This is a genomic window from Faecalibacterium sp. An77, from assembly GCF_002161315.1.
GTDB lineage: Bacteria > Bacillota > Clostridia > Oscillospirales > Ruminococcaceae > Faecalibacterium.
The window spans coordinates 1-113,065 of record NZ_NFHK01000001.1; the positions used below are offsets into that span (position 1 = coordinate 1).

General features: G+C 63.7%; 103 protein-coding genes, 4 tRNA genes and 2 riboswitches (1 of these 109 cut by a window edge). Of the genes, 53 read left to right on the forward strand and 54 right to left on the reverse strand.

Annotated elements, in window-relative coordinates; genetic code table 11:
• Together B5G28_RS00005 and B5G28_RS00010 are read left to right on the forward strand one after the other, a co-directional pair.
• On the forward strand, positions 1-960 hold a 960-nt coding region (locus tag B5G28_RS00005; protein ID WP_087245172.1), incomplete at its 5' end, for a DUF4349 domain-containing protein.
• Positions 961-1,109: 149 nt separating this feature from the next.
• Positions 1,110-1,186, forward strand: a tRNA-Met gene (locus B5G28_RS00010).
• Between the two features lie 318 nt (positions 1,187-1,504).
• On the opposite strand, the gene pcp is transcribed toward B5G28_RS00010, so the two are convergent.
• The 15 genes from pcp to B5G28_RS00085 form a co-directional block, all read right to left on the reverse strand.
• Complete coding sequence (gene pcp / locus B5G28_RS00015) at positions 1,505-2,149, reverse strand: pyroglutamyl-peptidase I (protein ID WP_087245174.1); 645 nt, start codon at positions 2,147-2,149, stop codon at positions 1,505-1,507.
• A 73-nt stretch (positions 2,150-2,222) separates the two neighbouring features.
• On the reverse strand, positions 2,223-3,338 hold the full coding sequence (locus B5G28_RS00020; RefSeq protein ID WP_242967414.1) for a DUF979 domain-containing protein: 1,116 nt from the start codon (positions 3,336-3,338) through the stop codon (positions 2,223-2,225).
• 398 nt (positions 3,339-3,736) lie between these two features.
• Positions 3,737-4,450 (reverse strand): type II CAAX endopeptidase family protein, encoded by a 714-nt coding sequence (locus tag B5G28_RS00025; protein ID WP_087245176.1) that lies wholly within the window; start codon positions 4,448-4,450, stop codon positions 3,737-3,739.
• A 270-nt stretch (positions 4,451-4,720) separates the two neighbouring features.
• Positions 4,721-5,419: a hemolysin III family protein gene (locus B5G28_RS00030; RefSeq protein WP_242962205.1), complete on the reverse strand. Its 699-nt coding sequence runs from the start codon at positions 5,417-5,419 to the stop codon at positions 4,721-4,723.
• 579 nt (positions 5,420-5,998) lie between these two features.
• Positions 5,999-7,438 carry a family 1 glycosylhydrolase gene (locus tag B5G28_RS00035; RefSeq protein WP_087245178.1) on the reverse strand — a complete coding sequence of 480 codons (1,440 nt, stop codon included), beginning with the start codon at positions 7,436-7,438 and terminating at the stop codon, positions 5,999-6,001.
• Positions 7,439-7,652: 214 nt separating this feature from the next.
• Positions 7,653-9,314 carry a formate--tetrahydrofolate ligase gene (locus B5G28_RS00040; protein WP_087245180.1) on the reverse strand — a complete coding sequence of 554 codons (1,662 nt, stop codon included), beginning with the start codon at positions 9,312-9,314 and terminating at the stop codon, positions 7,653-7,655.
• A gap of 226 nt (positions 9,315-9,540) precedes the next feature.
• Positions 9,541-10,494 carry a substrate-binding domain-containing protein gene (locus B5G28_RS00045; protein WP_087245182.1) on the reverse strand — a complete coding sequence of 318 codons (954 nt, stop codon included), beginning with the start codon at positions 10,492-10,494 and terminating at the stop codon, positions 9,541-9,543.
• Positions 10,495-10,511: 17 nt separating this feature from the next.
• Entirely contained in the window at positions 10,512-12,029 is a 1,518-nt protein-coding gene (locus B5G28_RS00050) for a DUF5046 domain-containing protein (protein WP_087245184.1), read from the reverse strand.
• Positions 12,030-12,227: 198 nt separating this feature from the next.
• The gene (gene atpC, locus B5G28_RS00055) at positions 12,228-12,662 is read right to left on the reverse strand and encodes an ATP synthase F1 subunit epsilon (protein ID WP_087245186.1); all 435 of its coding nucleotides are present in this window, start codon (positions 12,660-12,662) and stop codon (positions 12,228-12,230) included.
• Positions 12,662-14,065: a F0F1 ATP synthase subunit beta gene (atpD, locus tag B5G28_RS00060; protein ID WP_087245188.1), complete on the reverse strand. Its 1,404-nt coding sequence runs from the start codon at positions 14,063-14,065 to the stop codon at positions 12,662-12,664. Before atpD ends, atpC begins: the two co-directional genes overlap by 1 nt.
• A 5-nt stretch (positions 14,066-14,070) precedes the next feature.
• Positions 14,071-14,985, reverse strand: a complete 915-nt coding sequence (gene atpG / locus B5G28_RS00065) for an ATP synthase F1 subunit gamma (protein WP_087245190.1) — start codon at positions 14,983-14,985, stop codon at positions 14,071-14,073.
• Position 14,986: 1 nt separating this feature from the next.
• Entirely contained in the window at positions 14,987-16,750 is a 1,764-nt protein-coding gene (gene atpA, locus B5G28_RS00070) for a F0F1 ATP synthase subunit alpha (RefSeq protein ID WP_087245191.1), read from the reverse strand.
• The gene (locus tag B5G28_RS00075; protein ID WP_087245193.1) at positions 16,728-17,234 is read right to left on the reverse strand and encodes an ATP synthase F0 subunit B; all 507 of its coding nucleotides are present in this window, start codon (positions 17,232-17,234) and stop codon (positions 16,728-16,730) included. The genes atpA and B5G28_RS00075 overlap by 23 nt, the downstream gene beginning before the upstream one ends.
• Before the next feature lie 17 nt (positions 17,235-17,251).
• Positions 17,252-17,647: an ATP synthase F0 subunit C gene (locus B5G28_RS00080; RefSeq protein WP_242956718.1), complete on the reverse strand. Its 396-nt coding sequence runs from the start codon at positions 17,645-17,647 to the stop codon at positions 17,252-17,254.
• Between the two features lie 37 nt (positions 17,648-17,684).
• Entirely contained in the window at positions 17,685-18,527 is an 843-nt protein-coding gene (locus B5G28_RS00085; protein ID WP_087245195.1) for a F0F1 ATP synthase subunit A, read from the reverse strand.
• 242 nt (positions 18,528-18,769) lie between these two features.
• Between B5G28_RS00085 and B5G28_RS00090 the strand changes: the two genes are divergently transcribed.
• A complete protein-coding gene (locus B5G28_RS00090; protein WP_087245197.1) occupies positions 18,770-19,660 on the forward strand; it encodes a LysR family transcriptional regulator in 891 nt (296 codons plus the stop codon).
• 26 nt (positions 19,661-19,686) lie between these two features.
• The gene (locus B5G28_RS00095; RefSeq protein ID WP_087245199.1) at positions 19,687-19,974 is read left to right on the forward strand and encodes a hypothetical protein; all 288 of its coding nucleotides are present in this window, start codon (positions 19,687-19,689) and stop codon (positions 19,972-19,974) included.
• 75 nt (positions 19,975-20,049) lie between these two features.
• On the opposite strand, the gene B5G28_RS00100 is transcribed toward B5G28_RS00095, so the two are convergent.
• From B5G28_RS00100 to B5G28_RS00110, 3 genes are read right to left on the reverse strand one after another with little or no spacing between them, the layout of a single operon-like run.
• Positions 20,050-20,487, reverse strand: coding sequence for an aspartate carbamoyltransferase regulatory subunit (locus tag B5G28_RS00100; RefSeq protein ID WP_087245201.1), 438 nt, complete (start codon positions 20,485-20,487; stop codon positions 20,050-20,052).
• Position 20,488: 1 nt separating this feature from the next.
• Positions 20,489-21,430 (reverse strand): aspartate carbamoyltransferase, encoded by a 942-nt coding sequence (gene pyrB, locus B5G28_RS00105; protein WP_087245203.1) that lies wholly within the window; start codon positions 21,428-21,430, stop codon positions 20,489-20,491.
• Between the two features lie 15 nt (positions 21,431-21,445).
• Positions 21,446-22,201, reverse strand: a complete 756-nt coding sequence (locus B5G28_RS00110) for a GntR family transcriptional regulator (RefSeq protein WP_087245205.1) — start codon at positions 22,199-22,201, stop codon at positions 21,446-21,448.
• Between the two features lie 354 nt (positions 22,202-22,555).
• On the opposite strand from B5G28_RS00110, the gene B5G28_RS00115 reads away from it, so the two are divergent.
• Positions 22,556-23,098 carry a GNAT family N-acetyltransferase gene (locus B5G28_RS00115; protein ID WP_087245207.1) on the forward strand — a complete coding sequence of 181 codons (543 nt, stop codon included), beginning with the start codon at positions 22,556-22,558 and terminating at the stop codon, positions 23,096-23,098.
• Between the two features lie 54 nt (positions 23,099-23,152).
• On the opposite strand, the gene pepT is transcribed toward B5G28_RS00115, so the two are convergent.
• The gene (gene pepT / locus B5G28_RS00120) at positions 23,153-24,370 is read right to left on the reverse strand and encodes a peptidase T (RefSeq protein ID WP_087245209.1); all 1,218 of its coding nucleotides are present in this window, start codon (positions 24,368-24,370) and stop codon (positions 23,153-23,155) included.
• A 251-nt stretch (positions 24,371-24,621) separates the two neighbouring features.
• Here pepT and B5G28_RS00125 point away from each other — a divergent pair, with 251 nt between their 5' ends.
• The gene (locus B5G28_RS00125) at positions 24,622-25,611 is read left to right on the forward strand and encodes a D-isomer specific 2-hydroxyacid dehydrogenase family protein (RefSeq protein ID WP_087245211.1); all 990 of its coding nucleotides are present in this window, start codon (positions 24,622-24,624) and stop codon (positions 25,609-25,611) included.
• A 238-nt stretch (positions 25,612-25,849) separates the two neighbouring features.
• On the opposite strand, the gene B5G28_RS00130 is transcribed toward B5G28_RS00125, so the two are convergent.
• Both B5G28_RS00130 and B5G28_RS00135 read right to left on the reverse strand, forming a co-directional pair.
• A complete protein-coding gene (locus B5G28_RS00130; RefSeq protein WP_087245213.1) occupies positions 25,850-26,512 on the reverse strand; it encodes a metallophosphoesterase family protein in 663 nt (220 codons plus the stop codon).
• Between the two features lie 67 nt (positions 26,513-26,579).
• Positions 26,580-28,538, reverse strand: a complete 1,959-nt coding sequence (locus tag B5G28_RS00135) for a BMP family ABC transporter substrate-binding protein (RefSeq protein WP_087245215.1) — start codon at positions 28,536-28,538, stop codon at positions 26,580-26,582.
• Between the two features lie 315 nt (positions 28,539-28,853).
• Between B5G28_RS00135 and B5G28_RS00140 the strand changes: the two genes are divergently transcribed.
• The 3 genes from B5G28_RS00140 (at position 28,854) to B5G28_RS00150 (ending at position 30,432) form a co-directional block, all read left to right on the forward strand.
• Positions 28,854-29,237, forward strand: a complete 384-nt coding sequence (locus B5G28_RS00140) for a hypothetical protein (RefSeq protein WP_087245217.1) — start codon at positions 28,854-28,856, stop codon at positions 29,235-29,237.
• Positions 29,238-29,348: 111 nt separating this feature from the next.
• The gene (locus B5G28_RS00145; protein ID WP_087245219.1) at positions 29,349-29,912 is read left to right on the forward strand and encodes a DUF1643 domain-containing protein; all 564 of its coding nucleotides are present in this window, start codon (positions 29,349-29,351) and stop codon (positions 29,910-29,912) included.
• Between the two features lie 10 nt (positions 29,913-29,922).
• Positions 29,923-30,432, forward strand: a complete 510-nt coding sequence (locus B5G28_RS00150; protein ID WP_087245221.1) for a phosphatase PAP2 family protein — start codon at positions 29,923-29,925, stop codon at positions 30,430-30,432.
• Between the two features lie 64 nt (positions 30,433-30,496).
• Here the strand turns inward: B5G28_RS00150 and B5G28_RS00155 are convergent, their stop codons facing one another.
• From B5G28_RS00155 to glgB, 20 genes are all read right to left on the reverse strand, one after another.
• The gene (locus B5G28_RS00155; protein ID WP_087245223.1) at positions 30,497-30,886 is read right to left on the reverse strand and encodes a MarR family transcriptional regulator; all 390 of its coding nucleotides are present in this window, start codon (positions 30,884-30,886) and stop codon (positions 30,497-30,499) included.
• A gap of 27 nt (positions 30,887-30,913) precedes the next feature.
• Positions 30,914-31,087 (reverse strand): FeoB-associated Cys-rich membrane protein, encoded by a 174-nt coding sequence (locus tag B5G28_RS14345; protein WP_143405370.1) that lies wholly within the window; start codon positions 31,085-31,087, stop codon positions 30,914-30,916.
• Between the two features lie 43 nt (positions 31,088-31,130).
• The gene (feoB, locus tag B5G28_RS00160; RefSeq protein ID WP_087245225.1) at positions 31,131-33,308 is read right to left on the reverse strand and encodes a ferrous iron transport protein B; all 2,178 of its coding nucleotides are present in this window, start codon (positions 33,306-33,308) and stop codon (positions 31,131-31,133) included.
• Positions 33,309-33,335: 27 nt separating this feature from the next.
• Positions 33,336-33,557: a ferrous iron transport protein A gene (locus B5G28_RS00165; protein WP_087245227.1), complete on the reverse strand. Its 222-nt coding sequence runs from the start codon at positions 33,555-33,557 to the stop codon at positions 33,336-33,338.
• Between the two features lie 64 nt (positions 33,558-33,621).
• A complete protein-coding gene (locus tag B5G28_RS00170) occupies positions 33,622-33,834 on the reverse strand; it encodes a FeoA family protein (RefSeq protein ID WP_087245229.1) in 213 nt (70 codons plus the stop codon).
• A 166-nt stretch (positions 33,835-34,000) separates the two neighbouring features.
• The gene (locus B5G28_RS00175) at positions 34,001-34,588 is read right to left on the reverse strand and encodes a DUF3793 family protein (RefSeq protein WP_087245231.1); all 588 of its coding nucleotides are present in this window, start codon (positions 34,586-34,588) and stop codon (positions 34,001-34,003) included.
• Between the two features lie 223 nt (positions 34,589-34,811).
• Positions 34,812-34,888: transfer RNA gene (locus tag B5G28_RS00180), tRNA-His, on the reverse strand.
• An 8-nt stretch (positions 34,889-34,896) separates the two neighbouring features.
• Positions 34,897-34,970, reverse strand: a tRNA-Arg gene (locus B5G28_RS00185).
• Between the two features lie 248 nt (positions 34,971-35,218).
• A complete protein-coding gene (locus B5G28_RS00190) occupies positions 35,219-36,433 on the reverse strand; it encodes a GDSL-type esterase/lipase family protein (RefSeq protein WP_087245233.1) in 1,215 nt (404 codons plus the stop codon).
• A gap of 644 nt (positions 36,434-37,077) precedes the next feature.
• Entirely contained in the window at positions 37,078-38,808 is a 1,731-nt protein-coding gene (locus B5G28_RS00195) for a class I adenylate-forming enzyme family protein (RefSeq protein WP_087245235.1), read from the reverse strand.
• 261 nt (positions 38,809-39,069) lie between these two features.
• On the reverse strand, positions 39,070-40,005 hold the full coding sequence (locus B5G28_RS00200; protein WP_087245237.1) for an ATP-binding cassette domain-containing protein: 936 nt from the start codon (positions 40,003-40,005) through the stop codon (positions 39,070-39,072).
• Positions 40,006-41,058 (reverse strand): ABC transporter ATP-binding protein, encoded by a 1,053-nt coding sequence (locus tag B5G28_RS00205; RefSeq protein WP_087245238.1) that lies wholly within the window; start codon positions 41,056-41,058, stop codon positions 40,006-40,008. It lies immediately after the preceding gene.
• A gap of 15 nt (positions 41,059-41,073) precedes the next feature.
• Entirely contained in the window at positions 41,074-42,108 is a 1,035-nt protein-coding gene (locus B5G28_RS00210) for an ABC transporter permease (RefSeq protein WP_087245240.1), read from the reverse strand.
• Positions 42,108-43,049 carry an ABC transporter permease gene (locus B5G28_RS00215; RefSeq protein ID WP_087245242.1) on the reverse strand — a complete coding sequence of 314 codons (942 nt, stop codon included), beginning with the start codon at positions 43,047-43,049 and terminating at the stop codon, positions 42,108-42,110. Before B5G28_RS00215 ends, B5G28_RS00210 begins: the two co-directional genes overlap by 1 nt.
• A gap of 118 nt (positions 43,050-43,167) precedes the next feature.
• Complete coding sequence (locus B5G28_RS00220) at positions 43,168-45,198, reverse strand: ABC transporter substrate-binding protein (protein ID WP_087245243.1); 2,031 nt, start codon at positions 45,196-45,198, stop codon at positions 43,168-43,170.
• Positions 45,199-45,402: 204 nt separating this feature from the next.
• Positions 45,403-46,632 (reverse strand): 4Fe-4S dicluster domain-containing protein, encoded by a 1,230-nt coding sequence (locus tag B5G28_RS00225; protein WP_087245245.1) that lies wholly within the window; start codon positions 46,630-46,632, stop codon positions 45,403-45,405.
• A gap of 6 nt (positions 46,633-46,638) precedes the next feature.
• The gene (tig, locus tag B5G28_RS00230) at positions 46,639-47,631 is read right to left on the reverse strand and encodes a trigger factor (RefSeq protein ID WP_087245247.1); all 993 of its coding nucleotides are present in this window, start codon (positions 47,629-47,631) and stop codon (positions 46,639-46,641) included.
• A gap of 15 nt (positions 47,632-47,646) precedes the next feature.
• Positions 47,647-47,916 (reverse strand): glutathione S-transferase N-terminal domain-containing protein, encoded by a 270-nt coding sequence (locus B5G28_RS00235; RefSeq protein WP_087245249.1) that lies wholly within the window; start codon positions 47,914-47,916, stop codon positions 47,647-47,649.
• Positions 47,917-48,021: 105 nt separating this feature from the next.
• Positions 48,022-49,932, reverse strand: coding sequence for a hypothetical protein (locus tag B5G28_RS00240; protein ID WP_087245251.1), 1,911 nt, complete (start codon positions 49,930-49,932; stop codon positions 48,022-48,024).
• Positions 49,933-50,097: 165 nt separating this feature from the next.
• Positions 50,098-52,044: a 1,4-alpha-glucan branching protein GlgB gene (gene glgB / locus B5G28_RS00245; protein WP_087245253.1), complete on the reverse strand. Its 1,947-nt coding sequence runs from the start codon at positions 52,042-52,044 to the stop codon at positions 50,098-50,100.
• Between the two features lie 190 nt (positions 52,045-52,234).
• Between glgB and B5G28_RS00250 the strand changes: the two genes are divergently transcribed.
• From B5G28_RS00250 to B5G28_RS00265, 4 genes are all read left to right on the forward strand, one after another.
• Complete coding sequence (locus B5G28_RS00250) at positions 52,235-53,593, forward strand: alpha-amylase family glycosyl hydrolase (protein ID WP_087245255.1); 1,359 nt, start codon at positions 52,235-52,237, stop codon at positions 53,591-53,593.
• A 16-nt stretch (positions 53,594-53,609) separates the two neighbouring features.
• Positions 53,610-54,128, forward strand: a complete 519-nt coding sequence (locus B5G28_RS00255) for a transcription repressor NadR (protein WP_087245257.1) — start codon at positions 53,610-53,612, stop codon at positions 54,126-54,128.
• A gap of 183 nt (positions 54,129-54,311) precedes the next feature.
• Positions 54,312-55,493 carry an HD domain-containing protein gene (locus B5G28_RS14895; protein WP_242967415.1) on the forward strand — a complete coding sequence of 394 codons (1,182 nt, stop codon included), beginning with the start codon at positions 54,312-54,314 and terminating at the stop codon, positions 55,491-55,493.
• 112 nt (positions 55,494-55,605) lie between these two features.
• The gene (locus B5G28_RS00265) at positions 55,606-56,397 is read left to right on the forward strand and encodes a DUF4097 family beta strand repeat-containing protein (RefSeq protein WP_087245259.1); all 792 of its coding nucleotides are present in this window, start codon (positions 55,606-55,608) and stop codon (positions 56,395-56,397) included.
• Positions 56,398-56,737: 340 nt separating this feature from the next.
• On the opposite strand, the gene asnB is transcribed toward B5G28_RS00265, so the two are convergent.
• Both asnB and B5G28_RS00275 read right to left on the reverse strand, forming a co-directional pair.
• On the reverse strand, positions 56,738-58,312 hold the full coding sequence (gene asnB / locus B5G28_RS00270) for an asparagine synthase B (RefSeq protein ID WP_087245550.1): 1,575 nt from the start codon (positions 58,310-58,312) through the stop codon (positions 56,738-56,740).
• Between the two features lie 329 nt (positions 58,313-58,641).
• The gene (locus B5G28_RS00275) at positions 58,642-59,088 is read right to left on the reverse strand and encodes a transcriptional repressor (RefSeq protein WP_087245261.1); all 447 of its coding nucleotides are present in this window, start codon (positions 59,086-59,088) and stop codon (positions 58,642-58,644) included.
• Positions 59,089-59,445: 357 nt separating this feature from the next.
• Between B5G28_RS00275 and B5G28_RS00280 the strand changes: the two genes are divergently transcribed.
• From B5G28_RS00280 to B5G28_RS00400, 25 genes are all read left to right on the forward strand, one after another.
• Entirely contained in the window at positions 59,446-60,108 is a 663-nt protein-coding gene (locus tag B5G28_RS00280; RefSeq protein ID WP_087245263.1) for a GntR family transcriptional regulator, read from the forward strand.
• 96 nt (positions 60,109-60,204) lie between these two features.
• Positions 60,205-61,200 (forward strand): tRNA dihydrouridine synthase DusB, encoded by a 996-nt coding sequence (gene dusB / locus B5G28_RS00285; protein WP_087245265.1) that lies wholly within the window; start codon positions 60,205-60,207, stop codon positions 61,198-61,200.
• 34 nt (positions 61,201-61,234) lie between these two features.
• Positions 61,235-61,431: riboswitch (cobalamin riboswitch) on the forward strand.
• Positions 61,432-61,648: 217 nt separating this feature from the next.
• On the forward strand, positions 61,649-62,671 hold the full coding sequence (locus B5G28_RS00290; RefSeq protein WP_087245267.1) for an ABC transporter substrate-binding protein: 1,023 nt from the start codon (positions 61,649-61,651) through the stop codon (positions 62,669-62,671).
• Positions 62,671-63,747: an iron ABC transporter permease gene (locus tag B5G28_RS00295; protein WP_087245269.1), complete on the forward strand. Its 1,077-nt coding sequence runs from the start codon at positions 62,671-62,673 to the stop codon at positions 63,745-63,747. Before B5G28_RS00290 ends, B5G28_RS00295 begins: the two co-directional genes overlap by 1 nt.
• Positions 63,744-64,517 carry an ABC transporter ATP-binding protein gene (locus B5G28_RS00300; protein ID WP_087245271.1) on the forward strand — a complete coding sequence of 258 codons (774 nt, stop codon included), beginning with the start codon at positions 63,744-63,746 and terminating at the stop codon, positions 64,515-64,517. The genes B5G28_RS00295 and B5G28_RS00300 overlap by 4 nt, the downstream gene beginning before the upstream one ends.
• Positions 64,514-65,281 carry a sirohydrochlorin cobaltochelatase gene (locus tag B5G28_RS00305; protein ID WP_087245273.1) on the forward strand — a complete coding sequence of 256 codons (768 nt, stop codon included), beginning with the start codon at positions 64,514-64,516 and terminating at the stop codon, positions 65,279-65,281. The genes B5G28_RS00300 and B5G28_RS00305 overlap by 4 nt, the downstream gene beginning before the upstream one ends.
• Positions 65,282-65,306: 25 nt before the next feature.
• On the forward strand, positions 65,307-66,455 hold the full coding sequence (cbiD, locus tag B5G28_RS00310) for a cobalt-precorrin-5B (C(1))-methyltransferase CbiD (RefSeq protein WP_204228787.1): 1,149 nt from the start codon (positions 65,307-65,309) through the stop codon (positions 66,453-66,455).
• The gene (gene cobI, locus B5G28_RS00315; protein WP_087245275.1) at positions 66,445-67,152 is read left to right on the forward strand and encodes a precorrin-2 C(20)-methyltransferase; all 708 of its coding nucleotides are present in this window, start codon (positions 66,445-66,447) and stop codon (positions 67,150-67,152) included. Before cbiD ends, cobI begins: the two co-directional genes overlap by 11 nt.
• A 4-nt stretch (positions 67,153-67,156) precedes the next feature.
• A complete protein-coding gene (gene cobM / locus B5G28_RS00320) occupies positions 67,157-67,915 on the forward strand; it encodes a precorrin-4 C(11)-methyltransferase (RefSeq protein ID WP_087245277.1) in 759 nt (252 codons plus the stop codon).
• The gene (locus B5G28_RS00325) at positions 67,912-68,910 is read left to right on the forward strand and encodes a cobalamin biosynthesis protein (RefSeq protein ID WP_087245279.1); all 999 of its coding nucleotides are present in this window, start codon (positions 67,912-67,914) and stop codon (positions 68,908-68,910) included. The genes cobM and B5G28_RS00325 overlap by 4 nt, the downstream gene beginning before the upstream one ends.
• Entirely contained in the window at positions 68,907-69,638 is a 732-nt protein-coding gene (gene cobJ / locus B5G28_RS00330; RefSeq protein WP_087245281.1) for a precorrin-3B C(17)-methyltransferase, read from the forward strand. Before B5G28_RS00325 ends, cobJ begins: the two co-directional genes overlap by 4 nt.
• The gene (gene cobK, locus B5G28_RS00335) at positions 69,635-70,387 is read left to right on the forward strand and encodes a precorrin-6A reductase (RefSeq protein WP_087245283.1); all 753 of its coding nucleotides are present in this window, start codon (positions 69,635-69,637) and stop codon (positions 70,385-70,387) included. Before cobJ ends, cobK begins: the two co-directional genes overlap by 4 nt.
• Positions 70,375-71,571, forward strand: a complete 1,197-nt coding sequence (gene cbiE / locus B5G28_RS00340) for a precorrin-6y C5,15-methyltransferase (decarboxylating) subunit CbiE (RefSeq protein WP_087245554.1) — start codon at positions 70,375-70,377, stop codon at positions 71,569-71,571. Before cobK ends, cbiE begins: the two co-directional genes overlap by 13 nt.
• Positions 71,572-71,601: 30 nt before the next feature.
• A complete protein-coding gene (locus tag B5G28_RS00345; RefSeq protein WP_087245556.1) occupies positions 71,602-72,942 on the forward strand; it encodes a cobyrinate a,c-diamide synthase in 1,341 nt (446 codons plus the stop codon).
• Positions 72,943-72,947: 5 nt separating this feature from the next.
• Positions 72,948-74,030 (forward strand): nicotinate-nucleotide--dimethylbenzimidazole phosphoribosyltransferase, encoded by a 1,083-nt coding sequence (gene cobT, locus B5G28_RS00350; protein ID WP_087245285.1) that lies wholly within the window; start codon positions 72,948-72,950, stop codon positions 74,028-74,030.
• 1 nt (position 74,031) lies between these two features.
• Positions 74,032-74,562 (forward strand): bifunctional adenosylcobinamide kinase/adenosylcobinamide-phosphate guanylyltransferase, encoded by a 531-nt coding sequence (locus B5G28_RS00355; protein WP_087245287.1) that lies wholly within the window; start codon positions 74,032-74,034, stop codon positions 74,560-74,562.
• Positions 74,559-75,446 (forward strand): adenosylcobinamide-GDP ribazoletransferase, encoded by an 888-nt coding sequence (locus B5G28_RS00360; protein ID WP_343215532.1) that lies wholly within the window; start codon positions 74,559-74,561, stop codon positions 75,444-75,446. The genes B5G28_RS00355 and B5G28_RS00360 overlap by 4 nt, the downstream gene beginning before the upstream one ends.
• 27 nt (positions 75,447-75,473) lie before the next feature.
• Complete coding sequence (locus tag B5G28_RS00365) at positions 75,474-75,812, forward strand: bifunctional adenosylcobinamide kinase/adenosylcobinamide-phosphate guanylyltransferase (RefSeq protein ID WP_087245289.1); 339 nt, start codon at positions 75,474-75,476, stop codon at positions 75,810-75,812.
• Positions 75,809-76,417, forward strand: coding sequence for a histidine phosphatase family protein (locus tag B5G28_RS00370; protein WP_087245291.1), 609 nt, complete (start codon positions 75,809-75,811; stop codon positions 76,415-76,417). Before B5G28_RS00365 ends, B5G28_RS00370 begins: the two co-directional genes overlap by 4 nt.
• Entirely contained in the window at positions 76,411-77,388 is a 978-nt protein-coding gene (gene cbiB / locus B5G28_RS00375) for an adenosylcobinamide-phosphate synthase CbiB (RefSeq protein WP_087245293.1), read from the forward strand. Before B5G28_RS00370 ends, cbiB begins: the two co-directional genes overlap by 7 nt.
• Positions 77,385-78,458, forward strand: coding sequence for a threonine-phosphate decarboxylase CobD (gene cobD, locus B5G28_RS00380; RefSeq protein WP_087245295.1), 1,074 nt, complete (start codon positions 77,385-77,387; stop codon positions 78,456-78,458). The genes cbiB and cobD overlap by 4 nt, the downstream gene beginning before the upstream one ends.
• On the forward strand, positions 78,455-79,936 hold the full coding sequence (locus B5G28_RS00385; RefSeq protein ID WP_087245297.1) for a cobyric acid synthase: 1,482 nt from the start codon (positions 78,455-78,457) through the stop codon (positions 79,934-79,936). The genes cobD and B5G28_RS00385 overlap by 4 nt, the downstream gene beginning before the upstream one ends.
• 2 nt (positions 79,937-79,938) lie before the next feature.
• On the forward strand, positions 79,939-80,451 hold the full coding sequence (locus tag B5G28_RS00390; protein WP_087245299.1) for a cob(I)yrinic acid a,c-diamide adenosyltransferase: 513 nt from the start codon (positions 79,939-79,941) through the stop codon (positions 80,449-80,451).
• A complete protein-coding gene (locus tag B5G28_RS00395) occupies positions 80,448-81,128 on the forward strand; it encodes a precorrin-8X methylmutase (protein WP_087245301.1) in 681 nt (226 codons plus the stop codon). The genes B5G28_RS00390 and B5G28_RS00395 overlap by 4 nt, the downstream gene beginning before the upstream one ends.
• 25 nt (positions 81,129-81,153) lie before the next feature.
• Positions 81,154-81,867, forward strand: a complete 714-nt coding sequence (locus B5G28_RS00400; protein WP_242967416.1) for a TraX family protein — start codon at positions 81,154-81,156, stop codon at positions 81,865-81,867.
• Positions 81,868-81,968: 101 nt separating this feature from the next.
• Here B5G28_RS00400 and B5G28_RS00405 read toward each other — a convergent pair whose 3' ends face one another.
• From B5G28_RS00405 to B5G28_RS00415, 3 genes are all read right to left on the reverse strand, one after another.
• Positions 81,969-82,958, reverse strand: coding sequence for a C-GCAxxG-C-C family (seleno)protein (locus B5G28_RS00405; protein WP_158099570.1), 990 nt, complete (start codon positions 82,956-82,958; stop codon positions 81,969-81,971).
• A gap of 151 nt (positions 82,959-83,109) precedes the next feature.
• A complete protein-coding gene (locus tag B5G28_RS00410; protein WP_087245305.1) occupies positions 83,110-83,610 on the reverse strand; it encodes a GNAT family N-acetyltransferase in 501 nt (166 codons plus the stop codon).
• 72 nt (positions 83,611-83,682) lie between these two features.
• Positions 83,683-83,757, reverse strand: a tRNA-Gly gene (locus B5G28_RS00415).
• Between the two features lie 115 nt (positions 83,758-83,872).
• Between B5G28_RS00415 and B5G28_RS00420 the strand changes: the two genes are divergently transcribed.
• From B5G28_RS00420 to B5G28_RS00465, 10 genes are all read left to right on the forward strand, one after another.
• A complete protein-coding gene (locus tag B5G28_RS00420; protein ID WP_087245307.1) occupies positions 83,873-84,568 on the forward strand; it encodes a DNA alkylation repair protein in 696 nt (231 codons plus the stop codon).
• A gap of 156 nt (positions 84,569-84,724) precedes the next feature.
• On the forward strand, positions 84,725-85,435 hold the full coding sequence (gene pyrH, locus B5G28_RS00425; RefSeq protein WP_087245309.1) for a UMP kinase: 711 nt from the start codon (positions 84,725-84,727) through the stop codon (positions 85,433-85,435).
• A 165-nt stretch (positions 85,436-85,600) separates the two neighbouring features.
• Positions 85,601-86,155, forward strand: a complete 555-nt coding sequence (gene frr, locus B5G28_RS00430) for a ribosome recycling factor (RefSeq protein ID WP_087245311.1) — start codon at positions 85,601-85,603, stop codon at positions 86,153-86,155.
• A gap of 105 nt (positions 86,156-86,260) precedes the next feature.
• The gene (uppS, locus tag B5G28_RS00435) at positions 86,261-86,977 is read left to right on the forward strand and encodes a polyprenyl diphosphate synthase (RefSeq protein WP_087245313.1); all 717 of its coding nucleotides are present in this window, start codon (positions 86,261-86,263) and stop codon (positions 86,975-86,977) included.
• A 29-nt stretch (positions 86,978-87,006) separates the two neighbouring features.
• Entirely contained in the window at positions 87,007-87,867 is an 861-nt protein-coding gene (locus tag B5G28_RS00440) for a phosphatidate cytidylyltransferase (RefSeq protein WP_087245315.1), read from the forward strand.
• Positions 87,868-87,894: 27 nt separating this feature from the next.
• Positions 87,895-89,046, forward strand: a complete 1,152-nt coding sequence (dxr, locus tag B5G28_RS00445) for a 1-deoxy-D-xylulose-5-phosphate reductoisomerase (protein WP_087245317.1) — start codon at positions 87,895-87,897, stop codon at positions 89,044-89,046.
• Between the two features lie 58 nt (positions 89,047-89,104).
• On the forward strand, positions 89,105-90,223 hold the full coding sequence (locus B5G28_RS00450) for a site-2 protease family protein (protein WP_087245319.1): 1,119 nt from the start codon (positions 89,105-89,107) through the stop codon (positions 90,221-90,223).
• Between the two features lie 22 nt (positions 90,224-90,245).
• Positions 90,246-91,292: a flavodoxin-dependent (E)-4-hydroxy-3-methylbut-2-enyl-diphosphate synthase gene (ispG, locus tag B5G28_RS00455; RefSeq protein WP_087245321.1), complete on the forward strand. Its 1,047-nt coding sequence runs from the start codon at positions 90,246-90,248 to the stop codon at positions 91,290-91,292.
• The gene (locus B5G28_RS00460) at positions 91,289-91,795 is read left to right on the forward strand and encodes a GNAT family N-acetyltransferase (protein ID WP_087245323.1); all 507 of its coding nucleotides are present in this window, start codon (positions 91,289-91,291) and stop codon (positions 91,793-91,795) included. Before ispG ends, B5G28_RS00460 begins: the two co-directional genes overlap by 4 nt.
• A 12-nt stretch (positions 91,796-91,807) precedes the next feature.
• Positions 91,808-96,097, forward strand: coding sequence for a PolC-type DNA polymerase III (locus B5G28_RS00465; protein ID WP_242967417.1), 4,290 nt, complete (start codon positions 91,808-91,810; stop codon positions 96,095-96,097).
• 92 nt (positions 96,098-96,189) lie between these two features.
• Here the strand turns inward: B5G28_RS00465 and B5G28_RS00470 are convergent, their stop codons facing one another.
• The 6 genes from B5G28_RS00470 to B5G28_RS00500 all read right to left on the reverse strand — a co-directional run bounded on the left by B5G28_RS00470 (position 96,190) and on the right by B5G28_RS00500 (position 105,321).
• Positions 96,190-96,870 carry a TrkA family potassium uptake protein gene (locus B5G28_RS00470; RefSeq protein WP_087245325.1) on the reverse strand — a complete coding sequence of 227 codons (681 nt, stop codon included), beginning with the start codon at positions 96,868-96,870 and terminating at the stop codon, positions 96,190-96,192.
• A 14-nt stretch (positions 96,871-96,884) separates the two neighbouring features.
• On the reverse strand, positions 96,885-98,183 hold the full coding sequence (locus tag B5G28_RS00475) for a potassium transporter TrkG (RefSeq protein WP_087245327.1): 1,299 nt from the start codon (positions 98,181-98,183) through the stop codon (positions 96,885-96,887).
• A gap of 281 nt (positions 98,184-98,464) precedes the next feature.
• Entirely contained in the window at positions 98,465-101,113 is a 2,649-nt protein-coding gene (locus B5G28_RS00480; RefSeq protein WP_087245329.1) for a cation-translocating P-type ATPase, read from the reverse strand.
• Between the two features lie 509 nt (positions 101,114-101,622).
• Positions 101,623-103,329 (reverse strand): DAK2 domain-containing protein, encoded by a 1,707-nt coding sequence (locus B5G28_RS00490; protein ID WP_087245333.1) that lies wholly within the window; start codon positions 103,327-103,329, stop codon positions 101,623-101,625.
• A 56-nt stretch (positions 103,330-103,385) separates the two neighbouring features.
• On the reverse strand, positions 103,386-103,736 hold the full coding sequence (locus tag B5G28_RS00495) for an Asp23/Gls24 family envelope stress response protein (protein WP_087245335.1): 351 nt from the start codon (positions 103,734-103,736) through the stop codon (positions 103,386-103,388).
• A 52-nt stretch (positions 103,737-103,788) separates the two neighbouring features.
• Positions 103,789-105,321 (reverse strand): ABC transporter substrate-binding protein, encoded by a 1,533-nt coding sequence (locus B5G28_RS00500; RefSeq protein WP_087245337.1) that lies wholly within the window; start codon positions 105,319-105,321, stop codon positions 103,789-103,791.
• A gap of 331 nt (positions 105,322-105,652) precedes the next feature.
• On the opposite strand from B5G28_RS00500, the gene B5G28_RS00505 reads away from it, so the two are divergent.
• Positions 105,653-106,117, forward strand: coding sequence for a CBS domain-containing protein (locus tag B5G28_RS00505; protein WP_087245339.1), 465 nt, complete (start codon positions 105,653-105,655; stop codon positions 106,115-106,117).
• Between the two features lie 398 nt (positions 106,118-106,515).
• Positions 106,516-106,588, forward strand: a riboswitch (Fluoride riboswitch).
• A gap of 63 nt (positions 106,589-106,651) precedes the next feature.
• Positions 106,652-107,860, forward strand: a complete 1,209-nt coding sequence (locus B5G28_RS00510; protein ID WP_087245341.1) for a cation:proton antiporter — start codon at positions 106,652-106,654, stop codon at positions 107,858-107,860.
• 44 nt (positions 107,861-107,904) lie between these two features.
• Here the strand turns inward: B5G28_RS00510 and B5G28_RS00515 are convergent, their stop codons facing one another.
• Both B5G28_RS00515 and B5G28_RS00520 read right to left on the reverse strand, forming a co-directional pair.
• Complete coding sequence (locus B5G28_RS00515; RefSeq protein WP_087245343.1) at positions 107,905-108,588, reverse strand: SDR family oxidoreductase; 684 nt, start codon at positions 108,586-108,588, stop codon at positions 107,905-107,907.
• 73 nt (positions 108,589-108,661) lie between these two features.
• The gene (locus tag B5G28_RS00520; RefSeq protein ID WP_087245345.1) at positions 108,662-109,051 is read right to left on the reverse strand and encodes a hypothetical protein; all 390 of its coding nucleotides are present in this window, start codon (positions 109,049-109,051) and stop codon (positions 108,662-108,664) included.
• A gap of 246 nt (positions 109,052-109,297) precedes the next feature.
• Between B5G28_RS00520 and B5G28_RS00525 the strand changes: the two genes are divergently transcribed.
• From B5G28_RS00525 to B5G28_RS00535, 3 genes are all read left to right on the forward strand, one after another.
• Positions 109,298-111,835 (forward strand): transglycosylase domain-containing protein, encoded by a 2,538-nt coding sequence (locus B5G28_RS00525; RefSeq protein WP_242967418.1) that lies wholly within the window; start codon positions 109,298-109,300, stop codon positions 111,833-111,835.
• Between the two features lie 136 nt (positions 111,836-111,971).
• A complete protein-coding gene (locus B5G28_RS00530; protein WP_087245347.1) occupies positions 111,972-112,412 on the forward strand; it encodes an ACT domain-containing protein in 441 nt (146 codons plus the stop codon).
• A gap of 36 nt (positions 112,413-112,448) precedes the next feature.
• Positions 112,449-113,065: the 5' end (the start) of a homoserine dehydrogenase gene (locus B5G28_RS00535; protein WP_087245349.1), read on the forward strand. 619 nt of this gene lie beyond the right edge of the window; the window shows 617 of its 1,236 coding nt (coding positions 1-617); it begins with the start codon at positions 112,449-112,451; the stop codon falls past the right edge of the window.

Below are 113,065 nucleotides of genomic sequence, written 5' to 3' on the forward strand. Positions count from 1 at the left end.
CCTGAACCCGCCCCCGCGGCCCCCAGGAAAGGCCGCGCCGTCCGGTTCCCCCATTGGCAGCGGTGGGCGGCAGGCATTGCCGCCTGTGCCGCGGTGGCCGTTGTGGGCAGCCAGACCCTGAATATGGGCTCGGATGGCCTGTCCACCATGAGCCTGCAGCGCGCCGCCGGCGGGGCTGCATCCAGCACCGCGCTGGCCAGCGCCCCTGCCGCCGCCAACTATAGCCTGGACACCGCCGCAGACAACGGAATGGAGTCGCGCAGCGCCGGTTCGGCCGGTGATAGCACCGCCGTGGCGGGGGAGAAGATCATCTACACCGCTTATCTCAGCCTGGAGACCAAGGACTACGACACCGCCCGTGCCGACCTGGAACAGGCCCTGGCCGAGGCCGGCGGCTGGATGGAGAACAGCAGCGAGTCCAACAACAGCGACAACACCCGCAGCCTGTCCATGACCCTGCGCGTGCCGGAGGAAAACTATGAGAGTTTCCTGGAGGCCGCCGGCCAGACCGGCAGCGTGGTGACCCGCAGCGAACAGGCCGACGACGTCACCGCCCAGTATACCGACGTGGCGGGCCGCATCGCCAACCTGGAAGGCCAGCGGGACCGCCTGCGGGAACTGCAGGCCAGCGCCGAGAGCCTGTCCGACCTGCTGGACATCGAGGCCCAGCTGTCGGAGGTGCAGTATCAGCTGGAGAGCTGGCAGAGCCAGCTGGACTGGTACGACGACCAGATCGCCAGCTGCACCGTCACCGTCAGCCTGCGGGAAGTGGAGACCTACACCCCCACCGGTTCCAACTTCTTTGAGCGGATGGGCGCCGCCTTCGCCGAGGGCTGGCAGAACTTCGTCCGCGGCCTGGCCGCCATCGCGGTGACTCTGGCCGGCCTGTGGCCGGTGGTGGTCCTGGTGGCCGCAGCGGCTGTCGCCGTCGTGGTTCTGTTCAGGCGCCGCCGCCGCTGACCCCGCATCCCGGGCTTTTGAACCCCGCCCAAGAAAAATTTTCAAAAAACTATTGACATCCACCCCGTCCTGTGCTATTATAATGGAGCACTGAGCGATACGACATCGCGAGGCGCACAAAGGAGTCAGCCGAAAGGCCGGCCAGATAGCGCGGGGTGGAGCAGTCCGGTAGCTCGTCGGGCTCATAACCCGAAGGTCGTTGGTTCAAATCCAGCCCCCGCAACCACCAAACACCCGTTAGCGTACAAAACGCTGACGGGTGTTTTTCTTTGCGTATGAGAAAAAGTTCAACTAACATTCAACAGGGCGGCCAGAGCGGCATAACCGGCGGCTGACAGGCGACGGGGAACGGCCTGTGAAAACAGGACCGGCCCTGCCTGCCAAACGCAGCCGGAGAGCGGAAAAGACGCTTCCTCATCGTTTTGAGGGACACACCCACGCCGGAAAAATCCACATAGAGATTTAACACCCCGCATCTGCCCCCATAAAAACGCAGCGCGTTTCCCATGGCCTGGAAAATGCGCTGCGCCTTTTGGTTTTCACCTCAGTGGGTGCGGCCCTCTGCGGTGTTCAGATCGGTCTGGTGGGTCTCGATGGCCTCAATGGCGGCCTCGATGCCCCGGGCGATGTCCTGCATGGACAGGCAGGGGGCCGGAGAAGGCCGGTTGACCACCTGGCTGGGGACAAAGGGGACGTGCATAAAACCGCCCCGCACACCCGGATAGTGCTTGGCCAGGGTGTACAGCACGCCGTACATCAGGTGGTTGCAGACGAAGGTGCCTGCGGTGTTGGACACGCTGGCGGGAATCCCTGCGTTCCGGATGTTCTGCACCATGGCCTTGATGGGCAGGGTGGTGAAGTAGGCGGGGGCGCCGTCCTCAAAGATGGGCAGGTCAATGGGCTGGTTGCCCTCGTTGTCCTGGATGCGGGCGTCGTCAATGTTGATGGCGACCCGCTCAGGGGTCAGATCATAGCGGCCGCCGGCCTGTCCGATGCAGAGGACGGCATCCGGCTTTTCCTTTTCGATGGCGGCAGCCACCGTGTCGATGGATTTCCGGAATACGGTGGGAACCTCCAGCTTCACCACTTCCACGCCGCCCACCTGGTCGTGAACCAGCTTCACCGCTTCCAGAGCGGGGTTGATGGAGTCGCCGCCAAAGGGATCGAATGCTGTCAGCAGCAGTTTCATAGCAGTATTTCTCCTTAAAATCAGTCTTGAAAAAATACTGTGCGGTCCCGGATGGGGGCCGCACAGATCGAGCTTAGAAAGCCAGCAGGTACATCAGCACGATGTGGATTGCCAGCATGGTCAGAGCCACAGGAGCCTGGGCCTTGATGATGGAATACTTGTCCTTGGTCTCCAGCAGAGCCGCGGGCATGATGTTGAAGTTGGCGGCCATGGGGGTGAGCAGGGTGCCGCAATAGCCTGCCGTCAGGCCCATGGCGCCCACAACCACTGGGTTGGCCCCCTGCATGATCAGGAAGGGGATGCCGACGCCCACGGTAATCACCGAGAAGGCTGCGAAGCCGTTGCCCATGATGATGGTGAACAGGGCCATGGCGACGCAGTAGACGGCCACAGCGATCAGGCGGCTGCCGTCGGGGATCACCTTTTCCACGCCGGAGGCGATGACATCGCCCACGCCCGCAGCGGTGAACAGGGAGCCCAGAGCAGCCAGAACCTGCGGCAGGATGCCCACAGGGCCCACGTTGTCCATCAGGCGGGTGCCGTCGGATACAGCGTAGGAGGGCTTGCACTTAAAGAGCGTGAAGGCGATGAACAGAGCAACCAGGGCAGAGACGCCGATGGCGTTGTTGGCGCCCAGGCTGGTCCAGAAGGTGGCGACCAGCACCGCAGTGAGGGCCAGCGCCAGAGCGGGGATAAAGACCTTGTAGCCCATCCGGTCCGCATGGGCGCGGGTGGTTTCGGGGCTGGGAACGTCACTCTTGCTGGGACGAACTTTCCCCAGCGCGGTGAGGATGGCCATCCGGGCGGCGGCGGCCGGGTTCATGGAAAGGAAATCGTATTCAAACATGGAGCGGCCGTCGTTGGTTGACAGCGGCAGGGAGAGAAAGCGCGCGCCATGGTGCAGGGCATAGTCCACCGCATTGGTGGTGATAAAAGAGTAGTTGGTCGCCCCAATCACCACGTCGGCGTAGGACATGATCCGCCGCATTTCCTCCACACAGTCTCCCCGCTGTACCTCGTCGGAGGAGAGCACCGACACCTTGGTCACAATTCCGCGCTGTTCGGCCGCGGTGACAAAGGCTTCGGCCTCCCGCAGGTGGGATTCATCGGTGATAAAATAAAAGACTTCTTCGGGTTTTCCCCGCAGCCAGTCCGATACGATCACGGCTGCGCCATGTTCCAGTTCCATCCAACATCTACCATTCGGCCGTTCTGCTGCGACCTGCCTCTCCTGTGTCGTTCCGTCTTATTCTGCGCAAGACGCACTATTTTCATTATATCGGGGCCGCGCCGGCCCTGTCAAGGGGCGGGCGGCGTTCCGGTGCGGCGCTGCTCCCAGCCGCCGTATGGCTGCCGTCGGCGCTGGCCCTGCCGGGGAGGGAATGGAGCAAGCCGGCGTCCCCGCAGCCGGAACGGGAAAGAGAAAAACAGCGCCTGGCTTCCGTAAAAAGTCAGGCGCCGTTTTCATGGTTCTAAGTCAATCTTCGGTGGGGCGTGAACCGGGTAAGATGGTTCCCGCAGGTGAAAAGCAGATCTGGCCCCGGCTGTGATCCGGCCGGGGACGGGACGCAAGCCCGCGTCCGGATGTCAGGCCGGCAAAGCGTCGTGTTTTTGAAGGAACATTTTTGTGGACAGACAGGTGATCCCGATGCCCAGCAAAACCATCAGCAGGGCTGCCATGATCCCGAGGGTTCGGTTTGTGGTCAGCAGGGCGTAGAGCGGCATCGACAAGAAGGAGCCAAGATTGATGGTGCCATGAATCACCATGGTGACCGCAAGGTTGTCGGTCCGCCAATAGATCCAGGCCAGCAAAATCCCGACGACAAACACCGATGGCCAGGAAAGCATCCGGTGTCCCAGCAAAAAGAAAACAGATGAGCATACGATGGCTGTTTTGTAGGAGAAGGATCTGGAAAAGGACCCAAACAGGATTCCCCGGACCAGGAGTTCTTCCAGGACGGGTATCAGCACCACAGTGGTTACTATGGACACCGTCAAAAAGAAAGGATCGGGAAGTGTTTGTTCAGAGGTTATCTTGCCGCTCAAAAAGCCAAAAAGAATCCCTGTTTTGGAAATCAGAGCCAGGCCAAGGCCAATTCCGAGACAAAAGAGGAGCTGAGAACCCTTCAAATCCCGGCTGCTCAGATGCAGCATCTGTTTTCTGTGCAGCAGGAAGGCATACACCATCAATAAAATGCCCCCGGTAATGGTCATGTAATACGGTACTGAGATATAAGTATACACCACGAATTGCACTAGAAAATAACTGATAAAAGCCAAAATTCCCTGGTACGGTTTCATATGGATTCATCCTCCTTTCATGCAACCAAAATGGCCAATGGGACCATACCATCAACAGAAATACAGCCGGCCCGTAAAATGGAACGCGGGCCGCTGCCGGCAGCATGAAAATCACACCCTGGTAAACAGCAAAACCTATTATACACATTATAGCACGGAATTCTCAAAAAGCAGCAGTTTTATTGGAGCGGGAGATGGGCCCACAAACCAAAAAGGCAGGCGTCCCCGGGAACAGAGGGGGAACGCCTGCCTTTTGGCTGAGTCGAACCCTCAGCCCAGGAGGAAAACGTACATGACGATATAGTGGCACAGGCTGCCGGCCATCACAAAGAGATGGAAGATCTCGTGCATCCCGAAATTGGGGTGGCGCTGTTCAAAGCCGGGGCGCTTGAGGGCGTAGATGACGCCGCCCACCGTGTAGAACAGCCCGCCGGCCAGCAGCCAGCCGAAACAGGCGGGGGACAGGCAGGACAGCAGCTGGGGCAGCGCAAAGATGCAGGCCCAGCCCATGGCGATATACAGCACCGAGGACACCCACTTGGGGCAGAACACGAAGAACAGCATGGAGCAGGCCCCCAGGATGGTGCAGCCCCAGATCACCGCCAGCAGGATGCCGCCGGACAGCCGGGGCAGCGCCAGCAGGCACACCGGGGTGTAGCTGCCCGCAATGAGGACGAAGATCATGATGTGGTCGATCTTTTTCAGCAAAGTTTCCCGGGGATGGGCGGCGGGGATGGTGTGGTAGGCGGTGCTGGCGGCGTACAGCGCAATCAGGCTGAATGCGTAGATGGTCATGGACAGCAGTGCCAGGGGCTGGCCCGACTGGGCCGCCTTGATGATGAGGGGGATGCTGGCCCAGGCGAAGCCGATGGCCCCGATGAAATGGGAGATGGCGCTGGCAGGGTCCTTGATATACAGGGTGTGGCGCCGGATCGGGTAGGGCTGACGGGAAGCGGCAGACATGTTCATGGTTGGATCATCCTTTCCTGTCCCTTGGGCATCAATCTGTTGTATGCTGTATCCGGCCAAAGGGTGCCGCTCCGGGCGGCAGCCTCCGGCTGTCGGGATTGCTTTTAGCTTTACACAAGGTTTTGAAAAACTTGATATCAGATACTATACATCACAATCTTTCCCCTGTCAAGCCTAAAAGTTTTGAGGGATTGGCGGGAGCGCCCTTCGCACAATCCACAAAAGCCGGATGTACATTTTGTAGGATGCGCAAAAAACAGGCCCGCCATCCCGTCAAACGGCGAGAAAGAATGGCTCCTCTGCCTCAGAGCTGCCCGGCAAAAAAGAAACGCACCAGACGAAACCGTCCGGTGCGTTTTTGGTTTGGCTGCCTGTGCGCCCCTTCTGCGGGGACGTGAAAAAAGAGCAAAGAGGTCAGGCGGGCGGCCTGCGCCAGCCGCTGCGCCTGGACAAGACAGCTGCCGGGAGCGCCGTCACCCGCTTATAAGGCCGCGGTGCCCGGAATGCGGGGGGAGAGGCCGTTGGGCGGGCTCCCGCGCAGGCTCCCTGCCGGGCCGGCGCTGTGGCCAAGAGAGGGTGTCAGTCCAGATCCTCGCCGTTGGTGGCGATGACTTTCTTGTACCAGTAGAAGCTGTCCTTGCGCAGACGGCTGTAATCGCCGGTGCCGTCGTCGTACTTGTTGACGTAGATGAAGCCGTAGCGCTTGGCCATTTCGCCGGTGGAGGCGGACACCAGGTCGATGCAGCCCCAGGGGGTGTAGCCCATCAGGTCCACGCCGTCCTTGACGGCCTCGGCCATCTGCTGGATGTGGCTGCGCAGGTAGTCGATGCGGTAGCTGTCGTGGACGGTGCCGTCGGCCTCCAGGGTGTCGTAGGCCCCCAGACCGTTCTCCACCACCATCAGGGGGATGCGGTAGCGGTCGTAGATCTCGTTCAGGGAGTAGCGCAGGCCCTGGGGATCGATCTGCCAGCCCCAGTCGCTGGCCTTCAGGTACGGATTCTTGAATCCGCCTACAATGTTGCCGTCGATGTGGTCGGCGTCCTTGTGGGTGGTGACGCAGTTGGACATGTAGTAGCTGAAGGTGTAGAAGTCCACCGTGCCCTTTTTCAGGATTTCGGCGTCGCCCGGCTCCATCCGGACGGTGACGCCCTGGTCGGCCCACATCCGCTTGGCGTAGCTGGGATATTCGCCCCGCACCTGGACGTCGGAACAGTACCAGTTGGTCTGGCGCATGGCCTGCTGGTTGGCCAGAATGTCGGCGGGGTCGCAGGTGTAGGGATAGGTAGTGATGAAGCAGTCCATGTTGCCCATCTTGAACTGGGGGTAGTGCTGGTGGGCGTAGTCCACCGCCAGGGCGCTGGCAATGAACTGGTGGTGCAGCGCCTGGAACCGTTCCTGGGGATTGTCCGGCACCTGGGTCATGGGGCCCTCAAAGCCCTGGATGGTGCCCAGGCCCAGCACCGAGCCCATGGGCATCATGCCGCAGTTGATCTCGTTGAAGGTGAGCCAGTAGGTGACCTTGTCCTTGTACCGCTCAAAGATGGCCTTGCAGTAGTTCATGTAGAAGTCCACCAGACGGCGGTCGGCCCAGCCGTTGTACTTCTGGGCCAGGGCATAGGGCAGCTCATAGTGGCTGATGGTCACCAGAGGCTGGATGCCGTGGCGCTTGCAGCAGTCGAACACCCGGTCATAGAAGGCCAGACCGGCCTCGTTGGGCTGGGTTTCCTCGCCGGTGGGGAAGATGCGGGTCCAGTTGATGGAGGTGCGGAACACCTTGAACCCCATCTCGGCAAAGAGGGCGATGTCCTCCTCGTAGTGGTGGTAGAAGTCGATGGCCTGATGGCTGGGATAGAGCCGGTCGGGGTGGATGGTCTGGGTCACCCATTTGGGATGGGTGTGGCTGCCGTTGGTGCAGTGGTCGGGCACGCTTTCGCCCTTGCCGTCCACATCCCATGCGCCCTCAAACTGGTTAGCGGCGCAGGCGCCGCCCCAAAGGAAATCATCGCGGAAAACGCTCATGGTGAATCACCCTCCTAAAAACATAACAAAACGGGGCGCAGCATGGCGGCCGCGCCCCTCTTTCTGTTCAGCAGCTGTGTGCCGGATGCTTATACATAAATATACAAGACCCCGCCCCAGCCTGTCAAGAAGGCCCGCGGCCGGCCGCACATAAAAAGGGGGCCTTCCCTGCTGCAGGAAGGCCCCGGGGCATATGGTGCGAAAGGAGGAAAAATCAGAACAGACCGGTGATGCGGCCGTCGTCGGTGACGTCGATGTTGACGGCGGCGGGGACCTTGGGCAGGCCGGGCATGGTCATGATGCTGCCGCAGATGACCACCACAAAGCCGGCGCCGGCGGCCAGACGGACCTCACGGACGCTCATCCGGAAGCCGGTGGGAGCCGCCTTGAGGGCGGCGTTGTCGCTGAAGCTGTACTGGGTCTTGGCGATGCAGACCGGCAGATTGCCGTAGCCCATGGCGGTCAGCTCGTCCAGGGTCTTGGCAGCCGCGGGGCTGTAGTCCACTCCGTCGGCGCGGTAGATCTTGCCGGCCACAGCCTCGATCTTCTCCCGCAGAGAGGCCTCCAGGGGATAGGTGTACTGGATGGGACGGTCCTCCATGATGGACAGGACGGCCTCGGCCAGGGCCTTGCCGCCCTCGCCGCCCTTGGCGAACACCTCGCTCAGGACGCAGGGCACACCCTGGTCGGCGCAGAACTGGGACACGATGGCCTGCTCCTCCTCGGTGTCGGTGGGGAAGGCGTTGACGGCCACCACCACCGGCAGGCCGAAGTTGTCCTTCATGTTCTCGATGTGGCGGCCCAGGTTGGCCAGACCAGCCCGGACAGCGTCGGGATTGGGCTTGTTCAGGTCGGCCTTGGCCACGCCGCCGTGGCTCTTGAGGGCCCGGACGGTGGCCACCAGGACGCAGGCCGAGGGGGCGATGCCGGCGGCCCGGCACTTGATGTCCAGGAACTTCTCGGCGCCCAGGTCAGCGCCGAATCCGGCCTCGGTGACCACATAGTCGGCCAGGGCCAGGCTGAGACGGGTGGCCATGACGCTGTTGCAGCCGTGGGCGATGTTGGCGAAGGGACCGCCGTGGATGATGGCGGGGTTGTGCTCCAGAGTCTGGACCAGGTTGGGATCGATGGCGTCCTTCAGCAGGGCGGCCATGGCCCCGGCGGCGCCGATCTGGCCGGCGGTCACCGGCTGGCCGTCGTAGGTGTAGGCGCAGACAATGCGGGACAGGCGCTCTTTCAGGTCGGCCAGGCTGGAGGCCAGGCAGAACACCGCCATCACCTCGCTGGCCACCGTGATGTCAAAGCCGTCCTCACGGGGGGTGCCGTTGACCTTGCCGCCCAGGCCATCCACGATGAAGCGGAGCTGACGGTCGTTCATGTCCATGCAGCGCTTCCAGGTGATGCGGCGGGGATCGATGTGGAGGGGATTGCCCTGCTGGATGCTGTTGTCGATCATGGCGGCCAGCAGGTTGTTGGCGGTGCCGATGGCATGGATGTCGCCGGTGAAGTGGAGGTTGATGTCCTCCATCGGGACCACCTGGGCGTAGCCGCCGCCGGCTGCGCCGCCCTTCACGCCAAAGACGGGGCCCAACGAGGGCTCACGCAGGCAGAGCATGGTCTTTTTGCCCAGGGCGCACAGGGCATCGGCCAGGCCCACGCTGGTGGTGGTCTTGCCCTCGCCGGCGGGGGTGGGGCTGATGGCGGTGACCAGAATCATCTTGCCCTGCTTGGCGGGGTTCTCGGCCAGATGATGGTTGATCTTGGCCTTGTAGTGGCCGTAGGGGATGACGTCCTCAGGCTGGAGGCCCAGCTGGGCGGCAATCTCGGTGATGGGGCGGAGGGTGGCTTCCTGAGCGATCTCGATGTCAGACTTCATAGCAGTTTTCTCCTTTGCTGACAAACAAAAAGGGCAGCGCTGCGCGGCAAATACCGCGCAAGGCTGCCCAGACGGTCGGCTTTGACGAACTCCCGGTCCGCATGTGGTGATACTCCACACAGGGGAAGCAGTGCTTCCCGCTTTCCGTCAGCGAACAGGGATTCCTTGCTTTGTAAGAATAACACAGAGGCCCGGCGCTTGTCAAGACTGACTGTGCGCGTCCGGGTTACACGGCGGGCACATACCCCGCTTTTTCGATGCAGCGGACGCCGTCCTCGGTGGACAGCCAGTCATAGACCTGACGCTCGGGGCTGTCGGCGGCGGCCGACGCCCGGATCACCGCATAGAAATCGTTGCACAGGGGGTACTCCTGGCTGGCGATGGTGTCGTTGGAGGGGGTCACGTCCTCCACGGCCAGCAGCCGCAGGCCCGGCTGGCTGTACATCTGGTCGATGTAGTAGTAGACCGAGAAGCCAATGGCGTTGGCGCTGTTGTTGTAGGAGGCGATGCTGTCCACCAGGCCGCCCATGGAGGCGGGGGCCAGCTCGGTGGGGGCCTCCATCAGCTCGCCGTCCTGGATCAGCAGATTCTGGAACAGGGTCTGGCTGCCGCTGTCCTCTCCCCGCTGGAAGGCCACAATGGGGGTGTCGTCGCCGCCCACGTCCTTCCAGTTGGTGATGTGGCCGGCGTAGATCTCCCGCAGCTGGTCCTGGGTGAGGCTCTGGACCGGGTTGTCCTCGTTGACGATAAAGACCAGGGCGTCCCGGCCGATGGCCTTCTGTTCCAGCTGGGTGCCGGCCTGGGCGATTTCGTCCTTGACGTAGTCGGGGGCCTCGTAGACAATCAGGAGCTGGGCCAGATCGGAGTCGTAGACTCCCATGTTCTCCCAGGCGTAGGCGGTGGTGCTGACCGAGATGGCGCTCTGGGCCTCGGTGAGGTCGGCGCCGGTGGTGTCGGCCATGATCTGGGCCATCAGGGGGATGCAGGCGGTGGAGCCGTCCACCCCGGGGAACTCCTCCGGGGTCAGGAAGGGTTCAGCCGGTGCGGCGCTGGATGCGGAATCCTCCGAGCTGGCGGAGGAAGAGGCCGGACTGCTGCACCCGGCCAGCAGGGCGGCGGCCGTGCCCAGACCCAGGGCAGTCAGAAAGCTGCGTCGGGAGATAGAAGCGGTACGAAACATAAAAATGCCTCCTTAAATTACCAATAGTAGTGCCCGTCGTCGTCCGACAGGGAGGAAAAGACGCTTTCGGAGTAGACCCAGGCCCCGGTATAATCCATAAAGCCCCGCTCAAAGCCCCGCCGCGCCGGGAAAATCCCGTCGGGCAGTTCGTAGACGGTGGGGGATACCACGTCGGCCAGGCCGCTGAGAAGGACGTTCCCATGGCTGTCCACCACGTTGTAAAGGGTGCTGTTGCCCAGGCCGGTGTAGGCGGCCTGATAGAGGGGGCCGCTGGGACCGTCGGTCAGGTAGAGCAGACGGTCATAGGTCATGCCGGGGTCGGTGGAGGTGTCGTACAGCAGGCCGGATGCGTCGTAAATCTGATAGGCCACCGACTGATAGTCCTCCGATTCCAGGGACAGCAGGATGTAGCCGTCCTCAAAGCTGTAGATGGAGGCCTGTGCCGCGCCGTGGAGCTCGGGAACCAGAATGGTCTGGGAGCCGTCCTCGCCGCAGATCAGCAGGCTGCCGTCCTCCAGCAGAAAAACGGCGCTCTCCCCGTCCAGATCGTAGGACAGAGAGCTGAGCAGGGGCAGGGCCGAACCGTCGGCCAGGTAGAGGATGCTGCCGCCGTCGCCGTCCGACACCAGAGCCATGTCCGGGCTCCAGTAGGAGCAGGGGGCGTCATAGAAGGCCAGGGGAGCGGGGTCGTCCAGGGTGCGCACCACATACTGGCCGTCCGCTTGCTGGTAGCAGAGCATCTCCTCCCCGCAGAAGCTGAAGAACCGGGGGATGTACTCCTGGGTGGCGGGGTTGTAGAAGCTGGTGGTCCATTCCTCGGCGGATGCGTCGTAAATCTGAATGCCCACATAGCCGGTCTCGCCCTCAAAGCCGTAGGCCTGGAAGGCGTAGGCGTTGTCCACCCGAAGCAGTTCCTCCCCGTCCAGGGTCATCACCTGCACCGAGGAGCTCTCCATGTCGGCCCGCTGGGGGTCGGAGGTGACGGTCAGCACCACCTGGTCCTCGCTGGTGGGGATGCAGCTGGTGGTGTTGGCGGGCAGGGGGATTTCTTCGCCGTTGCTCAGGTCCACCAGACGGCAGCCGGTTTCACCGTTGGGCCCGGCGTCCACCCGGCGGGGGCCCGGCTCCAGGGCCAGCAGGTCATCGGACAGGGCTGCCCGCCACTCGCCGTCCTCCGACCAGAGCAGTTCGCCCTCGTCGTCATATACGGCGGTGTACCAGCCGTCGGGGCCGTTGCCGCCCTTCTGCCAGCCCACCGGATGGCCGGTGTCGGGGCTGCTCAGAAGGCGGATGTCCTCAGAGGGCGCGCCTTTGTACAGCACCTGGTCGCCCCGCAGCAGGGTGCCGCCGCCGGTGCTGTTGGCACTGTATAAAAACCGGAGGGTGTCGTCCTCAATGGTCACCACCGGCCGGGGGCCGGCGGGTTCTTCCTCCACCATCTGGGAGGATTCGTTCAGGGGGGCCAGCGGAGCACAGCCGGCCAGGGCGGCAGCCAGCGCCAGGCATGCCATGGGAACGATGTATTTTTTGCGCATGGTTGTTACCTCATCTTATCATTGCCTTTTCCAGATGCCAAAATTTGGCCCTGGTACTTTTAATACGGTCCTTCTGCCATTTAGATTGCGAAAGAAGTATGACTGTTGTGTGATAAATCTGAGGAAACGCCCGGCACAAAAAAGCCCCCGCCCGAAGGCGGAGGCTTGTGTCCTTAGAAAGGAATCGTATGCAGGGGATCAGCCCTTTTTCCAGTTCTGGAAGTCGCTGTGGACCTGCAGACGGCTGACGGCGCGGGCCAGGCTGTACTGTGCGATGCGGTACTCCTGAATGCTGCGCTTCTGGAGCAGCGCTTCCTTGGCCTCGTCGGCGGCCCGGCGGGCGCGGTTGGCGTCGATCTCCTCGGGGCGCTCGGCGGTATCCACCAGCACCAGCACGTCGTTGTTCTCCACCTTGATCAGGCCGGAGGAAACGGCGGCGATCTTCTCAACGCCGGCGTCGGGGCCCTCGGAGGGGCGGTAGTGCAGCTCACCGGGGAAGACGGCCGAAATCATGTTGGAGTGGTGCGCCTGGACGCCAAAAGAGCCGTCCGGGCTGGGGACGATGAGGTTTTCACACTCACCCTCAAAGAACATGTCGTCCGCCGCCAGGATGCGCAGGTGGAAGGTGTTCATTACAGCTCACCTGCCTCGATCTTGCGGGCCTTTTCGGGCACGTCCGAGATGGGGCCCACGTTGAAGAAGGCGGCCTCGGGGTACTGGTCCATCTCGCCGTCCACAATGGCGGCGAAGCCCTTGATGGTCTCGGACAGGGGGACGTAGACGCCCGGGATGCCGGTGAACTTCTCAGCCACGTGGGTGGGCTGGGACAGGAAACGCTGGACCTTGCGGGCGCGGCTGACCGTCTTCTGGTCCTCCTCGCTCAGCTCGTCCATGCCCAGGATGGCGATGATGTCCTGCAGCTCGCGGTACTTCTGGAGGATCTCCTGGACCTTGCGGGCCACGCGGTAGTGCTCCTCGCCCACGATGTCGGGCTCCAGAATGCGGGAGGTGGACTCCAGGGGGTCCACGGCGGGGTAGATGCCCTGCTCCACGATCTTACGGCTCAGAACGGTGGTGGCGTCCAGATGGGTGAAGGTGGTGGCGGTGGCGGGGTCGGTCAGGTCGTCGGCGGGGACGTAGACGGCCTGGACCGAGGTAACCGAGCCCTCCTTGGTGGAGGTGATCCGCTCCTGCAGCTCGCCCATCTCGTTGGCCAGGGTGGGCTGGTAGCCCACGGCCGAGGGCATGCGGCCCATCAGGGTGGAGACCTCGCTGCCGGCCTGGACGAAACGGAAGATGTTGTCGATGAACAGCAGCACGTCCTTGTGGGCCTCGTCACGGAAGTGCTCGGCCATGGTCAGGCCCGACAGGGCCACACGCATACGGACGCCGGGGGACTCGTTCATCTGGCCAAAGACCAGGGCGGTCTTGTCGGCGGTGCCGCTCTCGTTCATCTCGTGCCACAGGTCGTTGCCTTCGCGGCTGCGCTCGCCCACGCCGGTGAAGATGGAATAACCGCCGTGCTCCATGGCCACGTTGTGGATCAGCTCCTGGATCAGGACGGTCTTGCCGACGCCGGCGCCGCCGAACAGGCCGATCTTGCCGCCTTTGGCGTAGGGCTCCAGCAGGTCGATGACCTTGATGCCGGTCTCCAGGATTTCAACTGCGGGGTTCTGCTCCTCAAAGGGAGGGGGCTTGCGGTAGATGCTCTTGACGGGGGTGTCGGCGGGCACCGGCTCGCCGCCGTCGATGGGCTGGCCCAGGACGTTGAACATCCGGCCCAGAACCCGCTCGCCCACCGGCACCTGAATGGTGTGGCCGGGGGCGTTTACTTCCATGCCGCGGGCCAGGCCCTCGCTGGGGGCCAGCATGACGCAGCGGACGGTGTGGCTGTCCAGATGCTGGGACACCTCCATCACCCGCTCGCTGCCCTCCACCGTGACGGTGAGGGCCTCACGGATGCGGGGCAGGGGCAGATTTTCAAACGTCACGTCCACGACAGGGCCCGAGACCTGTACGATTTTGCCTGTATTCAAGTGGGTCACACATCCTTTCGTTCTTTATGGGCTGCCTGGCGCTTGCGGCGCTGGGCCTTTGCACCCGCAGACACCTCGGTGATCTCAAGGGTGATGGCCGCCTGACGCACCCGGTTGTACTGCAGGGACAGCTCGTCCAGCAGCCGCTGGGCGTTCTCGTTGGCGGCGTCCATGGCGGTCATGCGGGCGTTCTGCTCGCTGCAGAAGCTGTCGATCAGGGCGCTGTAGATAAAGCCCGAGATATAGCTCTCGATCATATTGTCCAGCACGGTGACCATATCGGGCATAAACTCGAAGCTGTCGGAGGAGTGATCTTCTTCGGTGGAGGCAAAGTGGGCCCGGTGGAAGGGCAGCAGGCGGGTGCTCTGGGCGGCCGAGGCCAGGCTGCTGGCCATATCGGTGTAGACGATATAGATTTTCTTCCACTGGCCGGCGTTGAAGCCCTCCAGCAGGATGGAGCTGATCTCACGGGCGCGCTGCAAAGTGGGGTTCTGCGCCGTGTAGAGGAAGCTCTGCTCGATGGGGATATGGTGCTGGTTGAAATAGTGCCGCCCGTACTCGCCGACGACGAACAGCTTGGTGCCGGGGTGGTCGGCCAGGACCCGCATGGTTTCCTTGACGGCGTTCTGGTTGTAGGCGCCGGCCAGACCCTTGTCGGCGGTGATGACCAGGCAGGCGTAGGGCCCGCCCTTGATGTCGTCCTCGTGGGGCGGATAGAAATAGCGGCTGTGGATGTCGCTGGAAGTGCGGAAAATCCGCTTGATCTCGCCCCGCAGCGCCTCAAAATAGGGGCGGGTGTGGGCCAGGTCCTCCCGGGCGCGGCGCAGCTTGGTGGAGGAGATCAGGTACATGGCGTTGGTGATCTTCTGGGTCTCCCGGACGCTTTCGATCCGGTCTTTGATCTCTTTGGTGCTCGCCATGTCACTGCCCCTTCTTCTGATAGCCGGCCACGAAGGTGCGGGCCAGGTCGATGATCTGCTGGCGGTCGTCGTCGGACAGCAGGCCGGTGGAGTCGATCCGCTGGCACAGAGCTGCGTCCTGCTCCTCGAACCAGGCCAGCATCTCATGCTGGGCGTCGCTGATCTTCTCGGCGGGGATGGACTCCATGGTGTGGTTCAGAGCGGCCACCAGGGTGATGACCTGCTCGTGCTGGGTCAGCGGGTGATACTGCTTCTGGCGCAGCAGCCGCATCAGGCCCTGGCCGTAGGTCAGCTGGCGCTTGGTGGTCTCGTCCAGGTCGCTGGAGAACTGGGTAAAGACCTCCATCTCGCGGTACTGGGCCAGATCCAGACGCATGGCGCCGGCGGCCTTCTTCATGGCCTTGGTCTGGGCGTCGCCGCCCACACGGGACACCGACAGACCCACGTTGACGGCGGGGCGCTGGCCGGCGAAGAACAGGTTGCTCTCCAGGAACAGCTGGCCGTCGGTGATGGAGATGACGTTGGTGGGGATATAGGCGGAGACGTCGCCGGCCTGGGTCTCGATGATGGGCAGGGCGGTCATGCTGCCGCCGCCCATGTCGTCGGACAGGTGGGCCGAACGCTCCAGCAGACGGCTGTGGAGGTAGAAGACGTCGCCGGGGTATGCCTCACGGCCGGGGCTGCGCTCCAGCAGCAGGGACAGGGCGCGGTAGGCGATGGCGTGCTTGGACAGGTCGTCGTAGACAATCAGCACGTCCCGGCCCTGGTGCATGAAGTACTCGCCCAGGCTGCAGCCGGCGTAAGGTGCGATGTACTGCAGGGAGGCGGAGTCGCTGGCCGAGGCGTTGACCACGATGCAGTAGTCCATGGCGCCGCGGCGGCGGAGGTTCTCGGTCAGCAGGGCCACCGAACTGGCCTTCTGGCCGATGGCCACGTAGATGCAGACCACGTTCTTGCCCTTCTGGTTCAGGATGGTGTCCAGAGCCACAGCGGTCTTGCCGGTCTGGCGGTCGCCGATGATCAGTTCGCGCTGGCCGCGGCCGATGGGGAACAGGGCGTCGATGGCCAGCAGGCCGGTCTCCATGGGCTGGTTGACAGGCTGGCGGTGGATGATGCCGGGGGCCGGCCGCTCAATGGGATAGTAGGCGTCGGCCTGAATCTCCCGGCCGCCGTCGATGGGGTTGCCCAGGGCATCCACCACGCGGCCCAGGAAGGCGTCGCCCACCGGCATGCCGGCCACTTTGCCGGTGCGGCGGACCGGGTCGCCGGCCTCGATGCCGCTGCTGTCGCCGAACAGGACGCAGCACAGCTCATCGGGGCGCAGCTCCTGGACCATGCCGCGGATGCCGTTGGTGAAGTCCAGGACTTCGCCGTAGACGGCGTCCTGCAGGCCCGAAATGGTGGCGATGTCATCGCCCACCGTCAGCACGGTGCCGATCTCCTCGGGCTTGGTGCTGGGGGCCCAGTCCACAACGGTCTGGCGCATCAGGGGCAGCAGGTTGTCCTGGCGGACATCCAGTGCGTCGATCTTGCGGCGCAGCTGCTCCATGCGGCCCTTCAGGCTCCAGTCGTAGACGTCGGAGCCCACCTCCAGGCGGAAGCCGCCCTTCAGGTTGGCGGCCTTTTTCCAGGTGAGGGTTACGGTGCGGTCGGGGTAGGTGCGGGCCAGAAAATCCTCAAACCGCTGGCGCTGCTCCTCAGTAGGGGCCTCGGGGCTGTACAGAAAAGCGGCGGTGGCTGCTTCAGGCTTTTTCATGTTGCTCATTCTGTTTCCCTTCCTCTGCCAGGTTCAAAAATTCGTCGAAGGCGTCTTTGCTGGACTGCAGGGTCAGCTTGGCAGCGGCAGCCATGGCCAGCTCCTTGATTTCCTTCTGGGAATCGGCCACGGCCTTGGTGCGGATGCTCTCGGCGGCCTTCTGGGCGCCGGCGATGATCTGGTCGGCCTGCTCCTGGGCGCGGTCCAGCTGCTGCTGGGCGGCATCCTGGGCGATCTTCTGGCTCTCGGCGCGGCGCTGGCGCAGCTCCTCGTCCAGCTTGCTCAGCTGAGCCTGATGCTCGGCCTCCAGCTTCTCAGCGGCGGCCAGCTTGTCGGCGGCAGCCTTGTCCATCTCGGCATAGTGGGCGGTGCGCTGATCCATGAATTTCTTGATGGGGTTGTACAGGATGAAGTACAGGCCGCCCACCAGGATCACGAAGTTCAGCATGTGCAGAAAAATCTGCTGCAGATTGATATTCAGAGGGAGATTCATTGTGGTACCTCCCGTGCTTACAGAACAAAGATAATCAGGATAACGACCAGCAGGGCGTAGATGATGGCGGTCTCGATAAAGACCAGGGTCAGCATCATAGAAGTGCGGATCTTGCCCTCGGCCTCGGGCTGGCGTGCGATGGCCTCAGAGGACTTGGCGCCCAGAACGCCCATGGCGACAGCGCCGCCGGCAGCAGCCAGGCCCACGGCGATGGCGGAAGCGAAAGCCTTGGCGGCGGTGGTGGAGGTGGAAGAATCGGCAGCCTCGGCCTCGGTCTCAGCCTGAGCGGACTGGGTGGTGGCAGGCTCGCTGGAAGCGGGCTCGTCGGCGAAAGCGGGGGCAGCCATGGTCACGACCATAGCCAGCATGACCAGCAGGACGGAAAGGACTTTCTTGATGTTCATCGTCTTCATAGTAGTGATAACCTCCTGAATTGGGGACAGCGATGGATCAGGCCGCAAGGGCGTCGCTGTTCTTTTTGTTTTTCTTGACTTTGGGCTGGACCGGCTCGGACACCTCGCCGTAATACAGGGCCACCAGCATGGTCAGCACGTAGCTCTGGATCAGGGAGTGGAGCATGGTGAACATGACGCCCACGATCACCGGCAGCACATAGCTGAGGGTGATGTAGTAGTAGACCAGCTCGGTGACCAGCAGGCCGCTGAGCAGAGCGCCGAACAGTCGGAAGCTCATGGAGATGGGGAGCGAGAACTCCTTGAGGGTGCGGCCCACGCCGCGGATGCCCACGGCGCCCACGCCGCCCGACATAATGAACAGGTAGGACAGCACGCCCATGGCGATGGCGGCGTTGACGTCCGACAGGGGGGCCGGCAGGGCCATCGAGTGGCCCGCGGTGGTCACCACCTGGACGCCCAGCAGCTCAAACAGGGTGCTGACAAAGATATAGGTGCCCGCACCAAAGAGGTAGGGGCCCAGCACCTTGTTGTTGTGAGGGCTGTTCTTCTCGGCCATCCCGCGGAAGGTATCCACCCACAGTTCCAGCAGCATCTGCAGCTTGCCGGGAACCTCCGTGAAATGGGGCACTGCGAAGATCCGCAGGCAGACAGCCAGCACCAGCAGCGCGGCCGTCACCACATAGGCCGAGATCAGGCCGGGGTTGACGTCCATGATCCCGAAAAGGCTCACCTGGCCGGTCTCGTGCAGCACAGCGTCCCGCATCACTGCCTTGACGCTCTCGCTCTCTCCGCCGGGGGTCCCGGTGAGGACAGAGGCGACTGCCAGCACCACGATCAGCACGAGCCACAGGATAAGACTCCGCTTATTCTGTTTCATGGTTTTGGAAAGACTCCTTTCATCCAACGATATTCAACCTGCCTGCCCGGCCGCCCCGGAGGGGGATGTGCCGGGCTTCGACCGCCGCCTCCCCGGAGGAAGCGGTTGTCAAATTGCAATTTTGGGTCGAGCGTATTATACTATTGATAGTGAAAATTGTAAAATATCTTGTTAATATGCTCGTAATATATTTTTTGTATGACAAATAGAGCATAATTCATAAAAAATAAGGGAAATTTTCTATGACGATCAACTACGATTACTACCGGATTTTCTATGTGGTGGCCCAGTGCAGGAGCTTCACCCGGGCGGCCGAGGTGCTGAAGAACAACCAGCCCAACATCACCCGCTGCATGAAAAATCTGGAGCAGGAGCTGGGGTGCAAACTGTTCCACCGGTCCAATCGGGGCATCAGCCTGACGCCGGAGGGTCAGAGGCTGTACCGGCGGGTGGCGGCGGCGGTGGAGGAGCTGCAGCTGGGGGAGGAGGAGATCCGCCAGGACGGCAGCCTGGAGAGCGGGTCCCTGTCCATCAGCGCCAGCGAGGCGGCCCTCCATATGATCCTGCTGGACAAGTTGTCGGCCTTCCGGGTGAAGTATCCGGGGGTGCACCTGCGGATCACCAACGAGACCACCCCCCAGGCCATCGAGCGCCTGCGGAACGGGGAGAGCGACTTTGCGGTGATCACGGCGCCCCAGCTCACCGACCGCACCCTCCAGCAGACCGAGCTGCTGCGGTTCCGGGAGGTGCCGGTCTGCGGCCCCGCCTACAGCGAGATTGCCTCCCGGCGGTGCACCATGGCCGAGCTGGCCCGGTACCCGCTGGTGTGCATCGGCCAGGATACCAGTACATACGCCTTTTATCAGCGGTTCTTCACCTCCCACGGGGTGCCCTTCCGGGTGGATGTGGAGGCGGCCACCATGGACCAGATCCTCCCCATGGTGGAGCATGGGCTGGGCATCGGCTTTTATCCCGAAAAGCTGGTGGCCCCCAAGATTGCCCGGGGGGAGCTGTTCTGCGTCCCGCTGGATCAGCCGGTGCCCGAGCGGGCCATCTCCCTGGTGGAGGATATGAGCCGCCCCCGCAGCACCGCTATGAAGGCCATCCGGGAGATGATCTGCGGGAAAGGGTGAAAACCATAGAAAGGAGGAGATTGTCAATGCACAAGATGTGGGTCCCGGCGTTTCTGCTCTGGAGCTTTGCCGCCGTGTGGCTGGGCAACAGCGCACGGTTCATCCCGGCGGGGTACGCCTTTTATGTGTGGGGCGGGCTGGCCTGCGCGTTTGGCCTGGCGGTCCTCTGCTTTGGGCTGATGTACCAGGCGGCCCGGCAGCAAAAGGACAGCCGTGCAAAGAACCTCTGCTTTTTGTACCTGGGCCTGGCTGTCGCCATGCTGGCGGCGGCGGTGGCCATCGGCCGCCTGCCCGCGGACTTCGTTCTGGTGTGACCAACAGGAAACCAAAAAAGCCCCCGCTGTCCCAAAAAAGACAGCGGGGGCTTTGTTTTGCCTGGAAAGAGGGGATTAGTCGCGGTTCACCTGCAGCTCCTGCTCGCAGTAGATGCAGCGGTACTTCCCGTTGGTGCTCAGCTCAAAGATCTGGTCGCACTCCTCCTCGATGGAAGAGATGCACCGGGGGTTGCGGCACCGGACGATGTTCACCAGACGGCGGGGCGGCTGGGGCTTCTCCTTCTTGACCGGCTTGCCGTCGTGAATGGTGGTGACGGTGATGTTGGGGTCCAGATAGGCCAGCACGTCCAGGTTCAGCCAGGAGGAATCCCCCTCCACCTTGATGATGTCCTTGCGGCCGGTGGGGGACTTGTGGGACCGGGCGTTCTGGATCAGGGCCACGCTGGCGGAGCGGTTGCCCTTGATGCCCAGCAGATCCATCAGGCCCACGGCGGTGCCGGCCTTGATGTGATCGATTACAATGCCGTTCTGGATTTCGTCAATGTTCAGCATATCAGACGCCCTCCTTCGGCGCTTTGGGGTCAGGCAGACCCAGCAGAGTCATAATCAGGGCCATGCGGACGTAGACGCCGTTCTGTACCTGCTCAAAGTAGGCGGCGCGGGGATCGTCGTCCACGTCCAGGGCGATCTCGTTCACGCGGGGCAGGGGATGCAGTACGGCCATGTCGGGCTTGGCCAGGGCCATCTTGTCCCGGGTGAGGATATAGCTGTTTTTCAACCGGATATAGTCCTCTTCGTTGAAGAAACGCTCCTTCTGGACGCGGGTCATATAGAGGATGTCCAGCCCGGGCATGGATTCCTCCAGGCTGCGGGTCTCGGCGTAGGGAATGTCGCTGCCCTCCAGCACATCGGTGATGATGTAGTCGGGCACGCGCAGCTCCTCGGGGCTGATGAGGACGAACCGCACACCCTCATAGCGGACCATGGTCTTGATGAGGGAATGGACGGTGCGGCCAAACTTCAGATCGCCGCACAGGCCGATGGTCAGGCCGTTCAGAGTGCCCTTGCGGCTGCGAATGGTCATCAGGTCGGTGAGGGTCTGGGTGGGGTGCTGGTGGCCGCCGTCGCCGGCGTTGATCACCGGGATGCGGGAATAGCGGCTGGCCCGCAGGGGAGCGCCCTCCTTGGGATGGCGCATGGCGGCGATGTCGGCGTAGCAGGACACCACGCGGATGGTGTCGGCCACGCTCTCGCCCTTGGTGGCACTGGAAACGTTTTCACTGGGGAAGCCCAGCACATGGCCGCCCAGATTCAGCATGGCCGCCTCAAAGGACAGGCGGGTGCGGGTGGAGGGCTCGTAGAACAGGGTGGCCAGTTTCTTGTAGCGGGCCACCTCCTGGTAAGCGGCGGGGTCCTCCCGGATGCGGCTGGCCAGATCCAGCAGGGCGTCGGTTTCCTCGCGGGTAAAGTCAAGCGGATCAATCAGATGGCGCATAGACAATTTGCCTCCTTATAACAGCTTGCGTAAGATGGAAAAATCAAAGAAATTGGTGTAATAACTGAATGCGCGCAGCACCGGCCGGCACAGACGGGTGTAGCACACCTCGTCCAGCAGCAGCATGGCCTCGCCGGGGGCCAGGCGCATGGCGGAACGGATGGTGTCATCCCCGCAGCTGGCCTTGATGTGGGCCACGGTGGAGGAGACCTGCTGGCCGCAGACCTGGTCCAGCACATCGAAGATGGAGCCGGCCAGATCCAGGCGGGTGTAGTCCCGCCCGCCCAGCAGGGCCTTGGGCAGGTAGTTGATGGAGTAGATGACGGGGGTGGAGTCGGCCAGCACCCGTTTGCGGATGCAGATGACCTCGGCCCCGGGCTCCAGACCCAGGCTGCGGGCCAGGTCCTCGCTGGCCCGGATGGGCTGGACCTGGATGCCGTCGGCGTGGGGGTAGCTGCCGAACGAGCGGATCAGGGGGTAATATTCCAGTTTTTGGTCCAGCCTGCTGCGCAGGGAGAGAACAGCGCGGTTGACCACCGTGCCGATCCCCCGGACCCGCTCCACATAGCCGGCCCGCTCCATGGTGCTGAGGGCGTCCCGGATGACCGTCCGGCTGACGCCCAGCTCTGCAGCCAGGTCCAGCTCGGCGGGCAGACGGTCTGCGCCGGCGTAGCGGCCGGTGCGCAGTTCCTCCAGCAGCTGGGCGACCACGCGGTCGCTGATGACCGTTCCGCCCAGGCGGCCCGTTGTGTCAGGGGTGGGTTCCTTCATGGCAATGCCTTCCTTTCCCCGCCGCCCAGACGGCGGGCTCCGCATCGTGTGAATTTGATTGTCCAGCGCCGCGGCCGCGCTGTGAAAAGTCATATCTTTTGGATATTATACCGTGTCCGCCAAAGCGGACAAAAGCCAGTCCACGCGAAGCGTGCACTTCTGGGTCAAATAGCTGCTTTTGCAGCTATTATACCATAGTCGCTGACGCTCCTGTGATACAAAGTGGGCGCTGTGCGCCGATTGGAATAAATAACTGCTTTTGCAGTTATTATACCATAATTTGACAGGATTTAAAACCGGGATTATACTGGGAAACAAAAGCCACGATGCACAGTGCAAAGGGAGGAAACCAAGATGGATTTAGTCCTGGAAAAGGTGAACGGTCAGCCGGCGCATCTGCCGGTGGAGCTGCGGCGCTGCGGTCCGGAGGACCTGGACGCCATGGAGCAGCTCCAGCGGGAGGTTCACGCCGGGATGCCTCACCCGGAACAGTTTGTGCCCGACACCCGGGACCAGCTGGCGGCCTGCATGGCGGACGGGGTCTGCGTGGGGGTGTGGGACGGCGAAACCCTGGGGGCTTACTTCACCCTGCGGTGCATGGGCTCCAGCCCGGAGAATTACGCCGCCTTCATGGGCCTGCCCCCGGCGGAATGGCCCCGCTGGGCCAACGCCGACAGCGCGGTGGTCTGCGCGGCCTGGCGGGGAAACGGCCTTCAGCGGACCATGGCCCGGGCGGCCTGCGGCTGGCTGCCGGAGGGGATTGTGGGCCTGGGGGCCACCGTCAGCCCCGACAACGCCTATAGCCTCCGCAACGCCCTGGCCGAAGGGTTTGAGATCGTCTGCCGCCGGCCCATGTACGGCGGCTTTGACCGGTATCTGCTGCGGAAAATCCTCTGAAAAACCCCGCAAAAGCGCCCCGGGCCTGACAAACAGGTACGGGGCGCTGTGTTTTTACTTGGCGTACAGGCTGATGATGTTCAGCAGCACTTCGGTGGCCTTGTCCATCCGCTCGGCGGTGGTGCACTCGAACACGCCGTGGAAGTTGAAGCCGCCGGTGCCCAGGTTGGGGCAGGGCAGACCCTTCCAGCTCAGGACGGCGCCGTCGGTGCCGCCCCGGACGGGGATTTCCTCCGGCTCCAGACCGGCCATCTGGATGGCGGTGCGGGCGGTTTCCACCAGGTGGAAGTGGGGCTTGATCTTCTCGATCATGTTGCGGTAGCCGTCCTTGATTTCGACGGTGACGGTGCCCTCGCCGTAACGGCTGTTGAGCCAGGCCGCAATCTGCTGCAGCTCGCTCTTTTTGTATTCTAGGCAGTCGGCGTCGTGGTCGCGCAGGATATAGCCCAGCTTGGCCTCGTTGACGTCGCCGTACATCTGGCACAGGTGATAGAAGCCCTGGCGGCCCTCGGTGGTCTCGGGACGGGCCATCAGGGGCAGGGCCATGTGGAACTCCATGGCCACGTTGGAGGCGTTGATCATGGTGTCCTTGGCGCTGCCGGGATGAACCGACAGGCCCCGGATGGTGACGGTGGCCGAAGCGGCGTTGAAGTTCTCGTACTCGATGCCGCCCACGTCGCCGCCGTCCACCGTATAGGCAAAGTCGGCGCCGAAGCGGGGGATGTCGAACAGGTCGGCGCCCTCGCCGATTTCCTCGTCGGGGGTGAAGGCGATGCAGATCTTGCCGTGGGGGATCTCACCCTGCAGCAGGGCCTCGGCGGCGGTGAGGATTTCGGCCACGCCCGACTTGTCGTCGGCGCCCAGCAGGGTGGTGCCGTCCGAGGTGATGAGGGTCTCGCCCTTCATGGAGGCCAGGAAGGGGAAGGTGGATACCTTCATCACCGCGCCGGTGCCGGGCAGGACCACGTCCTGGCCGTCGTAATTTTCATGGATCACGGGCTGGACGTTCTCGCCCGAGGCGTCGGGGGCGGTGTCCATGTGGGCAATCAGGCCCAGGGCCGGCCGGTTCTCACAGCCGGGGGTGGCAGGGATGCTGCCGTATACATAGCAGTGCTCGTCCACAGCGGCATCCTCAATGCCCATCTCTTTCATCTCGTCCACCAGCAGACGGGCCAGGTCGAACTGGCGTTCGGTGGAGGGATGGGCCCCGGTGGTGGGGTCCGAGGTGGTATACACTCTGGCGTACCGCAGAAGGCGTTCGTAAGCGCGCATAACAGATCTCCTTTCAGCCGTCCGGCCTGGAAAATTTCCCGGCCCGGACCGGGGCGGCGGTGCAGTTTGGATTTGGTCCGTCCTTTAGCATACTCCATTTTTCGCCCTTTTACAAGGCCCACGGTGCCATGGACCGCTCATCCCACAGGTGAGAAAAATTCACTCTGCACACCCCGCCGCGCCGGGCCAAAACGTGCTATCATTAGGGGCAGGGAAACCCATACAAAGAGACTGGGAAGGTGGAATGCCAAATGAAGATTTTCTTTTATACCCTCCGCCCCTACGACGAGCTGCCCTGTGCGCAGAAGCTCAGCGCCGAGACCGGCATCGCGTTTGAGGGCTGTGAGGAATACCCCAACCTGGAAAACGCCGCCCTGGCCGCCGGCTGTGACGCCGTCTCGATGACGCCCTGCGACATGAGCGCCGCCATGGTGGAGCGGTTCCACCAGCTGGGGGTCAAGTATATCTGCTGCCGGTCCATCGGTTACGACCATGTGGACCGCCAAAAGGCCCGCGAGCTGGGGATGAAGGTTTCCAACGTGGATTACCCGCCCCGGGGCGTGGCCAACTTTGCCATCATGCTGATGATGATGTCCCTGCGCCGTGTGGGCCATATCCTCAAGCGGGGCGAGGTGCAGGACTACTCCCTCAAGGGGAAGATCGGCCGGGACCTGTCCGGCTGCACCGTGGGCGTCATCGGCACCGGCAACATCGGCCGGACGGTGCTGCAGCACCTGTCGGGATTCGGGTGCAAACTGCTGGCCTATGACCTCTACCCCAACCAGGAGGCCGCCAAGTATGCGGAATACGTGGACCTGGACACCCTGTTTGCCCAGAGCGACGTCATCACCCTCCACACCAACGCCACCGAGGCCAACCACCACCTGATTGACGCGGCCGCCCTGGCCAAGATGAAGGACGGCGTGGTGATCGTCAACACCGCCCGCGGCACCCTCATCGACAGCGACGCCCTGATCGCCGCCCTGGAGAGCGGCCGGGTGGGAGCCGCCGCGCTGGACGTGCTGGAGAACGAGAACGGCCTGTATTACTACAACCGTTCCGGCGACCCCATCGCCAATCCCGAGCTGGCCCTGCTGCGCAGCTTCCCCAATGTGCTGCTGACCTGCCACACCGCTTTCTACACCGACGAGGACGTGGAGAGCATGGTGCGGGGCGTCTTTGAGAGCGCCGGGGCCTTTGCCGCCGGCCAGCCCACCCGCCACGACGTCAGCCTGAAATAACCCCGGGATGGATCTGAGAATGCAGATGTGCCGGACCGTTCGCCCCAAAGATGCAGCTGCAAGGCGCAGGAACGCCGCACTCCTCTGTGGAATGCAAGCGACTGCAACGCGGCAGATGCGCTTTGGGGCAGGAGGAGACGGCGCGGAGGCGTTTTCAGATCCACCCCACCGCCTACATACACAAAGGCCCGTCCCGCGGCTCATGGAGAGCCGCAGGGCGGGCCTTTTTTGATTTGACTTATCGGGCAAAGGTGGTAAGGAACGAGCGGAGAGAGAAGGACTTGCCGATGGGCCGGTCCTCGAAATCAGGAACCTCGAAGGTATAGCGCTCGGTGGCATTGATGACGGTGATGCCGTTGTGGGAACAGACCCGGGGCAGGCGGCAGTCGTAGGACAGATGGATGTGCCCGTGGACGAACCACTGGGGCTGCAGCTCCTCCAGCAGACTGTTGAAACAGTCAAAACCCTGGTGGGGCAGGTCGGTGCCGTCGTTGAGGCCCTTGGCGGGGGAGTGGGTCAGCAGCAAGTCGATGCCTCCCAGACGCCGGACTTTGGGCCGCAGCCGGGCGATCCGGCGGCGCATTTTCTGTTCGGTGTACTGGTAGGGGCTCTCCCGGTTGTAGCGGATGGAGCCGCCCAGACCCATCACCCGCAGGCCTTTCCAGACGTAGACCTCGTCGTCCACGCAGATGCAGCCGCCGGGCTCCTGCTTGGCGTAGGCTGCATCGTGGTTGCCGTGGACATAGAGGATGGGCGCGGCTGTGAAATTGGTCAGAAATTCAAGATAGCTGCGGGGTAAATCCCCACAGGAGAGGATCAGGTCAATGTCTTCCAGCCGTTCGCGGCATTGCGGACACCACAACGCCTTGGAGGCTTCGTCCGATATAGCGAGTATCTTCACGTTCCTTCATGCTCCGTTCTGTTAAATTCCTTTTACCGTTTGTCGTTTCGTACTGTAGACAGGGGGATCAGATCTTGGACGGCGCCGCTGTGCCGTCCGCGTCCTCCTTGATGACGTCCAGGCCGCAGATGTCGGCCAGGGTGCGGGTTTTCACGTCCAGCTGGTCGTAGCTGGGCAGGGTGCCCTCCACGCAGGCGTCCAGCCAGTCCATCAGCATCAGCTCCTTGGGCGTGTAGACGATCTTCTGGGGGGAGTGCATCCGGTGGTCCTGGGCGTACACCTTGGAGGGGAAGATGGTCAGCAGGCCGCTGTGAAGCTGGGTTTCCATCAGGCCCAGCAGCTGCAGGGGGCCGCCGGGCAGCCCGTCGCTGTACTGGATGCCCACGGCGCCGCTCTTCATGCCCCACCAGTAGTTGATGGCCTTGCTGGTGTCCGCCTCGTCCCAGCTGCCGTTGAGAATGGAACGGATGATCTCGATATAGAACACATCCCACCGCCACTGGGGCAGGCCCACCGGACGGATGACTCCGTCGGGCAGACGCTGGCACAGGCCGTAGTCCCGGTGGGTGTCGGGGGCCTCGCGGCTGTCCCGGGCGTAAAAGAGGGTTACGTCCTCCCGGTCCGAGAAGTCCAGGGGATGGGCCGGGTCGGGCAGGCAGGCCCACCGCAGCAGGACCCTGCCCTCGGGCCGCACCGAGCGCAGGCCCTGGGCATAGGCGTTGATGGCGGCGGGGATGCCGTAGATGGGGTTGTTGGCCACATAGCCCACCGTATTGGTGGGAGACAGGATGCCGGCCAGCATGCCCAGGATATAGGTGGCCTCGTAGGTCCGGGGATAATAGGTGCGGACCAGCGGGTGGGGGGTGTTCAGGGAGCAGTTGAGGAATTTGGTCTTGGGATGCTGGGCGGCCACCTTCAGGCAGGCGGTGTGCATCCGGACGCTGGTGGTGAACACCACATCGGTGCCGTTGTGGGCCACTTCCTCCAGAATCTGTTCGGCGTCCACATCGGGGTCCACGTTCTCGTGGGAGGAGAGGATCACCCGGTCGGTGAAGGTGTTGGCCAGGGCGCTGCGGCCCTTCTCATGGGCCCGGACCCAGGCGCTGTTGGTCTCGTTGGCCTCGTGGAGGAAGGTCACATGCAGCTCGCTGGGCCGGGGGATGAAGATGTTCAGCTTGGACAGGCTCAGCCGGCCCTCGGCGGGCTCGGAGGCGGGCTCCAGCACCACTTCCACCGCCTGGTCCTTGGTCAGGACGGTGATCTCGTCCCAGATGCGGGCCAGTTTTTCCTTGATCTGGGCGGGGGTGGAGTCGCAGGCGTCCGAATAGCGGTACACCGACAGATACACCAGCAGAGCATCGCCCACCGTCAGGGGCAGCCGCGCGCCGCCCAGGGCGCGGAACTGCTGGCGGAACTTGGTGTGCAGGGCGTTGAAGTTCTTGCGGTCCTCGTCGGTCCACTCCTCGCCCGAGGCCTTGCACACCAGCTTCTGAAGCTTGGCGTAGCTGCCGGGGCGGGAGAACTGGACGATGTTCACCTTGGACAGCTTGTAGAAGTCCATGAACTCGTAGTAGATGCGGCTCTCCAGGCTGTTGTTGCGGGCGGGGATCAGCCGGGTGACGGTGCCGGGGATGCTGGCGGCGTCGAAGTGCTTGAGCACCGACACCCGCTTGTTGCCCTCCTCGATATAGAACTGGTTGAGGAACTCATAGGCGGTGACCGGGTTGCGGATGCCCTCCTCCAGGTGCGCTTCGCACAGGACCGACCACTTGCTGGCGAACTCGGTGTCCACGTCCAGCAGGGGCATGAAGTTGGGGGCAAAGGCGGTGTGGCGGCCGCTGGTCTTGGTGCCCGCGATGCTCTCGCTGGGCATGTTCACCAGGCCCAGGGGCTCGGTGGCCACAATCTTGACGTTCACCAGAATATCGTCCAGAACCGGCAGGTAAGGGCTCTGGCCCCGGGCGACGTGGGCCCGGTAGTCCTTTTGACCTGCCTTGAGGGCGAGTTTGTATTCTTCCAAAGACATAAGATAAAGGCTCCTTTCTCAAAGATCGAAAAGCCGAAAATCACACGCAGAACGTCCAAGTTTGGCGCGTCCTGGTTTCAGTATACCACATTTTCCTGTTTTTGTCTCTAGGAGAAGCATGGGCCGGGAAGGAAAAGCCGCACCCGTTTTTACAAATGCGGGAAAATGTATAAAAACCCGGCCCCGGCCTGGGGCAAAAGAACAAAAAAACGTGAAAAATACGTGAAAACCGTCCATTTACTTCCCCGGCGGGGGGCGGTATAATAAACTTGTCATATAAGTTGTTCCCCCAAAGACCGAAAGGAGGCCGGTTGTATGGAAATGCAGAGAGGCCCGCTGACGCAGCATTTTCTGAATACGCTGGAGTATGTGTTCATCCTGTATTTCATCCATGCAGATAAGCTGCGCCCGGTGCTGAAACCGCTGTACCTGTGGAATTCCATCTGGATCGCCATGTTCGGCTTTGGTCTGGTGGTTTTTGTGCGCATCCTCACCGACTGGCAGCTGCTCCGCGGCCGCCCCGGGCTGTGGAGGCACTTCTATGGAGACGTGGACGACTCGTTCCTGGAGCAGTACCGCCGGATGCTGACCTATGAGCACGGGGAAACCTCGGTGACCACCGGCTTTTCCAGCGGGACCATGCTGCTGATGATGACGGCGATTGTGGTTTCTTTTGTCTGGTTTATGTTCCTGGCCTGAAAGTGAATCCTGCCCGCGGGCCTGCCTGGCCCTGCGGGCTTTTTTGCATCTTGCGCCGGGCGGGGTTTTCAGGTAGGATAGAAGAAAAAACGAAAGGGAATCCAAAACGCTATGGAGACAAAACAACTTCCCGTCCTGGAGGCGGGGGAATACGCCGGGGGCCTGTGGTACTATGAGCCCCACGTGTACATGCCCTACCGGTTTGTGCTGGGGAAGCCGGGCCGGCGGCCTCTGGTGTGCATCGGCATCAATCCCAGCACCGCCCAGCCCGGGGCGCTGGACCCCACCGTCAAGAGCGTGGAACGGCTGGCGGCGGCCAATGGCTTTGACAGCTGGATCATGTTCAACGTCTACCCCCAGCGGGCCACCGATCCCAACGACATGGATCAGACCCCCGACCGGGCCCTCTGCGATGAGAACCTGCGCTGGCTGGAAGCGGTTCTGAGCCAGACCCAGCCCACCATGTGGGCAGCCTGGGGCACCCTGATCGAAAAGCGGGCCTACCTGCCGGGGCTGATGCGGGAGATGGTGGCCCTCACCCGGGAGAAAAACATCCCCTGGGTCACCATCGGCAAGCGGAGCAAGAAGGGGCACCCTCACCACCCCCTCTATCTGCGCAAGGACGCCGCCCCCGATCCCTTTGACGTCGAGGAATACCTCGACACCTGTTTCTGAGGGGGCCGCTGTGAGTCCTGAGCGCTACAGCCGGGTGTACCGGTGGTTTGCCGCCCGGCCCGCCGCCAGGGCGGCTCTGGCGGCCTGTACGAGGCTTTTGCCGCTGGCCCAGGCCGGGATGTATCTGGCCCTGCTGGGGCTGCTGGCGGCCCGCACAGCCGCCGGTGAGGATTGTATGCAGCTGCTGGCCCGGGCAGTCCTGGTGCCGGGAGCGGTGTTTGTGGGGGGCAGCGCCCTGCGGGCCGCCCTCAACCGGCCCCGGCCCTACCAGCAGCCCGGCTTCACCCCTCTGCTGCCCAAGGAGACCGGGGGCAAGTCCTTTCCCTCCCGCCACGCCCTCAGCGGCGCGGTGATCGCCATGGCCTGGCTGCCGGTGAACCCCGCCGTGGCCGGGGTGCTGACGGTGTCGGCCCTGGCCATCTGCGTCACCCGGGTGCTGGCCGGGGTCCACTGGGTGAGGGATGTGGCCGCCGGCGCGGTTCTGGGCTTCGGCCTGGGAGCCCTGGGCATGCTGCTGTAACGGTACAAAACAAAAAGACCCTGTCCGTGAACCGTTTGGTCCGGGCAGGGTCTTTTTGATGGGATCAGACGCTGGCGTCGTCCAGGAGGTTTTGGTAGGCGCCGGAGTAGAGACGTTCCGGCAGGGCGGCGGCCAGGGCCAGGGCTGCCTGGCGTTTTTCCTGGTCGGTCAGGGGGGCGGCGTCCAGCGCCAAAGGAGGAAAGTTTTCCAGCACGCTGTCCAGCTGCTGCTGGACCCGGCGTGCCACAAAGGAGCCCCGGTCGGTCAGATAGATTTTGCCGTAATGGGCTTTGACGATCATCCCGCGCTCCATCAGCTGGCCCAGGGCCCGGGCCACCGAGGGCCGGGTCACCCCCAGCCGCTCGGCGATGGTGCGGGAGGAGATGTCCCGCTGGGTCCGGGCGGCCTCATAGATGGCCAGCAGATAGCGCAGATGGGCGGGGGAAAGTTCCATGGGGGAACCAGCTCCTTTCGGGGAGGGTCAGTGGCCGCAGCCGTGGCAGCTGCCGCTGCAATGGCCGCCGCAGCTGCTGCAGCCCGAACACTTGCCCGAGCGCATGCTGCGGATGGTGGCCCGGAGCGACAGCCCCGTCAGGCCAAAGACCACAGCGGCCACCAGAATGGTGGAGAGGTTGGCGGTGATAAATTCCAGCATAACGGCAGGACCTCCTTGTGGGAAAGTAAAGGGAACGAGGGGCTCAGGCCTGCAGCGCAGTCTTTCTGCGCAGGCGGACGCCGTCCTCGTAGGGATTCTTGCGGAACACCAGGTACAGCAGTCCGGCCAGCAGGACCAGAGCCACCACGGTGAAGGGGTTGAAGGAAACTTCGCCGGTCACCAGACCGCCCAGCTGATAGACGATCAGGGAGGTGACGTAGGCAAAGACGCACATGTAGCCGATGGCAAAGGCCGTCCAGCGGGGGTTGTTCATTTCCCGCTTGATGGCGCCCATGGCGGCGAAGCAGGGGGCGCACAGCAGGTTGAAGATCATGAAGCTGTAGGCGGCCAGAGCGGTGTAATCGGCGGCAATGTTGGCCCAGATCTCGTCGCCGGCCTCGGACACCTCGGCCATGCCGTAGAGGACGCCCAGGGTGGAGACCACGTTTTCCTTGGCGATGAGGCCGGTGACGGTGGCAGTGGCGGCCCGCCAGCTGCCGAAGCCCAGAGGAGCGAAGACGGGGGCGATCACCCCGGCGATGGCGGCCAGCAGGGAGGTGTTGGTGTCCTCCACCATGCCGAAGGCGCCGTCGGTGAAGCCGAAGCCCTGCAGGAACCACAGCACCACGGTGGAGGCCAGGATGACGGTGCCGGCCCGCTTGACGTAGGACCAGCCCCGCTCCCAGGTGGCCCGCAGCACGTTGCCCCAGGCGGGCACGTGGTAGGCGGGCAGCTCCATGACGAAGGGCGCCGGGTCGCCGGCAAAGGCGCGGGTTTTCTTGAGCATCACGCCGCTGATGACCACGGCGGCCACGCCGATGAAGTAGGCGCTGGTGGCCACCAGGCTGCTGCCGCCGAAGATGGCGCCGGCCAGCAGGCCGATGATGGGCATTTTGGCGCTGCAGGGGATGAAGCAGGTGGTCATGATGGTGAGTTTGCGGTCACGGTCCTGCTCAATGGTGCGGGATGCCATGACGCCGGGGATGCCGCAGCCCGAGGCCACCAGCAGGGGGATAAAGCTCTTGCCCGACAGGCCGAACCGGCGGAAAATCCGGTCCATGACGAAGGCGATGCGGGCCATGTAGCCCACGTCCTCCAGGATGGCCAGCAGGAAGCTCAGCACCAGAATCTGGGGCACAAAGCCCAGGGCCGCGCCCACGCCGGCCACAATGCCGTCGTTGATGAGGCCCACCAGCCAGTCGGCGCAGCCGATGGATACCAGGAAGCCCTCCACCGCAGGGGGTACGATCTCGCCGAACAGCACATCATTGACCCAGTCGGTGCCCATGGTGCCGAAGGAGAAGGCGGTGCTGCCCATGGCGATGGTGTAGATGACCAGCATCACCACCGCAAAGATGGGCAGAGCCAGGATGCGGTTGGTGACGATGCGGTCGATCCGGTCCGAGACGGTCAGGTTGTCGGTGCGGGGCTTGCGGGTGCAGGCCTCCTGAATCACGTTGTGGATGAAGGTGTAGCGCTGGTTGGTGATGATGCTCTCGGCATCGTCGTCCAGCTGCGCCTCGCAGGCGGCGACGGCCTTCTCAATGGAATCGGCGGCGGCCTGGTCTAGGGCCAGCTCGGCCTGGACCTTCTCGTCCCGCTCAAAGAGCTTGACGGCATACCACCGGAGGAACCGCTCCTCCACCTTGCCCTTCAGCAGGGCTTCGATGGCCTGGAGGGCCTGCTCCACCTCGCCGGTGAAGACCGCCGGCAGGCGGACGCTTGCACGGCTCTGGGCGGCCCGGAGCGCCGCCTGGGCGGCAGCCTTGCAGCCCTCGCCTTTGAGGGCGCTGATCTCCACCGCCGGACAGCCCAGGGCCTGGCCCAGCTTGTCCAGATGGATCTGGTCCCCGTTTTTGCGGACCAGGTCGATCATGTTCACCGCCACCACCACCGGGATGCCCAGCTCAATCAGCTGGGTGGTGAGGTAGAGGTTGCGCTCGATGTTGGTGCCGTCCACAATGTTCAGGATGGCGTCCGGCTTTTCGCTCACCAGATACCCCCGGGCCACCACTTCCTCCAGCGTGTAGGGGGAGAGGGAATAGATACCCGGCAGGTCCTGAATCACCACGTCTTTGTGGTCTTTCAGGCGGCCGTCTTTCTTTTCCACCGTGACGCCCGGCCAGTTGCCCACATACTGGTTGGAGCCGGTCAGGGCGTTGAACAGGGTGGTTTTGCCGCTGTTGGGGTTGCCCGCCAGGGCAATCTTGATCTGTGCCATCTGCTGTCTCTCCTTTCTCCGCTGTCCTCAGTTGATTTCCACCATCTCGGCGTCGGCCTTGCGGACGCTCAGCTCATAGCCGCGGACGTTCAGCTCCATGGGGTCCCCCAGAGGGGCCACCTTGCGGATATAGATCTGGACCCCTTTGGTGATGCCCATATCCATGATCCGCCGCTTGACCGGGCCGGTTCCGTTCAGCCGGGCCACCGTTACCGTCTGGCCCACCTTGGCGTCTTTCAGGGTTTTCATAGCGTTTTCCTCCCACATTGTTGCTGTATCCAAACCGCCGCCCCGGCAGGGCGGCCGCTTTGCCTTAGTACAGAATCCGGTTGGCCATCTGGCTGTCCAGCGCGATCCGGCCGTTTTTCACCTGCAGAATCAGGCTGCCGGCGATTTCGTTCACCACCGTCACGTCGCTGTCCACCACAAAACCCAGCTCCGCCAGGTGCTGGCGCACCTGGTCCCGTCCGGTGATCCGCCGGATGGTCACTGTCTCGCCCGGCCGGGCTGTTGTCAGGGGCATCATAGGCAATTCCTCCTGTTGGTTCGCTTTGTCAAACTTCGTTCTGGCAGTAAGTTTATACTTACTAACTTCAAAAGTCAATCGCTTTTGCGAAAAATCAGTAAGTTTGTGAAAACAAACAACTTGTTTCCCTTCAGGGACCGGATTTTTTGGGCAGGTTTGGCACAACTTACGCCGCCACCGCCAGCCGGAGAATGGGGGTGCCGCTGTGGAACAGCCGGAGGTAGACGTCGGTACACTTTTTCAGCTGGCAGAAATAGCGCCGGGCGTCGTCGGGGTCGCTGTAGGACTTCCAGAAGCCGCAGAAGGTGAAATTCTGCCCCCGGTTCCGGATGAACCCGATGACGTCGGCCAGCGGGTAGCCCAGGAACACCCCGATTTCGTGGGGGAACTCGCCCCCGCATTCCAGACGCCGGGCCAGCTGGTCCAGCAGCACCTGACAGCCCGCGGGGCTGTCGGGCCGGGCGGGGAGGGTGTAGCCCTCCTGTTCCAGAAAGCGGCCGGTTTCCTCCCCGGCCAGAATGGGACCCAGACGGGCGGGCCGGTAGAGGTAGAGGAGATACCACTCCCCGTGGGGACATTCCTTCATCACCCGCAGATGCAGCCCGCGGCCGTTGAGCTGGGCGTTCCAGTCCTCCACCGTCCGGTACAGCCCCGCCTTGTCCCGGGTCACATACCGGAACAGATTGGCCGGTTTGATCCCCGCCAGCACGGGGGAGCACTGCTCGATCATGACGGTCTCGAAATTTCTCTCCATGGGTTGTACCTCTTGGTCTGGGGCCGGGGCCCGGTGAAATGCGGTAAGTTTAGACTAACCTTCTGGCCCAAAAAGAAGGCGCCGCGCGCCGGAGGGCCTCCCCCGTCGGGGAGAAGGTTAGCTATATCTAACGGCCTTATCTTACCACAGGGGCGGCGGAGCTGTCAAGAGGGAACAAGAGGGAAAAAGAAAAACGACATCCGCAAAAGCGGATGTCGTTTGGTGGGGTGCCCAGAGGGACTCGAACCCTCGATCTCCAGATCCACAATCTGGCGCGTTAACCGACTACGCTATGGGCACCACAGCAATGCGCCCGAAGGGACTCGAACCCCCGGCCCACTGCTTAGAAGGCAGTTGCTCTATCCAGCTGAGCTACGGGCGCATGTCCTTATCCCATGGGGTTTTATATCAGGGACAGCCGTTCGGCACAGGCTGCGAGAAGTATAATAGCACAACCGGGTGGATCTGTCAAGCAAAAATGGGAAAATTTTTTCGGATTTTTGTGCGGGTACCGCTGCACACTTGAAAATAAACGAAATAGCGTGTATTTAAAACAGCGCCCGGGCAATAAAAAATCCCCGGAGAAACTCCGGGGACGCGGAAAAATCTGAAAAAGTGTCCGAAAAATTTTTACTGCTCGATGGCGTCCACAATCTGGCGGGCAATGTACTTGTGGCCTGCGATGGTGGGATGGCCGTCGTTGGCGACCTTGGTGCGGGGGATGGGCACATAGGTGCAGCCGGTATCCTCGGCCAGATCACGGACAAAGCGGTTGTACTTGTTGAAGAAGCTGCTCCAGGTCCACATGAGGGGGACGGGGTTGTAGCAGCCCAGCAGCAGGATCTGTGCGTCCGGGTTCTGGGCGCGAATGGCCTCGATGATCTGGGGCAGATAGGTTTCCACGCTGGTGTAGGCATCGCGGCAGACGTTGGAGGCGCCGGTGGTCAGGGCGTAGAACAGGTCGGAGGTCTCCTTGAAGGTCAGACGGATGCTGAACAGCTGCTGCACCATCTGGACGAAGCTGGAGAAGGACATATCCCGGTAGCCGCCCGATACGATGGTGTTGGCCAGCTGCTCCGACTTCCAGTTGGTGGCCTCGCCGATGGAGACGATGAAAGGGACCATGGCGTCGTTCATGCCGATCTCAATGCTGATGACGTCGGCTTCCCGGATGTAGTCCTGGAACTCGGGGTAGGAGTAGTAGGTGCCGGCGGGCTGGTTGAACTCAGACATCTGGCCGTCCCGGACCATTTCCAGCAGGTCCTTGGTCATCAGAGCGGGCAGGCCCAGGTTGATGGCGTGATCCCGGTCCAGACCCAGAGCCTCGGCCACGTAGGAGACGTAGCACTCGTTGGAATAGCCCTTGAAGTTGGGGCGGATGTCATAGAACACGTTGGAATCGTCGTACATGAAGCCGGTCAGGCCCACGCCGGCGGCGATGCTGTCGCCAAAGGCGATGTAGGTGAGGCTGTGGTCCTCCTCGGGGCCTTCGGCGGCGTCCTCGGCGGGGGTCTCAGGCACTAGGACCGGGGCGTCGGGGGCTTCCGGTGCGGCAGGCTGGGCCGAATCCTCGGCGGCCGCATCGGGAGCGAGAGGCGCGGCGGGGGGTTCAGGGGCCGGTGCTTCCGCCGCAGGGGCGGGGGCTTCCGGTGCGGCAGGGGCCGCGGGACCGTCGGTCTCGAGCGTCTCGGAGATCAGGATGGCGGTGGGGCCATCGGCGCTGCCGATGATGCCAACGGATGCGGGGCCGGAAGGGGCGGCGGGTTCCTCAGCAAATGCGCTCATGGGCAGACAGGATGCCGCCAGAGCAGCCGCCAGCAGGAAGCTGAGAATGCGTTTTTTCATAGCAGACTCCTTTTCGTCCCGAATTCGGCAAAAAGCCGGTAAAATAAGGACGAATTACGTGATTTTGGGGAAATTTTACCTCTTCATCATAAATGCCCGGGCCCCAAATGTCAACCCCGGGCGGGGAAATTTCAAATAAAAAAGCCGCTGCCTGTCATACAGGTGCGGCTTGATGGGACGGCGTTTTGGAAAGGCCGTCCGCCGGGGTCGATTTGGAGGCGGCTCCCTGCACAGAGCCGGGGGTGCGGCGCGCTGCATTTTTAAAAGCGCGGCACAAAATACAGCTTCTCGTTTCAACGATGGAACGCAGCAGCTGTGTTGTCCTCTTGCGCTTAGCCACTTTTTTCTGCGGGCATAAATGCCCTTGCAAAAAGTGGAGCGCTGCGCCAGCTTCGCCTGCCGGACGCGCTCGGTATGTTAGCCTCTTGCGGTTCCCTGAATTTTCGGCGCATCAAAGATGATGCTTGAAAATTCAGACCGCTGCGCCAGCTTCGCCTCGCTGTTTCGTCCACTGGACGCGCTCGGCTCAGCTGCCTGTCATACAGGTGCGGCTTGATGGGACGGCGTTTCGGAGAGGCCGTCCGCCGGGGTCGATTTGGAGGCGGCTCCCTGCACAGAGCCGCTGTGTTTCCAGTCGGGGAGACTTAGTAGTCCTGGGGGGTGACCTGCTTTTCCAGCTCCAGATAGTCCACCTTGCCCACGGGGGTCAGAGGCAGCTGGTCGATGAACTTGTAGGCCACCGGCAGGATGTATTCGGGCAGCTCGTCGGCGCACATGGCCCGCAGCTCCCGGATGATCTGACGCTTTTTCTTCTGGCAGTCCTTGTTCAGGACGATGTAGGCCAGGGGCAGACGGCCCTGGACGTGATCCTTGTCCACACAGCCCACCACCGAACAGTTGGCCACGGCGGGATGGGTGCTGAGGACGTTCTCGATCATGGAGGGGAAGATCTTGAAGCCGTCGTGACGGATAATCATCCGCTTGATGCGGCTGTCCAGGAAGACATAGCCCTCCTCGTCCATATAGCCGATGTCGCCGCTGTGGACCCAGACCCGGCCGTCGGCGTGCTTGCGCATAACGAAAGCGGTCTCGTCCGGCTTGTTGTAGTAGCACTGCATCATGGAGGGGCCCGAGATGCAGATCTCGCCCCGCTCGCCAATGGGCAGTTCCTTTTCGGTGCCGGGCTCAAAGATGGAGACCACCGTGCTGGGCAGGGGACGGCCCACCGAACCGGGCTTGTTGTGGATGCCGGCGGCGGCGGTGGCGGCCGAGCACACCTCGGTCATGCCGTAGCCCTTGGCCAGGCCGTAGGGTGCGCCGTGGCCGATCAGGAAGTCGTTGACCGACCGCTCGGCGCCCACCGAGATGGCGTCGCCGCCGCAGGCCAGGTTCAGCACAAAGGACAGGTCCTTGTTCTTCATCCGGGGGTCAGCGGCCAGCACCTGATAGTGGGACGGCACGCCGAACATGTGGGAGGGCTTGTGCTTGAGGATCAGCTTGCCCAGCTCGGCGGGGTCCAGATTGGGGACGATGACCACCGTCAGGCCCAGGGACAGGGGCAGATGGACGCCGCAGGCATAGCCGTAGGCGATGAAGGGAGGCATGACGTTCAGCAGCCGCTGCTGGCGGGAGAACAGAGCCTCAAAGGCCGAGAACTGCTGTGCGATGGCGTTGAACGCGGTGTCGCCCAGCATAACCCCCTTGGGGGAGCCGGTGGTGCCGCCGGTGTGGACCATGACGCAGCTGTGCTTGGGGTCAAAGGGTTCGCTGGCGGTGCTGGCGTCCTTGCCGGCTGCCATGAACTGCTTCCAGGGGATGACGTTGGAGGCGTAGCGGTTGCGGTCGGGGTTGGCGGCCATGTAGGCCAGCTTCATGGGTCCCTTGAGGGAGTCGGCGGGGGAAAGGAGCAGAATCTTCTCCACGGTGGTCCGGCGGACGGCCTGATGGCACTTGTCGTAGCAGACGCTCAGGGAGATCAGCATTTTGGACTGGGCTTCCTCGATGTACTCGTGGATGCCGTCGGGGCTGTAGCGGGGGTCCACCAGGTTCAGGGTGGCGCCCACCATGTCAACGGCGTAGAACAGATAGATCAGCTCGGGGGTCATGACGCTGACCGCCGTGATGATGTCGCCCTTGCGGACGCCGGCAGCCCGGAGGGCGGCGGCGGTCTTTTTCACCTGGACGAACAGGGCGGCATAGGTGATCTGGTTGCCGTAATAGCTGAGGGCGATATCCGACAGGTGCCCTTTGTTCTGGCGGCAGACGTACTCAAATGCGGTGCATTCAGGAACGGGCATATCCCGGAACTTGGGGTCATAGGACGCAAGCCAGGGCTTTGCCTGGGATGCATAGACCGGCTCTTTGGTGACAGGCATAATATTCCTTTCTTTCATGGACGGATGCGTGGACGGGGGTCAGGCCGGATGTGGCTGTGACGGCGGACCCCGCACATCCCTTATTATAGAAGCACGGAAAGGGGCAAGTCAATACAAACACCGGAGCCCCCGCCGCTGGATGTCAGTATAACAGAAACTTTTGTCTAAAGAGTGAACGCAGCCCATTTTTGAAACAAAAGTACCGGGCCATGCCCCTTTTTAACAAAGGCATGGCCCGGCAGACGGTTTATGAAATGAAAGTCACGGTTCCTCCAGCCAGGCGCCGGCTTCCTGGGCGTTGCACAGCACCCAGTGGCGGGGCCGCAGCTCCCGCCATTCGGGCGGGCAGGCGTCGTAGCGATGGATGGAGGGGTCGTAGACCAGCAGCTTTTTGCCCCGTTCCCGACGGGGGCTGGGCATGGGAATGGCGGACAGCAGGCTGCGGGTGTAGGGATGGATGGGGTGGGTCACCAGCTCCTCGGCGTCGGCCAGCTCCACAATGTCACCCTTGTGGATGACGGCGATCCGGTCCGAAATGTACCGCATCACCGACAGGTCATGGGCGATGAACAGATAGGTGATGCCCCGCTGCTGCTGGAGATGCCGCAGCAGGTTGAGCACCTGGGCCCGGATGGACATGTCCAGGGCCGAGATGGGCTCGTCGGCGATGATGAAATCCGGCTCCACAATCAGGGCCCGGGCGATGCCGATGCGCTGGCGCTGGCCGCCCGAGAACTCGTGGGGGAACCGGGAGGCGAATTCCGGCAGAAGGCCCACTTCCAGCAGGGCCTGGCGGACTTTTTCCTCCCGCTGGGCGGCGGTCAGGTCGGGCCGGACGTTCATCAGGCCCTCCCCCACAATGTAGCTGACCTTGGCCCGCTCGTTCAGAGAGGACTGGGGGTCCTGGAAAATCATCTGGATCTCCTTGATGACCTTCCGGTCCAGCTCTTTGGAGATTTTGCCGTTGATCTGCTGGCCCTTGTAGAGAATCTGGCCCCCGGAGGTGGGGATGATCCGCATGATGGCCCGGCCGATGGTGGTTTTGCCCGAGCCGCTCTCGCCCACCAGGCCGAAGGTCTCGCCCTTGTAGATGGTGAAGTTGGCCCGGGATACCGCCCGGTATTTCTTGCGGCCGGTGCCGTAGGTCACCTCCAGGTCTTTGACCTCCAGCAGGACTTCCTTGTTGGGTTCCGGCATTCAGATTCCCTCCTCTCGCAGCCGCTGCACCACCGCCGGGGGCTCAATCTTGGGCGCCCGGGGGTCCAGCAGCCAGGTCTTGGCCCGGTGGGTGGGGCTGACGGTGAAGTAGGGCGGCTGCTTGACAAAGTCGATTTTCAGGGCCTGGGGGTTCCGGGGCGCAAAGGCGTCCCCGCGGATTTCGGCGAACAGATTGGGCGGGGTGCCCTGGATGTTGAACAGGTCCTCTCCCTTGACCCCCATCTGGGGCATGCTGGACAGCAGCGCCCAGGTGTAGGGGTGGCGGGGGTCGTAGTAGATTTCGTCGGCGGTGCCGATCTCCACAATGTCCCCGGCGTACATGACCGCCACCCGGTCGGCGATGTTGGCCACCACGCCCAGGTCGTGGGTGATGAGGACGATGGTCAGGTTGTACTTGACCCGCATCTCCTTCAGCAGCTCCAGAATCTGGGCCTGAATGGTGACATCCAGGGCGGTGGTGGGCTCGTCGCAGATCAGGATCTGGGGGTTGCAGGCCACCGCAATGGCGATCACCACCCGCTGGCGCATGCCGCCCGAAAACTCATGGGGGTACTGTTTGGCCCGGCGCTCCGGGTCGGGGATGCCCACGTCCCGCAGGTATTCGATGGCCTTTTCCCGGGCGGCTTTGCCTTTCAGATGCTGGTGCAGCTCCACCGCCTCGGCGATCTGGTCCCCGATGGTTTTCAGGGGGTTCAGGCTGGTCATGGGGTCCTGCATGATCATGGCAATCTCGTGGCCCCGGACCTTCAGCCAGTCCTTTTCCTTTTTCAGGCCGGACAGGCGGATGGTTTTCCCGTCGTCGGCGCCGTAGTAGTCGATGGTGCCCTCGGTGATGGAGCCGTTGGCGTCCAGCAGGCCCATGAAGGACTTGGTGAACACCGATTTGCCCGAGCCGCTCTCGCCCACGATGGCCAGGACTTCACCCTTGTAAATGTCCAGGTCGATGCCCCGGATGGCGTGGAGCACCCGGCCCCGCAGGTTGAAGCAGATGTGGAGATTGCGGGCCGAAAGGATGGGAGTTTGGTTGTCCATAATTTCAGCCCTCCTTTACTGCATATGGTTCTTGGGGTCGGCGGCGTCCGAGAAGGCGTTGCCGATCAGATAGAACGCGATGGTGACAAAGCTCAGGATGATGGTGGGGTAAATCAGCTGATAGCGCAGCCCCGCCTGCATCATGACCTGGCGGCCGTCGTTGATGAGGTTGCCCAGAGAGGGCGTCTCCACCGACAGGCCCAGGCCGATGTAGGTGACGAACACCTCGCTGCCGATGGCAGCGGGGACGGTGAGGGCCATCCGCAGCATGATGACCGACACCAGGTAGGGCAGCAGGTTCCGCAGCACAATGCGGAAGGTGGGGGTGCCGATGCAGCGGGAAGCCACATTGTAGTCCCGGTCCCGGATGATGAGGATCTGGTTGCGGATGAAGCGGGCCATGGCGATCCACCCGGTGAGGGACATGCCCAGAATCAGGGTGGGGACGCTGGGGCTGGCCACATAGGAGATCAGGATCAGGATGATGGTGGAGGGGATGTTGTCGCAGATGTTGTACAGCTCGGTGAAGAAGAAGTCCAGCTGCCGGACATAGCCCCACAGCACGCCCACCGTAATGCCCACCACTGCCTCAATCATGGCCACAAAGAAGGCGATGACCAGACTGGTGCGGGTGCCGGCCCAGATGCGGGCCCAAAGATCCTGGCCGATGGCATTGGAGCCCCAGATGAAGCCGTCCACGCCGGGGGCCACGTTCCGCAGCTGGATGCCGGTTTCAGGGTCCACACGGCAGTAGTTGGGGTCCACCTGGCCGGGCAGATGGGGCTGCAGGAAGGCGAAGCCCACCACCGCCACCAGGGCGATCAGCAGCGCCACCGCAAACTTGTTCTTGAAGAAGGAGCGCAGGGTGCTGCCCCAGTAGCTGTAGTTGGAGTAGGCGGTGGCCTCGGCCTGCTTTTCGCTGAACCCGGCAGGGGTGAACAGTTCCTCCTCGGGCAGATGGGCCCAGGCGTCGGGCCCGTCGGCCGCCTGCTGGCGGTTCAGGGCCGCTTCCAGCTGGGCGGACTTGGCGTTTTTGAAAAAGAACAGCATCAGCGACCACCTTCTTTCTTGGCCAGGGAGATCCGCGGGTCGATCAGGACCATCAGCAGGTCGCCCAGAATCAGGCCGATGATGCCCACGCAGGCGTACAGCAGGACGATGCCCTGGACCATGGTATTGTCGTGGCGCTGGACGCAGGTGACCAGTAGGCCGCCCATGCCGGGGATGCTGTACAGGCTCTCAATGTAGATGGAGCCCACCACCGTGTTCAGGAACGCCGAGGGGATATACTGCACCAGGGGAACCATGGCGTTGCGGAAGATGTGTTTCAGGGCGATGCGGTCCTCGCTGACGCCCTTGGCCCGGGCCAGCAGCACATAGTCCTTGTTGCTCTCGTCCACCATGTATCGCCGCAGCCACATGGCATAAAAGGCGATGTTGCCCAGGCTCATGGAGAACACCGGCAGCACCCAGTACTGCCAGCGGTCGGCGTTGAACAGCAGGCCGATGTTGAGGGCGGTGGTGCCGTACATCTGGATATAGAGGTAGTAGACGGCGGCGGGGACGGCCTGAATCAGGATGACCACCGCCGTGCCGATCTTGTCGGGCAGCCGGTGCTTGAACCGGCCCATCACCGATCCCAGCGGGATGCCCACCACCAGGGACACCAGCATGGCCAGCACGCCCATCTGGATCGAGATGGGCAGCTTGTCCTTGAGGATGTCCACCACCGGCACATTCACCCGGTAGATGTGGCTGACCCCCAGATCACCCTGGAGGGCGTCCCGCCAGAAGCGGAAGATCTGGACCGGCAGGGGGTCCAGCAGGCCCATGGACTGGAGGCCGGCCTGGATCTGGGTCTCGGTCATTTTTTCATAGTTGGCAAAATAGCCCTCCACCGGCATCAGCCGGAGCAGGCAGAACACGAGCGTCACGATGATGAACAGGGTCAAAATCGAGTGCCCAATGCGCTTGGCCAGATAGCTCGCCATAGGGTTTGCGCACTTCCTTTCTCAGCGGAGGGCATCAGAGCCCGCCGCGGGACAAAATAAAGGGCCGCGCCCGGATTTGCACGGGTGCGGCCCCTGCAGCCTGTGAGCCAAAGAGACGTCAGCGGGCGTCGCGGTTGGCCTCGTATTCGCTCATGGAGACGTAGTGGTCCAGCACGTGGATGCCCTTCAGACGCTTGTTGGAGAAGCCGGTGGAGGCGTACTGGCCCTCCCAGTAGTTCAGGCGGGTGGCCAGGTAGGCCGGCACACTCATGCCCATGGGGATGACCAGGGCGTTGTTGATGAGCATGGCCTCGGCCTTGGCGAAGGCGTCATACCGGGCGTTGATGTCGCCGGTGATGGCCTTGGCCTCCTCCACGGCGGTCATGTAGGCCATGATGGCGTCGGCGGTCTCGCCGGTGATGAAGCCGTCCTCCACGCCGGTCCGCAGATAGGCGTAGCGGCCGCCCCGCTCGCCTGCGGCCTGGTAGAAGGGATCGGTCTCGGTCTCGGGGTCGGAGTAGTCGGCGCCCCAGTTGCACATCTGGAAGCAGTATTTGCCGGCCCGGCGCACCGCCGACAGATAGTTGTCCGAGGGACCCTCGGTGATGATGATGTCAATGAAGTCGGCCCCGTCGTTCAGCACGCCCTCCAGCTGCTGCTTGAAGATCTGGCACTGGCGGTCCCAGTTGTTGGTGGAGGGGTTGTAGGGCAGCTGAACCTTCACCGGGAAGGTGACGCCCTGGGCGGTCAGCTCCTGGATGGCGGCGTCGCGGTATTCCTTGGCCTTGGCCTCGTCGAAGAACTCGGTGATGGAGGCCAGGTCGCCGCACTGGGTGTAGTCCACGCCGTCGTCGTTGGCGCAGAAGGAGGGCGGGGTGACGGTGTTCAGTTTGTAGCCCTCGTAGCCCTCGGGAGCGGTGACGGCCAGGGTGACGGAATTGTTGATGCCGTACAGGAAGGCCTTGCGGAAATTGGTGCTGTTGATGGCCTTGGCCCAGTTTTCGGGCTCATAGGCGTCGTCCAGGCCCTCCACCGTCTGGCCCGAGAACTCGTGGTAGAAGGGCATGAAGTTGAACAGGTAGAAATAGGTGTAGTTGGTGTTGGGACGGTCCATGGACACCAGGTCCTTGGTGGCCTCGTCGGCCAGCCAGCTGTCCAGAATGTCGGCGCCGATGGTGGCCTCGTCGATCTCGCCGCGCTTGACCATCTCGGGGCCGTTGACGTCGGCCTCGGCGTTGTAGATGCGGCTCACCGTCTCGATAAAGACGTTGTCGGCGTCGTAGTTCTCGGGGTTCTTCTTCATGACCCAGCTCTCCAGAGGGATGTACTCGGCCAGATAGAAAGCGCCGCAGCTGTAGGTGGTCTCGGCGGAGGTGGCGAACTGGTCGCCCATCTCCTCCAGCAGAGGGCCGTAGGCCGGCTCGTAGGGCAGGTAGACCAGCAGGCTCAGGAAGCCGGGGAAATTGTAGGTCAGGGTGTAGGTCAGGGTGTGCTCGTCCACCGCCTTGACGCCCACGGCGTCAAAGTCCACCGGCTGGAAGGTCTGGGCCTCGGCGCCGGGGGCGGCCACCGTGACCACGCCGGCGGCGTCCACGGTATAGGTGGTGCCGTCGTCGCCCACATAGCCGTTGTTGGCGTTGGTCAGGTTGACCTGGTAGTTGTAGTATTCGTCGGCCCCCGTAATGTAAGAGGTGACCAGGCCCACGTTGGAGGCGGCATAGTCGGGGGTCAGTAGATAGCGCAGGGCGTCCACAAAGTCCTGGGCGGTGACAGGGGCCACCACTTCGCCGTTCATGTCCACCCAGTTCTCGTCCCGCAGATGGAAGGTCCAGGTGAGGGTGGCTTCGTCGAACTCCCAGGAGGTGGCCAGACCCTCTTTCAGAGCGCCCTTGTTGTCAAACTCCAGCAGGGTGTCCACACAGTTGGCGCCCACCACCATTTCCACGTCGGAGGAGGTGGTGAGGTAGTTGAGGGTGGAGGGCTGGCTGGAATACAGAATGGTGTAGCTGGAGGTGTCGGCGGATGCGGCGCCCGAAGAAGATCCCGAGGAGCCGGAGCCGCAGGCGCTGAGCAGCCCGGCGGCGCAGACGGTGGCGGTGGTCATGCCGGCAGATTTGAGAAACTGGCGGCGTGAAAGCATGTGACGCATGAAAAACTCCCCTTTATTTTTTAAAGTTGACCGCTCTGCAAAAGCCCTGCTTCTACAGAAAACAAAAACGGAGCAACGGAAACACATCCGTTACTCCGTTGTAACAGTCCGCCGGTCTATGTTTCGGCTTGCAATGAAGTATAGCATTGAAACCGGCGTCTGTCAATATTTTACACAGGGCTTACACCAGCCGCACAGGGCGGTTTAGTGAGGGGTTCCGGGGGCGGAAACAGGTTCCGCAGGGGCCGGAGCCGGGGCGGAAGCAGCCGTTTCGGCGGCTTCGGCGGCGGCCTTTTGGGCGGCTTTCTGGGCTGCCCGCTCGGCGGCCCGGGCCCGGGCCCGCTCGGCCGCGGCGGCCTGGCGCTGCTTGGTCCGCAGCTTCACCCGGCAGGTGGCGCAGACGCCATCGGTGGTCTCGGGGGGAATGGGCTTGCCGCAGTCCTTGCACAGATTCTTTTTAAACCGCAGGACGCTCACCGGTCCCAGGCTGGTGAGGGAGCGCAGCTTCATCCCGTCGATGGCCTTGTGGTTGCAGGAGGACACGCACATGCCGCACTCGCTGCACTTCCAGGGGGTGATGACCACCCGGGTCTGGCCGTCGGGCAGGTCCTCCAGCCGGATGGCCCCGGCCTTGCAGTTCTTTTCACACCGGCCGCAGCCAAAGCATTTGCTGGTAAAGGCCGGCAGGTACACCCCGTAGTGGAAGGGGGTCTCGGTGGCGGTTTTCAGCTGCTTGACCCGCTCGCTCAGGGCGTAGCGGAAGGGCTGAATCCGGTTTTCCTCGTCGTCCTGCAGCACCGGCAGCCGCCGCAGCAGCTGCTTGGTGCCGTTCTTGGAGCTGTCGCTCATGTGGGTGAACATCTCCCGGCGGGACAGTTCCTTGGCCTCATAGGGGGCGTCCTCGGGCTGGTAGGCCAGGGTGAAACGGGCGTTGAACAGAGGCTCGCCCAGGAATTCCACCAGACGGGTGAGGTTGTTCCGCAGCATCTGGGCGCACAGGTCGTTCTCGCACTCGCCGCAGGGGGTCAGGTCCAGCACCAGCTTTTTGTTCAGGGCCAGATAGGCCAGGGCCTCCCAGGACAAAGCGCCCACGCAGGCCCGGACCAGGTCGTTGTGGCGGGTGCTCTTTTCGCAGCCGATCCAGACGGTGTCGTTGTCCGAGGTGGCGGGGGCCAGGTCCCGCTGGACCTGCTCGGTGGAAGGAATAATGCACCGGGCCCGGCAGACCGACACGCACAGGCCGCAGTCGGTGCAGGGGTCCCAGTCCTTGACCAGGTTGGGCCGGCTGAAAATATCCTCACCGTAGGGACAGATATCCTTGCAGTCGGTGCACTGCTCCCGGTGGGGATGCAGGTTCCAGCACTGCTTGCGCTCAATCTCGGGGTGAGAATTGTTCAGCAGGACGTTCATTGCAACTTTCGTGAAGATGCTCATGGGTGCTCAGTCCTCTTTTTTGGCAGGGCGTTCGGGGGCCTTGTCGTGAATGGTGGTCACCTGGGCGTTTTCCAGCAGGAAGGCCTGGACCTTCTGGGCCACCAGGGCGGCGGCCACGGCGTCGGGGGAGAGAACCTTGCGGATCTCCTCCTCAGAGGTAACGTGCTGGGCAGCCAGACGGCGGTATTCGGCGTCCACCTCGTCCTTGCGGGCCACAATGCCCTCGGCCTCCGAGATGGCCTTGGCGGCCAGGATGCTGCGCAGGCGCTTTTCGGCGATCTGACGGTAGCTGGCCTTCAGCTGCTCGGGGGTGGTGCGGCAGGACTTGCAGTAGGCGTCCAGAGGGATGCCGCTCTTTTTCAGCTTGTCCTCCAGCAGGCGGTATTCCCGCTGGGCCTCGGCGGCCAGCTGCTTTTCGGGCAGGTCGGCGGTCAGGTTGGCCCCGGCCATGTCCAGCAGGTCCTGGCCGGCCTTGCGGTCGGCGGCCTGCTCGTGGATGGCCTCTTTCTCCTTGCGGATCTGGGCCCGCATGGCCTCCATGGATTCAAAGCCCCGGCTCTTGGCAAAGGCTTCGTCAGCGGCGGGGGTGTGCTTTTCGGCCACCGAGTGGAGGGTGATGATGAACTGGGCGGTGACGCCCGACAGGTTTTCCACCCGGAAGTCGGCCGGATAGGTGAAATCAAACTGGAAGGTCTCGCCGGCGCTGTGGCCATAGACCGCCTGCTCGGCGGCGGGCATCAGCTTGCCGGTGCCCAGCAGGACGGTGACGTTCTCCATCTTGCTGTCGGGGATGGGCTGACCGTCCCGGAAGCCCTCAAAGTCCAGGGTGACCTTGTCCCCCCGCTTGGCGGGGGCGCTGGTGGGAACGTAACGGGCGTGGAGGCGGCAGCGGTGGCCGATCTCCTGTTCGACGGTCTGGTCCAGAACGGGCCGGACGTGCCGGGTGACAGCCAGGCCTTTGTACTGGCCCAGGGTGATGTTGGGATGTTTGTCTGCCATGCTTCGCTCCTGTTCTCAGCAGTCGGTGCAGGCGCCGCCGGCGCTCAGCCAATCGGTGTCCAGGGTGACCGAGCCGTCCTCCCACACAAAGGTGGGGATGCCGATGCGGCCCTCGGCCTTGACGGCGTCGTAGACGGGCAGGGTGTCCCGCATGGCCAGGAAGGCCCGCAGGTTCTTGGTGCTCTCGGTGATGTCCACGTACTCGTAGGGGATGCCCTTCTCGTCCAGCAGCTGCTTGACTTCGCGGCAGTTGACGCAGATGGGCGCACCGTATAACTTCATCATGGTGATTTGACCTCCTGTATATCGAAAGGATTGGAATAGCAAGTATCCATCCAGTAAGTATACACCAGGACCGTGAATTGGGCAAGGCCCTTGGGAAAATTCACCTCACAGGCCGTGCTGGTCGCACCAGCTGTTGATGACCTGGCTGTACAGCTCGGGGAACTGGGCGTCCTCGGCGGCGAAGGCGGACAGATAGGCGTTGGCCTCGGCCCGGGTGGCGGGCACGATGCGGCGGTAGACGGTAAAGACGGTGCCGTTGCCCATGTCAAAGCTGGCCTCGTAGGCGAAATAGGTGTCCTTGAGGGCCAGGAACTGGTCGTTCAGCTTGGCGGCCACGCCGCTCACCTCGTAGCACCAGGGGAAGGGGTCGGCGGTGATGACGTACTTGGCCTCAAAGAGATCGGTGGGGAAGGTGTGGGTCCCCAGAATGCCGAAGCCAAAGGAGAGCTTGTCCTCCAGAGGCTGCTCGGGCAGGTCCACATTCTTAAAGGTATCGGGGCAGTAGGTCATGGAGTGGGGGATCATGTAGGCGAACTCCCCGTCGCCGCAGTGGGTGTCGATCCAGCGGGCCAGACGGCGGATCTGGTTGATGTCGGAGCGGTCATAGATGAGGGTGTCCAGCCGGATGAACTCCTGCACCGAGGGGGCGGTGATGTAGTCGAAAAGGAAGTCGGGCAGGGCAATGGTGGTGAGAGGGGACAGCCGGGCCGACAGGCTGAAAGCCAGAGCCAGCATCCAGTACCCCAGCTTGAGATACCGCAGCCGGTCCAGGCTGTCGGCCAGGGCGGCGGCGCCCATCAGCATCAGGATGAAATACCCCGGCATCAGCAGGAGGGACTGGTGGGAGCCCATGTTCTGGACCCGGGTGAACAGCACCACGCTGATGGCCAGTACCGCCAGAGTCTGGACGGTCAGAGCCCGGTTGCCCCGGAAAACCGCCCAGACCGCCCCGCAGACCACCAGTGGCAGGAACATGGGGCCCAGCCGCATGGACTGGCTGGCCAGTTCCAGCGCCAGGCCGCCCACGTTGTAGGCGGCGTAGTAGGTGCTGTAGCTGTAGGTCAGGATGTGCTGGACGATGGGCCAGAACAGGATGATCATGGCGGCCACCGACCCGGCCCCGAAGGTGATGAGGCCCCGCAGACGGTCGGCGGCCCGGCGGCCGTCTCCCTCCTGAATGAGGCGGACCGACCCGGCCAGAACAGTGACGGCGTAGACGGCGTAGTAGGCCACAATGAAATACAGGTACCACCGGCGGGTGAGAACCAGGGCGGCGGTGGCGAAGAAGATGCCCATGCACCGCAGGGGGTCCCCGGTGTCAAAGCGGAAGTCAATGGTCAGCAGCAGGATGATGAGGGCGAAAATGAGGCCGAACCAGTCGGGCTGGCCCAGGGCGGCAGCCATCCGCAGCAGGGGGAAGGAGGCCGCCAGGCTGACGCCGATGAGGAAAAAGCCGTTTTCGTTGCGGACCTGGAGCATCTGGCCCAGCTTGACGGCCAGACCGCCCAGAGCCACCAGCAGAGTGGGCAGGATGCTGACCAGCTGGCTGAGGACAAAGCTGTCCCCCGTGTGGGCGGACAGGAAGAAGGGAAACTCGGTGAACAGACAGATGAAACTGGTGTAGTCCTCGGTGAGGGTGGAGATGAGGTGCCACAGGCCCGCCAGAGCTCCGCCCTCAAAGGCGGCCTCGGCCTGGTATTGCAGCAGCGTGTAGTTGCTGTAGTCCCAGACGTAGACAAAGGCCCGGCTGTTCACCTGGAGGGTGAAGCAGATGGCCAGCACCAGATAGACGGCAACGAGGATGGAGCCGTGGAACAGCTCGAACCGGACGCCGGCCCGGCGGATGGCCGCCAGGGTGAGGCAGAACAGCAAAGCGTCAGCCCACAGGCTGAACAGCGGGAAAAAGAAGGACCCGGTCAGGCCCGCGGCGTTGCAGACGCACAGCAGGACCAGGGACAGGGCAAGGGCCGCAGGGACGGCCCCCCGCAGCCGGGGCCGGACGACGGTGGTCGGCATGGCAAAGACTTCCTTTCGGTGGGGATTTGTAGTACCAGTATACCAAAGTCGGACCGATCCTGTCCAGTCAAGACAGAAAAAGGCATTTTTGGTCAAAACAAAGGGGCCTGCGCCGGTTCGGATGAACACAGGCGCAGGCCCGGAGGAGAAAAAGAAGGAAAAAGTTCAGGTTTTGGATTTGGCTGCCTTTTTGGCGGCGCGGGCGGCCCGGGTCTTGGCGTTGCGGGCCAGACGGGCGGCGTTGGCGGCGCTGACCTGGGCGGCGCCGGGATGGGGCGCCTCGGGGATCAGGCGGAACAGCCGGCTGCCCATGGCGGGCAGGTCCACAAAGAGGGTGTAGTCCCGGCCATAGACGCCGCCGTCCACCGTGTGGAGGTTCCGCTCCCCCTCAAAGCTGCCGCCCCAGCAGCTGTCCTCGGTGTTGAGCAGTTCCTGGGCTCCGGCGGGCAGTTCCAGATAGAGGGGGAACTGATGGTGGGGCTTGTCCTGGGTGTTCATGACGCACAGCAGGCTCTGGCCCCGGCCCCGCCGCAGCCAGGCGTATACCCCTTCGGTGCGGCTCTCGCAGGCCACCCACTCAAAGCACCGGCTGTCGTATTCCCCCACATAGAGGGCCGGCTCGCTGGCGTAAATCCGGGACAGCTCGGCGAAAAATTTCTGGAAGCTGTCGTGGAAGGGATAGGCCATCAGGTTCCAGTCCAGCTGGGTTTTCTCGTCCCACTCCCGGAAATGGGCCAGCTCGTTGCCCATAAAGTTCAGCTTTTTGCCCGGATGGGTGAACATATAAAAGTAAAGGGTCCGCAGCTGGCAGCATTTTTCTTCGTAGGTGCCCCACAGCTTGCCGATGATGGTCTTTTTGCCGTGGACCACTTCGTCGTGGCTCAAAGACAGCAGGTACAGCTCGTGGTAGAAGTAGTGCATGCTGAACAGGATTTTGTCGTACTGCCCCGGCCGCTCCCCGAAGGGGGTGGCAAAATAGTCCAGGGTGTCGTGCATCCAGCCCATGTCCCACTTGTAGTCAAAGCCGATGCCGTCGTACCGGGTGGGGGCGGTGATTTTCAGGTAGTTGGTGGAATCCTCGGCGATGTAGAGGCCGGTGGGCCACCGCTGGTTCAGGCCGTGGTTCAGGTTCCGCAGAAAATCCAGGGCGCCCTGGTTCACCCCGCGGGCCGGGTCCCCCAGCCAGTACACCGCCCGGGAGATGGCGTCCATCCGGATGCCGTCGCAGTGATAGACGTCCATCCACATGGCGCAGGCGCTGTTCAGGAAGCTGCGCACCTCGCCGCGGTAGTAGTTGAAGTTGCAGGTGCCCCATTCGCTCTGGCCCACGTCGCTGTCGTATTCGTAGAGGAAGGTTCCGTCCAGCCGGGCCAGGCCGGTGGGATCGGCGGCAAAGTGCACCGGCACAAAGTCCATGATGACCCCGATGCCCATCCGGTGGCAGGCGTTGACAAACCGGGCAAACTGGGCGGGGGTGCCGTACCGGCTGGTCACCGCAAAATATCCGGTGGTCTGGTAGCCCCAGCTGCCGTCAAAGGGATGTTCCGCCAGGGGCAGCAGCTCCACGTGGGTGTAGTGGTGCTCTTTCAGCCAGGGAATCAGCTCCCGGGCCAGTTCCTCGTAGTTGTACCATCCGTCCGACCCGTCGGGGGCGCAGGAATCGGGCTTGTGTTTCCAGCTGCCGGCGTGCATCTCGTAGATGCTGATGGGCAGGTCCCGGCCCTTGGTGCGCTGGGCCATCCACTCCCCGTCGTCAAAGGCAAAGTCCAGCACGGCCAGACGGCTGGCTGTGCCGGGGCGCAGTTCGGCCGCAAAGGCGTAGGGGTCGGCGTGAAGCTGGACGCTGCCGTCCGCCCCCGTCACCCGGTACTGGTAGCAGTCTCCCTCGGCCAGGCCCGGAACAAAGACGCTCCAGAATCCGGTCTCGGCCCGCTGCATGGGGATATCCCGTCCGCCGGTCACCAGCTGGACGTCGGTGGCGCCCGGCGCCCAGAACACAAACTGCCAGCCGGCCTCGCCGTCGGGACCGGCGGCGGGGTGGGCGCCCATCCAACGGTAGGCGTCGAAGCACCCGCCGTCCCAAAATGCTTGCGGGATTTCAGGATAACTCATAGATTGCTCTCCTTTGGTTCAAACTGCAATGGGTTCAGAATACAAAAAGAATGTGTGGAATTTGTTAAACGGGCAACAAAATTCTGGAAAATCTGGAAAAAACCGATACAAAATACCCAGTTTTGTGGTATACTGTCGGGGGATAGTCCGACGACTGTCCGAAAATGCAATTACAGGAGTGAATGATTTTATGGCTTGGTATGACAGCGCTGTATTTTATCATATGTATCCGCTGGGTCTGTGCGGGTGCGCCCATGAGAACGACGGGCAGGCTGTGCCCGGCGCGTTCAAGAAGCTGGACGCCTGGGCGGCCCACGCTTATACACTGGGCTGCACCGCCATTTATATCGGACCGCTGTTTGAGAGCGGCTCCCACGGCTACGATACGGTGGATTACCGCCGCGTGGACCGCCGGCTGGGCACCAATGAGGAATTCAAGGCCTTTGTGGCGGCCTGCCATGACCGGGGCCAGAAGGTGATTGTGGACGGCGTGTTCAACCATGTGGGCCGGGGCTTCTTCGCCTTTGAGGACCTGAAGGCCCATCGGGAGGGCAGCCGCTACCGCGACTGGTTCTGCGACGTCAACTTCTGGGGCAACAACGAATACAACGACGGCTTCTCCTACGCCAACTGGGGCGGCCACAACCTGCTGGTCAAGCTGAACCAGCGCAACCACGAGGTGCAGCAGTATCACTTTGACACCGTCCGCTTCTGGGTGGAGGAATTCGACATCGACGGCATCCGTCTGGATGCGGCGGACGTGCTGGACTTCGGGTTCATGCAGAATCTGCGCCGCTTCACCGACGGCCTCAAGCCCGAATTCTGGCTGATGGGCGAGGTGATCCACGGGGATTACAGCCGCTGGGCCAACCCCCAGACCCTCCACTCGGTGACCAACTATGAGCTGCACAAGGGCCTGTGGAGCGGCCACAACGACCACAACTATTTTGAGATCGCCCACACCATGCGCCGTCTGGACGGCCTGTGCCACGATACCCGCCTGTATACCTTCTCGGACAACCACGATGTGGAGCGCCTGCCCAACAAGCTGCGCAACCGGGACCATATCCGGCACATCGCCATCCTGGTGTACACCCTCTGGGGCATCCCGTCCATCTATTATGGCTCGGAGTTCGGCATCGAGGGCAAGAAGGAATGGGGCAGCGACTGGCCTCTGCGGCCCTGCCTGGAGCTGGAAGACTATCCCGACGCGGTGAACACCAACCCGGTGACCAGCGTCTACGCCGCCCTGGGCAAGCTGAAAGCCGAAGAACCGGCCCTGACCTACGGCAAGCCCCAGGAACTGATCCTGACCACCGAGCGGTATGTGTTTGCCCGCGTGCTGGATGGCCGGGCGCTGCTGACGGTGCTGAACAACGCCGACGCCCCCGCCCGTCTGGAGATGAACCTGCCGGTGCCCGCCGACACGGTGGAGGACCTGCTGGAGGACTGCGCAGGCAGCCAGCCGGTGCATGCCCGCATCGAAGATGGACGGCTGATTGTGGAGCTGCCCGGCAACTACGGCACCGTTCTGGGCCTGGGCGGCTGAAAGGAGGAGGCAGAGTATGGATGCTGCAGCCCGGCGTGAAGCCATTTTGAAAAAACTGTCGAAAGCCAGCGGCCCGGTGAGCGCCAGCGTGCTGGCGGGGGAGCTGGGGGTGTCGCGCCAGATCGTGGTGGGAGATGTAGCCCTGCTGCGTGCCGGCGGCACCCAGATTGACGCCACGCCCCGGGGCTACCGGATGCGGACCGCCATGGCGGGATATACCGGCCTGGTGGCCTGCGTTCACAACACCCCCGAGGAAATGCGCCGGGAATTGTACACGGTGGCAGACCAGGGGGGCACGGTGGTGGACGTCATGGTGGAAAACGCCCTCTATGGGGAAATCCGGGCCAACCTGAATGTGGCCAGCCGGTACGACGCCGACGCCTTTGTGAAACAGGCGGAGGCCTCTCCCGAGAGCCTGCTGAGCCGGATGACCGGGGGCGTTCATCTGCACACCATCCGGTGCGCCGATGAGGAAGCGTTCCGGCGGATCGAGGCGGCGCTGGATGCGGCCGGCCTCCTCTACCGGAAAGAGTAATACCCATCTCAATTGTACGTTGATGGAGGGTTGGTGTCCAGCGGCAAAAACCGAAAAGCGTTGGATAACCGACACTTGTTGGAAAACAGTGGGATATGTGCTCTGGCCGGGGCCCTGCGCAGGCAAGCGCAGAGGCTGCCGGCCTTTGCGCACACAGACCAGAAAAGGAGGGAACCGGTAGCCTTGGACCGGCGGATTGAAAAGACAGAGCGGGCGATTCGAGAGGCGTTTTTGACCCAGCGGGCCGAAAAGCCGCTGGAAAAGATACGGGTGCGGGAGCTGTGCGAAGCGGCCGAGATCAACAAATCCACCTTTTACGCCCACTATCAGGATGTATACGCCCTGGCGGACGCCATGGAGGGCCAGCTGGTGGAATCGATTCTGGCCCAGGTGGCCCAGATCCGGACGGAGGACCTGCGGGGCAGGCCGGAATGGCTGACCCGGGAGCTGTTCCGGGCCTTCACGGCCCATGGACGCCAGGTGGAGATTTTGTTTTCGGGCTCCCGGCGGGGAGCCCTGGTGGACCGGCTGGAACGGGGCCTGCGGGAACTGACCAGCCGGGAGATTCCCGGCTATTGGGACGACCCGGTGCGCAGCGTGGTGCTGTCCTTCTGCGTGCAGGGGAGCTATTATGCCTTTCAAAATAATTCCGGCCGGCTGGACGAGGCGGCCCTGGTGCAGGTGCTGGGAGCGGTGTCCCGGGCGGCCCAGAACATCGGACCCCTGATGGAGGAAAATCCCCGGTGGTCCAGAGAAAGGAGAAAGCCTATGTACCCCACCCGTCAACAGGCGCAGGCATTGCTGGCAGAGGCTCAGGCCCGCTACAGCGAGGTGAGCGAAATCCAGGGCCGCTGGGCGGACCACTGCCGGACGGCGGCGGCCTGCGCCGAGAAAGTCGCAGCCCGGTGCCCCGGCCTGGACCCCGACAAGGCCTATGTGCTGGGCCTGCTCCACGATATCGGACGCCGGTACGGGGACGGCCATCTGCGCCATGTCTACTATGGCTGGAAGTATATGCAGGAACAGGGCTTTGAAGATGTGGCCCGCATCTGCCTGACCCACTCGTTCCAGATTCAGGGCATCGACGCCTATATCGGCCACCGGGATATTCCGGCCGACGCTCTGGAGGAACTGACCGCGGCCCTGGACGCGGTGGTCTACGATGATTATGACCGCCTGATTCAGCTGTGCGACTCGATTGCGGGGGTGGACGGCCCGGTGGATATGGCGGCCCGGATGGAGGACGTCCGCCGCCGGTACGGCAGCTACCCCCAGGACAAGTGGAACCGCAATTTTGAGCTGAAGGGCTATTTTGAACACTGGGCCGGGGCGGACCTGTACGCCATCGTGGGCCAGCCGGTATAAGGAGCCTCATTTGGCTGCATTTTTCCACCGTTTGCTGCAAAACCGTACAAAAAACGCCGGTTGGTGCTATACTGGATCAAAAGATCTTTCCGGTAGACAAAGGAGGTATATCATGTCCAAATGGTCTGTGAAATGCCTGGCGGCCGCCGCTGCGGCGGGGCTGATGCTGGGCTCGGTCCTGCCGGCCTCGGCGGAAGAATCCATGATTCGCCAGTATGAGACGTCGGCGGCACAGGTGAATTCGGTTTTAATCAGCGCCGAGCACACGGATGTTGTAATTCAGAAAGGGGAGGAAGACACCATCCGGGTGGAATCCTCTGCCGACCCGGAAGGGGAGTACGCATATCACTGCAATGTGGAAAACGGTGTGCTGAACATTGACATCGAGGGCGTCAAAATCGGCGGATATACCCAGATCGATTTAGGAGCGATGAAGATTTTCAGTATCAGCTATTGGGACAATCAGGTGACGGTGACCCTACCGGAAAAAGTCTATGACCAGATTACGGTGCGGGCTGAGGACAAGGAGCTGACCCTGAACGGCGTGACCGCAAACCAGGTGGAAGCGGAGGCGAGAGGAAATCTCTCCATCCAGGATGTCCAAGCGGGAGAGCGCCTTTGGGCTGAGACAACCAGTGGAGACCTTTACCTGGTCAAAGCACGTGGGCAGGAAATCGTAGCCCGCACCCAAAACGGAGACCTTTATCTGGAAGAACCCTATGCCTTGCAGTATAACTGCCGGACCCGGAACGGCGATATTGTGGGCACCATTGCCGGCGCCGAGGCGGACTACACGGTTACGATTGACAGCGAAAGCGGACTTTCGGAACAGCCCGGCAGCGGTGTGGGCGAGGCGCGTTTTGTGACCTACAACGGCACGGTTCAGGTGGGCTTCACTGGCTGACCTGATCGTTTTTAAAGGCTCCTGCCGACCCGGCGGGGGCCTTTTTGTGTGCCCGGCCGCCTTGCTCTGAAAAAAGCAAAATCCCTGCTCCTGGACGGGAACAGGGATTTTTCATGTCATCCGGCTGTAAGGCCAGTTCAAAGGCGGGACCTACGGTTCCCTGCGCCTGAAATCAATGCAAGCATCCGATTGCAACAAACGTTGCATCGTACCCGGGCGCAGCCCGGACCTGGGTGAGCGCGGCAAAGTGTGCCGCCGGCTGGACCTTCTAAAGAGCGGCCCGAGTTGATGGTACCCAGTGAAAAGCTTTTTGCCTACTTTTTCTCGAAAAAGTAGGAGGTTATAGGCCGGAGGCGCCGTAGTTGGCGAGGACGCGGGCGGAAGGATCGTTGACGTTGCAGTTGGGCCAGGCTTTGTTGGGCATCCAGAAACTGACAATGGTCCGGGCCTGGCCGTAGTAGTATTTCTCGAAGATTTCGCGGTAGAGCAGACTCTCCTTGGTGAAGGGCATGCAGTGGGCCGAATAGTTGGCCCGCCGCAGCTGGAACATCTCGTCGGTGTAAACCTCCTCGGCGTACTGCTTGATGTCGTCCACCATGCTGTGGCCCACTGCGTCCGAAAAGGCCGCCTTCTCCCGCCAGAGAATCTCCGGGGGCAGCCAGTCCCCCTCAAAGGCTTTGCGCAGCAGATACTTGCCCTTGCCGTAACTGTTCAGCTTCATTTCCGGGTCAATGGCCATGACGTACCGCACAAAATCCAGATCCCCGAAGGGTACCCGCGCCTCGATGCTGTTGGCCGAGATGCACCGGTCGGCCCGCAGTACGTCGTACATGTACAGCTCCCGAATCCGCTTCTGGGACTCCTGCTGGAAGGCGTCCGCCGTGGGAGCGTAGTCGGTGTACTTGTAGCCGAACAGCTCGTCGGAAATTTCTCCCGTCAGCAGCACCCGCACGTCGGTCTGTTCATGGATGGCCTTGCACAGCAGATACATGCCCACGCTGGCCCGGACGGTGGTGATGTCCCAGGTGCCAAGGATCCGGATCACTTCCTCCAGACTCTGGATCACGGTGTCCCGGTTGATGATGATTTCGTGGTGCTCGGTGCCCAGGTACTCCGCCGTCTGGCGGGCGTATTTCAGGTCGATGGCGTCGGTGTCCATGCCGATGGCAAAGGTGCGGATGGGCTTGCCCAGCTTGCGGGCCGCAATGGCGCAGACCAGGGAGGAGTCCAGGCCGCCCGACAGCAGGAAGCCCACCGGCGCGTCGGCGTCCAGACGCTTTTCCACCCCGGCGATCAGCTTTTCGCGGATGCTGCGCAGCACCGTCTCCATCCCGTCGGCGTGGGGGGCGGGGACGTCGGCGATGTCCTCGTAGCGGACAAACCGCCCGTCACAGTAATAGCTGCCGATGGGGAAGGGCCGGATGTCCTCGCACCAGCCCACCAGGTTCTGCATCTCGCTGGCAAAGGCGATCTGATGGCTGGACTTGGAATAGCCGTAGAACAAGGGCCGGATGCCGATGGGGTCCCGGGCGGCAATCAGCCGGTCCTTGCGGGAATCATAGAGGATCAGTGCGAATTCGGCGTCCATGTGGCGGAACATATCCAGCCCGTACTCGTAGTACAGGGGCAGCAGGATTTCGCAGTCGCAGTCGGAAGCGAACTTATAGCCCGCCCGCTTGAGAATCTCTTTCTCAAACCGGAAGCCGTAGACTTCGCCGTTGCAGACCACGCAGTCGGCCCCGCGGTAAAAGGGCTGCATTCCCTCGGGGGTCAGGCCCATGATGGCCAGACGCCCAAAACCCAGCAGGCCGAAGGGCCCTTCCACCACCCGCTGGTCGTCGGGGCCGCGGCTGACGGTGCGCAGCAGGTACTCTTTGAAGGCGGCGGCAGACAGATCGTGCCCGGTGTAACCCATGATACAACACATATGGCGATTCTCCTTTGCAAACAAAAATACGGCAGCGTTCATCCTCTGTTAGGACGAATGCTGCCGTATCCGTGGTGCCACCTAGTTTGCCGGCATGCGCCGGCCCCTCTGCGCTCTCCTCATTGAAAGCGCCGCCGCGTAACGTGCGGCCTCCGTCCGGCCCTACTGCCCCGGCATGGCCGGCGGGTTCAGGGGGAAGCTCACGGGTGTTCGTTCGGGTCCGGCCTTCTGCGCGGCTTGCACCTGCCCGCGCTCTCTGGGAGAAAGCCTGTTGGACCTTACTTTTCCCGGTCACAGCTTTTGATGGGAGCATTGTATCACGGCTGAGCCTCGCTGTCAACCGCCGAATTCTCTTTTTCCGCGCAGCGGCGGCAAAGACCGTACAGGATGCTCCCCTCACACTGGAGGGTGAACCCGTGCTCGGCCAGCAGATGCCGCCGCACCTCGTCCATGAAATGGCAGTCCATGTGGAAGATCTCGCCGCAGCGGGTGCACTTGAGATGGATGTGCTGGTGACAATGGCGCTGGGCGTCGGTGAGCTGGTACACCGCCCGCTCGCCCTTGTCGGCCACGTATTTCATCACCCGTTGTTCTCCCGCCAGCTTGTCCAGATACCGGTAGACGGTGGTGGGGTTGGTGCGCTGGCCGGCGGCCTCCAGGTGGGAGACGATGTCGGCGGCGCTCACCGCCCGGCGGCGGTTCTCGGTGAGATAATCCAGAATGAGCTGGCGGGTGTGGGTGTTGTAGCTGCTGCTGCGGGCCATGGGATGGTACACTTCCTTTGCGTTCGATCGAGGTTTTGGGGGTAAGTTCTGCGTCATTTTAGTATAGCATTCCGGCCAAAAAGCGCAAGCGGAAAATCGCGCCCCAAAACTCTGGACAGAAAAACTGGGCAAAATTGAAGAAAAAAAGGCAAAATTTTGTATAAAACGTGGAAGGAAAGTGAAACCCGTTCCGAAACCTTGTAATCTGGCCCGAAATGTGAAATAATAAAACTGTATTACTATTGCCATCGGCCGCGGGTGCGCTGCGCACAGGGCGCAGAATCCCTCAGAGGGCCGGGGCATCAGCGTCCAAAGTCCGGTTTGCAGGGCCGGCATTTCAAGGGAAGGCAGAGAAGAATGAAAGAAAACGAGACCACCGCCAAGCCCAGCTTAAAGCTGCAGGCTTACCAATACCTGAAAACCAAAATTTTGAACTGTGAGTATGCGCCCAGCCAGTTCCTCAACGAACAGAAGCTGTGCGCCGAGATGGGCAACATCAGCCGCACCCCCATGCGGGATGCGCTGGGCCGCCTGGAGCAGGAGGGGCTCATCACCATCCTGCCCAAGAAGGGCCTGATGGTGTCCCCCATCACCGACGAGGACGTCCACAGCATCTACGAAGTGCGGCTTCTGGTGGAGCCCTACGCGCTGCGGATGTATGGCTCCCAGCTTCCGCGGGACCAGCTGGAGCATTTCGTCACCCTGATGCAGCACCCGGAACTGATGCCGGACTTCTGCGCAGGGGATGACGCGTTCCATGAGCTGCTCATCAGCACCCTGCCCAACCGGTACCTCCGGTCGGCCCATGACTCCATCACCGGCCAGAACACCCGGTTCCGGATCATGACCGGCAAGGTGGGCATGATCGGCCAGCGGGACACCTGCGATGAGCATCTGGCCATTCTGGAGCCGGCTCTGGCCGGGGACTGGTCGGCGGCCGCCGACGCCCTGACCCATCATCTGGAGCTGGCCCGGGCCAAGGCCGAAGGAGTCCTGGACCGGATTCACCTCGGCGAATAAGCGACACACCAGGGGACGCCGGCCCGGCGGCAAAGCCGCAGGGGCTGGCTTCCCTTTTTTGCAGCGCGCCGGCGGAAAACGGCGCGGGGAGAGACTATGCAGACAATCCAAATCGGGCCGGTGACCCTGGCCCACCGGGCAGTGTTCGGGCCTATGGCCGGCTTCACCGACGCCCCCTGCCGGCGGCTGATGGCCCAGCACGGGGCGGGGTTCACCGTCAGCGAGATGGTGTCCAGCCGGGCCCTGACCTACCACGACTACAAGACCCTGAGCCTGGTGAAGGCCGAGCCCAACGGCGCCCCCTACGGGGTGCAGATCTTCGGGGAAGTGCCCTCCATCATGGGCGAGGCTGCCGCCGCCCTGGAGGAATACGACTTCGACTTTCTGGATATCAACATGGGCTGCCCCGCCCCCAAGATCGTCTCGGGAGGCGCCGGCAGCAAGCTGATGCTTCACCCCGAGGTGTGCGGAGAGATCGTGGCCCAGGTGGTGGCCCATACCAGCCGCCCCGTCACCGTCAAGATGCGGAAGGGCTGGGATGCCGACCATGTGACGGCGGTGGAGTGCGCCAAAGCCTGTGAGCAGGCCGGCGCGGTGCTGATCGCCGTCCACGCCCGCACCCGGGAGCAGATGTACACCCCCGGCATTGACCTGTCCATCATCCGTGCGGTGAAAGAGGCGGTGAAGGTGCCGGTGCTGGGCAACGGGGATATCAACAGCCCCGCCGACGCCCTGACCATGATGCAGGAGACCGGGTGCGACGGCGTGATGATCGCCCGGGGCGCTCTGGGGGATCCCTGGCTCTTTGAGCGGGTCAACGCCGCCATCGAGGGCCGCCAAGCGCCCCCCGAGCCCAACCTCCAGGCCCGGATGAACGCCCTCCGCCGCCAGGTGGAGGAGATGGTGGAGCAGAAGGGGGAGCGCACCGCCATGCCCCAGGCCCGGGCCCAGGTCATCCACTATATGAAGGGCCTGAAAGGGGCGGCCGCCCTGCGCCGGGCCTGCTGCCAGCTGACCTACCTGTCCGACCTGGACGAGCTGATCGAGACGGTGTTTGCCGAGCAGCGCCGGGCCGCCGGGGACGAGGAATAACCTTGCGGCAGAGCCGGGTTTATGCTATGCTATAAAACACAAAGCGCCGCAGGGTGCCCGGGGCCGCATGGCCGGCCGGGAGAATAGGGAAACAGGTGCAAAGCCTGTGCGGGACCGCCGCCGTAAGGGAGGAGCTCCGGCCAACGATGTCACTGCATGCGAGCATGCGGGAAGGCAGGCCGGGGCGCTGACGCCCGAGCCGGAAGACCTGCCCTGTCGGTTCATACTGCACGCCCCGGAGCCTGTCCGGCGGCGGAAGGGCAGAACCCGCGCTGCGGACGGACCAAACGCCGGCGCGGAAAACAAGTGCGCTGATTTTTGGAGGGCGGGCCCCGCGGCCTGCCCTTGGAGGAGCTTTGTCTTTGGGATGCCTTTCTCATAAGGAAATTATGAGAGGGGCATTTTCTTTTTGCAGCGCGGTGCAGTACAGGCGAAAGGAGAAGATCCCATGAAACGCAGAACCTTCCTTGCATCCCTGGCCGCCATGGCCCTGACCGTCCAGCTGGCCGGCTGCGCCGCCGGCACCACCCCGCCGGCCTCCAGCATCATCCCCCAGGCATCCGCCCCGGAAAACAGCCACTACCCGGTGACCATCACCAACTACAACTACGCCGGCGAACCGGTGACCTACACTTACACCCAGGCCCCCCAGCGGGTGGTGGCGGTGTACCAGGGCTCCATCGAGAGCATGATCGCCCTGGGCCTGGAGGACCATGTGGCGGCCTCCTATGGCCTGGACAATGAGGTCAAGGCCGAGTGGCAGGAGGGCTTTGCCCAAATGAACTACCAGGCCGATGTCTTTGCCCCCGACAAGGAGACGGTGACCCTGCTTCAGCCCGACCTGATCCTGTCCTGGGGGTCTCTGTTCAGCGAGAAGAACCTGGGTGATACCGCCGCATGGAACGCCAAGGGGGTGGGAACCTACATGAACAGCAACACCTGCCCCGGCGGCTCCCGCACCCTGGAAAACGAATACACCGACCTTCTGAACCTGGGCAAGATCTTTGACGTGGAGGACCGGGCCGAGGCCCTGGTAGCCGAAATGCGCCAGGAGATCGAGTCCACCCTCCAGGCGGTGGAGGGCCGCCCGGCGGTGCGGACCGCCGTGGTGGAGCCCATCGGCGGAACGGTGACCAATTACGGGGCCAACACCCTGGCAGGGGATATGGTGACCCAGCTGGGAGGCCAGCTGGTCCAGCCCGAGGGCAGCGAAATGAGCAAGGAAGCCCTGGTCACCGCCGACCCCGAGGTGATTTTCGTGGTGTATATGGCGTATTCGGGGGAGGACTCTGAGACGGTCATGGCCAGCCAGCTGGCGGCCATCACAGAGGACCCCGCCCTGGCCAGCCTGTCGGCGGTGCAGAACGGCCGGGTGTACCCGGTGATGCTGGGAGATATCTATGCCGCCGGCCCCCGCACGGTGGACGGCATCCGCACCATCGCCGCCGGCCTGTATGGGGATGCAGCCTGATGGCCCGCCGGAGCTTTCGGCCCGCCTTCGGGCTGACGCTGGCCCTTTTGGGAGCGGCGCTGCCTTTGTCTTTTCTGGCGGCGGTGTGCATGGGCACCAACCCCCTGCCTGCCGGCCAGGTCTACGCCGTCCTCCGGGATGAACTGGCCTGGAAGGTGCTGGGCCGTCCCATTCCGGAGGGCTGGGGCCCCGGCACCCCCATCCACGACGTGGTGTGGCTGATCCGGCTGCCCCGGCTGGTGCTGGCCGCGGCGGTGGGATGCTGTCTGTCCCTGTGCGGCGCGGTGATGCAGGCGGTGGTCCAGAACCCTCTGGCTGACCCCTATGTGCTGGGGATTTCCTCCGGGGCGTCGCTGGGGGCCTCCCTGGCCCTGCTGCTGGGGGTAGGCGCCGCCTTTGGAGAGAATTTTGTGGGCGTTATGGCCTTTCTGGGGGCCATGGGGGTGTCGGCGGCGGTGGTCCTGCTGGCCAACGCCGGCGGCCGGCCCAGCACCGTCAAGCTCCTGCTGGCCGGGGCGGCCCTGTCGGCGGTCTGCGGGGCCTTCTCCAACTTCCTGATCTACCAGGCCGGCCCCGACCGGGCCGCCAGCCAGATTGTCCGCTGGACCATGGGCAGCCTGGCGGGGGCGTCCTGGCCGGTGAACGGCGTTTTGCTGGCCGCCGCCCTGGGCGGGACCGCCTTTTTCCTCACCCAGTGCCGCCCCCTCAATCTGATGCTGCTGGGGGAGGACACCGCCCTGACCCTGGGGGTCTCCCTGCGCCGCCGGCGGATGGTTTACCTGGCGGCGGCCTCCCTGCTGGTGGGACTGTCGGTCTGGGCGGCGGGTATCATCGGCTTTGTGGGCCTGGTGATTCCCCATCTGGTGCGGCTGGCCTTCGGCAGCGACCATCGCCGCCTGATTCCTCTGTCGGCGCTGGGCGGGGCGCTGTTCCTGCTGTGGGCCGACGTCCTCTGCCGGGTGATTCTGCCCGGCAACGAGCTGCCGGTGGGCATCCTGACCGCCATGCTGGGTGCCCCGGTGTTTTTGGGCCTGATGGCCCGCAGCCGCTACGGTTTTGGAGGGCCCAACCCATGAAACTGGAAACCAAAGCCCTCCGCGCCGCCGCCGGCGGCCGGGAAATCCTCCACGGCATCGACCTGACCGCCCACACGGGGCAGTTTGTGGGATTGATCGGCCCCAACGGCAGCGGCAAGTCCACCCTCCTCAAGTGTATCTACCGCACCCTTGCCCCCACCGGCGGGGCGGTATTGCTGGACGGCCGGCCCCTGCAGGACTATACCCTCCGCCAGTCGGCCCAAAAGATCGGGGTGGTGGCCCAGCACAATGCCTATGCCTTTGATTTCACGGTGGAGGAACTGGTGCTGATGGGCCGTGCGCCCCACCAGAAACCCCTCCAGCGGGACACCGCCGCCGACCGGCAGATAGCTGCCGACGCCCTGGCGGCGGTGGGAATGGCCGGCATGGAAAAACGCAGCTTCGGGACCTTGTCGGGCGGGGAGCGCCAGCGGGTGATGCTGGCCCGGGCCCTGGCCCAGCAGACGAAGTGCCTTTTGCTGGACGAGCCCACCAACCACCTGGATATTCAGTATCAGCTGTCCATGATGGAGCTGGTGCGGGGTCTGGGCCTGACGGTGGTGGCGGCGCTGCATGATTTGAATTTGGCGGCGGCCTATTGCGACTGGCTGTACGCTTTGAAGGACGGGGAACTGGCCGGCAGCGGCACGCCCCGGGATGTACTCACCCCACAGCTGATCCGGCAGGTCTACCATGTAGACGCCCGGGTCACCGAAATGGACGGCCGGCCCGCCATCTGGTACCGGCCCATGAAAGGAGCCAACCCATGAAACAAGCCCTTATCTGCGTCAGTTTTGGCACCACGGTGCCCTCGGCCCGCCAGGAGATCGAGGCGGTGGAACAGGCCCTGTCTGCCGCCGCCCCGGAGCGGGTCATGGTCCGGGCCTTCACCAGCGGCATGATCCGCCGGGTGCTGGCCGGGCGGGGCCAGCCGGTGCCCAGCCTGCCCGAGGCATTGGAATCGCTGCGCCGGGACGGGGTGGAGGACGTGTTTGTCCAGCCCACCCACTTCCTCTGCGGCGTCGAATATGATAAACTAAGGGCCGAAGCCCTGTCCGCCGCCTCCGGCTTTGCCCGGCTGCGGGTGGGCCGGCCCCTGCTGGCCTCCACCGAAGACCTGCGGGCGGTGGCCGCCATGGTGGCGGACCGTTTTCCCGCCGAAACGGGCCGGGCGGTGGTCCTGATGGGCCACGGCTCCACCCACTTTGCCAACGTGGTGTATCCGGCCATCCAGACCATTTTTGAGCTGGCCGGCCGGCCGGATATCCGCGTGGGTACGGTGGAGGGCTGGCCCACCCTAGAGGAAGTGCGGGAGACCCTGCGCAATATGAAGGTGGAACGGGTCCACCTGGCCCCCCTGATGCTGGTGGCCGGGGACCATGCCCTCAACGATATGGCCGGAGAGGGCCCCGACAGCTGGAAAACCCTGCTGGAGCAGGACGGCTATGCCGTCACCGCCACCCTGGAGGGTCTGGGCCGCCGGGAGGAAATCCAGGCCCTGTATGCCGCCCACCTGACCCAGGACCTGAACTAAACGCATCCGCAAGGAGGAACAGGCCGTGGCCTTTGAACATTACATCCGCAGCGGCCAGAAGATGCTGCGCTGCGGCTATACCACCGGCACCTGCGCCGCGCTGGCGGCGTCGGGGGCGGCACGGCTTCTGCTGCTGGGTGAGACGCCCGAAACCCTCTCTCTGCCCACCCCCAAGGGCTGGACGGTGGAGGTCTGCCCCGAGGGCCTGGCCCGCACGAAGGACGGGGCGGTCTGCTCGGTCCGCAAGGACGGGGGCGACGACGCCGACGCCACCCATGGAATGCTGGTGACCGCGCTGGTGCGGCGGACGGAAGAACCGGGCGTCCGCATCGACGGCGGGGAAGGGGTGGGCCGGGTCACCCGTCCCGGCCTGGACCAGCCGGTGGGGGCCGCCGCCATCAACCATGTCCCCCGGCAGATGATCGCCCAGGCGGTGGAAAACGTCTGCCGCGAGGCGGGCTATGCCGGCGGGGTGGAGGTGATTGTTTCCATCCCCGGCGGGGAGGAGCGGGCCAAACGGACCTTCAACCCCCTGCTGGGCATCGAGGGCGGCCTGTCGGTGCTGGGCACTTCGGGGATCGTGGAGCCCATGAGCGAACAGGCCATTGTGGACACCATTGCGGTGGAGGTGCGCCAGGCCGCCCAGACCAGCCGCCGGCTGATTCTGACCCCCGGCAACTATGGGGCGGACTTTCTGGCGGCCCATGGTCTGGACGGGCTGGGCGTGCCGGTGGTGCGGTGTTCCAATTTCATCGGGGACGCCCTGGACATGGCCGCCGCCGAGGGCTTTGCCCAGGTGCTTCTGGCGGGCCATATCGGCAAGCTGGTCAAGCTGGCCGGGGGGATCATGAACACCCACTCCCGCCAGGCCGACGGCCGCTGTGAGCTGTTCTGTGCCCATGCGGCGGTGGCCGGGGCCAGCCGGAGCCTCTGCGCCCGGCTGATGGAGGCCGCCACCACCGACGCCTGCATTGCCCTGCTGGAGGAGGAAAACCTCCGTCCGCCGGTGCTGGCCAGCCTCACCGCCGCCGCCCAGCGCCATGTGGAGCGCCGGGCCGCCGGCGCCTATGAGGCGGGGGTCCTGCTTTTTTCCAACGTATACGGCACCCTGGGGGTCAGCCCCCAGGCCGAGGCCATCATCCATAGCTGGAGGGAAGAACATCATGAACAATAAAGGTACACTCTACGGGGTGGGCGTCGGCCCGGGGGACCCCGAACTTCTCACCCTGAAAGCGGTGCGGATCATTGGGGAATGCCCGGTGATTGCCGCCCCCCGCACCGCCGGGGGCAACCAGATCGCCCTGGACATCGCCCGCCAGGCGGTGGACCTGGAGGGAAAAGAAATCCTCCCCCTGGACATCTCCATGTCCCCCGACCCGGCCAAGCGGAAAGCCTCCTATGACGCGGCCATGGCCCTGGTCCGGGACCGGCTGGAGGCCGGCCGGGATGTGGCCATGCTGAACATCGGGGATGTGTCCATCTACGCCACCTGTTCCTACCTCATGGAACACCTGGCCGAGGAGGGCTTTGCCACCGCCCGGGTGGCGGGAGTGCCCAGCTTCTGCGCGTCGTCGGCCCGGCTGAACATCAGCCTCACCGAAATCGACACCCCGCTGCACATCATTCCCAGCGGTCAGGAGGAAGATCTGGCGGCGGCCCTGGACTGGCCCGGCACCAAGATCCTGATGAAGAGCGCCCGCCGCCTGCCCCAGGTGCTGAACACCCTGGAGCAGAAGGGCCTGTCGGACCGCAGCGCCCTGGTGGCCAACTGCGGCCTGCCGGGGGAACTGGTGCTGCCCAGCCTGGACCAGGACGCCGTCCGCGCCCTGGACGCCGGGTACTTTGTGACCATCGTGGTCAAGGAGGGGTGAGAAGATGGTACATTTTGTGGGAGCAGGGCCGGGAGCCCCCGACCTGCTGACCCTGCGGGGGGCCAAACTGCTGGGCGAGGCGGGATGCATCATCTACGCCGGCAGCCTGGTGAATCCGGCCCTGCTGGAGATGGCGCCGGAGGGCTGCCCCATCTACAACAGCGCCGAAATGACCCTGGAACAGGTTCTGGACACCATCCGGGCCGCCGAGGCCGACGGCCGGGACACCGTCCGGCTCCACACCGGGGACCCCTGCGTCTATGGGGCCATCCGGGAGCAGATGGACGCCCTGGACGCCGCCGGCATCCCCTGGGACGACACCCCGGGGGTGTCCAGCTTCTGCGGGGCGGCGGCGGCCCTGGGGGCGGAATACACCCTGCCGGGGGTGAGCCAGAGCGTCATCATCACCCGGCTGGCCGGCCGGACTCCGGTGCCTGAGAAAGAAAGCCTGGCCTCCATGGCTTCCCATGGGGCCTCCATGGTGCTGTTCCTGTCGTCGGGGATGCTGCCCCAGGTCCAGGAGGAGCTGCTGAAGGGGGACTATACCCCCGACACCCCCGCCGCCATCGTCTATAAGGCCACCTGGCCGGAGGAAAAAATCGTCCGGTGCACCGTGGGCACCCTGGCGGCCAAAGGGGCCGAGGCCGGCATCCGCAAGACCGCTCTGGTGCTGGTGGGCAGCTTTTTGGGGCAGGGAGGCTATGAGCGGAGCAAGCTCTACGACCCCTCGTTCACCACCGAATACCGGGAGGCCTCCCTGTGAGGCTGTATTATCTGGCCTTCAGCGCCCGGGGACTGGCTCTGGCCGAAAATTTGGCCCGCGCCTTGGGCGGGGAGGCGGTCCGCTGCGGCGGGCCGGTGACCCTGGCCGGCTGGACGGCGGAACATTTCGCCTCCGGGGCGGGGCTGGTGTATGTGGGAGCCTGCGGCATCGCTGTCCGGGCGGTGGCCCCCCACCTGGTCCATAAGGCCGAGGACCCCGCCGTGGTGGCGGTGGACGAGCAGGGACACTTTGCGGTGCCCCTGGTGTCGGGCCATCTGGGCGGGGCCAACGCCCTGGCCCGGTCCATTGCCAAAGTCTGCGGCGCGGTGCCGGTGCTGACCACCGCCACCGATGCCGGGGGACTGTTCCCGGTGGACGACTGGGCCCGGGCGCAGGGCTGCGTTATTCCGCGGCCCGAAACCATCAAGCACTTTTCCGCCGCCATCCTGGCGGGGAAAACCTGCCGCATCTACAGCGACTGGCCCATCGCCGGCGCACCCCCCGCCGGGGTGGAGCTGACGGAGGACAAGTCGGCCTGCGACGCCGCCGTCACCCTCACCGACCCCGGCCCGGGCCCTCTCTGGATTGCCCCGCGGGCCGCTGTGCTGGGGATGGGCTGCCGCCGGGGCGTGCCGGTCCAGCGGCTGGAACAGGCTGTGCAGCAGGCCCTTGCAGCGGCCGGCATCCCGGCCCAGGCGGTGGCCATGGTCTGTACCATTGACCTCAAAGCCCGGGAACCGGGGCTTTTGGACCTCTGCCAGGCCCACGGCTGGCCCCTGCGGACCTTTTCGGCGCAGCAGCTGGAACAGGTGGAAGGAACCTTCACCCCCTCGGCCTTTGTGGCCCGGACAGTGGGGGTGGACAACGTGTGTGAGCGGGCCGCCGTGCTGGGCGCAGAGGGCGGGCCGCTGCAAATACCCAAACAGGCCGGGGACGGCGTGACGCTGGCCATGGCCGCAAAGGCTTTTGAGCTGGATTGGAAGTGGATGGAATGAACAAAGTCTATGTAGTGGGCCTGGGGCCCGGCAGCGCATTGGGAATGACGGCGGCGGCCCGTGCCGCCCTGCAGGAGGCGGATGTCATCTGCGGATACACGGTGTATCTGGACCTAGTGGCTCCCCTGTTCCCGGGCAAGGAGATGCGCTCCACCCCTATGACCAAGGAGATCGACCGGTGCCGGATGGCGCTGGAGCTGGCCGCCGAGGGCCGCACCGCGGCTCTGGTGTGCAGCGGCGATGCGGGGGTGTACGGCATGGCCTCCCCCCTGCTGGAACTGGCGGGGAATTATCCCATGGTGGAGGTGGAAGTGGTTCCCGGCGTGACCGCGGCCCTGGCCGGGGCGGCGGTGCTGGGTGCGCCTCTGGGGCATGACTTCTGCACCGTGTCCCTGTCCGACCTGCTGACCCCCTGGGAGATGGTGGAAAAGCGGCTGCGGGCCGCGGCGGCGGGGGATTTTGTCCTCTGCCTGTATAACCCCGCCTCCCACCGGCGGAAAGATACCCTCCGCCGGGCCTGTGAGATCCTGCTGGATGCGGGCCTGCGCCCCGACACCGCCTGCGGCTGGGTGCGGAACATTGCCCGGGGCGGCCAGACCGCCCGCCTGCTGACCCTGGAAGAGCTGCGCAGCGCCGAGCTGGATATGTTCACTACCGTCTTTGTGGGCTCCTCCGAGACCCGGGTCCAGAACGGACGCCTCATCACCCCGCGGGGGTACCGGAAATGACCGGGATTGCCGTATTCAGCGGCACCACCGAGGGGCGGACCCTCTCCCATCAGCTGGCGGCGGAAGGGATACCGGTCACCGTCTGCGTGGCCACCGAATACGGCCAGATCCAGCAGGGGGAAGCCCCGGGCATCACGGTTCACACCGGCCGGATGGACCCCGCCGACATGGCGGCTCTGGTGGCGGGGGCGGCCCTCTGTGTGGACGCCACCCACCCCTACGCCGCCCAGGCCAGCGCCAACATCCGGATGGCCTGTGAACGGGCCGGGGTGCCCTGTCTCCGGCTGCTCCGCCCCGCCAGCCCCCTGCCCGAGGACGCTCTGACCGCCCCCGATGCGGCTTCGGCGGCCCGGCTGCTGGCCGGCACCCAGGGAAATATCCTGCTGACCACCGGGGCCAAGGAGCTGGCGGTCTTTGGGCCTCTGGGAGGCCAGCGGCTGATCGCCCGGGTCCTGCCCAGCCATGAAGGGCTGGACGCCTGCGCGGCGGCGGGCATCCCGGCCCGGAACATTGTGGCCATGCAGGGACCCTTCACCCGGGAGATGAACGAAGCCCTTTTGCGGCAGTTCTCGGCCCGGTATCTGGTCACCAAGGACGGCGGCGAGGCCGGAGGCTTTGGAGCCAAAGTGGAAGCAGCCCGGGCGGCGGGGGCCACCCTGGTGGTGATTCGCCGCCCCGCCGACGGCGGCGCATCCTATGAGGAAGTATTGGACCAGTGCAGAAAGGCGGTGGCATCATGGAACAGGTAACGCTGGTGGGAATGGGGGCTTCGGCCGCCACCCTCACCGCCGAGGCCGCCCGGGCCCTGGCTGAGGCGGTGCGGATTGTGGGGGCCAGACGCCTTCTGGACGCCCTGCCCCAGGACCTGACCGCCGAGCGGGTCGCTGCCGCCCGGGCCGATGACGTGCTGGCGGCGGTGCTGGATTCCCCGGGGCCCTGTGTGGCCCTCTACAGCGGGGATACCGGGTTTTACTCGGGGGCGGCGGGTCTGCTGGAACGGCTGGCCCAGAGAAACATCCCTGCCCGGGTGCTGCCGGGACTTTCCAGCGTCCAGCTGCTGGCCGCCCGTCTGGGCCGCCCCTGGCAGGACTGGAAACTGGTGTCGGCCCACGGCACCGCCTGTGACCCGGTGGCCGCCGTCTGCGGCGGACAGCCGGTGTTCTTCCTCACCGGCGGAAAGGACACCGGCCCCGCCGACCTCTGCGCCCGCCTGTCTGAGGCCGGGCTGGGAGATTTGCCGGTGACAGTGGGGGAGAACCTGGCCTGTCCCGGCGAGACCATCACCGCCGGCACGGCCGGAGAACTGGCCGGCCGGCCCTTCGGCCCTCTGGCGGTGCTGCTGGCGGAACCGGCGTCCCGGGCCCCGGCCCGGACCCCCGGCTGGCCCGACGAGACCTTTGTGCGGGCCGAGGCCATCCCCATGACCAAACAGGCCGTCCGGGCCCAGGTGCTGGCCAAACTGGCCATCCGCCCCGGGGAGACGGTCTGGGACATCGGGGCCGGCACCGGCAGCGTCAGCCTGGAGCTGGCTTTTGCCAATGGCGGGGCCCCGGTGTGGGCGGTGGAATGCCTGCCCGAGGCCTGTGACCTCATCCGGGAGAACCGCCACCGTCTGGGCGGCTGGAACGTCCGGGTGGTGGAGGGCCGGGCCCCCGCGGCCCTGGCGGGCCTGCCCGCCCCCGACGCCGTCTTTATCGGGGGCACCCGGGGAGAGATGGGGGAGATTCTGGCCGCTGTGTATCGGTCGAACCCCGCCGCCCGGGTCTGCATCACCGCCGTGACGGTGGAGACCCTGGCCTCGGCCGTGGCGGCCCTGACGGCTCTGGGCCGGACGGTGCAGGTCAGCCAGATTGCGGCCTCCCACACCGGGAGCGGAAAAGTCCATCTCCTCCGGGCCGAAAACCCAATTTTCATTCTCACCGCACAGGATTAAAGGAGGGCTGCGGCCATGGAAAACCCAAAGATTCCCCAGCTGATGGCGGCGGCCATGGCCTCGGGCAGCGGCAAGACCACGGTGGTCTGCGCCCTGCTGCGGGCACTGTGGCGTCGGGGGCTGGACCCCTGCGCCTTCAAGTGCGGCCCCGATTACATCGACCCCATGTTTCACCGGGCGGCTTTGGAGGTGCCCAGCTGCAACCTGGATCTGTACCTCACGCCGCCCCAGCGGCTGCGAACCCTCTATGAGGCCCGGCTGGCGGGCCGGGGGGCGGCGGTGGTGGAGTCGGTTATGGGGTACTATGACGGCGCAGGCCTCACCGACGCCGCCAGCGGCTGGCAGGTGGCGGACACGCTGGATTTGCCGGTGGTGCTGGTGGTGCGGCCTGGGGGAGCCAGCCTGACCCTGGCGGCCCAGATCAAGGGATTGCAGGCTTTCCGGCAAAACAGTCACCTGGCGGCTCTGCTGCTGAACGACTGTTCTGCGGCCTACGCCGCCCGGCTGGCCCCCCTGCTGGAACAGGAGACCGGCCTGCCGGTGGTGGGCTGCCTGCCCCGGCTGGAGGCCGCCCAACTGCCCAGCCGCCACCTGGGCCTGTACACCGCCCAGGAAATCCAGGACCTGACCGGCCGTCTGGACGCCCTGGCGGATGCTTTGGAGGCCAACGCCGACCTGAACAAGCTGCTGGATCTGTGCCGCCGGCCGGCGCCGGCCAGCGCGCCCCAGCCTCTGCCCCCGGTGCGGGCCCGGATTGCGGTGGCCCGGGACGCGGCCTTCTCCTTTTGCTATCCCGAAGGGCTGGAAGCCCTGCGGCAGGCGGGGGCAGAGTGCGTCTTTTTCAGCCCCATGGCGGATGCGGCCCTGCCCGAGGCCGACGGCCTCTATCTGCCCGGCGGGTACCCCGAGCTGCATGCCCGGGCCCTGAGCCAAAATCAGTCCATGCGCCGGGCCATTGCGGAGGCAGTAAAGGCCGGGATGCCCACCGTGGCCGAGTGCGGAGGCTTTCTCTACCTGGGCCAGAGCCTGGCCGATGAGGCCGGGACGGTGTGGCCCATGGCGGGGGTATTGCCCGGAGAGGGGGTCCGGGTGGGACGGCTGGTGCGGTTTGGCTATGCGGCCCTCACCGCCCGGGAGGACAGCCTTTTGTTCCGGGCGGGGGAGACCGCCCCGGCCCATGAGTTCCATCACTGGGACTCCACCCGGCCGGGAGATGCTTTCGAGGCCCAAAAGCCGGACGGCCGCCGCTGGGCCTGCGGGTACAGTTCCCCCAGCCTGTACGCCGGATTCCCGCATCTGTACTTTGCGGGCCAGCCCCGGCTGGCGGAACGGTTTGCCGCCGCGGCGGCAGCCTATCGAAAGGGAAGGTGAAGAAAATGGAACAGTTGGAGCACATCGAAACCCTGCTGGAACGAGCCTCGGCCCCGGCGGACGAGGCCTCCCAGGCGGCGGCCCATCAGCGCTGGGCCAGCCTGGCCCACCCGCTGGGCAGTCTGGGCCTGCTGGAGACCATGCTGGAAGATGCGGCAGCCCTCACCGGTAGCGCCGACCTGTGTTTTGACAAGCGGGCGGTGCTGGTGCTCTGCGCCGACAATGGAGTGGTGGCCCAGGGGGTCACTCAGACCGGGCCGGAGGTCACCGCAGCGGTGGCCCGGGGCTTTGCGGCGGGGGAGAGCCCCGTCTGCCGGATGGCCCACGCCGCCCGGTGCGCCGTGGTGCCGGTGGACATGGGCATTCTGAACTTTCCCCCCACAGAGGGGGTGCTGTCCTGCCGTGTGGGCAACGGCACCGGGGATATTACCTGCGGCCCGGCCATGACCCGGGCCCAGGCGGAACAGGCGGTGCTGGCCGGGGCGGCCCTGGTGTCCCGCCAGGCGGAGGCCGGAGTGAATCTTCTGGCCACCGGCGAAATGGGCATCGGCAACACCACCACCTCGGCGGCGGTGGCCTGCGCTCTGCTGGACCGCCCGGCGGAGGACTTTGTGGGCCGGGGAGCCGGCCTGTCGGACGCCGGCCTGGCCCGCAAGCGGATCGCCGTCCGGCGGGCGCTGGAAGTCAACCGCCCCGACCCCGCCGACCCTCTGGACGTGCTGGCCAAGGTGGGCGGCTTTGACCTGGCGGGCCTGTGCGGCGTTTTTCTGGGGGGCGCGGCGTACCGGGTGCCGGTGCTGGCCGACGGCCTCATCAGTACGGTGGCGGCTCTGTGTGCGGTGCGGCTCTGCCCCGGCGCGGCCAAGGCGGTGTTTGCCAGCCATGTGTCGGCGGAGCCGGCCGGTCGTGCGGTGCTGGACGCTCTGGGCAAACAGCCCCTCATCACCGCCGGGATGCGGCTGGGAGAGGGGACCGGCGCGGTGGCCTCCATCCCCCTGTGGGATATGGCCCGGGCGGTCTACGCCGAGAGCTACAGCTTTGACCAGTGCGGGTTGGAGGCCTACCAGCCCCAGGGAGAAGGTGTGTGAGATGCTGACGCTGGTGATTGGCGGGTCGGCCTCGGGAAAAAGCGAATACGCCGAAAGCCTGGTGCTGGCGGCGGGGCCGGGGCCCCGGTACTACCTGGCCACCATGGAGCCCATGGACGGCGAGTGCCATGCCCGGATTGACCGCCACCGGCTCATGCGGGCCGAGAAAGGCTTTGTGACGGTGGAGCGGTACACCGGCCTGGCGGGACTGACCCTGCCCGGGCCGGGCGGGACGGTGCTGCTGGAAGATCTGGGCAACCTGGCGGCCAATGAGCTGTACAGCCCGGCGGGAGCCGGCCCGGAAGGGGCTCTGGACGCCATTCTGGACGGAATCGAACATCTGCGGGTGCAGTGCCGCGCACTGGTGGTGGTCTCCAACGAGATCTTTGCCGGCGGGCGGGACTACGCCCCGGGAACCGAGGACTATCTCAGCCTGATGGCCCGGGCGCACCGGGCGCTGGCGGCCCGGGCCGACCGGGTCTGTGAGGTGGTCTGCGGGCTGCCGTATTACTATAAGGGGGCAGAGGAATGAACAAGGAAACCATGGAAAAGGCCCGGGAAAAAATCCGGACAGGCTGGGCGCGGGGAACGGCCCGGGTGAAAGACTGGACTGAACGGGCCGGCGCAAAGATGCCGGGCCGGCTGAAAATCATGGGCCAGACGGTGGCAGTGGCCTTCGGGATGTTCTCGGCGGTGCCGGTGCCCCAGCCCATCTGGAACGAACAGAACATGCGGTACGCCCTGTGCGCCTTCCCTCTGGTGGGGGTGGTGTGCGGCGCGGCTGCCGGGATCTGGGGCTGGCTGGCGGCCTCGCTGGAACTGCCGGTGCTGCTGCGGGCGGCGGTGTTCTGCCTTCTGCCGGTGTGGATCACCGGCGGGATTCATCTGGACGGCTACGCCGACACCTGCGACGCCCTGGCCAGCTACGGCGACCAGGAAAAACGCCTTTCCATCCTCAAGGACTCCCACTGCGGGGCCTTTGCGGTGATCCGGCTGTGCAGCTGGTTTGTGCTGAGCTTTGCCCTGTGGGGAACCCTGCCCCTGACCCCCAAGGCGGTGGGCTGCATGCAGCTGGGCTTTGTGCTGGAACGGGCAATTTCGGGCTGGGCGGTGGCCGCCCTGCCGCTGGCCAAACACAGCGGCCTGGCCTATACGTTTTCCACCGCCGCCGACCGCAGGCGGGTGAAAGCCATCCTCACCGGGGTGATCCTGGTGGTGTCCATGATCCTGGTGGGGGCCGGGGGCGCCTCGGGCTGGGCGGTGCTGGCCGCCGCCCTGGCGGCCCTGGGCCGGTATACCGTGGTGTCCCGGCGGGACTTCGGCGGCATCACCGGGGACCTGGCCGGATGGTTCCTCCAGCGGTGTGAACTGTGGATGCTGGCCGCCCTGACGGCGGTGCAGCTGGCGGGTCTTTGAGGCCCGCAGAGAGGGGGAAAGGGTAAAATGATGCTGATTACCGGCCCGCTCTGGAGCGGGAAGCGGGCTTTTGCCTGCCGTGTGCTGGGCTGTACCCCGGAGGAACTGTCCTCCCGCGCCGTCTGGGATGCCCAGGACCTGGCGGCGGACTGCGAGAATCTGGAAGCCCTGGCGGAAGAATTGTCCGCCCGGGAGATGGTCCTGATGACCGAGGTGGGGGCCGGCGTGGTGCCGGACGACGCCGCCCAGCGGGCCAGCCGGGAAGCGGCGGGCCGCCTGGCCTGCCTGCTGGCGGCCCGGGCCGACTGCGTGGTACGGGTGTTCTGCGGGCTGCCGCTGGTATTGAAAGGAGAGTGTGCACTGTGAAAATCTATTTGCTGCGCCATGGCGTGACCGAGTACAATACCCAGAAGCGCTATCAGGGACAGCGGGATATCCCCCTGTCCACCAAAGGCCGGGCCATGCTGCGCCGGGCCGATTTTGACCCCGAGGTGGTTTATGTCAGCCCCCTGACCCGGGCCCGCCAGACCGCCAAGATTTTGTTCCCGGAGGCCCGCCAGGTGGTGGTGCCCGATCTGCGGGAAATGAACTTCGGCACCTTTGAGGGCCGCAACTACATCGAGATGGAGCAGGACCCCGACTATCTGGCCTGGGTGGCCTCCAACTGTGAGAGCACCTGCCCCGATGGCGAGCGGAAAGAGGACTTTTCGGCCCGGGTCTGCGCGGCCTTTGCCCGTCTGGTGGACCAGGCCTTTGCCGAGGGAAAGGATCAGCTGGTGATTCTGGCCCATGGCGGCACCCAGATGGCCTCCATGGAGCGGTACGCCCTGCCCCGCAAGACCTACCATGAATGGTGCGGCCCCAACGCCGGCGGCTTTGTGCTGGAAGGGGACGCCGACACCTGGCAGAAGGAACACCATCTGCAGTGCCTGGGCACCGTCCAGTATACCCGCCCGGAGGCTGAATGCTGACGGCGCTGGCGGTGCTGGGGGGCTTTGGGCTGGATTTGCTGCTGGCCGACCCGGCCTGGATGCCCCACCCGGTGGTGCTGATGGGAAAAATCATCGCCCGGCTGGAACGGCTGCTGCGGCGGATTTTTCCCGACACCCCCGCCGGACAGCGGACGGCGGGGCGGGTGCTGGCGGCGGTTCTGCCTCTGGGCACCTGGGCCGTCACGGCGGCGGTCTGCGCCCTGGCTTACCATATCCACCCGGCTTTGGGCTTTGGGGTGGAGCTGCTGTGGTGCTGGCAGGCGCTGGCCCTGCAGGGGCTGGCCGACGAGAGCAGCCGGGTCTATCCGCCCCTGAAAGCCGGGGACCTGCCGGCGGCCCGGCGTCAGGTGAGCCGGATTGTGGGCCGGGACACCGCGGCCCTGTCGTCGGAAGGGGTGGCCAAGGCCGCCGTGGAGACGGTGGCCGAGAACTTCTCGGACGGGGTGCTGGCGCCGCTGTTTTACCTGCTGATCGGGGGCGCGCCCCTGGGCCTGGCCTATAAGGCCGTCAACACCATGGACAGCATGGTGGGCTACAAAAACCAGCGGTATCTCTACTTTGGCCGGGCGGCGGCCCATCTGGACGACGCGGCCAACTGGATTCCCGCCCGGCTGGCGGCCCTGGTCTGGATTGCGGCCGCGGCCCTGGCCGGCTTTGACGCCAAAAACGCCTTCCGCATCTGGCGGCGGGACCGCCGCTGCCACGCCAGCCCCAATTCGGCCCAGACCGAATCGGCCTGCGCCGGGGCCCTGGGGGTCCAGCTGGCGGGCCCGGCCTGGTATTTTGGGGAATATTATGACAAGCCCACCATCGGCGACCCCGGCCGCCCGGTGGAGCCGGAGGACATCCTCCGGGCCGACCGGATTCTCTACCTGGCGGGATTCCTGGCTCTGGGTCTGGGTTTGGCCCTCCGGCTGGGTGTGTGGTTTGGGCTGAGGTGGTGGCTATGAAGCAGAATGTGACGCTGACCCACGGCGGGGACTGGGCGGGCTTTGCGGCCCAGTACGGCCCCAACGCCCCATTGCTGGACTGTTCGGCCAATGTCAGCCCGCTGGGCCTGCCGGAAGGGGTGGCCCGGGCTCTGACCTCCTGCGCCGACCGGTGCACCCGCTACCCGGACCCCCTCTGCCGCGCCCTGCGGGAGGCCATCGGCCGGACGGAGGGCCTGCCGCCGGAATGGATCCTCTGCGGCAACGGCGCCGCAGATGTGATCTGGCGGGCGGCGCTGGCCCTGAGGCCCAAGCGGGCTCTGGTGACCGCCCCAACCTTTGCGGAATACCAGGAAGCCCTGGAACAGTCCGCCGGCTGCAATGTGGAACACTATGTCCTGCGGGAAGAAAAGGACTTTGCCCTGGACGAGGGGATTCTGGAGGCCATCCGCCCGGGGGTGGAGATGGTCTTTCTCTGTGAGCCCAACAACCCCACCGGCCGCACCACCCCCCGGCCCCTGCTGGAACGGATTCTGACCCGCTGCCGGGAAGTGGGGGCGGTGCTGGCCCTGGACGAGTGCTTCGGGGATTTTCTGGCCGACCCCGACGCCCACACGCTGAAAGGCAGACTGAAGGACTTTCCCAACCTGCTGATTTTCAAGGCCTTCACCAAGATTTACGGCATGGCGGGGGTGCGGCTGGGCTATGCCCTGTCCGCCAATGAGGACCTGCTGGACCGGATGCGCCGGGCCGGCCAGCCCTGGGCGGTGTCCACCCCGGCCCAGGAGGCGGGCCTGGCTGCTTTGAACGAAACGGCCTATGTGGAGCGGGTGCGGGCCCTGATCGGGGCCCAGCGGCCCCGGCTGGCAGCGGGCTTGCGGGCCTTGGGCTGCCGGGTGGTGGAAGGCGAGGCCAACTATCTGCTGTTCCGCTGCGAAAAGCCCCTGATAGACACTCTGCGGCAGCGTGGGGTTTTGCTGCGCAGCTGCGGCAATTATCAGGGCCTGGACGATACATGGTACCGGACGGCGGTCCGCACCGGGCCGGAAAATGACCGCCTGCTGGCGGCTTTGAAGGAGGTGCTGGGATGAAAAAGACCCGCTGCATCATGGTGCAGGGGACCATGTCGGGGGCAGGCAAAAGCCTGCTGTGTGCAGCCCTGTGCCGGATTTTCCATCAGGACGGGCTGCGGTGCGCCCCCTTCAAGAGCCAGAATATGGCCCTGAACAGCTACGTCACCCGGGACGGCCTGGAGATGGGCCGGGCCCAGGTGGTGCAGGCCATGGCCGCCGGGGTGGAGCCGGATGTGCGGATGAATCCCATCCTGCTGAAACCCTGCAGCGACGTGGGCAGCCAGGTGATTGTCAACGGCGAGGTCCGGGGCCAGATGCCGGCCCGGGACTATTTCCGGTACAAAAAGCAGCTGGTGCCCGAGATTCTGGCGGCCTATCACAGCCTGGCGGAGGAAAACGACGTCATCGTCATTGAGGGGGCGGGCAGCCCCGCCGAAATCAACCTCAAGGCCGACGATATTGTCAATATGGGCCTGGCCAGGCTGGTGGATGCGCCGGTGCTGCTGGCGGGAGACATCGACCGGGGCGGGGTGTTCGCCCAGCTGTACGGCACGGTGGCCCTGCTGGAATCGGAGGAACGGGCCCGGGTCAAGGGCCTGATTATCAACAAATTCCGGGGCGATGTGGAAATCCTGCGCCCCGGCCTGGCCCCTCTGGAGGAAAAGACCGGGGTGCCGGTCATCGGGGTGGTGCCCTATGTGCGGACCGAGATCGACGACGAGGACTCTCTGGCCCCGTCCCTGGGCCGCACCGAGGCCCATAAGCCTCTGGACGCCGCGGTGATCCGGATGCCCCGGATCTCCAACTTCACCGACTTTTCCCCCCTGGAACAGCATCCGCTGCTGGGGGTGCGGTATGTCAGCGGCCCCCAGACGCTGGGCCGGCCCGACGTGGTGATTCTGCCCGGGACCAAGAGCACCCTGGACGACCTGGTCTGGCTGCGGGAGAACGGCCTGGAAGCCGCCATTCTGAAGCTGGCCGCCGCCGGCGTGCCGGTGATGGGGATTTGCGGCGGATATCAGATGCTGGGCCGCACCCTCTCCGACCCCGAGGGCACCGAGGGCGGCGTTCCCGGGGCGGTGGTGCGGGGTCTGGGCCTGCTGCCGGTGGATACGGTGTTCTGTGCCCAAAAGACCCGCACCCGGGTGGAAGCCCAGGCCCTGGCGGGGCCCTTCGCAGGGGCCCGGCTGGAGGGCTACGAAATCCATATGGGCAAGACCCAAGTGGACGGGGAACCCTTCTGCCGCCTGGAAGATGGCCGGGCCGAGGGCTGTGCGGCGGGCAATGTCTACGGCACTTACCTCCACGGCCTGTTTGACACCGGCGAGGCCACCGCCCGCCTGGCGGACCTCTTGTGCAAAACCAAGGGCATCGACCCGGCCGGGGCGGCGCCTTTGTCCCACCGGGCGTTCCAGGAGCGGGAATTTGACCGTCTGGCCGAAGCGGTCCGGGCCGCGCTGGACATGGACGCCATTTATCGAATGATGGAGGGCTGACAATGGAACTGGGAATGGTACACCTCTACTGGGGAGAAGGCAAGGGAAAGACCACCGCCGCCATGGGCCTGGCCCTGCGGGCCCTGGGCAATGGATGCCGGGTGGTGGTGGTGCAGTTTTTGAAGGGCGCCGACACCGGCGAAATCCCTCTGCTGCGGCAGCTGGGGGCCGAGGTTTACCGGGGCAAGGCGGGGCAGAAGTTTGTCTTTCAGATGAACGACGCCGAAAAAGCCGCCACCCGGGCCCTGCAAAATGAGAATCTGCGGGCCGCGCTGGCCCGCCCGGCGGACCTGCTGGTGCTGGATGAGGCCTGCGCCGCCTGGGAACTGAACATGGTGGACCGGCAGCTGCTGGAACAGGCGGTGCGGGAACGCCCGGCGGGGCAGGAGATTGTCCTCACCGGCCGCAAGCCCGCCCCCTGGATGGAGGAGCTGGCCGACTATTCCACCGAGATGCACTGCTGGCGCCACCCCTACGAAAAAGGGGTCAAAGCCCGGAAAGGGGTGGAATTTTGAGCGAACAAACCCATAAACTGCCCGGCGACATCGAGCGGACCAGCCTGGCCATCATTGCGGAGGAGCTGGCCCAGCGGGGTCTGACTCCGCCGCTCGAGAATGAGGCGGTGGTCCGCCGGGTGGTCCACGCCACGGCGGATTTCGAGTACGCCGAAAACCTCCGGTTCACCCCGGAGGCGGTCCGGCGGGGGGCGGAGGCCCTGGCCGCCGGGGCGGTCATCGTCACCGACACCAATATGGCCCTGGCGGGGGTGAGCAAGCCGGCCCTGGCCAAACTGGGCGGGGCGGCTTTCTGCTATATGGCCGACCCGGCGGTGGCCGCCGCCGCCAAAGAGGCGGGCACCACCCGGGCGGTGGCGGCCATGAAGTATGCCGCCCGGCAGCATCCGGGGGCGGTGTTTGCGGTGGGCAACGCCCCCACCGCCCTCTTTGCCCTCTGTGACGCCATGGAGGCGGGGGATTTCCGCCCGGCCCTCATCATCGGGGTGCCGGTGGGCTTTGTCAATGTGGTGGAGAGCAAGGAACGGCTGATGTCCCTGTGCGAAAAGCTGGGGGTGCCGGCCATTGCCGCCATGGGCCGCAAGGGGGGCAGCAGCGTGGCGGCGGCCGTCTGCAACGCCCTGCTGTATACCGCCGCCGGCCAGCTGGACCCCGCCGCCCGGGGCTGGCAGGGCTGAGGAAACGGGAAAGGAGTTGTTTCCAATGGACGAGCAAGCCGCGCGCTGGCCGGTGCTGAACCGGGACCAGATCAAGTACATCGCCATGTTCACCATGCTGCTGAACCACATCGCCAATATCTTTCTGGCCCCCGGCCTTCTGTATGAGGTGATGGTGGACATCGGCTATTTCACCGCGCCGGTCATGTGCTGGTTTCTGGTGGAGGGATACGGCTACACCCGATCCAAGAAAAAATATGCCCTCCGGCTGGCAGGGTTCGCCCTGCTGTCCCAGCTGCCCTTCAGCCTGGCCTTCAGCCAGGGGACGGGCATCCAGTTCCAGGGTCTGAACATGCTGTTCACCCTCCTGATCTGCTTTGGCCTTCTGGAGGTGCGGGAACACCTGGCTCCCGGCCTGCGGCGCAAAACCGCCCTGACGGGTCTGGTGCTGCTGTCCTGCATCTGCGACTGGGCTTTGCTGGCTCCCTGCTACACCCTCCTGTTCGCCTGGGCCAGGGGTTCCCGCCGGCGGACCATCCAGGCCTTTGGCTGGGCCGCGGTCCTCTTTGCCGTCATGGGCCTGCTGAGCCAGACCGGACCCTGGGGCGCTCTGGGGGTGGTGCTGGCAGGCTTTGTCATCCTGTGCCTCTACAACGGACGGCGGGCCGAGAAAGGCCGCCGGTTCGCCCAGTGGTTTTTCTACCTGTTCTACCCGGTTCACCTGCTGGTGCTGGGCCTGATCCGCCTCGCCCTGCTGTGAGGCCCGGGAACATCCCCTGAAACCAGAAAAATCCGCATCCCTCCGGCCAAAACGGCACAGGAAAGATGCGGATTTTTTATTCAGAAAAAGGGGACAGGCGCTTACTTGGCCACCTTGGACAGAGCGTCGTTCACGGCGTCAATGATGCCCTGGCTGGAGAAGGATGCGCCGGCAGCCAGATCCACGTCGGTGGACTGGGCCTTGATGATGGCGTCGGGGATGGTCTCAAAGGCGGGGTCGGACACGCCGGCGGTCTCGCCGTGGGACAGCACTTCGATCTTGCTGATCTTGTCGCCGTCCATGGTGACCTTGACCTTGATGGTGCCGCCAAAGCCTTCGCCCTCACCGATGTACTCGTTGTCGGCCAGAGCCTCCTCGGCGGTGTTCTCAGCCGGGGCGGCATCCATGTAGCCGAAGTGGATGTTCAGCAGCTCGGCGGTCTTGCGGGCCACGTCGGCGCTGACGCCGCCGCAGCGGGCCATACGGCGGGGATCGCTCATCTCGGTGATGCCGGCGGCGTTCATAAAGGTGGTGACGCTGTCGGAGCAGTTCACGGTCTTGGCGATGGTGGGGGTTTCGGCCGTGATCTCAGGCTGATAGATGGGGAGATTGGTGGAGGTGTACCAGCTGAACAGCTCCTTGGTGATGGCCGAAGCGTCCTCCGGAGAGCACATCAGGCCGATGACGGCGGCTGCGCCGCCCAGAGAGCCGCAGAGGGTGCCGGCGCCGTAGCCTGCCTTGCCGTTGACGAACATCTCGGCGGGGATGGCAGTGTAGGGGAAGCCGACCTTTTCCTTCAGCTCGGTCAGCAGAGCGTTGGACACTGCAAAGCAGCAGCCGTTCTGATAGAAGCTCTCATAGCCCAGCTCCTGCACCCGGTCCAGATCGAATTCACAGGAAGGATAGGGATGGGCCGGAATGGTGGCTTCTGCGGCAGCAGCGGTGGCCGTGGCCTCAGAGGACGCGGCAGAGGATGCTGCGGTGGAGCTGGCGGCGGGCTGAGAGCAGCCGGTCAGACCGAGCAGAGCCAGACCGCCCAGGGACAGGCCGGTCTGCTTCAGGAACGTTCTGCGGGTTTCCAACTTGGACATGATACAATCTCCTCCATATAAGTCCATGAAAGTCATAAAAGCCAGAGACTTTCGTGTGAGTCAAAGGCTTTAGTGATATTATACACTTTCGGCGGTGATTGTCAAATAATTTTCAAGCAAATGGATGATGTATTCTACCGGCGTCTCCGGCTCAGTCTTTTTTGCGGATTTCAAAGGGCAGATCGTAGAGTTTTTCCTGCCGCACACAGCGGAATCCGGTGTCCCGCAGGTCCTTGCGGATGGTGATGGAGTTGAGGCAGTCGTAGCCCAGACGGCGGTACAGCCGGATGGCGCCCTCGTTCCGGGCGACGGCCTCGATGTGGACCGCGTCGGAATAGGCCCGGACCATCTCCTCCGCCTGGCGGATGGCCTCGGTGCCGATGCCCTGGTTCTGCCAGGCGGGCAGGACGAACAGCTCCTCCAGCCAGTCGATGGGGCCGCCCCGGCTGCCCAGATGGAGAAAGCCCACCACCTGCCCCTGGCACTGGATCAGATAAAAGGCGTGGCCGTCGCCGGTCCAGGCCTCCAGGTCCCGGGCGGCCTCCCCGGCGGTCTGCTCCACATGGCTGTGGTGCAGCCAGAAGGCCTGGATCAGGGAGAGGGCGGTGTCGGTTTCGTTTTGGTAGGGTTTGAGCTGGATGACAGCGGACATGATGGGCCTCCTTGGGGTTCACGGGAAAAAGAACGACAAAAAAGCCCCGCAGGCCGAAACCTGTGGGGCGATTGGAGCGGGTAATCGGAATCGAACCGACCTCCACAGCTTGGAAGGCTGTTATACTAGCCGATGTACTATACCCGCATGTGTGAGTAGTATTTTACCACACTTTTTTCAAAAAGTCCAGAGCGAAAAATGAAAAATCCTGCTTTACACCGGCCCGGCTTTCCGGTAAGATAGGGGAAAGGAGGGGTGTTCCATGTCCGATGCGGCCCAGCAGATCCGCCAGAAACTCTTTGCCATGCAGGATGAGAGCTATCGGGACTTTCAGTGCAGACTGATGCCCACCGTTCCGCCCGAAAGGGTGATCGGGGTTCGGATTCCGGCTCTGCGGGCCCTGGCCAGAGAGCTGGCCGGCACCCCCGAAGGGGAGGCCTTTCTGGGCCGGCTGCCCCACGCCTACTACGAGGAGGACAACCTCCACGGCTTCCTTTTGGAGCGAATCCGGGACTACGACGCGGCCCTGGCGGGGGTGGAGGCCTTCTTGCCCTACATCGACAACTGGGCCACCTGCGACACCACCAGCCCCAGGGTATTCGCCAAAAACACCGACCGCCTGCTGGAACCGGTGCGGCGGTGGATGGATTCCGACAGGGTCTATACCGTCCGCTATGGTCTGGGGATGCTGATGCGCTATTATCTGGACGATGGGTTCCGGCCCGAGTACCTGGAATGGGCGGGGGCAGTGGATTCGGAGGAGTATTATGTGCGGATGATGGTGGCCTGGTTCTTTGCCACCGCCCTGGCCAAACAGCCCGAGGCCGCCTGGCCCTGGGTGGCCGAACCCCGGCTGTCCCCCTGGGTCCGGGCCAAGGCCATCCAGAAAGCCCTGGAAAGCCGCCGCATCACCCCGGAACAAAAACAGGCCCTCCGGGCCCTGCGGGACAGCCTCTGAGGGACATTTCCCGGGGAAATAGCCGCCCCCATTCCCTGGCACGAGCCTTTTGGCAAATACCCGGCGGCGGAAGATGCTTTTCCTGTTTACTTTGGGCCGGTTTTATTGTAAAATAGGCACAATGAGAATCTTAATTTGCGCGGAGTGATAAATTGTATGGCACTGAAATATAATCGTATTCTTCTCAAGATCAGCGGCGAGGCCCTGGGCGGCGACAAGGGCTCGGGCTTTGACGAGGCCGCCATGGACTCCATCTGCGGCGGCGTCAAGAAGGCCTATGACCTGGGCGTCCAGATCGGCATTGTGGTGGGCGGCGGCAACTTCTGGCGTGGCCGCACCAGCGGCAAGATGGAGCGCACCCTGGCCGACAAGATCGGAATGCTGGCCACCGTCATGAACGCTCTGGCCGTCTCGGACAAGCTGGCCCAGCTGGGTGTTCCCGCCGAGGTCTTTACCTCCATCGAGATGCCCAAGGTGGCCCCGGTCTTTGACCGCAAGGCCGCTCTGGACGCCATGAACGCCGGCAAGGTGGCCATTTTCGGCGGCGGCACCGGCAACCCCTTCTTCTCCACCGATACCGCCACCGCTCTGCGGGGCGTGGAGGTGTCCGCTGATGTGATGTTCAAGGCCACCATGGTGGACGGCGTCTATGACAAGGACCCCCACAAGTACCCCGACGCCAAGAAGTACGATACCCTCACCTTCACCAAGGTGCTGGAGGATCAGCTGGCCGTCATGGACGGCACCGCCGCCACCCTCTGCCGGGAAAATCACCTGCCCATCCTGGTGTTTGACCTGGCCGACCCCGACAACATCGCCCGGGCTGTCCAGGGCGAAAATGTGGGCACTCTGGTCTACGAGGAGTAACCCGGCGCTATACTAATCTGAAAGAACTTGCTCCCTCCGTCCGGGCCCCGGCCCGCGGGGCGAGCCGCGGCGAAGATCGTTTCGCCGCAGCGCGATGCTGGAATCAGGATCAGACTGGGCGCGCAGCCCGGCAGGATTACGATAACGAACAGGAGATAGACGACTATGAGCAGCAATACCAAGGTGTTTGAGGACAAGATGAAAAGCGCGGTGGAGCATCTGGAGCGGGAGCTGGCCGCTGTCCGCGCCGGCCGGGCCAACCCCGCCGTCCTGGATAAGGTGACGGTGGACTACTATGGTTCCCCCACCCCCATCCAGCAGGTGGCTTCGGTGGCCGTCAGCGAGGCCCGCACCCTGACCATCACCCCGTGGGACCGCTCTCTGCTGCGTCCCATCAGCAAGGCCATCCAGGCCAGCGACGTGGGCATCAACCCCATTGACGACGGCCAGACCATCCGCCTGAACTTCCCCGCACCCAACGAGGAGCGCCGCCGCCAGCTGGCCAAGGACGTGGCCAAGATGGGCGAGGAGGCCAAGGTGGCCATCCGCAACGTCCGCCGCGACGCCATGGATAAGGCCAAGGCCATGAAGAAGGCCGGCGAGCTGACCGAGGACAGCCAGAAGACCATGGAAGAAGATGTCCAGAAGGTCACCGACAAGTTCATCAAGCTGGTCGACAAGGCAGTCGAGGAAAAGCAGAAGGAAATCATGTCGGTCTGATCGATCACAAGCAAAGGAACAGGAGGTGCCGTGTGCTGGGAGGTGCGCGGCACTTTTTGCGATAACCGGCCGGGGAAGTGCCGGCCGGGACAGGAGGTTAAAACAATGCCGCAGCATCCCGATTCATTTGCACGCGGGCTGTCGGTGGGAATCATCATGGACGGCAACGGCCGCTGGGCCAAAAAGCGGGGCCTGCCCCGCACCGCCGGCCATAAAAAGGGCGCCGAGGTGTTCCAGCAGATCGCCGATTACTGCGACCAGCTGGGCCTGGCGTCGGTGTATTTCTATGCCTTTTCCACCGAAAACTGGAAGCGCCCCGCCGACGAGGTGGGGGCTATTATGAAGCTGCTGGGGGAATATCTTATCAAGGCCTTTGATTACAAGAGCCGCAACAATAAGATTGTCTTTCTGGGGGACCGCACGGCCCTGGAGCCCCGCTACCAGAAGCTGATGAACGAGATCGAGGAGGGCACCGCCGACCGCACCGGCATGGTGCTGAACATCGCCGTCAACTACGGCGGCCGCCAGGAGATTGTCCGGGCGGCCCAGGCCCTGGCCCGTCAGGCCGCCGCCGGTCAGCTGGACCCCGCCTCCATCACCGAGGAAATGCTGTCGGCCCATCTGTATACCGCCGGCCAGCGGGACCCCGACCTGATCCTTCGCCCCAGCGGGGAGAAGCGGCTGTCCAACTTCATGCTGTGGCAGGCCGCCTACTCCGAGCTGGTGGAGATGGACGTCCTCTGGCCCGACTTCACCCCGGCCGACCTGGACGCCGCCATTGAGGAGTACAACCGGCGCTCCCGCCGGTTCGGCGGCATCTGACCGGGGACACCCCGAAGTAAGGAGAAACGATGAAAACACGAGTGATTACAGCCCTGGTGGGCATTGCCGTTCTGGTTCTGGTCATGCTGACCTTCAACACCATGGTGTTCAACCTGGTGGTGGCCGCCGTCGCCCTGATTGGAATGCACGAGGTCTACGCCGCCCTGGGCTTTGACCGGAAGGACTGGCTGCTGTACGCCGTTCTGGTGCCCTACACCCTGCTGGTGATGCTGTCCAGCTACCAGGTCGCCCGGGGAATGGTGATGGCGGTTTCCTTCGCTCTGATGCTGTTCTACTGCATCTATCTGGTGGTGCGCAACGGCAGCGTCAGCTATCAAAAAGTCAGCGGCCTGGTGCTTTTTTCAGGGATTATTTTGTTCTGCTTTTACTCCCTGATCCACCTGAAGATGCTGCTGCCGGTGGAGGAGTACAGCTACGACGCCATCTTCTTTATCCTGCTGATCCTCTGCTTTGCCTGGGGCGGGGATACCTGCGCCTATTTCGCCGGCCGCGCCTTCGGCAAACATAAGCTCTGCCCCAAGGTCAGCCCCAAAAAGACGGTGGAGGGCGCCATCGGCGGCGTGCTGGGCACCATGCTGTTCGGCGTCATCATCACGGTGATTTACTCTCTGCTGGCTGACCGCACCGAGGCCTTTACCCGCAGCAACATCGGCGTGTCCATGTACGTCATCATCGCCCTGCTGGGCGTGGTGGCCGCGGTGCTGGGCATTTACGGCGACCTGTTCGCCAGCGTGGTCAAGCGCCAGTGCGGCATCAAGGATTACGGCACCATCTTCCCCGGTCACGGAGGCATCCTGGACCGGTTTGACAGCGTCATGTTCATTGCGCCCTTTGTGTCCATGGTGATTACCGCCGTGTTCTACCGCTGAGGCGCTCCAAAAGGAAAGAAGGCTCCTATGGCAAAAAAGATTACTCTGCTGGGCTCCACCGGCTCCATCGGCACCCAGAGCCTGGACGTGGTCCGGGCCGAGGGCTATGAGGTGTTTGGCCTGTCGGCCCACAGCCAGGTGGATCTGCTTGTGCGTCAGATCGAAGAATTTCACCCCCAGGTGGTCTGCATGACCAGCCTGGACGCCGCCGATCGGCTGGACGCCGCCCTGGCGGGCCGCGCTGGCGCACCCCGGCTGCTGCGGGGCCCCGAGGGCCTGCGGGAGCTGGCCGCCCTGGACGGCCCCGATGTGGTGCTGAACAGCGTGGTGGGCATCGCGGGCCTGGGGGCCTCCCTCAGCGCCATCGAGAGCGGCCACGACCTGGCCCTGGCCAACAAGGAAAGCCTGGTCACCGGCGGCCACCTGGTCACCCAGGCGGTGGAGCGCTGCGGCGTCAAGCTGCTGCCGGTGGACAGCGAGCACTCGGCCATCTTCCAGTGCCTGCAGGACACCGAGAGCGCCAAATCCCTCACCAAAATCCTGCTGACAGCCTCGGGCGGGCCCTTCTTTGGGATGACCACCGACCAGCTGCGGGGCAAGACCAAGGCGGACGCCCTCCGCCATCCCAACTGGAATATGGGGGCCAAAATCACCATCGACAGCGCCACCCTCATGAACAAGGGCCTGGAACTGATCGAGGCGGTGTGGCTGTTCGGCCTGCCCCCCGAGAAAATCCAGATCGTGGTCCAGCGCCAGAGCATCATCCACTCGGCGGTCCAGTTCAGCGACAACTCGGTGATTGCCCAGCTGGGCGTGCCGGATATGCGCATCCCCATCCAGTATGCCCTGACCTGGCCCCGCCGCGGCGGGCCGGTGGCTCCAGAGCTGGACTTTGCGGCCCTCAAGGTGCTGACCTTCGATGTGGCCGACGAGGAGACCTTCCGCTGCCTGGCTGCCTGCAAAAAGGCCATCGCCAAGGGCGGCCTGGGCCCCTGCGCCGCCAACGGCGCCAACGAGGAGGCCGTCAAGCTGTTCCTGGAGGATAAGATCGGCTTTCTGGATATCGGCCGCCTGGTGGAGGCGGTGGTGGACAGCGACCGCTTCGGCGGCAGCTATACCCTGGCGGATGTGTACGAGTGCGACCGGATGGCCCGGGCCTTTGTCCACAGCCACCTGTAAAAACTGAGAGCCCCAGCGAGAGGGGGCAGGCGGCGCGGGGCGCCGCAGAGGGAAATCTATGTCAATGCTGATAACCTTTCTGGCGTCTGTGCTGGTGTTCGGCGCGGTCATCGCCATCCATGAGCTGGGGCACTTCGGCGCCGCCAAGCTCTCGGGCATCCAGGTGAATGAGTATTCCATCGGAATGGGCCCGACCCTGTTCAAAAAGATCATCGGGAGTACCCAGTACACCCTCCGGCTGCTGCCCATCGGCGGCTATGTGGCCATGGAAGGGGAGGGCAGCCCCGAGGCCAACGCGGCCCAGCGGGAGCGGGACGGGGAGGACCAGGAGGAAGAAGAGGACCTGTGCCCCATTCCCCCTGAGCTGCGCACCGGCATTCCCTTCCCGGAGGCCGCCATCTGGAAGCGGGCCCTGGTGATGGTGGCCGGCCCCCTGATGAATTTTGTGCTGGGATTTGTGGTGCTGCTGGGTCTGATTTCGTTCCGGTCCGACCCCATCGCCAGCCGGGTCATCTACAACATCGCCGACGGGGCCCTCTGCGGCCAGACCGGCCTGCAGGCCGGGGACGAGATTGTGGCGGTCAACGGCCGGCGGTGCTTCATCGCCAACGACATCCTGTACGAACTGGTCCGCACCCAGAACACCCAGGCCGACTTCACCGTCCGCCGGGACGGCAAACTGGTCCAGCTGCAGGGGGTTCAGTTTGACAGCTACACCGACGAAAACGGCAACAGCCGGATGGATATCGGCTTCACCGTTTACGCTTTGGAAAAAACGCCGGTCAATATACTGAAAGAGACCTTCAACAGCGAGCTCTATTATGGGCGGATCATCTTCACATCCCTCATCGACCTGCTGCGGGGCCGGGAGAGCATCAACAACCTGTCGGGCCCGGTGGGCATTGTGTCCGCCATCAGCCAGGCCGCCAGCTACGGCCTCACCGACCTGCTGGAGCTGCTGGTCCTCATCACCGTCAACCTGGGCGTCCTTAACCTGCTGCCCATTCCGGCGCTGGACGGCGGACGTCTGGTCTTTCTGGCGGTGGAGGCCGTCCTCCGGCGGCCTGTGTCCCAGCGGGTCCAGGAAAATCTCACCCTGGCGACCTTCATTCTGCTGTTCGGCCTGATGATCTTCGCCACCTACAACGACGTGCTGCGTCTCATCACCGGCGCCTGACCCATCAACAGGAGGTATCCCCATGCGCCAGCTCAAGCGTGAAGTTAAAATCGGCAATCTCACCATCGGCGGCAACCACGCCATCGCCGTCCAGACCATGCTCAACGTCCCTGTGGAGGACATTGAGGGCAACGTGGCCCAGGCCAAACGGTGCGAGGCGGCGGGCTGCCAGATTCTGCGGGTGACCTGTCCCACCCCCGCCGACGCCAAGTGCATCGAGGCGGTGAAAAAGGCGGTGAATATCCCCATCGTGGCGGATATTCACTTTGACTACCGGGCCGCTCTGGCCTGCGCCGCCGTGGGCGTGGATAAAATCCGCATCAACCCCGGCAACATCGGCGACGACGACCGGGTGAAGGAAGTGGTCCGGGCCTGCCGGGCCGGAAACATCCCCATTCGCATCGGCGTCAACGGCGGCAGCCTGGAAAAGCACATCCTGGCCCAGTACGGCGCGCCGGTGCCCGAGGCCATGGTGGAGAGCGCCCTGTACCATGTGCGCCTGCTGGAAAAGTTTGATTTCCACGATATTGTCATCTCCATCAAGAGCTCCAACGTCCCCCGGATGATGGAGGCCTACCGCCAGCTGTCGGCAGTCACCGACTACCCCCTCCACGTGGGAGTCACCGAGGCCGGCACCTACCAGATGGGTCTGCTGAAATCCGGCATGGGCATCGGCGGGCTGCTGCTGGAAGGCATCGGCGACACCATCCGGGTGTCCCTGGCGGCCGAACCCGAAAAGGAAGTGGAGGCCGGCTACAACATTCTGCGGGCGGTGGGATTCCCGGTGGCGGGCCCCGAGGTCATTACCTGCCCCACCTGCGGCCGCACCCAGTACCCCTGCACCGAAATCGCCAACGAGGTGGAGCGCCGGCTCCAGGGCTACAAAAAGCCCATCAAGGTGGCGGTGATGGGCTGTGTGGTCAATGGCCCCGGCGAAGCCCGGGAGGCCGATATCGGCATCGCCGGCGGCAAGGGCGAGGCCCTGCTGTTTGTCCATGGCGAGCCGGTCCGCAAGCTGACCGGGGACAATATCCTGGACCAGTTCATGGAGGAGGTCTATAAACTATGAGAGAAGCTGTGACAGCCCTTCGGATTGCTCCGGCGGCCCCCGCCCAGGTGGCCCCCATGCTGACCCTCTGCCGCGGAGCGGCGGCCCGACCCGACTGCCCTTGGGATGAATGGTACCCCGATGAAGCCACCCTGGCCGCCGACCAGGCCCAGGGTAGGCTTTTTTGCGCCTGGGGGCCGGCAGGGGAATTGATGGGAGGCTATTCCCTGGCCTTTGACCCCGAGACCGACGCCCTGCCCTGCTGGGACCGCACCCTGGAGCCCGCCGGCGAGGTGGCGCGGCTGGTGGTGGCCCCCGCCTGGGAAAACCAGGGTCTGGGCCGGCGCCTCCTGGCCGATGCCATGGCGCGGCTGGCGGCACAGGGATGCCGCAGCTGCCGCATCCTGGTGGGCCGGGGGAATGTCCGGGCCCTGCGGGCGTATGCCGGGCTGGGATTCCGCCGCGCAGGGGAGGCCCGGCTGTACGAAATGGACTTTGACTGCTTTGAAAAAGAGCTGTTTTAGAGGAGAAACGCATTGAAACCACTGGTATCCCAGCTTTGGCCCCAGTTCATGGCCGACCCTGACTTTGCCGCCTGTTTCGGCAGGGTGATTGTGGAGCACGCCCTGATGCTGCGGACCGAGCAAAAGGTGATTTTTACCCTGCAGAGTGCCGCGCCGCTGGACAAGGGCCTGTGTGCGCGGCTTTTGGCGTCTCTGCAGCCCGATTATGAGGGCTATGAGCTGTTGATCCACAACTGCTACCCCTACGCCAGCCTCACCGAGGAGACCCTGCAGGACCTCTTTGAGGAGATGAAAAAGGACAGCATCCCCATCAACGGCTTTCTGGACCGGTGCACCCTGACTCTGGAAGGCAAACACATCACGGTGGGGGTCCGCAACGGCACCGGTTTTCTGCGGGATTTGGAGTTTGACCGCCTGCTGGCCGACCGGGTGGAGAGCCATACCGGCGAGCGCCCCACCGTGACCCTGGTGTCGGCCGCCGGAGAGGCCGAGCGCCGGGAGCTGGAAAAGAAGCTGGAAGAAAAGGCGGCGCCGCCGGTGGTCCAGTTCGAAGCCAAGCGCACCGGCCCCACCATCCAGGTGGAGGGCCTGGACCTGACCGACAAGCCGGTCCAGATCTTCCACGGCAAGATGTTCAAGCCCAAGGACCTGACCCCCCTGAAAAATCTGGGCGGCGAGGGCGGCAAGTGCATGATCTGGGGCGATGTCTTTGCCACCGAGGTGAAGGGCAGCTTCCGCAAGATGTACAGCGTCTCCATCACCGACTATACCGGCTCCATCAACCTGAAGGTCCGGGCCCAGGAAGGGGAGGACTGCTCTAAGTGGGAAGGCATCAAGAACGGCACCACCCTGCTGGTGCGGGGCGACTGCGCCTACGACAAGTATGAGCACGACTACATCGTCTATCCCTACGACGTCCTGATTGTGGAGCGCCGCCATCGGGAGGACCATGCCTCCCAGAAGCGGGTGGAGCTCCACCTGCATACCAAACTGTCGTCCCTGGACGGCTTCTGTGACCCGGGCGGCATCGTCAAGCTGGCCCATAAGATGGGCCATCCCGCCATCGCCATCACCGACCACGGCGTCTGCCAGGGCTATCCCGAGGCCATGCTGGCTGCCGACGACATCCATAAATCCGACCCCAATTTCAAACTGATCTATGGCTGTGAGGCCTATTTTGTGGACGACATGGTCCCCTGTGTCTACGGCACCCAGGACCAGCCCCTGAAAGGGGAGTTCTGCGTCTTTGACACCGAGACCACCGGCCTGGACCCCGGCTGTGAGTACCTGACCGAAATCGGTGCGGTGCTGGTGCGGGACGGGGAAGTGGTGGACGAGTTCGACACCTTCGTCAAGCCTCCCAAGTCCATCACCCCCAAGATCACCGAGCTCACCGGCATCACCAACGAGATGGTGGCCGACGCCCCCCTGGAAGGGGAGGCGCTGCAGGCGTTTCTGGATTTTGCCGGGGGGCGGGTGCTGGTGGCCCACAACGCCAACGGCTTTGATATCCGCTTTATGCGGGCGGCGGCCAAGCGCAGCGGCATCAAGTTTGAGCCCACCTACATCGACACCCTGACCATGGCCCAGACCATGTACCCCGGCCTCCACAACTACAAACAGGGCACCATCAACAAACACCTGGAGCTGCCCGACTACGAGGCCCACCGGGCCTGTGAGGACGCCGGGGCCCTGGGCCGGATTTTCTGCGTCATGCTGCGGGATCTGGAAGAAAAACAGATCACCGATATCAGCGGCATCAACACCGGCCTGGGCGGCAACCGGGAAGTCCTCAAGAAAAAATACTACCACATCATCCTGCTGGTGAAAAACCAGTCGGGCCTGAAAAACCTCTACCAGATCGTCAGCAAGGCCCATCTGGATTACTTCTTCAAAAAGCCGCGGGTGCCCCGCAGCCTGCTGAACCAGTACCGGGAAGGCCTGCTCATCACCTCGGCCTGTGAGGCGGGCGAGCTGTACCGGGCCATCGTGGACGAGCGGCCCTATGAGGAACTGAAAAAGATCGCGGCCTATTACGATATCCTGGAAGTGCAGCCCCTGGGCAACAACGCCTATATGGTCCGGGAGGGCCGGGTGGACAGCATCGAGCGGGTGAAGGACTTCAACCGGACGGTGATCCGGCTGGGCGAGGACCTGCACAAGCCGGTCATCGCCACCGGCGACGTCCATTTCCAGGAGCCGGAGGACGCCATCTACCGGACGGTGATGCAGGCGGCCGGCGGCTACAAGGACGCTGACCATCAGCCGCCCCTGTACTACCGCACCACCGAGGATATGCTGGCCCAGTTCGACTACCTGCCCCCGGAAAAGGCCCTGGAAATCGTGGTCACCAACCCCAACAAGATTGCGGCCATGGTGGACAACACCGTCCGGGCCATCCCCCGGGGCACCTATCCCCCCAGCATCGAGGGCGCAGAGGAACAGCTGCGTGAGGCCACCTGGAAACGGGCCAAAGAGGACTACGGCGACCCTCTGCCCGATCTGGTGAGAGAACGGCTCCAGAAGGAGCTGGACTCCATCTGCGGCCACGGATACGCGGTTCTGTACGTCATCGCGGTCAAGCTGGTGGCCTATTCCAACGCCGGCGGCTACCAGGTGGGCAGCCGAGGCTCGGTTGGCTCCTCGGCTGTGGCCCACTTCTCGGGCATTTCCGAGGTCAACAGCCTTCCGCCCCACTACCGCTGCCCCAAGTGCAAGCACAGCGAATTCATCACCGATGGCAGCGTGGAGGACGGCTTCGACCTGCCCGACAAGGACTGCCCCGTCTGCGGCACCCCCATGTTGGTGGACGGCCACGACATCCCCTTTGAGACCTTCCTGGGCTTCTACGGCGACAAGGAGCCGGATATCGACCTGAACTTCTCGGGCGAGTACCAGAGCAGCGTCCACCGCTACACCGAGGAACTGTTCGGCAAGGAGAACGTCTTTAAGGCGGGCACCGTCTCGGGTATTCAGGACAAAACCGCTTACGGCTACGTCAAGCGGTATCTGGAAGAGCGGGGGATGACGGTGAACCACGCCGAGGAAAACCGCCTGACCCTGGGCTGCACCGGCGTCAAGCGCACCACCGGCCAGCACCCCGGCGGCATGGTGGTTGTGCCGGCCACCAGTCAGATTTACGATTTCTGCCCCATCCAGCACCCCGCCGATGACGTGGCCGGCGGCCTGCTGACCACCCATTTCGAATTCAAATACCTCCACGACACCCTTCTCAAGCTGGACGAGCTGGGCCACGATATGCCCACCTTCTACAAGTACTTTGAGGAGTATACCGGGGTGCCGGTGGACAGCATCCCCATGAACGACCCCAAGGTCTACAGCCTGCTGACCAGTCCCGAGGCTTTGGGCGTCACCCCCGAGCAGATCGACAGCCAGACCGGCACCTTCGGCATCCCCGAGATGGGCACCAACTTTGTCCGTCAGATGCTGGTGGAGGCCCGGCCCAAGAACTTCTCCGAGCTGATTCAGATTTCGGGCCTGTCCCACGGCACCGACGTCTGGACCAACAACGCCGACGAACTGATCCGCAACGGCACCTGTACCATTGCGGAGGTCATCGGCTGCCGCGACAGCATCATGCTGTACCTGATCCGCAAGGGCCTGGAACCCAAGATGTCCTTTGACATCATGGAGGCGGTCCGAAAGGGCAAGGTGGCCAAGGGCGGCTTCCAGCCCGGCTGGGAGGAGGCCATGCGGGAACACGATGTCCCCGACTGGTACATCGAGTCCTGCCGCAAGATCAAATATATGTTCCCCAAGGCCCACGCGGTGGCCTACCTGATGAGCGCCATCCGGCTGATGTGGTACAAGCTGTATTATCCGCAGGCGTTCTACGCAGTGTATTTCACTGTTCGCGGCGACGACATCGACTATGAGGCGGCTGTGGGCGGCCCCGACGTGGCCCGCGCCCACATGAACGAGGTAAACCGCCGCCTCAAGGAGGAAAAGAACGCCAAGGACGAAGACCTGCTGGTGTCCCTCCAGCTGGTCAATGAGATGCTGATGCGGGGATATGAGTTCCTGCCCATCCAGATCGGCAAGAGCCGGGGCGTCAAGTACGTGCTGGAGGACGACAAGGTCCGGCTGCCCTTTGCGGCCATCAAGGGCCTGGGTGCCAGCGCGGCGCTGGCGCTGGAAAACGTCACCATTCACGGAGAGGACTACCTCTCAGTGGAGGAGCTGCAGCAGGCCGCTGGCGTCACCAGTGCGGTCATCGACCGCCTGCGCCAGGTGGGCGCCCTGGGCGATCTGCCCGAGAGCAGCCAGGTGTCTTTCTTCTGACCCCGGAGCCAAAAGCAAACAAAAAACAGCCCGCTCTGCCGGTTTTGCCGGAGGACGGGCTGTTTCTTTTGATGGAAGAAGCGGGGAGGGGATCAGTGGTTATCCAACCACTCGATCAGGTTGTTGGCAGCGTTCTTGCCGCCCGACACAAAGAGAATGTCCCCTTCCTGGAAAACGGTGTGGGGGCCGACGGTCTCGTTGACCTTGCCGCCATTCTCGATGGCGATAATGTTCAGGCCGAACTGACCGCGCAGGTTCACATCCACGACGGTGCGGCCGATCATCTTGGGGGGCACGGCCAGCTTGGAGATGCTCACCCGCTCGCTCAGCTGGACAAAGTCCAGCATGCCGGTGGTCTCCAGCCGGTGGGCCAGACGGATGGCCATGTCGTGCTCGGGATAGACCACCTGGGCGCCCAGCTTCCGCAGGACCTGGCCCTGCTCCTCGCTGGCGGCCTTGGCGATGACGTTGGGGATGCCCAGGCTCACCAGGTGCAGGGTGGTCAGGATGGACACGTCCATCTTCTCGCCGATGCAGACCACCGCCACATCACAGTTCTGGATGCCGGTCTCCTCCAGGGTCTTTTTGTCCAGGCCCTTGACCACATAGGCGCTCTCGGTGTAATCCCGCATGATGCGGACCTTTTCCTCGTCCTGGTCCAGAACCACCAGGTCCTCGCCGGCCTCGGCCAGCTCAATGGCCAGGGCCATGCCGAACCGTCCCAGGCCCACAATGCCATAAGACGCTTTTGCTTTCTTCGATTTGCCAAACATGTTGTTTCCTCCTGTCAGCCGATGGCGATGTTGCCCTCGGGGTAGCGGATGCGTTCGCCTTTGTTGAAGTACCAGACCGAGGCAATGGTCAAGGGTCCAAGGCGGCCAATATACATGATGAGGATGGAGACCAGCTTGGACGGCACACTCAGGGATGTGGTGATGCCGGTGGACAGGCCCACGGTGCCGAAGGCACTGGTCATTTCAAACAGGGCGTCCACCATTTCCAGCTGGGGATCAAAGACCATGGTCAGCCAGGTGCCGGTCAGCACCACGCTGATGGCGATCAGGGTGATGACCGCGGCCTTGCGGAAGGCGCCGGAGGGGATGGAGTAGCGGAAAGCCTTCTCGCCCCGGTTGGTGGCGGCCGACTTGATGCCCTGCAGCAGGACGAAGAAGGTGCTGGTCTTGATGCCGCCGCCGGTGGATCCGGGGGAGGCGCCGATGAACATCAGCACGATCAGCACCAGCAGGCCGGCGCTGTTCCACTCGCCCAGCGCGTAGGTCGAAAAGCCGGCGGTACGGGCTGATACGCTGTGGAAGAAGGCTGCCAGCCAGGTGATGTCCTCGGTCAGCTTGAGCAGCACCGCGCCCACCACGATCAGCACCGCGCTGACCGAGATGACCACCTTGGTGTGCATCGAGAACTTCTTCCAGCGGAAACGGTTGTGCAGCACGTCCCGGATGACCAGAAAGCCGATGCCGCCGAAGATGATCAGCCCGCAGGTGATCAGGTTGAGGGGCACGTTGTCCCGGTAGGGGATCAGGTTCTGGTAGTTGCCCAGGATATCAAAGCCCGAGTTGTTGAAGGCTGCGACCGAGTGGAAGATGCTGATCCACAGCGCCCGCAGGGGCGGGTAATCCTGCACAAAGACCAGAAAGCTGAGCGCCGCGCCCGCGCCCTCGAAACAGAGGGTCATCAGGAAGATGCTCTTGAGGAAGCGGAGGATGCCCTGGGCCGAATCGAGGTTGAGGGCCTCCTGCAGGACGCTGCGCTCCTTCAGGTTGATCTTGCGGCCCATCGCCAGGATGATGCCCGCGCCCACCGAAGTGACGCCGAGGCCGCCCACCTGGATCAGCAGCATCAGGATGAACTGCCCGATGAAGGTGAAGGTGTCGCCCGCGTCGGTGGCGATCAGGCCGGTGACGCAGACCGCGCTCGTCGAGGTGTAGAGGGTGTCGATGTAGGCTACGTCCACGCCTTCCTGTACGCTGAAAGGCATGATGAGCAGCACCGAACCCAGCAGGATCACCAGTGCAAAGCCCAGGGCAATGACCCGCACCGGCGACTGCTTTTTGATAAAGTCAAACATAAAATCTCCTTGCTTGCCGTTGCGGCCCGTGCGCCGGGCCGCGCCATTGAAGACTGGGGATCGCGGCTCGAAAGGCCGGTTTGTTCAGGAAACTGACCTGTCGAGTTACCCCATAGTATAGCAGGAAATATCCAAAAGGGAAGAGCCTTTTTTCGCTTTTCTGGAAAAAAGCGGGGTGAAAGTTTTTCGGTTTCCACATTACTGCTTTGAAAAGGGGCCTGTGCCCCCAAAGGCGGGAACACAGGCCCATTTCAAAAAGGCAGGGAGGACAGCGCGCAGGCTCAGGCAGCCTGCTTGCTCATGCCGCGCTGGATGGCCTTGACGATCTCCACGATGGGGATGACCACGAAGGCGAGGGCCAGGGCGACCAGGTACTCCTTCCAGTCCACGGGGGTGAAGCCGAACATGTTGGCAACGAAGGGCACCTCCAGCACCACGGTGGTCAGCACCAGGCTGCCCAGCATAGCGCCCCACAGAACCTTGTTGTGGGTGTGGAGGGTAAAGACGCTCTTGCGCTGGCTGCGCATGTTGAAGCTGTGGAAGATCTCGCACATGCTCATGGTCAGGAAGGCCATGGTCATGCCGTCCTCGCTGACGCCGTGGGGCATCTCGAAGTAGCCCACCTCCATGCAGTGGCCGATGATATAGGAGGCCAGGGTGATGGCGGCGATCAGCAGGCCCTGGTAGGCGATGTCGAAGCCCAGGCCGCCGGCAAAGATGCCGTCCTTGGCGTTGCGGGGCTTGCGCTTCATGATGTCGGCCTCGCCCTGCTCCATGCCGAGGGCCAGAGCGGGGAAGCAGTCGGTAATCAGGTTGATGAACAGCAGGTGGACGGGGTTGAGCAGGGTGAAGCCCAGCAGGGTGGCGCAGAAGACGCCCAGCACCTCGCTCATGTTGGAGGCCAGCAGGAACTGGATGGCCTTGCGGATGTTGGCGTAGATGCGGCGGCCCTCTTCGACGGCGCCCACGATGGTGGCGAAGTTGTCGTCGGCCAGGACCATGTCGGCGACGTTCTTGGTGACGTCGGTGCCGGTGATGCCCATGCCCACGCCGATGTCGGCCGACTTGATGGAGGGCGCGTCGTTGACGCCGTCGCCGGTCATGGCGGTGATGGCGCCGTTGGCCTTCCAGGCCGTGACGATGCGGACCTTGTGCTCAGGCTGCACACGGGCGTAAACGCCGTACTTCTGGACGGCCTGGCCGATCTCGCTGTCGGGGATTTTGTCCAGCTCAGCGCCAGTGATGGCCTGGCTGGCGTCGGTGATGATGCCCAGCTCCTTGGCGATGGCCACGGCGGTATCCTTGTGGTCGCCGGTGATCATGACGGGGCGGATGCCGGCCTCACGGCACTCCTGGATGGCGGGCTTGACCTCGGGACGGACCGGGTCAATCATGCCGGTCAGACCCAGGAAGCACAGATCCTGCTCCAGATAGGCGGCGTCGTTGCTGGCGGGCTTTTCGGTCCAGTCCCGCTTGGCGGCAGCCAGGACGCGGAGAGCCTGGTCGGCCATCTCCTTGTTGGCCTTGAGGATTTCCTCCCGCTTGGCGTCGGTCATGGGCAGAATCTGGCCGTTTTCCAGATAGCTGGTGCAGCGCTTGAGGATTTCGTCGGGGGCGCCCTTGGTGTACTGGACAAAGCCCTTGGCCGAAGTGTGGACGGTACTCATCATCTTGCGGGAAGAATCAAAGGGTGCCTCGTCCACACGGGGCTCAGCGGCGGCCAGCTGGTCCTTGGGCAGGCCCTCCTTGGCGGCAAAGTTCACCAGAGCGGCCTCGGTGGGCTCGCCCTCGGCCTCGCCGGCGTCGTTCAGATGGGCGTCGTTGCACAGGGCCATGGCGGTGGCCAGGGGAGCGGTCTCGCCCAGGTGCTGAACCACCGTCATCTTGTTCTGGGTCAGGGTGCCGGTCTTATCCGAGCAGATGACCTGGGTGCAGCCCAAGGTCTCCACAGCGGTCAGCCGGCGGATGACGGCGCTGCGCTTGCTCATGTTGGTGACGCCGATGGACAGCACCACCGTCACAACGGTGGCCAGGCCCTCGGGGATGGCGGCCACGGCCAGAGACACGGCCACCATGAAGGTGGACAGGATCGAGTCCAGGGTGAAGGACCCGGCCACGATCAGGTCAAAGACAAAGATAAACAGGCAGATGCCCAGCACCAGCTTGGACAGAACGCCGCTCAGCTGCTCCAGCTGGCGCTGCAGCGGGGTCTGCTCCTGGTCGGTGTTGGCCAGAGCGCCGGCAATCTTGCCCATCTCGGTGTCCATGCCGGTGCGGGTGATGAGGGCCTTGCCGCGGCCATAGACCACGGTAGAACCCATATAGCACATGTTTTTGCGGTCGCCCAGAGGAACGTCCTCCTGGCCCTTGGCCAGGCCCAGGGCGTCGATGATCTTGTTGACCGGGACGCTCTCGCCGGTGAGGGCGGCCTCCTCGATCTTCAGGCTGGCGCTCTCCAGCAGGCGGCCGTCTGCCGGGACGGCGTCGCCGGCTTCCAGCAGCACCACGTCGCCGGGCACCAGCTCATCGCTGTGCAGGGAAATCTGCTTGCCGTCCCGCAGCACCTTGCAGGTGGCGGCGGTCATGGTCTGCAGCGCTTCGATGGCTGCCTCGGCCTTGCTCTCCTGAAAAACGCCCAGCACTGCGTTCAGCAGCACCACGATCAGGATGATGAACACCTCTGCAAAGCTCTCGTGGGAAATAAAGTTGGTCACAGCCGACACGGCCGCCGCGATCATCAGGATGATGAGCATGGGGTCCTTCAGCTGGTCGATGAAGCGCTGGAGCAGGGTGGGCTTCTCAGCGTCCTTGAGCTTGTTGGGGCCGTATTGTTCCAGCCGGGCGGCAGCGTCGGTGCTGCTCAGGCCGTCGGGGCTGGCGTTCAGCTGCTCCATCAGCTCCTGCGGGGTTTGTACATACTCCTGTTTCATTCTCGATATTCTCCCTCCTGGGGTGGACCGGAAAACGCATCCACGCTGTCTCATTCTGCCCAAAAGTGCATCTGCGCGCTGCAGCTGCGTCTTTGGGGCCCGAAGGATTCAAGGTGTTTGCATCCTCAGACCCGCCCTGATTGTGCGCATGGGGCCGCCCCGGGGCGCTGCGCCGCAGCAGCGGGCAGCCCGGGACCGTCGGTTTTTTCAGAAAACAAAAAGACCCATGCACTGGATCGGTTTCCGGTGCATGAGTCTCATTCTGATCAAAGCTGCCCGAACTCATTCACAGATGAGTCGTCCTGACGGGCTGGCCTCGCGTTTTCACGCGGAATTACTCCCCCATGTGTACATGATTATAGAGGATGAGGGAAGATTTGTCAATAAGCAAACCCGTTTCTTTGTAAAACAGGCAAGCGCCCGGGCCCGCCGCATTCCCATGCCCGCGGACCCGGAGGCCTGTCCCATAGACAGCCTCCGGCACCGGTCAGGGGGCATACAGCTGCGTCTTACTCGACGCTGATCATATAATAGTAGACAGGCTGGCCGCCGCGGATGTGGCTGACTTCCACATGGCTGGGGCACTTGGCCTTGACGATTTCGGTGGTGCGCTCGGCGTCCTCATCGCTGACATCGCAGCCCGAGATGATGGTCACAAAGCTGGAATCCTTCTTGCACATGCTGCGGGCCAGACGGTAGGTGGCCTTGGTCAGGTCGCTGGAAGTGGCCACAATCTTGCCGTTCTCCAGGGACATGATGTCGCCCTTGCGGATGCGGCGGCCGTCGTACTCGCTGTCGCGGGCGGCGTAGGTGATGAGGCCGGTGGAAACGTTGTCGGCGGCCTTCATCATGTTGATGGTGTTGGTCTCCACCGAGGCGGTGGGATCAAAGTTCAGCATGGCGGTGATGCCCATGGGGATGGTGCGGGTGGGCAGGACCACCACACGGCGGTCGGCCAGCTTTTCAGCCTGCTCGGCGGCCATGATGATGTTCTTGTTGTTGGGCAGCACAAAGACGGTCTTGGCCGGCACGCTCTGGACGGCAGCCAGGATGTCCTCGGTGGCGGGGTTCATGGTCTGGCCGCCCGACACCACGGCATCCACCGACAGGTCGGCAAAAACGGCCTTCAGGCCCTCGCCGGCGGCCACGGCCACAAAGCCATAGTCACGGCTGGGGTCCACGGCGGCGTAGACGAACTCGCTGGCGATGGCGTCAGAAGCGCGCTGCTTCTGCTCGGCCTCGGCCTGCTTCTCCAGGCTCTTGCCCTGCTTCTGGCGGGCCAGGAACTGCTCGTGCATGTTCTCGATCTTGAAGTTGGTCAGATAGCCGTACTTGATGGCCTCGGTGAGGATCTTGCCGGGGTCGGCGGTGTGGACGTGCAGATTGATGACGTCGTCATCCTCGATGCAGACCACGCTGTCGCCGTTGGACTCGGCAAAGGCGCGCATCTTGGCGGCGCTGGCGCCGTCGTCCTTGTGGATCAGGAACTGGGTGCAGTAGCCGTTCTTGATGTCCTCCACCTTCATCAGGTCATCGGTAAAGACGCCGCGGCCGGCGTTGGCGGTGGACAGCTTGGCCTTGTGCTGGGTCTCCTCGGCGGGAGCAATGATGTCCTCGCCATGGAACACCTTGCCCATGCCCTCAAAGATAATCATGATGCCCTGGCCCCCTGCGTCCACGACGCCGGCCTTCTTCAGGACGGGCAGCAGATTGGGGGTGTCCTCCAGGGCGCGCTGGCCGGCAGCCAGAACCAGATCCCACAGCTCGGCCACATCGGCGATCTTGCTGGCCTTGGCCTCCTCGGAGGCGATGCGGGCCACCGTCAGGATGGTGCCCTCGGTGGGCTTCATGACGGCCTTGTAGGCGGCCTCCACGCCCTTCTCCAGAGCCAGGACCAGATCGTCGGCGCCGGCCTCCTTCTTGCCCTCCAGGGCCTTGGAGAAGCCGCGGAACAGCAGGCTGGTGATGACGCCCGAGTTGCCGCGGGCGCCCCGCAGCATGGCGGAAGCGGCGGTCTTGGCGGCCTCGCCCACGGTGCAGTCAGCGCCCAGAGCTTCCAACTCGCGGACGGCAGCGCCCACCGTCATGCCCATGTTGGTGCCGGTGTCGCCGTCGGGAACGGGGAAGACGTTCAGCTCGTCCACGCGGGAGCGCTGGTTGTTGATGTTGTTTGCGCCTGAAATGATGGCGTCACGCAGAATTTTACCACTAATCATTGCTTTTTACTCCTTGTCAGCCCACGGGCGCGCCCGGGGAGTTGTGTTTGGTCAGATCAGGCAATCACGTCGTCCACCGACACGATCACGCGGGCCACGCGCAGGCCGGTGGCATGCTCCACTTCATCCTGCACGCGATGGGTAATGCTCTGGGCAGCGGTGGAAATGTTCAGCCCATAGCCGACAGCGATGTGGATCTCGATGACCAGACGGCCATTCTCAGGGGTGACACGGACGCCCTTCTCGGCGAAATCCTCGCCGCGCACCAGGCTTTTGACCGTGTCGGCCACCCCGCGGGGCGCCATAGCGGCCACGCCGTAGCAGCTCTTGGCGGCTTCGCCTACCAACGTCGAGAAGTACTCGGCGGAAAAGCGGACATCGCCCAAGGGAAAATGCGTAGTGATCATAATCGCTCTGCTCCTTCTTATTAAAATTTGAATTTAATAAAGCGTTTTGCGCTTACTCTGCGATGGAAAGGCTGGCCAGAGAATAATACAAATCGCTGACGCTGGACACCACGCCGCTGGTGCGGCGGTTGGAAACGGTGACCCCGCCCCTCCACAGCAGAGGAATATAGGGCATCTGTTCGGCGAAAAGACTCTCGAATGCACCGGCCGTGGAGCTGTCGGCCCGCATCAGGTTGTAGGCGTCCAGCAGCTGCTGGGTGACGGCCAGACCATAGCGGGCGCTGCCGCTCCAGAACGGCGAGAGGTCAATATTATTATACAACTTCATTTCACCGATGTACAGTTCAAATTCGCGGCTCTGAATCATCTGCAGATACGCGTTGAAATCCTCGGCCTGGGTGAGGGTGACTTCGATGCCCGCCTCGGCCCATTGCTGCTGCAGCAGACGGGCCGCATAGACCCGGTCGGCCGAGCTGCCGCACACCAGAATATTGACGCTGGCCCGCTGTCCGGCGGCGTTCTGGTAGTAGCCGGAGGCCTCGTCCAGAGTGTAGCCCAGGGCCGCCATGGCGGCGGGCAGGGCGTCAGGATCGGACTCGGCCGAGATGACCTGCTGGCCCCGGGCACACTCATACAGCCCGTTGAGGGCGCCGGTGGCGGGGGTGGCGCTGGCGTAGCGGTCGGCCAGGTCCTGGCGGGACAGGGCAGTGCTCAGCAGGACACGGCCCTGGCTGGTGGAGCACAGGGGATTGTCCGCCGAGCCGTTCACCCCCAGGAACAACAGGGTGTTGGTGCGGAAATAGCTCTCGGAGGTGGCCACCGCCGAGGAGGCGCTCTCCTCCGCCAGATAAAAGCTGATCTGGCCCATGGCCAGCTGGGAGACCAGTTCGGCGTAGTCGCTGACAGGGGTCAGCCAGATGGTGTCGGGCCCCTCCTCCGGGAAAGGCGCCCGGGGATTGGGGGTGAGGGTGTTTTCCTCCGCCCCGTAGGTGTAGCGCCCGCTGGGGGTGGGCTGGGGGGAGGCTACCTCGGCCGCCTTCAGGATGGGCAGATCCAGCAGGTAGCCAAACAGGCTGTCGGGGGAGGCCAGGGTCAGCACAACGGTGTCGCTGCCCGCGGCCTGGGCGTCGGTCAGGTTGGCCAGCCGGCCGGCATAAAAGCCGCTGGCCTTGGCGGCCAGAAGGCTGGCGGCCACGTCATCGGCGGTGATGGGGACCCCGTCGGCAAAGGTGCAGCCGCTGCGCAGCCGGATGGTGACGGTGGTGCCGGTGGACACCACCGACTCGGCCAGCCGCATTTCCAGCTCCATCCGGGGGGAGATGCGGACCAGCTTTTCAAAAACCAGCCCCGCCACCTGTTCGGTGAGGGTGTTGGTGTTCAGATAAGGGTTATAGTTGCCCTCGCTCACCGCAATGGCGAAGCGGGCCGGCTGACTCTGGCTGGCGCCGGACCCGTCCGTCCCCGAGGCTGCGCTCTCCGCCTCCGACGAGGAGGGCTGCAGGACGGCAGGTCGGGAACAACTGGCCAGCACCAGACAGGCCAGCACCGCCGCTGTGCCGCGGCGGACGAAGGAAAACAGGTGCATGGGCTTTCCGGCCTCCTTTGGCAAGATTCGGCGCAGAGGTCTGCTATACTGAACAGGTGAGCATACGGCGCGCCCAGGGATAACTTTAGTATAGCACAAAACCGCAGCTTGTGCATGGATTTGGCATGGATTTTCGAAAAAGTTGAAGGGAAGTTGTGAATAAAATCTAAAAAATCTGTGCGGAACTTTATTTTGCTGTGCGAAAGTGCTAAAATAGGAAGGAGAAAGGGGGCGGACGCCATGGACGGAACCCCCCTGTGGCCATGCGCCGCAGACAGACTTTATTCAGACCCGGCCAACCGACAATTATACAAGCAGGAGCTTCATCGAAATGAATATTTTGTTTTTCCTGTCCCCCAAACAGGACCTGATGTACGTTTACGACGACTTCACCCTCCGGCAGACCCTGGAGAAGTGGGAGAACAACCGCTATGCATCCATTCCCATCCTGAACCGGAAAGGGGAATATGTGGGCACCCTCACCGAGGGAGATTTGCTGTGGGGGATCAAGCGGTACCACGGCCTGGACATCGAGGGGGCCGAGGATATTCCCATCAGCAGCTTTGAGCGCAAGAGGGATTACCTGCCGGTGACGGTCAACACCAGCATGGACCAGCTGATCGAGGCCGCCATGAACCAGAACTTTGTGCCGGTGGTGGATGACCGGGGCGTGTTCATCGGGATTGTCCGCCGCCAGGCCATCATCCGCTATTGCTACGACAAGTCCCGCCGGTGCGAACAGGCAAACAGCCCGGACCAGAACGCCGGCATGGCGGTCTGCACCGCCCGCAACTGAACAAGATCGCTTCACCCCTGCCGCCCGGCGGGGGCTTTTTTCTGCCCGCAGAGGGTCCATCCCATCAAATTTTGCGCCAAAAGCCGCAGAAAAAACTTGAAAGTACAGTTTATGGGGCTTTTGTTCTGGTATTCTCTTGTCAGGACGAGGGAGGGAACCCTCCCCGAAACATCCGACAGAGAGGAGAGACAGAAGATGAGCGAAATCGAGATCCGGTATGTGGGCGGACATGTGGAGGTATACAGCAGAAATGGGGCGTTCCTCTTCTCTGCCGACAACCTGCGGGAGGCCATGGAGGAGCTGCAGGGCTGAAAAAAGTCCTTTACAAACCGGCAGCGGGGGTGTATAATCTCCCGCGGAGACGTCCCCGCCGGCCCGTTCCGGGCCCGCAGATGGGGCGTGCGCCGGGGAATGAAGTTCTCCCCAGGGCAACTTGAACCGCTTGAACAAGCTGATGACTTCTGTGATTGCAAGGTCGCAGAAGGCATCGGCTTTTTTGCGTCCTGTCCCGATTCGATAGGAGGAAACGATTTTATGCTCACATCTCTGGCGTTTATTTTCCTGGTGGGGCTGGCTTTGGCGGCGCTGTGCCAGCGTCTGCACCTGCCCCGCATCATCGGGATGCTGTTCACCGGCATCCTGCTGGGTCCCTATGTGCTGAACGTGCTGGACCCGTCCATCCTGTCCATCTCGGCCGACCTGCGGCAGATGGCCCTGATTATCATTCTGCTCAAGGCGGGCCTGTCCCTGGACCTGGCCGACCTGAAAAAGGTGGGCCGGCCGGCGGTGATGATGGCCTGCGTCCCGGCCAGCTTTGAGATTTTGGCTTTCTTTCTGCTGGCCCCGGCCATTCTGGGGGTGAACCGCATCGAGGCCGCCGTCATGGGCGCGGTGCTGGGCGCGGTGTCCCCGGCGGTGGTGGTGCCCCGGATGGTCCAGCTGATGGACAGCCGCTACGGCACCGGCAAGAGCATCCCCCAGATGGTGCTGGCGGGAGCTTCCTGCGATGACATCTATGTGATCGTCCTCTTTTCCACCTTTGTGAGCATGGCCCAGGGCGGCGCGGCCCATGTGATGGACTTTGTGAACATTCCGGTGTCCATTGTGCTGGGGGTGCTGCTGGGCGCCGCGGCGGGCTGGCTGCTGAGCCAGTTCTTTGAGACTGCCTACGCCCACAAGCACTATGTCCGCAACAGCATGAAGGTGATTGTGGTGCTGGGGGTGTCCTTTTTGCTGATGGCGGTGGAGACCTGGCTGGAGGGGATTGTGTCGGTGTCGGGCCTGCTGGCGGTGGTCAGCATGGCCTGCGTCCTGAAAATCCGCAGCACCAGCTTTGTGTCCAAACGCCTGAGCGAAAAATTCGGCAAGCTGTGGCTGGCCGCTGAGGTGATCCTGTTCGTCCTGGTGGGCGCGGCGGTGGATATCCGCTACACCCTCACCGCCGGCCCCGCCGCCGTTCTGATGATTCTGGCGGCGCTGGCCTTCCGGTCGGTGGGCGTGGCCCTCTGCGTGGCCGGCACCCAGCTGACCTGGAAAGAGCGGCTGTTCTGCATGATCGCCTACCTGCCCAAGGCCACCGTCCAGGCGGCCATCGGCTCGGTGCCCCTGGCCATGGGCCTGCCCTGCGGCCAGATGGTGCTGTCGGTGGCGGTGCTGGCCATCCTCATCACCGCCCCGCTGGGCGCTCTGGGAATGGACCTGACCTACAGGAAACTCCTGACCAGGGAACCCGAGACGACTTGAAAAAAGCCCCGGCAGCTGGATGGCGCCGGGGCTCTTTTTTGAGGTTACAGAGTGCCCACCGGCAGGGTGACGCCGTTGATCTTGGCGGCGTCCTGGCTCAGCAGGAACAGGATGGCCGGCACCACATCGGCGGGGCTGACGGGGCCGGGCTCCCCGGTCTCGGTCTGGAACGGCCCGGCCTGGACGCAGTTGACGGTGAGGCCGGCGGAGGCGTACTCGTCCGCCAGGGAACGGGCCAGGCCGGTGAGGGCGTTCTGGACCACCGAGGCGGAAGCTGTCTGCCCGGCGGGAACGCCCGGCAGGGCGCCGTTCAGCTGGAACAGCACCCGGCCGGCGCCGGCGGCAGCCATCCGGGGCAGGAAGGTCTTGCACAGCAGCAGGGCGCTGTCCAGCTGGACAGCCCGCTCCTCGGCAAAACGCTCCTCGTCAAAGCAGGCGTAAGCGGCGGGAATGGTCCGCAGCCCGGCCAGATGAATCAGATGGGTGGGGGCGGGATAGGTATCGGTCAGATCACTGAGGAATGCCCGCACCGCCAGCGGCTGGGTGAAATCCACGTCGTAAGGGCGGATGAAGCCGGGGCGGGCCTGGCACAGCCCCGCCAGCCGGGAGAGATCGCCGCAGCCCTGGGCCAGGATCAGATCTCCTTCCGCCAGAGTGGGCAGCAGCCGCTCCATCAGGGCCAGGCCCAGGGGAGAGGTGGCGCCGGTTATCAAATAAATGTTGGACATAAAAAGCCCTCCTGGTAAGTTACAAAATTCTTACAAGTCAGTATACCCTAACAGGCGGGCCGCTGTCAACCGTTCAGGCGCCCAGATCTTCCAGCAGGGTCTCCAGCTCCTGGCGGCTCCACACCAGATACCCCGCCTTGAACCGCAGGGCGTCCTGTTCGGGCAGCAGGTTGACGTAGATGTCGGTCAGCTCCAGCCGCTGGCGGGGGGTGCCGTCGGCGGTGCAGCTGTACACCGCCAGCCGCCCGCCCTCGTCGCAGAGATAGTAGCCCTCCTGCTGGGTTTCCTGGGGCACGTCCGCCAGGGAGTTGCCCGCCCGCAGGCTGGGGGTGCTGCTGGAGGAGGACGAGCTGGGAGAAACCGAAGAAGCGGACCGGGGCGGCATGGTGGCCATCCAGTACAGGCTGAAGACAATGGTGAAGGCACACAGGCCGTAATAGAGATAATACCAAAGTTTACGCATAAAAGCCGGGCTCCTTTCGGCGATAGTATGGGCAAAAGGGGCCCATTTCACACAATAGACGCCAAATTTCACAGCGGGGTGCTGTACTTTCACCGGATAAGTGTGTTATAATAACACCCAGGACTGTGCGCCGCCAGGCATGGACGGCGGCCGCAGAAAACGCCGAAGATCATCCCTCTGCCGCCGGGCGGCAGACGGGGAACAGATAACCGGAACAATCCGGATAAGGAGGCAATTTGCATCGCTATGAATGAAATGAGGCGCATTCACCGCAGCGACAGCACGGGCAGCGGCAGCCACAGCGCCGCGTCGGGCTCGGGCCGCCGGGTGGTCAACACCACCCACAGCCGCAAAGAGTCTGCACAATCCGCGCCGTCGGGCAGCGGGCGGCCCCCCCGTGAGCCGGGTGACCCCCAGCGGGGCCGCGGGCCCAAAAAGCAAAAGAAAGGTCATCCCATCCTGCGGGGTGTGATGCGGGTCATCGCCACCCTGTTCTGCCTGGGCATCATGGCCGGGTGTGCCCTGGCGGTCTGCCTGGTCTTTTATGTGGTGCAGGCCACCGCCAACGACGGCGACCTGCTCAACCTGGACAACATCGAGCTGAGCCAGTCCAGCGTGGTGATGGCCACCGACCCTGACACCGGGGAACAGATCGAGTACGCCACCCTGCGCTCCAGCAACAGCCACCGGATGTGGGTGGATCTGGAACAGATCCCCACTTACCTCCAGTACGCCTTCATCTGCACCGAGGACAAGGACTTCTACAGTGAGCCCGGCTTCAACCTCAAGCGGACGGTGGGCGCCATGATCAACGAGTATATCATCCCCATCTACAGCTCCAAACAGGGCGCGTCCACCATCGAGCAGCAGCTCATCAAGAACCTGACCGACGATGACAGCGCCAGCGGCATCGAGGGCGCCCTGCGCAAGGTGCGCGAGATTTACCGCGCCTATACCCTCTACCGAAACTACTCCAAGGAGACCATCCTGGAGGCGTACCTCAACACCATCAGCTTCACCGGCACCATCCAGGGCGTCCAGACGGCGGCTCTGGAATATTTCAACAAGGATGTCAGCCAGCTGACCCTGTGGGAGTGCGCCACCATCGCCTCCATCACCAAGAACCCCACCAACTACAACCCCTACACCAACCCCGAGAACCTGATCAACCGCCGGAATTTCATCCTTTATAATATGTGGGATCAGGGGGTCATCTCGGAGGACGTCTACCGCGAGGCCATCGCCCAGCCCCTGGTGCTGGCGGAGGAGGACGCCTCCAAGACCACAGCCACCAACAACTCCTACTTCACCGACGCCCTGTTTGAGGAAGTGGTGGAGGACATCATGGAGAAGGAGGGCATCACCGAGGCGGCCGCCCAGCAGATGCTGTATACCGGCGGCTTCACCATCGAGGCCACCGTCAATCCCAAGATCCAGACCCAGATGGAAGAGCTGATGCTCAACACCGGCGACGCCTACTTCCCGGCGGGCTGGCATGAGGAGCCGGTGTCCTCCCTGTCGGAGGACGACACCCCCGTCTACAACGCCGACGGCACCCTCAAGACCACCACCGCCGAGGACGGCACCGTCACCTACTACCGCAACGTCCGCACCCAGGCGGCCATGGTTATGCTGGATTACGACGGCAACGTGGTGGCCATGGTGGGCGGCCTGGGCGAAAAGACCCGGGACCTGACCCTGAACCGCGCCTACAGCGTCACCCGCCAGACCGGTTCGTCCATCAAGCCCATCGGCGCCTACGCCCTGGGCATCGAGTATGGCCTGGTCAACTGGTCCACCATGCTCAACAACTCGCCCCTCTACCTCAAGAGCGACATGGTTATCCGTGACGACGACTACTGCCGCCGGAACGGCCTGTCCGGCCTGTCCGACCAGGCTCTGCGGGCTTACCCCAACGCATGGCGCAGCTGGCCCCAGAACTACGGCGGCAACTACGGCGACAACCAGGATGTTCCCCTGTGGAACGGTCTGGCCCGGTCCCTGAACACCATCGCCGTCCGCGTGGGCGACCTGGTGGGCGCCAGCACCATCTTCAACTTCATCTATAACACCCTCCAGCTGGATACCCTGGACCCGGTCAACGACGTCGGCCTGGCCCCCATGGTCATGGGCAGCCAGACCCACGGCGTCACGCCGCTGGCTCTGGCAGCGGCCTTCCAGATCTTCTACGACGGCCAGTACACCACTCCGCACCTGTACAGCCGGGTTCTGGACCGGGACGGCAACATCTATCTGGAGAACAACGCCACCAGCTACCAGGCTCTGACCCCCCAGACCGCCACCATCATGAACCAGCTGCTGCAGAACGTCCTGTACAGCAGCGTCGGTACCGCAGCCGGCCGCTATCCCACCACCGGCGGGATGCGCTCCTTCGGTAAGACCGGTACCACCACCGATGAAAAGGACCTGTGGTTTGTGGGCGGCACTCCCTACTACGTCACCGCCGTCTGGTGGGGCTATGACTCCCCCTACGACATGACCAAGACCCTGGGCAGTCAGGCCAAGACCCGCACCTGCGTCGAGGCCTGGAAGGCGCTCATGAACGAGGTCCAGGAAGGCTACGCCTACAAGGAATTCCCGGTGGCCGACGGCGTGGTCCAGCGGTCCTACTGCACCCAGAGCGGCCTGCTGGCCACTTCGGGCTGTCCCAGCACCGCGGTCGGTTACTACAAGGCCGATGACCTGCCCGCCACCTGCAACTACGACCACAGCGGCGGCGTCGTGCCTGCATCGGTGGACACCGAGGGCGTGGATACCGACTGATTCGGGGCAATTCGGACACCTAAACCGTGTTCACTCAAGTGAAAACTGGCGATTCTGCCAAAAACGCATCCGTCCTCTTGCATTGCAGGGGGGCGGATGCTATTATATTTCCTGCAAGAACAGTTGTGCTTGAGAGGTGAACAGATTGGAGCGCCGATTTTATCTTGTAGACGCGCAGGTGCTGCCGGAGGTTTTTCTGAAGGTGATCCGCGCCAAAGAGCTGCTGGCCAGCGGCCAGGCCCGGAATATTTCCGCGGCCACCCGCAGCGTGGGGCTGTCCCGCAGCGCATTTTATAAGTACAAAGACTGCATTTTCGACTCAGAGAACGGGCGGGAGCTCATCACCGTGATGGCCACCCTCCGGGACGAGACCGGTGCTCTGCAGAGCCTGCTGGCCGGCATCAGCAGCGCCGGGGCCAGCATCGTCACCATCAACCAGGCCACCCCCGAGAACGGGACGGCCCAGGTGGCGGTGACCATCCGCACCGACACCATGCAGATGACCCCCGACGAGCTGGCCGCCATGCTGGGCCGCCAGAGCACCGTGGTCGGGGTCCGGCTGGGCTACGACGTCTGAGCCGCAAAACAGAAGGATAGGAGCGAGGGCAAGACTATGGCTAAGATTGCAATTTTAGGGTTCGGCACTGTGGGCAGCGGCGTGTATGAGGTTTTGAACCGCAACGCCGCCAGCGTGGCCCGCCGGGCCGGCGAGCCGGTGGAGGTCAAGTACATTCTGGATGTGCGGGATTTCTCGGACCGTCCCGACGCGGCCCTGTTTGTCAAGAACATCGACGTCATTCTGGCAGACCCCGAGGTCAAGGTGGTGGTGGAAACCATCGGCGGCACCCGCTTCGCCTATCCCTACGTGAAGCAGGCCCTGGAGAGCGGCCGCAGCGTCTGCACCTCCAACAAGGAGATGGTGGCCACCTACGGCGCCGAGCTGCTGGCCCTGGCCAAGAGCCATAACTGCGCCTTCCTGTTTGAGGCTTCGGTGGGCGGCGGCACCCCCATCATCACCCCCATGCACCAGTGCCTGGCCGCCAACGTCATCACCGAGGTGGAGGGCATCGTCAACGGCACCACCAACTTTATGCTCACCAAGATGGCCCGGGAGAATATGGGCTTTGATGAGGCCCTCAAGATCGCCCAGCAGCTGGGCTATGCCGAGACCAAGGACCCCAGCGACGACGTGGACGGCCGCGACGCCTGCCGCAAGATCGCGATTCTGTC

What these genes read in the sequence shown, in the direction of transcription:
- B5G28_RS00035 (WP_087245178.1), bottom strand. Translation starts at nt 7,438, where the DNA reads ATGAGCGTTTTCCGCGATGATTTCCTTTGGGGCGGCGCCTGCGCCGCT.
- glgB (WP_087245253.1), bottom strand. Translation starts at nt 52,044, where the DNA reads ATGAGTTATCCTGAAATCCCGCAAGCATTTTGGGACGGCGGGTGCTTC.
- B5G28_RS00110 (WP_087245205.1), bottom strand. Translation starts at nt 22,201, where the DNA reads ATGAAGGAACCCACCCCTGACACAACGGGCCGCCTGGGCGGAACGGTC.
- B5G28_RS00450 (WP_087245319.1), top strand. Translation starts at nt 89,105, where the DNA reads ATGTCAATGCTGATAACCTTTCTGGCGTCTGTGCTGGTGTTCGGCGCG.
- B5G28_RS00225 (WP_087245245.1), bottom strand. Translation starts at nt 46,632, where the DNA reads ATGAGCATCTTCACGAAAGTTGCAATGAACGTCCTGCTGAACAATTCT.
- B5G28_RS00090 (WP_087245197.1), top strand. Translation starts at nt 18,770, where the DNA reads ATGACGATCAACTACGATTACTACCGGATTTTCTATGTGGTGGCCCAG.
- B5G28_RS00085 (WP_087245195.1), bottom strand. Translation starts at nt 18,527, where the DNA reads ATGAAACAGAATAAGCGGAGTCTTATCCTGTGGCTCGTGCTGATCGTG.
- tig (WP_087245247.1), bottom strand. Translation starts at nt 47,631, where the DNA reads ATGGCAGACAAACATCCCAACATCACCCTGGGCCAGTACAAAGGCCTG.
- B5G28_RS00420 (WP_087245307.1), top strand. Translation starts at nt 83,873, where the DNA reads ATGTCCGATGCGGCCCAGCAGATCCGCCAGAAACTCTTTGCCATGCAG.
- pcp (WP_087245174.1), bottom strand. Translation starts at nt 2,149, where the DNA reads ATGAAACTGCTGCTGACAGCATTCGATCCCTTTGGCGGCGACTCCATC.
- B5G28_RS00205 (WP_087245238.1), bottom strand. Translation starts at nt 41,058, where the DNA reads ATGGACAACCAAACTCCCATCCTTTCGGCCCGCAATCTCCACATCTGC.
- B5G28_RS00050 (WP_087245184.1), bottom strand. Translation starts at nt 12,029, where the DNA reads ATGCGCAAAAAATACATCGTTCCCATGGCATGCCTGGCGCTGGCTGCC.
- B5G28_RS00265 (WP_087245259.1), top strand. Translation starts at nt 55,606, where the DNA reads ATGTCCAAATGGTCTGTGAAATGCCTGGCGGCCGCCGCTGCGGCGGGG.
- dusB (WP_087245265.1), top strand. Translation starts at nt 60,205, where the DNA reads ATGCAGACAATCCAAATCGGGCCGGTGACCCTGGCCCACCGGGCAGTG.
- dxr (WP_087245317.1), top strand. Translation starts at nt 87,895, where the DNA reads ATGGCAAAAAAGATTACTCTGCTGGGCTCCACCGGCTCCATCGGCACC.
- B5G28_RS00115 (WP_087245207.1), top strand. Translation starts at nt 22,556, where the DNA reads ATGGATTTAGTCCTGGAAAAGGTGAACGGTCAGCCGGCGCATCTGCCG.
- B5G28_RS00410 (WP_087245305.1), bottom strand. Translation starts at nt 83,610, where the DNA reads ATGTCCGCTGTCATCCAGCTCAAACCCTACCAAAACGAAACCGACACC.
- cobJ (WP_087245281.1), top strand. Translation starts at nt 68,907, where the DNA reads ATGAACAAAGTCTATGTAGTGGGCCTGGGGCCCGGCAGCGCATTGGGA.
- B5G28_RS00025 (WP_087245176.1), bottom strand. Translation starts at nt 4,450, where the DNA reads ATGAAACCGTACCAGGGAATTTTGGCTTTTATCAGTTATTTTCTAGTG.
- pepT (WP_087245209.1), bottom strand. Translation starts at nt 24,370, where the DNA reads ATGCGCGCTTACGAACGCCTTCTGCGGTACGCCAGAGTGTATACCACC.
- B5G28_RS00080 (WP_242956718.1), bottom strand. Translation starts at nt 17,647, where the DNA reads ATGAAGACGATGAACATCAAGAAAGTCCTTTCCGTCCTGCTGGTCATG.
- B5G28_RS00295 (WP_087245269.1), top strand. Translation starts at nt 62,671, where the DNA reads ATGGCCCGCCGGAGCTTTCGGCCCGCCTTCGGGCTGACGCTGGCCCTT.
- B5G28_RS00505 (WP_087245339.1), top strand. Translation starts at nt 105,653, where the DNA reads ATGAATATTTTGTTTTTCCTGTCCCCCAAACAGGACCTGATGTACGTT.
- atpG (WP_087245190.1), bottom strand. Translation starts at nt 14,985, where the DNA reads ATGGCGAGCACCAAAGAGATCAAAGACCGGATCGAAAGCGTCCGGGAG.
- B5G28_RS00400 (WP_242967416.1), top strand. Translation starts at nt 81,154, where the DNA reads ATGGACGAGCAAGCCGCGCGCTGGCCGGTGCTGAACCGGGACCAGATC.
- B5G28_RS00480 (WP_087245329.1), bottom strand. Translation starts at nt 101,113, where the DNA reads ATGAAACAGGAGTATGTACAAACCCCGCAGGAGCTGATGGAGCAGCTG.
- B5G28_RS00405 (WP_158099570.1), bottom strand. Translation starts at nt 82,958, where the DNA reads ATGTCCAAGTTGGAAACCCGCAGAACGTTCCTGAAGCAGACCGGCCTG.
- feoB (WP_087245225.1), bottom strand. Translation starts at nt 33,308, where the DNA reads ATGGCACAGATCAAGATTGCCCTGGCGGGCAACCCCAACAGCGGCAAA.
- B5G28_RS00220 (WP_087245243.1), bottom strand. Translation starts at nt 45,198, where the DNA reads ATGCGTCACATGCTTTCACGCCGCCAGTTTCTCAAATCTGCCGGCATG.
- cobK (WP_087245283.1), top strand. Translation starts at nt 69,635, where the DNA reads ATGACCGGGATTGCCGTATTCAGCGGCACCACCGAGGGGCGGACCCTC.
- B5G28_RS00030 (WP_242962205.1), bottom strand. Translation starts at nt 5,419, where the DNA reads ATGAACATGTCTGCCGCTTCCCGTCAGCCCTACCCGATCCGGCGCCAC.
- atpA (WP_087245191.1), bottom strand. Translation starts at nt 16,750, where the DNA reads ATGAGCAACATGAAAAAGCCTGAAGCAGCCACCGCCGCTTTTCTGTAC.
- B5G28_RS00255 (WP_087245257.1), top strand. Translation starts at nt 53,610, where the DNA reads ATGGATGCTGCAGCCCGGCGTGAAGCCATTTTGAAAAAACTGTCGAAA.
- cobM (WP_087245277.1), top strand. Translation starts at nt 67,157, where the DNA reads ATGGTACATTTTGTGGGAGCAGGGCCGGGAGCCCCCGACCTGCTGACC.
- B5G28_RS00020 (WP_242967414.1), bottom strand. Translation starts at nt 3,338, where the DNA reads ATGGAACTGGAACATGGCGCAGCCGTGATCGTATCGGACTGGCTGCGG.
- frr (WP_087245311.1), top strand. Translation starts at nt 85,601, where the DNA reads ATGAGCAGCAATACCAAGGTGTTTGAGGACAAGATGAAAAGCGCGGTG.
- B5G28_RS00215 (WP_087245242.1), bottom strand. Translation starts at nt 43,049, where the DNA reads ATGGCGAGCTATCTGGCCAAGCGCATTGGGCACTCGATTTTGACCCTG.
- B5G28_RS00440 (WP_087245315.1), top strand. Translation starts at nt 87,007, where the DNA reads ATGAAAACACGAGTGATTACAGCCCTGGTGGGCATTGCCGTTCTGGTT.
- B5G28_RS00100 (WP_087245201.1), bottom strand. Translation starts at nt 20,487, where the DNA reads ATGCTGAACATTGACGAAATCCAGAACGGCATTGTAATCGATCACATC.
- B5G28_RS00500 (WP_087245337.1), bottom strand. Translation starts at nt 105,321, where the DNA reads ATGCACCTGTTTTCCTTCGTCCGCCGCGGCACAGCGGCGGTGCTGGCC.
- B5G28_RS00475 (WP_087245327.1), bottom strand. Translation starts at nt 98,183, where the DNA reads ATGTTTGACTTTATCAAAAAGCAGTCGCCGGTGCGGGTCATTGCCCTG.
- B5G28_RS00365 (WP_087245289.1), top strand. Translation starts at nt 75,474, where the DNA reads ATGATGCTGATTACCGGCCCGCTCTGGAGCGGGAAGCGGGCTTTTGCC.
- B5G28_RS00300 (WP_087245271.1), top strand. Translation starts at nt 63,744, where the DNA reads ATGAAACTGGAAACCAAAGCCCTCCGCGCCGCCGCCGGCGGCCGGGAA.
- B5G28_RS00510 (WP_087245341.1), top strand. Translation starts at nt 106,652, where the DNA reads ATGCTCACATCTCTGGCGTTTATTTTCCTGGTGGGGCTGGCTTTGGCG.
- B5G28_RS00280 (WP_087245263.1), top strand. Translation starts at nt 59,446, where the DNA reads ATGAAAGAAAACGAGACCACCGCCAAGCCCAGCTTAAAGCTGCAGGCT.
- B5G28_RS00390 (WP_087245299.1), top strand. Translation starts at nt 79,939, where the DNA reads ATGGAACTGGGAATGGTACACCTCTACTGGGGAGAAGGCAAGGGAAAG.
- uppS (WP_087245313.1), top strand. Translation starts at nt 86,261, where the DNA reads ATGCCGCAGCATCCCGATTCATTTGCACGCGGGCTGTCGGTGGGAATC.
- B5G28_RS00305 (WP_087245273.1), top strand. Translation starts at nt 64,514, where the DNA reads ATGAAACAAGCCCTTATCTGCGTCAGTTTTGGCACCACGGTGCCCTCG.
- B5G28_RS00235 (WP_087245249.1), bottom strand. Translation starts at nt 47,916, where the DNA reads ATGATGAAGTTATACGGTGCGCCCATCTGCGTCAACTGCCGCGAAGTC.
- B5G28_RS00135 (WP_087245215.1), bottom strand. Translation starts at nt 28,538, where the DNA reads ATGTCTTTGGAAGAATACAAACTCGCCCTCAAGGCAGGTCAAAAGGAC.
- B5G28_RS00195 (WP_087245235.1), bottom strand. Translation starts at nt 38,808, where the DNA reads ATGCCTGTCACCAAAGAGCCGGTCTATGCATCCCAGGCAAAGCCCTGG.
- cobT (WP_087245285.1), top strand. Translation starts at nt 72,948, where the DNA reads ATGGAACAGTTGGAGCACATCGAAACCCTGCTGGAACGAGCCTCGGCC.
- B5G28_RS00170 (WP_087245229.1), bottom strand. Translation starts at nt 33,834, where the DNA reads ATGATGCCCCTGACAACAGCCCGGCCGGGCGAGACAGTGACCATCCGG.
- B5G28_RS00515 (WP_087245343.1), bottom strand. Translation starts at nt 108,588, where the DNA reads ATGTCCAACATTTATTTGATAACCGGCGCCACCTCTCCCCTGGGCCTG.
- asnB (WP_087245550.1), bottom strand. Translation starts at nt 58,312, where the DNA reads ATGGGTTACACCGGGCACGATCTGTCTGCCGCCGCCTTCAAAGAGTAC.
- atpC (WP_087245186.1), bottom strand. Translation starts at nt 12,662, where the DNA reads ATGAACACCTTCCACCTGCGCATCCTGGCGGCGGACGACATGTTCTTT.
- B5G28_RS00250 (WP_087245255.1), top strand. Translation starts at nt 52,235, where the DNA reads ATGGCTTGGTATGACAGCGCTGTATTTTATCATATGTATCCGCTGGGT.
- B5G28_RS00045 (WP_087245182.1), bottom strand. Translation starts at nt 10,494, where the DNA reads ATGTTTCGTACCGCTTCTATCTCCCGACGCAGCTTTCTGACTGCCCTG.
- cbiE (WP_087245554.1), top strand. Translation starts at nt 70,375, where the DNA reads ATGGAACAGGTAACGCTGGTGGGAATGGGGGCTTCGGCCGCCACCCTC.
- B5G28_RS00520 (WP_087245345.1), bottom strand. Translation starts at nt 109,051, where the DNA reads ATGCGTAAACTTTGGTATTATCTCTATTACGGCCTGTGTGCCTTCACC.
- cbiB (WP_087245293.1), top strand. Translation starts at nt 76,411, where the DNA reads ATGCTGACGGCGCTGGCGGTGCTGGGGGGCTTTGGGCTGGATTTGCTG.
- B5G28_RS00275 (WP_087245261.1), bottom strand. Translation starts at nt 59,088, where the DNA reads ATGGCCCGCAGCAGCAGCTACAACACCCACACCCGCCAGCTCATTCTG.
- B5G28_RS00075 (WP_087245193.1), bottom strand. Translation starts at nt 17,234, where the DNA reads ATGAATCTCCCTCTGAATATCAATCTGCAGCAGATTTTTCTGCACATG.
- B5G28_RS00360 (WP_343215532.1), top strand. Translation starts at nt 74,559, where the DNA reads ATGAACAAGGAAACCATGGAAAAGGCCCGGGAAAAAATCCGGACAGGC.
- B5G28_RS00155 (WP_087245223.1), bottom strand. Translation starts at nt 30,886, where the DNA reads ATGGAACTTTCCCCCGCCCATCTGCGCTATCTGCTGGCCATCTATGAG.
- B5G28_RS00190 (WP_087245233.1), bottom strand. Translation starts at nt 36,433, where the DNA reads ATGAAAAAACGCATTCTCAGCTTCCTGCTGGCGGCTGCTCTGGCGGCA.
- pyrH (WP_087245309.1), top strand. Translation starts at nt 84,725, where the DNA reads ATGGCACTGAAATATAATCGTATTCTTCTCAAGATCAGCGGCGAGGCC.
- B5G28_RS00165 (WP_087245227.1), bottom strand. Translation starts at nt 33,557, where the DNA reads ATGAAAACCCTGAAAGACGCCAAGGTGGGCCAGACGGTAACGGTGGCC.
- B5G28_RS00470 (WP_087245325.1), bottom strand. Translation starts at nt 96,870, where the DNA reads ATGTTTGGCAAATCGAAGAAAGCAAAAGCGTCTTATGGCATTGTGGGC.
- B5G28_RS00095 (WP_087245199.1), top strand. Translation starts at nt 19,687, where the DNA reads ATGCACAAGATGTGGGTCCCGGCGTTTCTGCTCTGGAGCTTTGCCGCC.
- pyrB (WP_087245203.1), bottom strand. Translation starts at nt 21,430, where the DNA reads ATGCGCCATCTGATTGATCCGCTTGACTTTACCCGCGAGGAAACCGAC.
- B5G28_RS00460 (WP_087245323.1), top strand. Translation starts at nt 91,289, where the DNA reads ATGAGAGAAGCTGTGACAGCCCTTCGGATTGCTCCGGCGGCCCCCGCC.
- B5G28_RS00140 (WP_087245217.1), top strand. Translation starts at nt 28,854, where the DNA reads ATGGAAATGCAGAGAGGCCCGCTGACGCAGCATTTTCTGAATACGCTG.
- B5G28_RS00145 (WP_087245219.1), top strand. Translation starts at nt 29,349, where the DNA reads ATGGAGACAAAACAACTTCCCGTCCTGGAGGCGGGGGAATACGCCGGG.
- B5G28_RS00200 (WP_087245237.1), bottom strand. Translation starts at nt 40,005, where the DNA reads ATGCCGGAACCCAACAAGGAAGTCCTGCTGGAGGTCAAAGACCTGGAG.
- B5G28_RS00525 (WP_242967418.1), top strand. Translation starts at nt 109,298, where the DNA reads ATGAATGAAATGAGGCGCATTCACCGCAGCGACAGCACGGGCAGCGGC.
- B5G28_RS00240 (WP_087245251.1), bottom strand. Translation starts at nt 49,932, where the DNA reads ATGCCGACCACCGTCGTCCGGCCCCGGCTGCGGGGGGCCGTCCCTGCG.
- B5G28_RS00125 (WP_087245211.1), top strand. Translation starts at nt 24,622, where the DNA reads ATGAAGATTTTCTTTTATACCCTCCGCCCCTACGACGAGCTGCCCTGT.
- B5G28_RS00040 (WP_087245180.1), bottom strand. Translation starts at nt 9,314, where the DNA reads ATGAAGTCTGACATCGAGATCGCTCAGGAAGCCACCCTCCGCCCCATC.
- B5G28_RS00385 (WP_087245297.1), top strand. Translation starts at nt 78,455, where the DNA reads ATGAAAAAGACCCGCTGCATCATGGTGCAGGGGACCATGTCGGGGGCA.
- B5G28_RS00495 (WP_087245335.1), bottom strand. Translation starts at nt 103,736, where the DNA reads ATGATCACTACGCATTTTCCCTTGGGCGATGTCCGCTTTTCCGCCGAG.
- B5G28_RS14345 (WP_143405370.1), bottom strand. Translation starts at nt 31,087, where the DNA reads ATGCTGGAATTTATCACCGCCAACCTCTCCACCATTCTGGTGGCCGCT.
- B5G28_RS00175 (WP_087245231.1), bottom strand. Translation starts at nt 34,588, where the DNA reads ATGGAGAGAAATTTCGAGACCGTCATGATCGAGCAGTGCTCCCCCGTG.
- B5G28_RS00355 (WP_087245287.1), top strand. Translation starts at nt 74,032, where the DNA reads ATGCTGACGCTGGTGATTGGCGGGTCGGCCTCGGGAAAAAGCGAATAC.
- ispG (WP_087245321.1), top strand. Translation starts at nt 90,246, where the DNA reads ATGCGCCAGCTCAAGCGTGAAGTTAAAATCGGCAATCTCACCATCGGC.
- B5G28_RS00210 (WP_087245240.1), bottom strand. Translation starts at nt 42,108, where the DNA reads ATGCTGTTCTTTTTCAAAAACGCCAAGTCCGCCCAGCTGGAAGCGGCC.
- cobI (WP_087245275.1), top strand. Translation starts at nt 66,445, where the DNA reads ATGAACAATAAAGGTACACTCTACGGGGTGGGCGTCGGCCCGGGGGAC.
- B5G28_RS00490 (WP_087245333.1), bottom strand. Translation starts at nt 103,329, where the DNA reads ATGATTAGTGGTAAAATTCTGCGTGACGCCATCATTTCAGGCGCAAAC.
- B5G28_RS00290 (WP_087245267.1), top strand. Translation starts at nt 61,649, where the DNA reads ATGAAACGCAGAACCTTCCTTGCATCCCTGGCCGCCATGGCCCTGACC.
- cobD (WP_087245295.1), top strand. Translation starts at nt 77,385, where the DNA reads ATGAAGCAGAATGTGACGCTGACCCACGGCGGGGACTGGGCGGGCTTT.